Origin of the sequence: Roseobacter sp. EG26 (assembly GCF_049830555.1) — a bacterium.
GTDB lineage: Bacteria > Pseudomonadota > Alphaproteobacteria > Rhodobacterales > Rhodobacteraceae > Roseobacter.
In genome coordinates, this window is record NZ_JBNBLH010000002.1 from 286476 (window position 1) to 399638 (window position 113163).

A 113163-nucleotide genomic window follows, 5' to 3' on the forward strand; every position below is an offset into this window, starting at 1 on the left:
TCATCGGCCATGCGCACATGCATCGCGTCGCTGTCGGCGGTGGAATGCACGGCCACGGTGGCAATGCCCATTTCGCGCGCGGCGCGCACCACGCGCAGGGCAATCTCGCCTCGGTTGGCGATCAGGATTTTGTTGAACATCGCGCAGCCCTCCTATTCGAGGATCACAAGCGGCGTGCCAAATTCGACCGCGGCCCCATCCTCGACGACGATGCGCTTGATGGTGCCGGAGCGCGGCGCGGGGATATGGTTCATGGTCTTCATCGCTTCGACGATCAGCAGCGTGTCGCCTTCGGAAACCGAAGCGCCGACGGAAATGAACGGGTCCGCACCGGGTTCGGCCTGCATGTAAACGGTGCCCACCATGGGCGAGGTCACAGCACCGGGATGGTCGGCGGGATCATCGGGGCTGCTGGCAGCAGGCGCAGCAGGGGCAGCGGCGGGCGCGGCAGCGGGTGCCGGCGCCGGGGCAGCAACCTGCACGGCGGCCTGCTGCTGGATGTGACGGCTGACGCGCACGTTCAGACTGTCATCTGCACCATAATCCCGTTTGACCTGCAATTCCGTCAGATCATTTTCCCGCAGCAATTCGGCCAGGGCCTGAATGAAGGCCACATCAGCGTCATGGTTCTTTTTTGTCATGTAAGTCCTCGTCGACCGTTCCGGGGAGCCTTGTTCACGTCGGCCCTTGTTCCTGCTCTTTCGTTATAGGCCAAGGGTCAGCCCATGGAAACCCGCGACTTGCGGGCGCGTGCCAGAGCGATATTGTCGGGTGGGGAATGAGGAGCGTCACATGAATCTTGCGCATTGGCTGGAACGAACGGGCAGGGCCATACCTGAGCGTCCGGCGCTGTTTCTCGGCGAGGCCTGCGTGGCCGATTACGGCACGTTTCTGGCGCGCGCGCGGTCTGTTGCTGGATGGTTGAGAGCGCAGGGCGTGGGTCCTGGCGACCGAGTGGCGATTTTCATGAAAAACCAGCCCGATTATCTGGTGGTCTTTTACGGCATCTGGATGGCGGGTGGTGTGGTTGTGCCGATCAACGCCAAGCTGCACGGGCGCGAAGCGGCGTTTATTTTGGAAAATGCGAGCGTGTTTTTCGTTTTTGCCTCGCCTGATCTGGCCAAGGCCTTGCAGGATGCCGCCACCGAAGTTGCGCCCGTGATCGTGCCAAGTGCGCGTTATGACCGCATTCTGGCGCATGTTCCGGCCCTGGAAATTGTGCCACGTGCAGCGGAGGATGTGGCCTGGCTCTTTTACACATCCGGGACCACGGGCAAGCCCAAGGGCGTGATGATGACCTTCCGCATGCTCACCACCATGAGTCTGTGTTACCGTCATGATGCGGATGCGGTCCGCTCTGAGGATGCAACGCTTTACGCCGCCCCCATGAGCCACGGAGCCGGTATCTACAATATGTTGCATGTGCATGCGGGCGCACGCCACGTCTGTCCGGCCTCCGCCGGGTTTGACCCGGATGAGATTTTCGATCTGGCCGGGCATTTTGGGTCTGTCCAGTTGTTTGCGGCCCCCACGATGGTCAAACGCCTGACGGAACGCGCTGTTGCAACCGGGCAGAGCGGTGCCGGGTTGCGCACCATCGTCTATGCGGGCGGGCCGATGTATAATGCCGATATCATCGCGGCGGTGGATCACTTCGGGCCGATCTTTGTGCAGATATACGGGCAGGGAGAATGTCCGATGGGGATCACGGCGCTGAGCCGGGCGGATGTCGCTGACCGCAGCCATCCGCGCTGGCGGCAACGTCTGCAATCTGTGGGCAAGGCGCAATCCGCGGTCGAAGTTGCCATCGGGGATGCGCAGGGCCGGCCTTTGCCCACCGGCACCCATGGGGAGATCATGGTGCGCGGTGACACGGTGATGCCGGGTTATTGGCAGAATGCCCAGGCGACCGCAAAGACGCTGGTCAATGGCTGGCTGATGACCGGTGACATGGGATTCATGGATGCGGATGGCTATGTCACGTTGCAGGATCGCTCCAAGGACATGATCATCACCGGCGGCTCCAACGTCTATCCGCGTGAAGTCGAGGAGGTCCTGCTGATGGACCCCGAGGTGTCGGAGGTGTCGGTTGTGGGTCGTCCGCATCCCGAATGGGGCGAAGAGGTCGTGGCGTTTGTTGTGGGCTCTGCCCCGTCTGCGCGTCTTGATGCGCTCTGTCTGGAGCATATCGCGCGGTTCAAGCGACCCAAGGATTACATCCCCATCGACGCCTTGCCCAAGAACAACTACGGCAAGGTGCTGAAAACGGATTTGCGTGCGCGGTTTGAAAGCGCCTGAAGGGCGCCAGCAGCCTTTGTGACGCGGATCACAGCACCGGCGCGTGGCGCCGTGTTAACCTGTTTGGGCAAACCGCCAGATTGAACAGGAAGACCGCATCATGCCCACGCCAAAGACCCAGCTCGCCGCCCTTAATACGGATGCCAAGGCGATTTACGCCGACATCCAGTATTTCGTTACGCCGCTTGACGAGGTGCATGGCCTCTTGTCGCAGGTCCAGGACCTGCTGAAAAAGCCCGAGGACTTTGACAAGAAACTGGGCGAGATTTTCACCGTTTTGCGCGGTCTGGAGAAGGCCTGCAAATCCGGATCGTGGATACCGGAGGTGGGCACGCTTGCCAAAGGCGCAGGTGAGTTCATCGCCGGGATCAACGGTTTCATCAAACCCACGCGCGATATCCTCAGCCAGATCGAACGCGATATCAAACCCTTGCAGGATTGGATCAAGAAACTGCAAAAACCGGTGGATCGGGCCTGGGGGGCCGTGGGCGATGTGGAAGGCAAGATCGAAGCGCTGGCCAATGTGACCGACAGCCTGCGCAAGCACTATAAAGATGCCCCGCCCAAGGGTCTGGAAAACTGTGCCGCCGTGCTGAACCGACCGCTTCATCCGGTGACACAAACGCTCAATGACGCCAAGGACGAGGCCAATGCCGGGCTGAACACGGTCGAACAGCCGCTGCGGCAGGCGTGGAATGCGCTGGGGCGGCTTCTGGATTATGCCAATGTGATCGACAAGGCCTATAACGCCCTGGGGGGATTGCGCAGTTTCATCAACACGATCACGGCCGCAGTCACCAAAGCGGCCAACTATGGCAAGAAGGCCATTGAAGACGCCATTTCATGGGTCGGGCGACATACCTTTCCAAAGACCTACAAAAAGGTCAAAGCCATGATGGACGAGGTCGACCGCCAGATTGCGAAAATGCGCAAATCCCTGACTGATTTCCTGTTCAAGCCGGTGCAGGATATGGTCGCGCGCGTGGCCCGGGACATCGAGAACCGGTTCAACGCACTGCCCGCCGTCAAGGCACTCAAAGCGGCGGTCGGTCAGGTGGAGGCGGCGCTGGAAACTGTCCTGCATGCCATTGAAAATCAGGCGGACCCGTGTCGCGACATGCTCAGCGGCAAGCAAAGCCCGGGTGGCTAGCGGCACCACCGGGAATTTGGCGGTGGGCGTCAGATGGCGAGGTATTCCTCGCGCAATTCCTTGTTCTCCAGCACTTCCGCTGCGGTGCCGTCAAAGACGATGCCACCGGTGTCGAGGATCACCGCCCGGTCGGCCAGTTGCAGGGCGCGCACAGCGTTCTGCTCGACCAGGATGGTGGTGATGCCCTGCTCCTTGATGATGCGCAGCGTCTTTTCGATCTCATCCACGATCACCGGGGCCAGGCCCTCGTAGGGTTCATCCAGCAATAGTACCTTGATGTCACGGCAAAGCGCGCGGGCAATGGCCAGCATCTGTTGTTCGCCGCCCGAAAGGGTCACGCCTTCTTGTGCGCGCCGCTCACGCAGCCGTGGGAAAAGGTCATAAACCCGGTCCAGCGACCAGCCGACGGGCGGGGCGATCTGCGCGAGCTTGAGGTTTTCCTCGACGGTCAGCCCGGCAATGATCCGGCGGTCTTCGGGCACAAGACCAAGCCCTGCCTGTGACGCCTGATGGCTGGCCATCTTGTGCAGGGGCTGGTGATCAAGCCAGATCTCGCCTTTGCGCACCTCCGGATCGCCCAGCCGCGCAATGGCGCGCAGCGTTGAGGTTTTGCCCGCCCCGTTGCGGCCCAGCAGGGCCAGAATTTCGCCTTCATGTACGTTGAAGGTAACGCCCTGCACAATGTAGCTCTCGCCGTAATAGGCATGCATGTCCCATACAGAGAGGAAGGCAGGCGCGGTCGCTGCCTGATTGGCGTGTTTGGAAAAATCCGGTTTGACGTTCATATCCATGTCCTCGCATGTTGCGGGTAAGGTGGGCTTCAGGCCACCGTTGTCAGAAAATTACGCGGCGGTCTGGGTCTCTCCCAGATAGGCTTCGCGCACTTTCGGATGGCCTTTGATGTTGTCTGGCGTGTCTTCGACCAGCGGCGTGCCCTGCGCCAGTACGGTGATGCGTTCGGCAAGCGAAAACACCACATGCATGTCGTGTTCGATGATCGCGATGGTGATGTCACGCTCGTCGCTGATCTGTTTCAGCAGGTCGATGGTATTGTTCGTATCGGCGCGCGCCATACCCGCCGTGGGTTCGTCCAGAAGCAGCAGCCGGGGCTCCTGACTGAGGCACATGCCGATCTCAAGGCGTCGCTTGTCTCCGCGTGACATCGCCGCCGCATGCATATGCCGCTTGTCGGACATATTCATGTCTTCCAGCATCTGTTCAGCGCGTTCAACGATATCACGCTGCGAGGTCACGCTGGCAATGGCATTCATCTCGAACGCCCCGTCGCGTTTGGCAAAACAGGGGATCATCATGTTTTCCATCACCGTCAGATCGCCGAAGATTTCCGGCGTCTGAAAGACCCGCGAAATCCCCATCTGGTTGATCTCATAGGGTTTGCGCCCCAGTACTGATTGCCCGTCAAACATCACCGAGCCGGTGTCCGGGATCAGCTTGCCCACGAGGCAGTTCAGCAGGGTCGATTTGCCCGCGCCATTGGGTCCGATGATCGCATGCACCGAATTTTCCGCAATGCTCAGGTTCACGTCTCCCAGCGCCTGAAGGCCCCCAAACCGCTTACCTACGTTTTTAACCTCAAGAATACCCATGTCAGTTTCCTTATTCCGCAGGTGTTGTTTTGCCATCAGCGGCATCGTCGGAGGGTTTTTTGCGCTTGAACAGGCGTCCGATGCGCTGCCCACCCTCGACCAGACCGCCGGGTAGGAAGATCACCACGAGCATGAAGAGAATGCCCAAGGTGAGGTGCCAGCCCTTGCCGATGAACGGGTAAACGATCGCGATCAGGAAATCCTCGATCCCGTCGGGCATGAAGGCGAACCATTGCTCCAGCACGGATTTGTTGATCTTGGAGATGATGTTTTCCATGTATTTGATGAAACCCGCCCCCAGGACAGGACCAATGAGCGTACCGGCACCGCCAAGGATCGCCATCAGCACAACTTCGCCCGATGCGGTCCAGAACATGCGTTCGGCACCCACCTGCGTGTCCATGGCCACCAGCAGACCGCCCGCCAGACCCGCATACATGCCGGAGATGACGAAGGCCGCCAGCGTGTAGGGTTTGGAATTGAGGCCGGTATAATTGACGCGCTGCTGGTTCGATTTGACCGCCCGCAACATCATGCCGAAAGGAGAGCGGAAAATGCGGATCGACAGGTAGAACGCCAGGATCATCACGACCGCCGCGATGTAGTAGCCGGCGTTGAAGGTGAAAACCCAATTGCCCAAGGAGAGCTCGTAGCTTGCCCCCATTTCCAGCCCGAAGAAGTTCGCGCGGGGTGTCTGGCCAGCGACTAGCGCGCCGTCCAGGATGCGTGGATCGTCCACCTTGGGCTGAAGCCCGGTTTCGCCGCCGGTGATCGGTGTCAGCACCGAATAGGCCAGCGAATAGGACATCTGGGCGAAGGCCAGCGTCAGGATCGAGAAGTAGATGCCGGAGCGGCGCAGGGAAATCCAGCCCACAAGCAGGGAGAAGAGCCCCGCGACAACCACGGAGATGATGATCGCGGGCACCACGTTCATGGTCAGCAGTTTCATCATCCAGATCGCGGCATAAGAGCCGACACCTAGGAACGCTGCGTGACCGAAGCTGAGGTATCCCGTGAGGCCAAACAGGATGTTGAAGCCGATGGCAAAGATGCCAAAGATCACCAGCCGCTGCATCAGATCCGGATAGCCCGCGTTGAACTGCGCCATAGCAGAACCTTCGGGGAAGGGGTTGAGGATGAAGGGTGCAAAGATCGCCAGACAGATCACAATGATCAGCAGGGTGGAGTCGCGTTTTGTCAGACCAAACATGATCCTATTCCTCCATGACGCCCTTGCGGCCCATCAGGCCACGCGGACGAGTCAGCAAGATGATGATGGCGACCAGATAGATGATGATCTGGTTGATGCCGGGCAGGATTTCGAGAACCGCCGACATGGAGGCGAAGCTTTCCAGAATACCCAGCAGGAAGCCCGCAAGCACCGCACCGGGCAGCGAGCCCATGCCGCCGACCACGACGACCACGAAGCTCAGGACCAGAAAATCCATGCCCATGTGGTAGTTGGGCGAGTTGATCGGTGCGTACATCACACCGGCTAGGCCTGCTACGGCGGCGGCAATGCCGAACATGATGGTGAAGCGCTTGTCGATGTTGATGCCCAGAAGGCCCACGGTTTCACGGTCTGCCATGCCTGCGCGCACCACCATCCCGAAGGTGGTGAATTGCAGGAAGGCAAAGACCGCACCGATAATCAGGGCAGAGAAGGCGAAATAGACCAGACGCCAGTAGGGGTAGATGATGGTGTTGGGGTCAAAGCCGAGCATCGCGCCGAAATCGAACGATCCGCGGAACGCGTCCGGTGCCGGGGTGGGGATCGGGTTGGCACCGTAGAAATACTTGATGATCTCCTGCAGCACGATGGCGAGACCGAAGGTGACGAGGATCTGGTCGGCGTGGGGACGCTTGTAGAAATGCTTGATCAGCCCGCGTTCCATGATGAAGCCAATGGCGACCATGACCGGGATGGCAAAGAGGATCGAGATGGGAACCGCCCAGTCGATGATGGCGTCCCCCGTAGCCTGTCCGAAAATATCGTAGATATAGGGCACTTCGACTTTCAGCGGATTGCCAAGAAAATCCTTCTGCGTCTCGTCAATGACGATGTGGCTCAGCGTCAGGATACGGCTGAGCGTCACGGCACAGAAAGCGCCGATCATGAACAGGGCGCCGTGGGCGAAGTTCACGACACCCAATGTGCCGAAAATCAGTGTCAGGCCCAGAGCGATCAGCGCATAGGCCGATCCCTTGTCGAGGCCGTTGAGGATTTGCAGGATGATTGCGTCCATGGTCCCACCTTCATGAAGCGATTATCGCCCGGAGCCCGGGCAAAGCGGATGGCAGGGGCTGCCGCCCGCAGTTGTTGAGAGGTGCGGGTGGCGCGCTCACGCCACCCGGCCGGGATTTATGCGCCCGGGTTACAGGTGCCCAGATTACCGCCAGCGAACTGTGGGTGATCGGGGGCATAGGTAACCTGCTCAACCGGTGTGACTTCGACGACTTCCAGCAGGTCGAACTCGGACTGCGGGTTCTCTTTGCCTTTCACGACCAGAACGTCCTTGAAGCACTGGTGGTCGGAACCGCGATAAAGCGTCTTGCCGTTGCCCAGACCGTCGAACTCGTAGTCTTCGAGCGCTTCGACAACCGCGCATGGGTTGAACGAACCGGCCCGCTCGACCGCATCCGCATAAAGCAGCGTTTGCACGTAGCAAGTATGCGCCGCCTGGCTGGGTGGGAAGCCGTATTTGGTGCCGAAGGACTGAACGAATGCCTTGGAGCCTTCGTCCTGCAGCGACCAGTGCCAGTTTGTCGAGCCGAAGATGCCTTTCACGTTGGCACCCGCACCCTTCGCCATCAGGCGCGAATAAAGCGGTACGATGATCTCGAAGTTTTTGCCGTTCACCTGCTTGTCGCGCAGGCCGAATTGAACCGCGTTGGTCAGCGAGTTCACCATGTTGCCGCCGTAGTGGTTCAGCACCAGCACATCGGCACCCGATTGTAGAACCGGCGCGATATAGGAGGAGAAGTCGGTCTGGGTCAGCGGCGTTTTGACGGCGTTGACGGTTTCCCACCCCAGAGCTTCGGTGGAGGATTTCACCGCTTCTTCGGTGGTGTAGCCCCAGTTGTAATCGGCTGTCAGGTGATAGGCCTTGCGGTCCTTGCCATAGTTCGCAGCAAGCACAGGCGCGAGCGCGGCACCGGACATGTAAGAGTTAAAAAAGTGACGGAAACCATTGGCCTTGCGGTCTTTGCCGGTGGTGTCATTGGAATGCGTGAGGCCGGCCATGAAGATGACGCCTGCTTCCTGACAAAGCGCCTGAACCGCCACGGCGACGCCCGATGACGACCCGCCGGTGATCATCACGGCACCATCTTTTTCGATCATCGAGCGGGCAGAGGCGCGCGCCGCGTCCGATTTGGTTTGCGTGTCGCCGGTGACATATTCGACCTTCTTACCCATGATGCCGTTACCCTGCAGCACCTTGGACGAGAACGTGTTCATCATGCCGCCGTCGCCGCCACCATTGAGGTGTTCGACAGCAAGCTCATAGGCGCGCAACTCGTCGGCACCTTCGTCCGCATAAGGACCGGATTGGGGCACATTGAAGCCCAGGGTCACGGTGTCGCCCGTAGGTGCATTGGTAAAGCCCGAGTGCCCGTCAGCACGCAGATACGTCGGCAGCGCCAGTCCGGCGGCACCGGCAAAAGCACCGGTCTTGATCAGACCGCGACGTGTAAGTTTCGAATTGGACATGAAATCCTCCCAGTTGTTAAAACGGCGCAGTCGGTCAATTCCTCAATTACGCGACGCGTCCGGCACATTAGTGCAAATAACTTATCGCTGATGATCTGAAAACTCCGCAACAAGTGCCTTGAAATGAACAACTATTTTGTAAATTAATGAACAGGTGTTTGTGGGTGTTTGTAAATTACGTAATATTGCAGCGCAGAAACCGGTTGAAAAAGCCAAGGATTGCAGGGAATTTTCATGGCACGTGAGGGATTGACGGGCAGCCGTATCAGGGAGCGCAGATCCGTTGTGGGCATGCGGCAAGCCGATCTGGCGCGCGCCTTGGGAATATCGGCGTCCTATCTCAACCTCATCGAACATAACCGGCGCAGAATCGGCGGCAAGCTGCTGCTGGATATTGCCCGCATCCTTGGGGTTGAACCCTCTACGCTGACCGAAGGCGCTGAAGCTGCGCTGATCGCCACTTTGCGCGAAGCGGCCACGGGGGCCAATCTGCCAAGCTCGGAAATCGCCCGCGCAGACGAATTGGCCGGGCGGTTTCCCGGCTGGGCGGAAGTGCTTGCCAACGGTCATCGGCGCATCGCAAGTCTGGAGCGTCGCGTGGAATCCCTCTCTGACCGGTTGACACATGATCCTCATCTGGCCGCTTCCGTGCATGAATTGCTGACCACAGCCGCAGCCATCCGGTCAACCGCGGCTATTTTGGCGGACGAAAAGGAGCTGGAGGCGGAGTGGCGCGACCGCTTTCATGCAAACATCAACCAGGATAGCCGCCGGCTTGCAGAGAGTTCGAAATCTCTGGTGGACTATCTGGATGCCGGTCAGGGCAGCGAAGATGCGGCCGCCAGTCCCCACGATGAGTTGGAGGTCTTTTTGACCGAAAACGCCTTTGAATTCGCCGAATTGGAAACGGGTCAGACGTCGGTGGAGGCATTGATTGCCGAGGCGCAGATGTTAAAATCCAATGCCTCACGGCAAATGGCGAAATCCATACTGGACCGTATTGCAGAAGATGCAGAACAGGTTCCGCTTGAGATTTTTCGGACGGCCCTGGCCGACGTCGGCAACGACCCGGTAAAGCTGGCGCGCCATTTGAACGTCCCCGTGGGCGTCGTGTTGCGGCGGCTTGCAAGCCTGCCGGAGCTTGAGGCGGGGCTGGTGGTCTGCGACCGTGCTGGCAGCCTGCTGTTTCGCAAGCCAGCGCAGGGTTTCGTCATTCCCAGGTTTGGTGCAGCTTGTGCACTGTGGCCTCTTTTTGCGGCATTGGGGCAGCCCGGTCAGGTTCTACGCATGCCGCTGGTGCAACTGGGGCGGGGGCGTTCGGTTTTCAGCTGTGTGGCCGTCGCCGAAGTTGTTGGCGGACCGACCTATAATCAGGCGCCTCTGGTGCAGGCCAGCATGTTGATCCTGCCCAACGCGAGCCAGGAGCCTGATGGGGCAATTGAGGTCGGGGCTACATGCGGCGTGTGCCCGCGCAACGGATGCCCCGGCCGCCGGGAGCCGTCGATTTTGAGCGGCGGAATATGAAATCTGATGTCGCAACCCTACGCGGCTCAAACCAATGGTTGTATTTCTCTGTCGGTGGCGCGAGACTTTTGACAGTGCGGATAAAACCGACAATAGTTCACCCTCACCCCTGAGGGAGACAGACCATGGGTCTGGCAGGGCGGAGACCTTTGGGAGGAGGGCGCAATGGGCAAGCATGTGCTTTTGGTCGAAGATGAGCTGAACATCATTGAAGCCATTCGATTTCTGCTCAGCCGCGAGGGCTGGGAGGTGGACACCCATTCAAACGGGACTGACGCCGCACAGGTCATTCGGGAGCGCAAACCCGATCTTGTGGTGCTTGACGTGATGCTGCCGGGCAAGAGCGGGTTCGACATTCTCGAAGAGCTGCGCAGCCATGAGCAGACGGCGGATTTGCCGGTCCTGATGCTCACGGCTCGGGGGCAAAGCCGGGATCGCGAGATGGCCGAGAAAGCGGGTGTGAGCCGGTTCATGACCAAGCCGTTCTCGAATACCGAAGTGCTGACAGCGGTGCGCGATCTGCTTTACGTGCACGGGCAAAGGACCTGATTCATGGCCAAACCCGGCACGCCGCTCTTTCTGGAACGTGACGGATACCGCAGGCGTCGGATGATGGACGCGATACGGTTGCTGGTGATCCTGGGGGCCGGGCTTTGGATGATCCCCTTGTTATGGCCTGTCCAAGGCGCCGCCGAGGGTCAGGATGTGCCCACGTCAAAAGCGCTGCTCTATGTCTTTGGTGTCTGGTGGGCGCTGATTGCAATTTCGGCCTATCTTGCGCGCCGTCTGGGACGCATCCCGGCACAAACGGATGATACCGGAGCCTTGTGATGGCGTCTTTGAACGCACTCATTGCCGTCTGTCTGGCTTACGTGTTTTTGCTTTTCTGCGTGGCGTTTCTCGCGGAGCGCGCCGGCATGAAGGGGCAGATGGGCTGGCTGTTGCGCTCGCCGCTGGTCTACACCCTGTCGCTCTCGATCTATTGCACCGGCTGGACGTTTTACGGGGCGGTTGGGTATGCGGCACGCTCCGGGTTGGAATATGTGACGATCTATCTGGGTCCGAGCCTTGTGATCGTCGGCTGGTGGTGGGTCCTGCGTCGTCTGGTGCGGATCGGTCGTAGCCATAAGGTGACGTCGATTGCCGACCTGATTTCGTCGCGCTACGGAAAATCCAATGCCCTGGCCATTGTCGTCACGATCATGGCCGTCATAGGCGTGACACCTTATATTGCGCTTCAGTTGCAATCGGTTACCTCGTCTCTGGCGATCTTTGCCGCGGCCGATGATGGTACTTTCTCGCAATCCACCGATGCGTCCGCCGCAGGCTTTTGGATCGCTGTAGGGTTGGCGCTTTTCACGGTGCTTTTCGGAACGCGCAACCTCAATGTGAATGAGCGGCATCATGGTGTGGTCATTGCCGTCGCCGTCGAGGCCGTGGTCAAGCTGATCGCGCTGATGGCGGTGGGTGCTTTCGTGGTTTGGGGGATCGCCGGGGGCGTGTCTGATACGCTTGAACGGATAGACGCGTCAGCTCTGGGCACCTGGCAGATTGACGGCAGCCGCTGGGCAGGGCTGACCTTCCTGTCGGCTGCTGCCTTCTTGTGCCTGCCGCGCATGTTTCAGGTCATGGTCGTTGAAAATGATGATGAGCGCCATCTGCAGATCGCCAGTTGGGCCTTTCCGCTTTACCTGATGTTGATGAGCCTTTTCGTGGTGCCCATAGCCGTCATCGGCCTTGATCTGCTGCCGGCGGGGTCCAACCCGGATTTCTTTGTGTTGAGCCTGCCGCTCAGCCAGGGGCGCGAAGGGCTCGCCACATTGAGCTTTCTGGGGGGGTTTTCCTCTGCCACGTCGATGGTGATCGTCGCGACACTTGCCCTGTCGACCATGGTGTCCAATCACGTGGTGATGCCGATCTTCCTCTATCTGCGGCAGGGGGGTGCCACGCAATCGGGCGATGTGCGTAACGTGGTTTTGCTGTCGCGGCGTTTGTCCATTCTGGGCATCATCGGGTTGGGGTATGTCTATTATCAGGCCTCCGGCGGCTCCAGCGCCCTGGCGGCGATCGGTTTGATTTCTTTTGCTGGGGTCGCCCAGTTTCTGCCCGCCATGTTGGGGGGGATTTTCTGGCGGGGGGCCACCCGTGTCGGGGCTTTGGTGGGCCTGGGCGTTGGCTTTTCACTCTGGGTTTTCACGATGCTTCTGCCCAGCTTCGGACCGGGTGTGGTGCTGAGTGTAGATACCTTTCAGAACGGATTTCTGGGTATCGGCTGGCTGCGGCCACAGGCGCTTTTCGGCATTCCCGGCATCGATCCCACGGTTCATGCGGTCTTTTGGAGCCTTCTGCTGAATGCAGCGAGTTTTGCCTGTGTTTCGCTGGTGACCTTTCCGCATCCGCTCGAAAGGCTTCAAGGGGCGCAATTCGTCAATGTTTTTCAGCATTCAGCCCAGACGCGCGGATGGCAGGTGTCGGTGGCGGAAAGCGAGGATCTGATGATCATGACGCAGCGGATTCTGGGAGCCAGGGAGGCCCAGCTGCTGTTCCAGCGCGAAGCGACAATGCAGGGGCGTCGGGGATATCTGCCCGAACCCACCCCGGATTTTCTGCAACGGCTCGAAAGAGAACTGGCGGGTTCTGTTGGTGCCGCTACCGCGCATGCGATGATTGGCCAGATCGTTGGGGGGACATCCGTTTCCGTGCAGGACCTGTTGGCGGTCGCGGACGAATCCGCGCAGATGCTGGAATATTCCAGCCAGCTTGAGGCCAAATCCCGCGAACTCAGCCAGACAGCGGCCCAGTTGCGTCAGGCCAATGACAAGCTGACCCGGCTCAGCCATCAGAAAGACGCCTTTCTCAGCCAGATCAGTCACGAATTGCGGACGCCCATGACGTCCATCCGGGCCTTTTCGGAAATCATGCGCGATACTGAGGGGCTGGAGGATCGCGAAAAGGCAAAATATGCGAATATCATTCATGTGGAGGCCATTCGCTTGACGCGCTTGCTGGATGATCTGCTGGATTTGAGCGTTCTGGAAAACGGTCAGGTGACCCTAAATGTCCAGTCAGGGGAGCTCTCGGATCTGCTCGACCGGGCTGTGGCGACGGCGCAGGCCAGCGAATCTCGCGAAATTGAGGTGCAACGTGAAGCTCTGCGGGAAAATGTGCAGCTTCATACGGATCTGGACCGTCTTGGTCAGGTTTTCATCAACCTGATCACCAATGCTCAGAAATACTGCCGGGCCGAGAAACCCGTTCTGCGCATCGAGGTGTCGCAGCTTGGCAAGGCCGTCGCGGTGGATTTTATTGATAATGGGTTTGGGGTGCCCCACGCTTCCCGCGATGTCATGTTCGAAAAATTCAGCCGTGTCGGTGCAGAAGATGGCAAAGGTGCAGGTCTTGGGCTGGCCATTTGTCGCGAAATCATGACCCGTTTGGGCGGTGACGTGACCTACCTCGACGGGACGGGCGGCACCGGCTTTCGGGTGCTGCTGCCGCAGTCGCAGGCCCTTGCTGCTCAATAGTTTTTATCCAGAAACACCATAGATTCTGGGATCATAAAGGCAATGGTAACCATTCCCCCTTATTTCCGGGCAGAACAAAGCCACGCGTCGCGGGATCAGCGCGGGCTATTCTAACAAGGGCCAAAGATGTCAGTTTTGCAGCGCAAGGCGCAGGCAGGTAAACAGGAACATCAGGCGCGGGCCATGACCGTGCCCAAAGCGCTGCGCGTCAGCGTAGCCAAAATTGCCGACGAACTTTTCGAAATGGCGCTGGTGGTGATCGGCGTGACGCAGGAACGTTGCGACGGCGACCACATTGCCGAGAAGTTTGATGACACCTCCTTGCTGATGTTGCTGGACGGACCAACAGACAGCTCCGGCGGAGCCATGATCGGTCCTGAGCTGGTTGGTGCCATGATCCAGCAGCAAACCACGGGCAAGGTGTCGAAAAACCCCGCCACCGAACGGGTTATGACATCCACCGATGCCGCTCTCTGTGCGCCCCTGGTTGATGCGTTGTTCCGCCGCGCGCACGGTCTTCTGGAAGCAGATGCAGATCGTGACACGCTGGCGGTCCTCAGGTTTGGTGCGCGAGTGGAAAACGCCCGCCTCTTTGGCCTGGCTCTGGACGCAACCGAATACAACATCTTTCGCCTGACCATTGACGTGGAAGGTGGTGCTTTCCAGTCAGTCCTGACGCTATTTTTGCCGATTGTTGAAAAGCGGCCTGAACTGGCGGCGCATGATCATGAAGAGGATGCGGCCCCGACCCCGCCAGTGACGCTGGAGAAGACGGTGATGGGTCTCAAGGCTGATCTGACTGCGGTTATGGGACGACTGAAGTTGCCGCTGGCGGAATTGGGGCGATTGGCGCCCGGTGATGTTGTGACTTTGCGCCCGGATGCATTCGATGCTGTCGAGGTTATCACACGGGACGGGCGGGTGGTCAGCCGCGGGGCACTGGGGCAGGTGGATGGTCAGCGCGCCGTACAACTGGAAACCAACGTCGCCACCACCGGCAATCCCAAGCGTCGCGCTGCAGATCGGGACGAGTTGGATCTACCTCAGGTGCAACCCGCTAAGCCCACCGCCGGTGAGATGTTTGCCGATCCGGCGGCGACAATCGACATGCTTGAAGAACCCGGCGCGCTCCCGGATTTACCGGACTTGCCGGAGCTGCCTGATTTGCCTGATTTGGATGCCGCCCCTGCGCTTCCGGATTTGCCGGACATCGATATCGATGAGGCCGCGGCATTGCCTGATCTGCCCGACCTGCCGGATTTACCTGATCTGCCGGATTTTGACGGTGCAGAGGAACTCCCGGCGCTTGAAGACTTGCAGGACATCAAAACCGCCTGATCAGCGTTACTCTGTTTGACGCCTGATGGCGTCAAAGGTCGCCCGCAGATTTTCTAGATCATATCCCCAGTCCCGCGCCGCGCTAATGATGTCATCCGCCGGCATTTCCCGCGCTGTAGAGAGTGCCCAAGCTATGGTGGAGCGGGTCCCCGACGCGCAATAAGCCAGCACCGGGCCATCGACACTGTCCATCAATGCCCGGTTCGCCGCGATAACATCCGGTGTCATGGTCTGATGCGTCAATGGCTGAACGGCAAATTTCAACCCTGCTGAGATTGCCGCGGCTTCGATAGCGGCGCACTGGTGGCTGGGGGGGACCTCGACGTCAGGGCGGTTGCAAATCACCAAACGTATACCAAGCGCTGCGATTTCGCGCAGGTCATCGACGCAGATTTGAGGGGCAGCAAAAAAGTCGGGTGTGATTTGACGGATATCCATGGTCAAAGACCTATGGCCAGAGAAATGCGGTGTCCAGTCTGCAGCTTTCCCTCGACTGCCGGTTTTCGCAAAATTGCACTACACATTCTGTTGACCTCGACCCGGAGTGTTGCGCTCGTCCCTGAACACGCCATCAGAGCTTGTTGATCGGCAATTTTAACATCACGTCGCCATTCTGATCGGGTTCGGGCATGTTGCCCGCCCGCATGTTAACCTGCAAAGACGGCAGGATCAGCTTTGGCATCCCAAGCGTTGCATCGCGGGCTTGCCGCATTTCGACAAAACTGTCCTCGTCCTGCCCTTGGCCGATATGGACATTTCGGGTTTTCTGCGCACCAACAGTTGTCTCCCAGGCGAATTCTTCGCGACCGGGCGCTTTGTAATCATGGCCAACAAAAATGCGGGTGTCATCCGGCAAGCTGAGAATGCGTTGGATCGAGCGATAGAGATCATGTGCCGAGCCCCCGGGGAAGTCACACCGGGCGGTTCCGAAATCCGGCATGAACAACGTGTCACCAACAAAGGCTGCATCGCCCAGGACGTAGGTCATGCAGGCCGGAGTATGCCCGGGGGTATGCATGACGTCCGCCCGCATCTGTCCGATATGAAAGCTGTCTCCGTCGCCGAAAAGCCGGTCAAACTGGCTGCCATCCCGTTGAAATTCAGTGCCTTCGTTGAAGACTTTGCCAAAGGTATTCTGTACCTCTGTGATTTGATCGCCGATACCGATTTTGCCCCCCAGCTTGTCCTGCAGGTAGGGCGCTGCTGACAGATGATCGGCATGCACATGGGTTTCCAAAATCCACTGTACCTGTAGCCCGTTGGTTTCGACAAAGCTGATTACGTTGTCTGCGGATGTCGTGTTTGTACGGCCCGAGGCATGGTCAAAATCCAGAACGGAGTCGACGATCGCGCAGGATGAGCCCTGGGGATCTTGCACGACGTAGCTGACGGTGTTTGTTGCTGCGTCGAAAAATGCATTTACATGTGGGGACATTGTGCTGGCTCCCTTGTTTTGACCAGATTAGGCCGGAGCACTTCCTTCTGGCAAGGGTGCCCGCTATGCCAAGAAGATACCGAGGATCACCAGCATAAGTCCAATCACAGAAAGAAATAGCGCCGCGAGGTTCATCGGCAGCGCCTTTTTCAGCTTGGCACGCATTTCCTCATCCTCAAGCTGCGCTTTCCGGGCGCGCGCGATATAGATGACACACCAGATCAGGCCCAAAAAACCCGCAAGGGTCAGCAGCGCTCCGCCCCAAATGAGCAGATCAAAAACCGAAGTGGTGCCAGCGTTTTCCATGTGTGCAGCGCTACCCAATCCCTTTGAGCGGCGCAAGTAAAAGCTGGTGTAAAACTTAGGCCCGGAGATGGCGTTGGAAAGAACCTGCCGCCGCAGGGGCTGATGTCATGCCATTTTTCTCTTTCTTACGCCTCGGGCCATGAATGCCGCTTGCAGCGATGAGATCGGAGCGCTAGGCAAGGCCCGTCCGTCAAACTGGAAATGCAAGGAACCATCCATGAGTGATACTGCAACTGACCCTGCCGTTGTCGAAGCCCCGGGGGATGCGACCTACCGCGTGACCGCCAATGAGCTGCGTCAGTTTGTTGAGCGGATCGAACGGTTGGATGCAGAAAAGAAGGACCTCGCTGAGCAGCAAAAAGAGGTCATGGCCGAGGCCAAGGCACGCGGCTATGATACGAAGGTGATGCGCAAAGTCATCGCGCTTCGCAAGCGCGATGCGGACGATATCGCCGAAGAAGAAGCGGTGCTGGAAATGTACAAAGAAGCACTCGGAATGTAGTGCCTCCGGGAGCTCGATCAGGGTTGACGTAAGGCCAAACAGTTTTCGGATTGACGCGGCCACAAATGCTGGCGCCTCCCGTTTCAGCCGTGGGTCGGGCGCATTCTTTCAGCTGCCCGAATAAGATTTTTCTGGCGCGTCTGGAAGTCGCGCCTGTACCAGATCACGAAGTGCTGGGTGGGGAAATTTTCGGGGGAGCGTCACCGCGAAAAAGGGTTCCATGATTTCCAGATCAAAAGGCGCGGTCTTGACCGTTCCGCTCGCAATTTCATCTGCCAGAACCACGGCCGGCGTTATGGCAAGACCAGCGCCCTCACGCGCCAGCAACCGCACCATGGCCATGTCGTCGACGTTGGCTGCGATGCGCGGTCGTATGTCCAGTTGCGCGATCAGGTTCTCAAAGCCTGCCCGAATGACGCTTTCGGTCGGCAGGATCAGCGGTTCATTGGAAAGAAGGGATGTGAGCGAGCCGTAGTTGAGGCGCTCGGGACGTCCATGAATGCCGACCGGTTGCTCGCTGAGCTTTTGCGCGGCAAAGGCCGAAGTGGACCCGCTCTGTGGCATTTCTGTCGTAAGCACCACGTCGAGCGCCAGGGTTTCCAGATCGGCCAGCAGTGTTTTCGTATTGCCCGATTTCAGGACAACGTTGCATTCCGCCGTTGCAAGCAACGGGCGCAGGAACTGGAGTTGAAAGTTGCGTGATAGCGTTGAGAGCGCCCCGACCCGCAACGGCGGGCTGGTTGTGCTGCTCTGCCGAAGTGTCGCCAGCAAGTCGTCGCCAGCCGTAAAAATCCGATACGCGTGATCAAGCGCGATCCTGCCTGCTTCGGTCAACACCAGGCTCCGGCCAACACGGTCAAAGAGATCATGCCCGAGGCGGGCCTCCAACTGTCGAATTTGAATAGAAAGGGCGGATTGGGAGACGTTCAACCGGGCCGCCGCACGCCCCATGTGCCCTTCGATGGCAACCTCCCGAAAATAGCGCAGATGATGATAGTTCAATTGACCCATTGTTATATTAAATAGAATGAATCATTCAAAAAGATATATTTTTATATTCTTTTGAGGCGCGGTATCAGCGTTCCAGACACGAAAGGAACCGCCGATGGATACCCTCTTCACCATTCTCAGCACGTTGGTTGACCAGTTTCAGAAACCCACGCTCGCCTTCCTGATTGCAGGCATGTTGCTTGCAGCTTTGGGCAGCAAATTTGAAGTCCCTGATCCGGTTTACAAATTCATCGTCATCCTGCTGCTGCTGAAAGTGGGTATGGGCGCGGGAATCTCTGTCAGAGAAGCCAATTTCGTCGAGCTTTTTGTGCCTGCCATCGGGGCGGCGATTGTGGGCATAATGATCGTTTTCTTGGGCAGTTGGACTCTGGCGCGCTGGCGCGGCGTGTCGCAGATTGACGGTTTGGCAACCGCCGGCCTCTTTGGGGCGGTATCGGCGTCAACATTGGCGGCAGGCATGGCAATCCTTGATGACGGCGGCATTCCGTACGACGGGTTCATCGGTGCGCTATATCCTTTCATGGACATCGCGGCACTTGTGACGGCAATTGTCATGGCAAAGCTGAGCGCTGCGCGGCGGACGGCGCCCGACGTACCCGTCAACGCGGATGGTACACTGGCCAGGTTTGGGGCGGCCGGGCGGCCATCGGCACCCGCTGGTACGATCGAGCCCGGTCTGTTGCGTGGCATCCTTGTCGACACGTTCCGAAGCCCGGCGATTTCGGCTCTGCTTGTCGGATTGGCTCTTGGCATCCTTGCTGAACCGGACTCTGTCTATCGGAGTTTCTACGAACCTCTGTTCCGGGGCCTTCTGTCCATCCTGATGCTGATCATGGGGATGGAGGCCTGGCTGCGGATCGCAGAGCTACGCAAAGTTGCGCATGCCTATATTCTTTATGGCATTGCGGCTCCTATCCTTCACGGTTTGCTTGGCTTTGGCGTAGGATATATTGCGCATGAGCTGACCGGGTTTTCTGCGGGCGGCGTGGTTTTGTTGTCGGTAATGGCGGCGTCAAGCTCCGACATTTCAGGTCCGCCAACGTTGCGCGGCGCGTTGCCCGAAGCCAATTCATCGGCCTATGTCGGGACGTCAACCGGCATCGGAACGCCGGTCGCCATTCTGAGCATTCCGATGTTCATCGCCTTGGCGGAGGTTTTCATTGGCTGGTAAGGCGGGCCAGCCCGAGAGTCGGCCGCGTTTTACCTGCTGGCCAGATTGCGGACCTTCTGCCAAAGGGCGCGAAGGTCCGCTTGGCATTTGCGGCAAATGAGTTCTCATCCATGACGCAAAACGGCCGTTCAGGGGTGAGGGAAGGCATTTTCCAATGACGATTGGTAGGCAAAGAGGGAAGCCAGGCCCCCAGTATGCACGAACAACACCCGGCTCCCTTCGGGTATTTCGCCATTGTCAACCAACGCCGGGATCGCGGCGAAGACCTTGGCTGTATAAACCGGGTCCAGAACGATGCCTTCTGATTGTGCCATCATGGCCATGGCTTGCGCGGCGCTTGGCCCCAGTTGCCCATAGCCGGGCGAGAATGCTCCATCCCAGATGACGACGTCGGCGTCGGTGACCGGAACCTTGCTGCCCAACAATTCCGAGAGGGCTTCAAGAACGGTGTTGATCCGCTGCGTCTGTTGCGTTGCATCGCGTCGCACGCAGCTGCCGATGACCCGTGCGGGCTGACCTATGGAACGCAATCCCGCGAGCATTCCTGCATGCGTCAATCCGCTACCGGAGCCGATGACAACAACGTCGAAATCGGCGTCCTGACTGACGACTTCCTCGGCGGCGCGCATGTAGCCCAAAGCGCCCAGTGGGGGATTGCCCAGAGCAAGCGGAATGACGTAGGGCACGCGACCTGCCTTGCGCTCAATTTCGGCGCGTTCACGCAGAGCGGCATCTGCCCCGGCTTCATCTTCGCCTGCAGCGTAACGCATGACCTCCGCGCCCAAAAGGCGCGCCAGCAGCACATTTCCATTAGATCCATAAAGTGCGTCCACATCCGGGACGCGATCCTCCAGTTGCACGATGGTTCGCATTCCGAGTTTCGCTGCCGAGGCCGCGGCCGTGCGGACAAAATTGGACTGAACGGCCCCGGTGATCAGGACGGTCTGCGCGTTCTTTTGCTGCGCCGCGCCTAGGTAGTATTCCAATTGCCTGGATTTATTACCGCCCATCGTCGTGCCGGCCAGATCGTCGCGTTTGATGTGCAAATCGATGCCCAGACGGGCCGACAGATTAGGCAGATGTTCAATGGGTGTAATGGCGCTGACCAGCTCTGCTCGGGCGAAAGGCATAGACACTCCCTTTTTTGGTGATTGCAGTCACACGATTGCGAAGGCGGATGAGACATCCCATGGGAGCGTATCAGGTTGGTGCTCGGAGGTCCAAAAATCTGAACAGCTTGGCGAAATTGAGGATTGGCACTGTGACGTCGGTCGGGATGCGCTTTGGGGTTTATCCAAAACTTGCCCGCAAATTGATCCACAAAGGGGTGTTTCGAAACATATGCTTACGGGCATCCACGTGATGGAGCCCGCAAAGGGGGGTTGACTGGAAATTCCGAATGTATACAAAAAGTATACATTAGAATGTGATTGATGAGAACCTCACTATGCGCAAGATGACCAAGGATGAATGTCTGGACGATCTGAAGCATCGCATCCTGTCAACAGATTTGGCACCCGGGAGCGATCTGGATGAAACGGCCCTTGCCGAACACTACGGGATTTCGCGAACCCCAATGCGCGAAGTGCTGCATCGGCTTGCGGGGGCCGGGTATATTTCCAGCACGGAAAACCGCGGCTCAAAGGTCGCCTCGATGGACATCGGAACCATGCGGACGTTCTTTCAGACGGCCCCGATGATCTATGCAAACATCGCAAGTCTGGCCGCAGAGGCCCGGACGGGCCCGCAGCTCGAGGACCTCAAGGAGGCACAGAGGGCCTTTACCAAGGCGACAGCTGCCAATGATGCGCAAACTGCGGCTTTGGCCAATCATCACTTCCATGCCGTGATCGGACAGATGGCCCACAATCCTTATCTGGTGGCTTCGCTGGGCCGGCTGCTGATTGATCACACGCGTCTCAGCCAGCGGTTTTACAGGCCCGCGTCCGAAGAAGAAGAGCGCCGCATTGAAAAGGCCGGAGAGCAGCATGATGCGATGATTTCTGCGATCGAGGCTTATGAGGCCCCGCTGGCTCTGGATTTATCTTTGCAGCATTGGGATTTGTCCCGGGATCGGATGGAGCGCTACGTGCGTCCTGATCCTTTGCCTGTCGATGTTGTTTCACTCAAGGATCACCGAAATGCAGTTTGAAGGTATCTACACGCCGCTGATCACGCCTTACAACGATGATTTTTCGCTCAATGAGACCGCGCTGGTTGAGACCGTGGAGCATCTGATTGGCGCGGGCGTACAGGGCCTTATCGTGGCCGGAACGACCGGCGAATATTATGCCCAATCCATGGACGAACGGGTTGAGATGATGCGCCGCTGCAAGGATCTCATCAGGGACCGTGTCCCGATGATCGTCGGCACCGGGGCCATTCGCACCGAAGACAGCATTGCCTATGCGCAGGCGGCCAAGGACGTGGGTGCCGATGCTTTGCTGGTGGCCACGCCGCCCTATGCTTATCCGACAGGACGCGAGATTGCGCTGCATGCTCTGGCGATCGACCGCGCCGTGAACCTGCCGGTGATGCTTTACAACTACCCCGGGCGGATGAGTGTGAACATGGACGCGGAATGCCTCGACCGTTTGGGCCGCAGCCCGAATTTCTGCGCCATCAAGGAAAGCTCTGGCGATCCCGACCGCTTGCACATGCTGGCACGGGACTATCCGCATATCGCGCTGAGCTGCGGGATGGATGATCAGGCGCTGGAGTTTTTTGCCTGGGGCGCGCGGTCCTGGGTCTGTGCGGGGTCAAACTTTGCGCCCGAAGCGCATATCGCGATGTATCGCGCCTGTGCGGTGGATGGCGATTTTACCCGCGGACGGGCGATCATGTCGGCGATGCTGCCGCTCATGCGTGTGCTGGAACAGGGCGGCAAGTTCATTCAATGCATCAAACATGGCGTGACGATGCGCGGCATCGCGGCAGGCCCGCCACGCAAACCCCTGCAACCGCTGAACAAAGACGACAAACGCGCGTTGGAAGAAGTCATCCGCACGATGAACACCACCATTGCCGCCATTCCGGGAGCCTTTTGATGACCGACCTTCTGACCCACGCGGAATATGCCGCCATTGCCGCTGAGCTTGATTTTCCCGCGACACCCTTCATAGACGGGAAGTTCCGCAAAGGAACGGGGCAATTGATGCCCACGCTGAACCCCGCGACCGGAGAGGAGATCACCCAAATCTCCACCGCCGGGCCAGAGGATGTGGCGCTTGCCGTGACAAAGGCGCGCGAGGCGTTTGAGCAGGGGCATTGGGCGCGCATGCATCCGTCGGCGCGCAAGGATGTGCTGATCAAACTGTGCAAATACATCACGCGGCGCAAACGGGATCTGGCGGTGCTGGAATGTCTCGAGTCCGGCAAGCCCATCCGTGACTGCGAAGAGATCGACATTCCCGAAACCATTCACTGCATCAAGTGGCACGCCGAAACCACCGACAAGATTTATGATCAGACGGCCCCTGTGGGCGATGATGCGCTCTCTGTCATTGTTCGCGAACCCATCGGGGTGGTCGCGGCGATTTTGCCGTGGAATTTCCCGCTGCTGATGCTGGCCTGGAAGATCGGCCCGGCGCTGGCGGCGGGGTGTTCGGTGATCGTGAAACCGGCGGAACAGACCTCCATGACTGCGCTCAGGATTGCGGAACTGGCCCATATGGCGGGCGTGCCGCGAGGCGTTTTGCAGGTATTGCCGGGGGATGGTCCGTCGGTGGGCGAGCCGTTGGGGCGGCACATGGATGTGGATATGGTCTCCTTCACCGGATCGACTGAAACGGGTCGGCGGTTTTTGCACTATGCAGCCGACAGCAACCTCAAAAAGGTTGTGCTGGAATGCGGCGGCAAGAACCCGGCGGTGGTGCTGGCGGATGCGGAAAACCTCGATCACGTGGCCGCCCATGTGGTCAATGCCGCCTTCTGGAACATGGGGGAGAATTGCTCCGCCGCTTCCCGTCTGATCGTGCACCGCGATGTCAAAGCGCCGTTGATGGCGCGTATCCAGGCCCGCCTGAGGGAGTGGAAAACCGGCGATCCGCTGGATCCGGCCAATCATCTGGGCGCGCTTGTTGATGCGGGTCACGTGGCCAAGGTTGGTGCGTATCTGAAAGGCAAGGCGCTTGCGGGAGGCAAAGCCGATGGGCCGTTTGTGCCCCCAACCATTTATGAAGTGAGCCGAGAAGATCCGCGCGCGCGGGAGGAGATTTTTGGCCCCGTTCTGAGCGTCATTGAGGTCGCGTCGACCGAAGAGGCCATCGCGGTCGCAAATGACACCGATTACGGGCTGGCGGCCTCGGTCTTCACCGCCAATACACGTCAGGCAATCCGCGCAGCCCGTGACATTCGCGCCGGGACCGTCACCGTGAATTGCTACGGCGAAGGCGATATGAGCACGCCTTTTGGCGGCTACCGGCAATCGGGTTTCGGCGGGCGCGACAATGGTTTGCACGCCCATGATCAGTATACCGAGATCAAGACGATCTGGATTGACCTGACCGACCCGGCAGACGGAGACGCAATCTCATGAGCCGCATCGGGTTCATTGGCACCGGGCATATCGCCGCCCCCATGGTGCGGTTTCTGGTCGGCAAGGGGCATCACCTGACGGTCTCTGACCGCAATGCGGCGGTCGCGCATACGCTGGCGCAGAGCCATGGCGTCACCGTTGCGCCCAATCAGGCGGTCCTGGACGACAGCGATGTGATTTTCCTGTGTCTGCGCCCGCTGATCGCCGAGGCGGTGCTTGAGACGCTGGTGTTTCGCAAAGACCAACAGATCGTTACCGTCATGGCGGGAGTGTCTCTGTCGCGGTTACGCACGCTTTGCGCTCCTGCCTCTAAGATCGTGGCGACGATCCCGCTGGGCTATCTCGAACAGGGCGGATGCCCCTTGCCAGCCTGTCCCGATGCGCAGCTGTTGGGCGCGCTTTTTGCCCCGGAAAACCCTGTGTTTGCTGTCACCGATGAACGCGCGCTGAACATGCATTTTGCGGTCTGCGCGATGCTGCCGGGAGTGCTTGACCTGATGGCCACAGGCGCGCAATGGCTGGCAGAGGAAACCGGTGACGCGGCGCAGTCAGATTTCTACGCCGCGCAGTTGATCGGCGGCTATCTGAGCGCCATGACCAAAGAGGCCGGGGCGCTGGCGCGGGAACGCGATGCGCTGGCAACAAAAGGCACGATCAGCCTGCAAATGACCCAAAGCTTGCGGGCAGCAGGCACGCATGCTGCGCTGCGCGACACCATGGCCGCGATTGGCAACAGGCTGGAGGGCACGACATGAGCGTGGCAGCCGTCGGCACCACGCGGCGCGGGCGCGGCGCGCGCAAGTCGCAGCGCCAGACACGTGATGTGACCATGCTGCCCGCGCTGAAGCGGAACCTGCCCTTGACCGAGCCGATGACCCAAGAGCAGGTGGCGCGCATCGACGCGGCCTCAATGGATATTCTGGAAAACGTCGGTGTGGTCTTCCGCGACGAGATTGCCCTGGGGGATTGGAAGCGCGCCGGAGCCGATGTGCGGGGCGAGCGCGTGCATCTCGACCGCGCCCTCGTGCGCGATTTGATCGCCACGATCCCCGAAACCTTCACCTATCACGCGCGCAATCCGGCCAATAACCTGCCTTTCGGCAAGGACCATGCGATTTTTGTGCCCATGACCGGCGCGCCCTACCTGCGTGATCTGGACGACGTGCGGCGCAATCCGACGCTGACGGATCTGGCGAATTTCCACAAGCTCAGCCATATGCTGCCCAGCATGCACTCCTCGGCGCATCACATCGTGGAGCCTTATGATCACCCGATCAGTCAGCGGCATCTGCGCATCACCTATTCCTCGATGAAGCATTCCGACAAGACCTTCATGGGCATGACGACCAGCCCGAAGAACGCCGAAGATGTGCTTGATATGACGGCTATTCTCTTTGGCGATGACTTCATCGATGCCCATCCTGTGGTGACCGGTAATTGCAACGGCAATTCACCGCTGGTCTGGGATGAAACCATGTTGGGCGCGATGCGGGCGTTTTGTCGGCGCAATCAGCCGGTGCTGTGCTCGCCTTTCGTGCTGGGCGGGGCCAATACGCCTGCTTCCGTTGCGCCGACCGTTGCGCAACTGAATGCCGAAGCGCTGAGCGCGCTCGCCTATACACAGGTGATCCGCAAGGGCGCACCGGCGATCTATGGTCATTACCTCAGCACCGTATCGATGAAATCCGGCGCACCCATGGCGGGGACCCCGGAAATCAGCCTGATGAATTTCATGATCGGGCAGATGGCGCGGTTTTACAAAGTGCCGTGGCGCACGTCGAACACGCTTGGCGGGGCCAAGACCTTTGATGCGCAGGCCGGGTATGAGAGTGCGATGACACTGAATGCGGTGCTGATGGCGGGGGCCAATTACATCTGGCATTCGGCGGGCTGGAACGAGGCCGGCATGCATTGCTCTATGGCCAAATTCGTCGTTGATGCGGAGATGTGCGCGATGGGGTATCGTATGGCGCAGGGCATCAATTGGGATGACTTTGACGAAGCGTTGCGGGCGGTGGGCGATGTCGGGCCCGGCGGGCACTACCTGGGGCACCCCCACACATTGGAGAATTTCCAGCGCGCGTTTTTCATGCCAGAGATGTTCGACAACAACTCTATCGAACAATGGCAGGCCGAAGGCAGCGTTGAAATCACCCAGCGCGCATTGCAGCGCGCGCGCGAACTTCTGGACACCTATGAGGAGCCGAAACTCGACGTGGCGACGGATGAGGCCCTGCGGGACTACATTGCGCGGCGCGAACGCGAGATTCCCGCTGCCGATGCGCTCAACCAGACTGATTGACGGGCCGATGCAGGTTACCCGTCTCCCACGTGATCCCGGCCCGGCTGGCTGGAACTGCCTTTTGCCCCCCGCAGCACCGGCGCTGCCGTTGGAGGCAGATACCACTGCGGACTGGCTGGTGATTGGTGCAGGCTTTGCCGGGTTGTCCGCCGCAAGACGTCTGTCACAGCTTTGCCCAGGCGCGCGCATCGTCATTCTGGAAGCCGGTCGCGTTGGTGAAGGACCCGCCGGGCGCAATTCCGGCTTTATGATCGACCTGCCGCATGATCTTGCGTCCGAAAACTATGGCGGCGCGCTGGAGGCGGATGCGGCGCAAACGGCGGACAACCGGCGCGGCATAGATTTCGCGGCGGAAATGGCCGCAGATTTCGACCTGAGCGAGGAGGCCTTTGCGCGTTCGGGCAAGATCAACGCCGCCGCTACGCCAAAGGGTCATCAACACAATGAGGATTATGCCCGGCATCTGACCGCCATGGGTGAGAAACACACACTTCTGGATGCCACGGAAATGCAGGCGCTGACCGGTACGGACTATTATCAAAGCGGTCTTTTCACGCCGGGGGCGGTGATGATCCAGCCCGCATTATACGTGCGTTCCGTTGCCAAGGGGTTGGTGTCAAATTCGGTCGTCTTGCATGAAATGAGCCCGGTCACCGGGTTGACGCGCAAGGGTGACTGGACGGCCCAAACACCCAAAGGCAAGGTCACGGCCCCCAATGTGATCCTGGCGGTGAACGGTCATCTGGAAAGCTTTGGCCATATGGCGGGGCGGTTGATGCATGTCTTTACCTATGCCTCGATGACGCAGGCGCTTTCTGCGGAGGCATGTCAGACGCTCGGGGGCGCATCTACTTGGGGCGTGACGCCCGCCGACCCGCTGGGGACAACTGTGCGGCGTATTTCGGGCATCGGTGGTGACCGGATCGTCGTGCGCAACCGGTTTACCTTTGATCCGGGCATGGAGGTGGATGACAGGCGCATAGCACGGGTGGCGCAGGATCACGACCGCGCCTTTGCCGCGCGCTTTCCAATGCTGGCGGGCACGCGCATGGCTTATCGCTGGGGTGGGCGGTTGTGTCTGAGCCTCAACAACGTGCAGGTGATCGGTGAGTTGGAACCGGGGCTCTGGTCGGCGTGTTGTCAAAACGGTCTGGGCACGGCCAAGGGCACTTTGGCAGGTGTTCTGGCGGCAGAAGCGGCAAACGGGATCGGCTCTCCCGCGCTGGACCGGGCCTTGTCAGCGGCAGCGCCAAAGCTCTTGCCGCCGCTATCTCTTGCGAAAATCGGTGCCTATGCGCGGCTGCGCTGGGGGGAGGCGCGGGCCGGTCGCGAGTTATAAGCCGTCAGCTTGCATAGCGGGTGGCACCGCGCCGTTTTTCATCCACCGGGTCTGACAGAACCACCGCATGATGCGCGCGCTGGTCACAAGTGACCCGTGGGCAGATGCGGCAGTTGATCCCGATAGGAGTCATCCGAACAGCACTCAGGCTGCGCCCTTCGGCATAGCCGATGGCGTCGACATGTTCGGTGCTGCACCCCATCGCAACCGCCAGACGTACATCCTGCGCAAACCGCGTCACGCTGGGCCTGTCCACTGTGCGGGCAAAGACAAAGAACTGGCTGCCATCAGGCATTTCGACAAATTGCGGCACGATCCGGCCCGGTGTTCGAAAGGATGTGTGGACGTCCAACCGTGGGCAAGCGCCGCCATACTCGGCCAGTTGGAAATCGGTGGAATTGAACCGCTTGGACACATTGCCGGCCTTGTCGATCCTGAGAAAGAAAAAGGGAACGCCTTTGGCGCCACGGCGCTGCAAGGTCGTCGCCCGGTGGCAGGCCTGCTCAAAGCTGACCCCGAACCGCGTGGCCACATGGTCAAAATCATATTCGCTGGCCAGTGCTTCTGCCAGAAAGGGGCCGTAGGGCATCAGCACCGCCGCCGCAAAATAGTTGGCTAACTCAACCCGGCATCGCGCCCGCCCCAAAGCATCGCTGATACCGGATTTGGTGAGCAGGTCATCCAACGTGTCCTGTTGTTCGATGAGCCCGGTGACATGCACAAGCTGAAAGACGCGATTGGGGTGGTCGAGCGCTTCGGACAGTAGAATCTCGCGCCGCTCCTCACTATATTCGCGCAGCGTATCGGGCAATTCGGCCACTGGAACAACGCGGACCTTCAAGCCCAGTGTTTCATACAATCGGGTTTTGAGCGCGGCGTAGATGTCATCGGTCGCAATTTTCTGACCGACCCAGAAAGCCTCAGCCGCCAATTCCAGGCTGTGAAAATAATTATCATTCTTGCGAAAGAAATTGTGGACGGAGGACTCAGTGGATTTGGGCAGCGACGTCTGCGCATTGTCACCGGCTTGTGCCACGCTCATCAACTGGTCGGTTGCCGCCAGATAGGCCTGATGCAACCGCAAAAAACAGGTGGCCAGATCCGGGCTATGGGTCAAGGCACCGCGCAGCTGTGTCAGATCCGGGCGATCCGCTTCGAAAAGGGGATCCTGCAAGACACCGCGCAAATCCGCCAGTTTGGAGGTGTCATCGTCTTCGACCAGATCGCGCCAGTCGACACCGTAAACTTCGAGCAGCCGCAACAGAACCGGCACGGAGACACTGCGCTCGTTCTTTTCCAGCAGATTCACATAAGACGTGCTGATGCCCAGAGCCTTGCCCATTTGACCCTGGGTTTGCCCGTTGTCCGTGCGCAGCCGTCGCAATTTGGGTCCAATAAAAGTCTTCATGACCGCTCAATACTGAAAAGTTTACAAGTTTACAAATGTTATTGTTTGTAAATTTTTGCATCCACAGCAGGACCCGGTTCCGTTTTACCTGCACCCTTGATGGTTGCATGGTTGACGAAATCTTAAAGGAGAGCCTCATGCGTACCGGTCACACCCATCTGTTCATCCCCGGCCCCACAAATGTGCCGGAAGACGTGCGTCAGGCCATGAACGTCCCAATGCAGGACATGCGCGCGCCGGATTTCGGGGATGTCACCTTAAGTCTCTTTAGCGACCTCAAAGGGATTTTTCGGACGGAAAAAGGTCAGGTGATGATGTTTCCCGGCTCCGGAACCTCCGCCTGGGAAGCGGCCATCACCAACACGCTCAACCCCGGTGACAAGGTTCTGATGGCGCGCCACGGCCAGTTTTCGACCCTCTGGGCAGAGATGGCCGAACGTCTTGGTCTTGATGTACTCCTTGTCGATGTTCCCTGGGGGGCAGGCGCGCCGGTGAAGGAATTTGAACGGCAGCTGGCGGCAGACACGGATGACGAAATCAAGGCGGTTTTTGTCACGCATAACGAAACTGCAACCGGCGTGACTTCTAATGTGGCCGGGGTGCGCAGGGCGCTCGATGAAAACTTCCATGACGCGCTTTTGTTTGTGGATGGTGTGTCCTCCATCGGATCGCTCGATTTCCGGATGGACGACTGGGGCGTCGATCTGGCCATCACCGGCAGCCAGAAAGGGCTGATGATGCCTGCGGGTCTGGGCATTCTAGCCGCCAGCGAACGGGCGATGGAGATGTCGCAAACTTCGACAATGCGCCGGGCCTATTATGATTTCGGCGACATGGTGAAGATGAACGCTGATGGCTATTTCCCTTACACGCCGCCCACGCAATTGCTGCATGGGCTGCGCAAATCGCTCGACCGGATCGCCACGGAAGGGCTGGACAATGTCATCGCGCGCCACACGCGGTTGGCCGAGGGCGTGCGCCGCGGTGTTGCCGCTTGGGGTCTTGATCTGGTCGCCGAGCATCCATCGCTTTATTCCAACACGGTTTCTGCGATCCGCACGCCGCAGGACGTGGATGCGCGCGACGTGATCCGCATCGCCTATGAAGATTACAACACGTCGCTCGGCAGCGGGTTGGCGCGGCTGGCGGGCAAAGTGTTCCGGATCGGACATATTGGTGACCTGAACGAAGGTATGTGCCTGACCGCCTTGTCGGTCGCCGAAATGGCCCTGATCCGCGCAGGTGTGCGATTGGAAATGGGCTCTGGCGTTGCGGCAGCACAAAGCTGGTTCGTCTCCGACGTGCAGACAGAGCGGCATTTCCATGTTGCCGCAGAATAACAGTCATCTTCTCTACCAAAGGACAAAAACCCAGTGTCTCACACCTTATATCCATTGAAAAAACAACGTCTTCAACGCTCCGAACTGGCTGTGCCTGCGTCGAACCCCACAATGATCGACAAGGCGGCCAGCGGGGATGCGGATTACGTTTTTCTTGACCTCGAAGACGCAGTGGCCCCGCCGGAAAAAGAACAGGCGCGCCGCAATGCCATTCAGGCGCTGAACGATATCGACTGGACCGCCCGGGGCAAAACCGTCTCCGTGCGCATCAACGGGTTGGACACACACTACATGTACCGCGATGTGGTCGATGTGATGGAACAGGCGGGTGACCGGGTGCACACGTTGCTGGTGCCCAAAGTTGGGGTGGCCGCTGATCTCTATATGGTCGATGCGATGGTCAACCAGATCGAACAGGCGCGGGGGTTGCGAACCCGTGTCGGTCTTGAGGCCCTGATTGAAACGGCGCTTGGCATGGCCAATGTGGAGGCGGTTGCGCAATTTGGCGGACGCCTTGAAGCGCTGCATTTCGGTGTGGCTGATTACGCCGCCTCGATGCGCGCGCGCACGGTGAATATCGGCGGGCTCAACCCGGATTACCCCGGCGATCAATGGCATGCGTCGATCACGCGTATGGTCATTGCCTGCCGGGCCTATGGGTTGCGCGCGATCGACGGACCGTTTGGTGATTTCTCCGATCCCGAAGGCTACAAGGCCGGTGCACGCCGCGCGGCAGCGCTTGGGTGTGAAGGCAAATGGGCCATCCACCCCAGCCAGGTCGCTATGGCAAATGAGGTTTTCAGCCCACCGGAGACAGAGGTTTCTAAAGCCGAGCGGATCATAGAAGAGCTCAAAAAGGCCGAGACTGAAGGCAGAGGTGCCGCGTCACTTGACGGCAAGATGATCGACGCGGCGTCGGAAAAAATGGCGCGCAACGTCATTGAAGTGGCCAAGGCGATTGCAGAAAAAGTCTGACCGGGAGGACGACAGCATGGACATTCACGAACATCAGGCCAAGGAAATTCTCGCGGGTTTTGGCGTGCCGGTGCCGCGTGGCGGTGTGGCCTATTCGCCCGAACAGGCAGGTTATCGCGCCCGCGAACTCGGCGGCGACGCCTGGGTGGTCAAGGCGCAGATCCATTCGGGCGGGCGCGGCGAAGCAGGTGGTGTCAAATTCTGCAATACCGAAAACGAGGTGCGCAAATGCGCCGCGGAGCTTTTCGGCAAGCAGCTTGTCACCAAGCAAACCGGCCCTGCGGGCAAAGGTGTTTTTCGTCTCTGGGTAGAGGAAGCCTCTGATATCCAGCAGGAACTTTACCTCGGCTTTGTGCTCGACCGGAAAACCGAGCGGATCATGATCGTGGCCTCGGCCCATGGTGGGATGGAGATCGAGGATTTGGCCGAAAAAGACCCCGATAGCCTGCGGCGCATGATCGTTGATCCGGCTGTTGGATTGGCAGAATTTCAGGCGCGTGAGCTGGCGTTCTCCCTCGGGCTCACAGGCGGGCAGGTGGCGCAGATGGTGAACGTTCTGCGCGCCTGCTACCGCGCCTATCGCGATCTGGACGCGATGATGGTGGAGATCAATCCACTGGTGATCCGCGGTGCGGGCGAATTGGTGGCGCTGGACGCAAAAATGAGCTTTGACACCAACGCGCTATATCGCCGTCCAGAGGTCTCCGCGCTGCGCGATCCCAGTCAAGAGGACCCGCGCGAAGCCATGGCGGCAGATAATGGGCTGGCCTACGTGGGGCTTGACGGTGATATCGGCTGCATCATCAACGGTGCCGGGCTGGCGATGGCAACGATGGACATGATCAAGCTGGCCGGGGGAGAGCCCGCCAATTTTCTTGACATCGGCGGCGGTGCGGGGCCGGACCGCGTTTGCAAGGCGTTCCGTACGGTCCTGTCTGACCCGAATGTCAGTGTGATACTTGTCAACATTTTCGCCGGAATCAACCGCTGCGACTGGATCGCCGAAGGCGTCGTCCAGGCATATCGCGAGATTGGTCTGAACTTGCCGGTCGTCGTCCGGCTTGCCGGAACCAATGTGGCGGAAGGGCAGGAAATCCTGAGGGCGTCCGGTTTACCCATCACGGCATCAGATACATTGGCCGAAGCTGCGGATGCGGCTGTGGCGATGCGTGCGCAGCCCGCGGCAGCATAGGGAGGAAGACGAGATGGCGATTTTGATTGACGAGACGACAACGGTTGTTGTTCAGGGCATGTCGGGCCGGATTGGCAAGTTCCATGCAGCGGAAATGATTGAAAACGGTACCAATGTCGTCGCTGGCGTCACGCCGGGCAAAGGCGGCACCACCGTGCTTGACCGTCCGGTCTTCAACACTGTGCGCGAAGCCGTAGAGGCAACGGGCGCCAGCGCCAGCCTGATGTTTGTTCCACCCCCTTTTGCCGCCGATGCGATGATGGAGGCGGCGGACGCTGGTATCCGAACCGCCGTTTGCGTCGCTGACGGCATTCCAGCGCAGGACATGATGCGCGTGAAACGGTTTCTTCGGCGCTATCCCCGTGACAGAAAAATGAGGCTTATTGGCCCCAATTGCGCGGGCGTCATTTCACCGGGCAAGGGTTTTATGGGTATCATGCCACCCCACATCTACACGCCCGGACGGGTTGGCATCGTCGGGCGGTCGGGAACCCTGGGATATGAAGCTGCGAGCCAGTTGCAAGCCCTTGGTATCGGGGTGTCAACATCGGTCGGCATCGGCGGCGACCCGATCAACGGCTCGTCTTTCCGTGACATTCTGGAGCTCTTCGAACACGACCCTGACACTGATGCCGTGATGATGATCGGCGAGATTGGCGGACCGCAGGAAGCCGAAGCTGCGGCCTATGTCCGAGATCACATGACGAAACCGGTCATTGCTTATGTTGCAGGGCTTTCCGCGCCGAAAGGGCGGCAAATGGGTCATGCAGGAGCGATTATTTCGGCTTTTGGCGAAAGTGCTCAAGAGAAGGTCGAAATGTTGAACGCAGTTGGCATTTCTGTCGCGCCAAACCCGTCGGCAATGGGGGCCACGGTCGCCGATGTGTTGGCGCGGCAGCAAGCGGCGTGACGATCTCGACCACTTCAAAATAGGAACCCGGAGAACAGAAAGACCCGCAGTGATATGATCACTACGGGCCTCCCATAAATATCTTGGTGCTACAAATTTCAAATCCAGCGTGCAAGCGCGTCGCAACCTGCAATGTGACCCAGGTCGCAACGCCAGTCCGGACTGCCCCAGCATTAACTGCTCGAAATCATCGTCCGGATGCGAAAAATATCATCGAGTTGCACTTCTATCGAAACTCGCTCACTCACTAACGGCTTGCACAGAACTGTGCTCACGTTTCCCTACATTCAACACTCACATCGTTAGACTTTTATGCAATATGAGTGCGAAATCGTAAATTGGTGTGGTTACCTAGGTAGTTTTACCTATGCGCTGTTAGGGCTTTTCGAAAAGCTTCGTACTAATGCACAAATCGACCAATTCCGCGACCGAATTGACCCGCAGCTTTTCAAGAATGCGCGCCCGATGATGGTCGACCGTGCGGGGGCTGATATCGAGATGCCGTGCCACGTCCTTGCTCGACGCGCTGGACGGGTTTGACACAAGGATTTCCGCGATTTCCTTTTCCCGGTCGGTCAGCTTTTCGAAACGCTCTTTCGCATTTCGGGCCCGGTCGCGACCCCGTCGCCCCTGAGCGTCGAGTTCCAGGGCGGCGTCAATCTGTTTGATCAACACTTCCTGGCGGAAGGGCTTTTCGAGAAAATCAATCGCGCCCAACTTCATGGCCCGCACAGATTCAGGGACCCCACCGTGGCCGGTGATGAAGATTACAGGGAGCGAATAGCCACGGGTGACAAGCAATTCCTGCAATTCCAACCCCGACATTCCGGGCATGCCATAGTCGAGGATCAAACAGCCTGATTGATCAGGTCCACAGGCGTCCAGAAAGTCCGTTGCAGACGAGAAGGTTTCCGTCAGGTAGCCGCGGGTACGCAGCGCCCGGGACAGCGAAGTGCGGATGTCGTCATCATCGTCGACAATAAATACGCAAGGTTCAGGCACTGAATTCATCTAGTTTCTCTTGTGCCCGTTTTGGTACTAGCGCTGGAATGGTGAAGCAAAAACGGGAGTGGCCGTTCTCGTCCGTTTGATACCAGAGCTTGCCTCCGTGCGACTCAACAATTGTGCGGCAAATCGATAATCCCAATCCCATTCCGTCCTCTTTCGTCGTCTCAAACTGCTCAAACAAATCATTGGTTGGGTCAAATCCGGGCCCTGTGTCCACCACGTCGATCATGACGCCGTTGTCTATGTTGCTCGCCGACAGCGTTATCTGTCGTGCGTCGCCGCCACCTTCCGCGATGGCTTCAATCGCGTTCCGCAGAAGGTTCACCAGAACCTGTGCGATCTGCACACGTGATCCGTAGACAGGGTCCACGCCGGACGCTGCCGTCGTGATGTGAACGCCGTACTCCTTGGCTTCCGAACGCATCAACTGCAGTGTTTGTTCCAGAAGTTCTTCAAAATCAAATTCGGCCTTTTCAGCTCCGTCTTTTTTGACAAACCCCCGCAGCGCCTTGATAATGTCGCCCGCGCGGTGGGCCTGATTGTCGGTTTCCTGAAGAATGGTTTCGAGCTCCGCGATGTCGCCCGCGTTCTCCTTCAGAAGGAAAAGCGCGCTATCCATGTTCTGGGTGATCGCGAGGAGCGGCTGATTCAGCTCATGAGCCAGGCTTGTTGCCATCTGACCCATGGCATTAACACGCGACGAATGGGAGAGATCCCAATTGAGCTGCTGTATTTTGCGCTCAGATGCCTTGCGTTCGGTGATGTCATCCACGGTTACAACCGCGTGCAAGGGCGTGCCAGCATCATCACGGATCACGATGACGTTTTCACTGACCCAAATAACGCCGCCGTCTTTGCGCAAAAGACGCTTTTCATGGAGGTACTCGGACCTCGTGTTGCCGCGATCTTCGAAGAAAAATGCAGCAACCGGATCATCCGGATGAGAGATATCATGGGCCGTCAGTTTCAGGATTTCAGCATCGGTATAGCCCAACATATCTGCAAACCGCGCGTTCACCCGTGTGATCTGGCCGGTCTTTGCCTGCATCTGAGCCATGCCCCTGGACGCCAAATCGAAAGTGCGGCCGAACTCCGCTTCGGATTTCTTGCGCTCGGCAATCGCCTGCACAAGCGTCATATTTGCCCGTTCCAATTCGCGGTAGGTATTGGGAAGTGGTTCAGAGGCGGAAACCTCACCTTGAGACACCAATGACGATCTTACCGCAAAGGCGCGCACGGGTTTGTGGATGTAGTTCGCCAAAACCAATCCGAAAATCCCGGAAATGAGGGCAATCGTCGCAGCGATCCACACGTTTTGCGTCCGGTTCGCTTTGATCTGACCCGTGAAATCTGCCTCGGGCGCATAGACGGCAATGGTCCAGGGCAATTCTTCGCTGATGACAGGCATGACCGTCGACACATAGGTCGACCCGCCATAATCAAATCTGGACGAAATCTCGCGGTCTACGGACAGATCAGTGGCGTTTTTCAGATGCCCGAAAGCGGCCCGGGCGACCGGGTCTCCGATCTCGGAGATATTGACGAAACGGAAGGTGCCATCAGCGTTCCTGGTGCGGATCAGTTCCTGATTTGGGTGCGCAATCACATCGCCGTTTCTGTTCAGAATCAAAGCGCTACCGCTTTTGCCTACATTCAGCCTTGAGAGGAATTCAGAGATCGCGTCAATTTCGATATCCACCCCGACGACACCGCGCAGATTGCCAAGAGTGTCAAAGACCGGCGATGCGGCGGTGATGCCAGGCGTTTGTGAGGTGAAGAAGATGTAGGGGTCGGTCCAGATGCTTCCCTGCTGATCGCTGGCTGTTTGATACCAGGGCCTGCTCCGGGGATCGTAGGTATCACTGGGATCGTTGCGCTGCTCCACGATAGAATAGGAATTGTTGCGCCAAATCAGATCGGTGAAACGATCACCTTCCTTCCACATGATCATTTTGGAGCGGAAAGGCCCCGGGCCGCCACTGCGCATCACATAGACAAAATTGCCCGTCTGATCCCCATAAAAGACACCGGCAAACTGCGGAGATATTTGAAGCTGCTGAAACAGCAGCTTTTCCAGTTGCTCGAAGTTGTCGCTGGAAATGACCTCGCTTTCGGCAAGTCGCGTTGCAAGTTCCGCAGCACCCCTCGCCGGTTTCAGGAACCCCTTAGAGTGTTCAATGGTGTTCGTGCCCACGTCGCTCAGCAGATCGCGCGCGTGCGTCAGCAAAACCTTTTCCGAGGTGAGAAAGGAGGAGAAGACCACAATCGTGACCGCGATGAACTGCAGACCGGCAAGGCAAAGAGCCAAGACCATTCCAAGTGAAATTCTCATGCAGACGACAGCCCCTCAATTCCATCGACGTAGTGGATGCCAATGGTGCCGGGGAACTGGATTATGATCAATAGTGTTCCGACCGTCGAGAAACAGGGTTGGAGAAAAGGCCGCAGGTTCATGAGCATTATCAGAAACAAGGTTTTTTTATAATCAACTACCTTGTGCCACATATTTTCGACAGCCACACGGGGCAGCTTTCGATTTGAGCGACAATTCGCTCTAAGCGACTGATGTCGCAACTATTCCATTTTCGTGCCTTGGCGTCGATGGCACAGACAACCGCCAGAACCTGTGCTGTTTCGCAGCGGACCGGAGCGCCGATAAAAGCCGTCATACAGTGGCCCGACAGAATTTCCTGGCGACGCACCAATGGATGCGCATAAAGATCATCAATGGCCAGTAATCGCCCAATTTCACGAACGTGACATGCCAATGAAAAGGCCTGATCACGCATAATCTGGTCATGTTTTTGGGCGGGTGTTGGTGCAGGAGCGGTATTTTCAACCTCATTTCGATGAAACAGGAATATAAAGGCACCCGTGGTATTCAGCGTTTTTGAGATTGTGTGAGTGTTTATCAGATGTAAGGGCGCTGCTTTTTTTCGACGCTGCAAGAGCCGTCGCTGCAATGCAACGAGGCCGCCAAGCGCTTCGGATGAAGCAGGCAATCTGCCGGGTTTCTTTTTATCGTGGACAGGCAACACCGGGCTCCGAATGAAAGCGAAGGACATCGGATTATGCCTTGATACGGACTTGTTGAGTATTGGGGCTTTTACCTAGGCAATTCTACGCAATCGCGTGGAAAAAGCCTGTTTTTGTATATTTTATGTCGGGACGCTGCTCGGTTTTCGGTTCAGATAAAAATTTTGCGAAAAAGGGGCCGTGCCACACCGATCTTCGTGGCGCGGCCCAGGGTTATCAATTCAGAAGCTGGCGGAGAAAGGGGAGCCGAGAAAGCAGCAGCGCATCAACTGTGAGCGCCGCAAACAGCGCGATCCCGGCCATAGGAAAAGCCAAGGAAACACCCAATCCTACCAGCACTGCGCCCTGCCAGAGGGGCATGTCGCGGGGTAAGGGAGGCGCTGCCAGCCGCGAGCTCCCGATCGGTCTGCGTTTCCACCACAGGACAACCGAGCTGACACAGAGAAACAGCACGCAAAGGCACATAAGTGTGTTGGCGAGCACGCTCCACAAACCCAGGGTGCCCATATGCAGGGCGATGCCAACCGCCATGGCTTTGCCCGCCCATGAGTAATCCGTGTACTTGACGTCTGCCAGGATATTCCCGGTGTATTGATCGACATGAACCGTGCGATCAGACATCGGATCGGTACTGTCCGTGCTCATGGAATCGCGACTCAAGGTCCAGACACCGGACGCTGATTGCGGCAGGTTAAGCTGGTATCTTGCGTCAAAACCGATCGTGCGAGCCAGGGTATCAATGCTGTCAATTGTGACGGGGGCTTCTGCGACGCCGGCCACGCCTTGGTCGCTTCCGGATACGGGCATCGGTGTCAGTTCCAAAGCCCAGGGGACCTCGCGGCGCGCGTGATTCATATTTGCGTGAGTTTCGTCTGAAAGGGGTACGTTGTCCCATTTCTCAGCGGGGAACTGGCTCCAGGCCTGTACCATCTTGCCGCCCCAGATACCTGCCCATGCAAGGCCTGAAATCAAGAAAAACACCAGAAAGACAGACAACCATATACCGGTCACACCATGCAATGACTTCCATAAGCCGCGACCGCTGGAGAGTGTCGGAATCAGTGCAACCCGCCATCCGGCCTTGCGGGGCCACCACATGTAGAGACCTGTGGCAACCAGAACGAGCGTGAGCGACGCTGCCGTTTCCAACAGACGGTCGCCGGTGACGCCCAGCATCAGGCTGCTGTGAATGCTGTCAGCAAAGTCATACCAACCGCTGCGCCGTGGAAAAGTTTCCAGCACCTGGGCCGTGTAGGGGTCGACGGCGATCATGATGGCATCGTCACCCTTATCGACACGAAAGAGCGCTGCAACATCGGTGGCTCTGGGCGCCACATACTGTTTCAGCGTCCCGTCTGGGATGGCCGCAAGTGCCGCTTCTGCCTGAACGGATACCGGTAGAGTGATCTCTTGCGGAAAAACGGGAGTGCGTTCGCCATCCCGACCGTCAATCCAGGCGATCCACAGCATGGCCATGCCGGTAACGGCCAGAATTGCGAGGAAAGGGATGACGAAGAGGCCTGCATAGAAATGCCATCGCCAAGCAGCAAAGTAGAGTTTGTTAACGCCGTCATCCTGCGGCGCATTGGTGTCAAGAGTTGTCATTGGAAGCTCCAAGCCATAAGGGGCCCGCGTTCTGCGGGCATGTTTTAGTCTGAATTTTGAATCGAATTCAGGCTTGGGGCGGCGCACGGGTTTGTTGCGCCGGATCCAATGGTTTGGCGTGATGTCGAAGCTGTGCGCGGAGGCGCATGCGTTGGATATGGGCCGTGACCTTGAGACGGAATTCGGACATGTTGCGTGCTGCAAGTGCGCCATCCATCAGCCTGCAAGCGTCGCAGTCCCGCGTCGTTCGATGAGGATCGCCTTCGAGATCGCCGCAGATATCCGATAAAGAACCGCCAGCCTGCAGATAAGCGGTGAGATACGGGTCCAAATCCGTTGGAGCGCTTTTGTGGGCGATCCCAAGTGAGGCCGTCGCGAGTATCAGCACGGTAGCGAGAAGAAAATTGAAGAAGGTGCAGAAGGCCGGATGCATGCACTATCGGATATTGCGATTCTTTACCCCTTTCCAGAGCGAAGTTTGGCCCTGCATTGGTATCACGAATTACGTTGTCTCAGTTTCGTGGAAACGGTCCCAGTACGAAGTTAATTATGACTTCTAGTTATATGATTAAGAACATTTTTATGAGACATAGCGAGATTTTTCATGGGGCACAGATGAGCGCAGTCACTTTTTCGATTAGGCAGCCACCGGCTTAAATTCGCTTACCCGGGCCCGCTGTGACATTCAACGCAACGCGCAGGGCTTTCACGGCATTGGCGATGATCGCCGTAGTTCTCGCGTTTTTGCTGAGAGATGTCCGCATTGTGTGACGTAAGCCATGTTGCCAGAGTTCTCTGGGTTAAGATGATTGTGCTGTCTCTTGACGACGTGGCTTAATGAGAAAACCTTGCCAGGTGATGCACCGACATAGATCAGGATGGGTAGGCTGGGAAGGCTGACGCAGGATTCGGCCCTTGATCGTGGCCGAAATATCAGCGGTTTCCATGTGCCAATTTTTTGAGGGTCAAGTTGGAAGTATCAGCAGCGCTGCAACTCCCAAATGTGATCGGGTTGTTGTTGAGGCGTTCCGTGGTCGCCTCAAAAGCCTCCAGAGGCACTGGTTCGGTGAAATAGTAACCCTGAACCTGCTCGCAACCCGAAGCGGTGAGCTGTTCGATTTGCTCCGCAGTTTCAACGCCTTCCGCCACGGTGGAAACACCGATCTGTGCGGCCATCGTCAGGATTAGCTGAATGATGGGGATCGTATCCGGCAACTGATCGACAAAGGATTTGTCGATCTTGAGGCAGTTCAAAGGGAAACGAGTGATATAAGACAGGTTCGAGTAACCTGTACCAAAATCGTCGATGGCAATTCGGAAACCCAAATCCGTGATGGTTCGGAGCTTTTGGGCGATCATTTCGAGATCACCAATCAAGGCGGTTTCAGTAATTTCCAGCTCAATGTAGCCGTGGGGAAAATCTGGCCGCTGGGCGAAGGAGCGCAGCGTTTCCATTAGCTGATCGCCCGAGAATTGGCGGGGCGACACATTGATCGACAATCCAATATCCAGTCCGGTCCGGTGCCATTCAATGGCCTGATGGCAACCTTCCTCCAGAACGAACTGCCCCAAAGTTTCAATGATCCCGGTTTCTTCGCAGATTGGAATGAATTTACCCGGCAAGATCAGCCCGCGTTCGGGATGGTTCCACCGAACCAGCGCTTCCGCAGAAACGACCCGGTTGCTGCGCAGATCGAACCTAGGTTGAAAGTAAAGGACGAACTCTCGATTTTCCAGGGCACGCATGAGCTCAATTTCGAGCTGATTGCGTTCAGATGCCTCGGTTCCCATTTTCTCATCAAAAAACAAGAACTTGTTCCTGCCGCCCTGTTTGGAGGCATAAAGTGCGACATCAGCCCGCTGAACGGCATCCATGATGTTCTGGTCGTCGGGCTTGATCATGGCGACGCCAATGCTGATGGATACATTTAACAGGGTCGCTTCGTATACCATGGGCTTGTTAATGGCGCGCCTCAGATGGTCAATTCTCTCGACCAACTGGTCGTCCTGCGCCACGTTCTTCAACAAAATGACAAATTCATCGCCACCCATGCGTGCCAGAATATCCTGGTCATTTAGCTCCTCGTTGAATCTGGAGACCAGTTCTTTCAGGACCGCATCGCCCATTTCGTGTCCAAAGCGATCATTGATCTGCTTGAAACGATCCACATCGAGATAAAGTAGAGCGTAGGTCGTCGTCTTGTTCTTCTCCTCCAGCTCTTCCAATCGGGTCTGTATGAAAGATCGGTTGAAACAGCCTGTCAATTGGTCGCGTTCTGCAAGGTAGTGTGCTTGGTCACGTGCGTTTTTCAATTCGCTTACATCTATCGCGGTCACCAGAATGGCCGGGCTGCCTGTGACAGCATCAGAGCACCGTTTGGCTGAAATATCATACCAACGTGGGTCCGTCGCCGTTTGAACCAACGCAACCCGCCGGTTTTCCCCATTTTCGTCCAATGTCGCATTTAAGGAATCGTAGTCCACAGGGTCGGTGAACATATCCGAAAATCTGGCCATAGACCGTGGTATTGCGTTGCGCGCGGCGGGGTTCATGTAAAGCGCTGGCCCATCAACATCAAACAACATGATCATCACATCGGTATGAAGCAGGGCTTCCGCGCTTCTGAGGTTTTCGGGCAGGTCTTCGACGCTGCCGGTTGCCTCGCATTGCATCGCCATACGACCATCGGCCAACCGGAAACCGGAAAAAACCACCATGACGGTCTCTGGCTTCCCGTTTGGATAGAGGGTCCAGAGCTCGTTGAAGCTCGCGTTATGTTCTTCAAAATCAATCTGATACTGCTTGAGGCGCGCGGAAACTGCTGACGACATGCCTTTCGACATATCGCGTGCGCACAGGGCCTCCTCGCTGTCGGCCTGCCAGAGTTCATAAGCAGGCGTGTTGGCGTGAACGACACGTGCATTGTCAATGTCATAGATCCAGACCGCAGTGCGCAGATTACGTGCGGCCTGAAACTGATCTATGGCGTTGTCAGTGGGGGGAGGGTCGTCGGCCGCACACTCCAGGTCCGCGGGCATGCGAACGCGGGGCGCCTTGTTACCTTCTCCCATTTTGCCCACTCCGGACTGTTTCGGTTAAGCAGCCGCCGAAGCCGAATGGCCCAGTGCGACCAGCGGGCGATAGTTATCAGTGGCGGCGACATCATCGATCCAGCGTGCAATGGCGGGATAATCTTCCAAGGTTAGACCGGCCTCTTCAAGCACGTGGGTATATCCGTAAATAGCGATATCAGCGATGGAGTACCCCGAGGACAATACAAACTTGCGCTCAGACAGATGCGCCTCAAGGCGCATCAGGCCGTTCAATGCGTTGTCCTGCCAAACGGCAATATCGGATGCGCGTTCTTCGCGTTGCTGCGGCAGAATAGTGGTAAAAAACCGCGCGGGAGAGATGAAAGGCTCCAGTTTGGATTGCTCGAAAAACATCCATTGCAACGCCTCGGCACGTTCATCGCGCGATTGCGGCATGAGGTGGGTGTCTTCGGCAATGTGCCATAACATGGCATTGCTTTCACCGATCCCAAATCCTGTTTCTGTCACAAGGTAGGGAACGACACCCAGCGGGTTGACCTTCAGATATGAAGGCGATTTCTGCTCGCCCGCCAGCACATCGATAATTTTCAGTTCAAAGGCGCGATCCAACTGATGAAACGCGAGCCAAGGTTTGAAACAGTTTCCTGATCCCTGGCAGGCATAGAGTTCCGGTGTCATAAATGGTCTCCAACGGCAGTTTTGAACTCCCGATATGGAAAACCAACCCTAACATTTCTTAAATGACCGTCTGAAACGGGGAGGGATGGTTAATGATTTCAGAAGGAGAAATTTGCAGTTTGTATAAAATCTGGCGTTATCTATTAGCCATGATCCGAAGCGGTAGTCCCGGCGGACGCGCCCGTGCTGCAAACCCTTCAGGATACCCGTTCTTCGTCCAGAATCTCCGCAAAACTCTTGAAGAACTTGGCTGCGAGCTTCTTGGCTGTGCTCTGAACCAGGCGACTGCCAAGCTGCGCCAGCTTACCGCCTATTTGAGCAGAAGCATCATAGCGCAGAAGCGTGTCTTCTCCGTCTTCTTCCAAGGTGACATCGGCACCGCCCTTTGCAAACCCGGCAACGCCACCATCGCCCTGACCCAGAAGGGAAAAATGATCCGGTGCTCGGGATTTATCGAGCGCGACTTCGCCAGAAAACTTGGCTTTTACAGGCCCCACTTTGAGTACCACGCGCGCAATGAGTTCCGTGTCAGAATGCTGTGTCAGCTCTTCGCAACCGGGAATGCACTGTTGCAGGATATCCGGGTCGTTGAGCGCGGCATAGACACGCGCTTTGGGGGCTTTGATGACAATTTCGTCGGTCAGTTTCATGAGCTTTCCTTAGTTAACCGATGTGTTCAGCCGTCTCGGCGGAAGCGTGCGCTTGCCAGGTTGGACTTTAGAGAAGTTAATGGGTGCCATGATCTCAACCACTCACCGGATCGCCCGTTAAGGTTTGACGTCTGATCTGCGTGAGGTCGGCCAGAATAGCCAAGGCAATCTCTTCGGGTGTTACGGCACCGATGTTAAGCCCTGCGGGTGCTTGCACCTTGTCGATGCGATGGCGTGGTATATCGTCAGAGTCGAGTTTCTCTGTCAGCGAGGCATATTTCATCCGGCTGCCAACAAATGCCACGTGCTCAACCTCTTGGGTGAGTGCACTTCGCAGGGCGGCCAGATCTCCTTGGCCTTGTGTGGCAATTACGATCACGCGTCGTCGACCTGGCACTGCCTTGGGCAGCGTGTCCTCTGAAGACAAAGCGTTGACGTCCCAATCAAACTGCGTCGCAAGTTGATTGAGAGCCGTTGCCACGGGTGACGCACCAAAAATCACCAGCTCAGGACGGGGCAGGCACGGTTCGACGAAGATATCGATCGTGCCCCTGGAAGGGCAGCCATTGCGCGCAAATTTCACGCACTCCACTTCATCGCCTGCGGTTAGTCCTTTTTCGGAGAGAACATCGTCGGGAGCGACAGAAATCAATTGCGGCGCGTTCTCTGAAAAGGCTTTGAGCGTGGCTTTCGTTACGGCACCGCGCGTGCAGCCGCCGCCAAGCCATCCGTGCAGAATGGTGCCATCGCGGCGCAAAAGCGCCTTTGCGCCCGGTTTGGCAGCGGTGGCACCGGCTGTCCGCACGATCGTGGCCACGGCAAAGGGCTCTTCGCGCAGGCGCAGGTCTTCAAGTGCATCAGACATTTGCGGATCAAGGAGCTCTTTTGGCATCATACGCGCACCAGCTCCGGCTCCAGCGCTGCCAGATCGTCCAGCGTATTGGCTGCTTTGAACAGATCAAGATGAGGCAGGGCAGCGGCCATTCCGTGTGCTGTCGCTTCGTAATCCCTCCATCCTTTCAGGGGGTTAAGCCATATTATCTTGCATCCGCGCCTTTTCAGCCGCGCGAGGGCCGCGGACAAAACCTCCGGCGCGTCGGTGTCATAGCCGTCCGACAGGATCAGAACGACGGTGCGCCCATCGACGAACCGTTTTGCATAGCTGTCCGCAAAACGGCCAATGCTGCCGCCGATCTTCGAGCCCCCGGCAAAACCATCCGCCATCAGCGACATGCGTGCCAGCGCCCGCAGTGCATCCTTGTCGCGCAGCGCATCGGTGATGCGCACAAGGCGGGTATGAAAAAGATAGGCGTCGGCGGTCGGATCAGCCCGCATCAACCCGGCCAGAAAGGCCAGAAAGACCTGCGCATAGACCGACATGGAGCCTGAGACATCACAGATCGCCGCTATTTTGCGGCTGCGGTCGGGGCGATGTTTCATGGGCAGCTGAAAGGGCTCACCCCCCGAGGCGAGGCTTTGGCGGATCACCTTGCGGAAATGCAGCCGGTCGCCTTTGCGCGCTGCCCTGCGCCGACGCGAGCGCCGGTCCCGCAAGGCGGCCCCCAGCCGTCGGGCGATCTGTTCCGCCGCCTTGATGTCGGCAGGCTGCACCAGATCGCGCAGGTCCTTTTTCATCAGATTGGTGATCTCGGTGGCTATCAGCTTGCCTTGCCCGCCCGCCTCCGACCTGCCTGATCCGGCGTTGGGCGACGTTGCATCACCGCCGCCCGACCGGGTTTCACCCTGCGCGCTGCGCGAGGAATGAACATGGTTTTTGGCGCTATCGCCCGAGGTGGGCGCGATCTTGCGTTTGACCCTGCCGCCGTTCAGCCAGAAGCTGTCAAAAAGCGCGTCGAAACGGTCCGCATCCTCCTTGCACCCGGTACAAATCGCCCGTAGCGCCAGCCTGCTCTGCTCCGGTCGGGTTGCGTTGATCTGGCAGAGGGCGCTCAGGGCCAGATCGGTCTCTGCCACGCCCAGACGCAGGCCGTTTTCGCGCAGATGCGCCAGAAATCCGCTGATACGTGCCGCCGGTCCGGGATCACGGGCGGAAAACCTTGTCACCCGGCTCATGCGGCGCGCCCAGCGATGCGTTGGGCCACTTCGGTGGTGATATTGGCCTGATCGCTTTGGGTTTTCAGCAGGGTGGTCAGGCTGGCCTGCAACACTGCCGGATCCGCCGTCAGATCAGCGACACCAAGGCCCATCAGAGCCGCCGCGAAATCCAGGGTTTCCGCAATGCCGGGTGTTTTTTCCAGCTCTTCCTTGCGGATATTCTGAACAAAACCAATGACCTGTGCTGCGAGCTTTATCTCGATTTCCGGACAGCGTGCCGCGAGAATCGCCAGTTCCGTGGGTCGATCCGGATAGTCCACATAGGTATAAAGACAGCGCCTGCGCAACGCATCCGACAGATCGCGCGTGCCGTTGGAGGTGAGCACCACAACGGGCTGCGTCACCGCCTTGATGGTTCCAAGTTCGGGGATGGTGATCTGGTAATCCGCCAGTATTTCCAGCAGGTAGGCCTCGAACTCCTCATCGGCGCGGTCAATTTCGTCGATCAGCAGAACCGGTGGTTTTTCCTGCCGGATGGCGGCCAGAAGCGGGCGTTCCAGCAGGAAATCTTCGGAAAAAATGCGCGTTTCAACACTGGCACCGGTTTCGCCATTCTCTGCCGCAGCCCGGATGCTGAGAAGCTGCCGCTGGTAGTTCCATTCGTAGATGGCCTGTGCCGCGTCCAGCCCTTCGTAGCATTGCAGGCGCAACAACCGCGTGTCCTGAACGGCGGCCAGCACGCGCGCCACTTCGGTCTTGCCAACCCCGGCAGCCCCTTCCAGCAACATGGGCCGACCCAGCGTCAGGGCCAGATGCAGGGCGACTGCGAGGTCATCTGAGGCGATATACCCTTGTGTCGCCATGTCGGATTGCAGGTCAGTCCAGGCCATGATCACGTCTCTTGAAAGGGGGGGGCGGGTAGCGTGACCCGCCCTGACAGCTCATTCGTGCAGCCCAAGATCATTGGCGATCTTCCAGATGCGCCAGTGATCATGCGGCATATGTGCCTGACGCAGCCCAAAGGCGCGGAAAGCATCATGCACCGCATTGGAGAACGCCGGAACGCCACCCACATTCGGGCTCTCCCCAACGCCTTTTGCGCCAATCGGATGATGCGGCGAGGGCGTTTCAGTGTGATCGGTGACATAGTTGGGCGTTTCCCAGGCGGTGGGGATGAAGAAATCCATCAACGTGCCGGTCTTGCAGTTGCCCAGATCATCATAGGCAATCTCCTGACCCATCGCGATGGCCAGCGCTTCGGTCAGCCCACCATGTACCTGTCCTTCGATCACCATGGGGTTGATCCGGGTGCCGCAATCATCGAGCGCATAGAATTGCCGGATGTCCGTGGTGCCGGTGTCCACATCTACATCCATCACGCAGACATAGGCGCCAAAGGGATAGGTCATATTGGGCGGGTCGTAATAGCTGACCGCCTCCAGCCCCGGCTCGATCCCCGGAATGGCCTGATTATAGGCCGCATAGGCGATTTCCTTCATGGTCTTAAAGCGTTCCGGCGCGCCTTTCAGCACAAAGCGGTCCACATCGAACTCCACGTCATCGTCATGCACCTCCAGCAGGTAGGCCGCGATCATCTGGGCCTTGGCGCGGATTTTGCGCCCTGCCAGCGCTGTGGCGGCCCCTGCAACCGGGGTGGAGCGGGACCCGTAGGTGCCCAAGCCATAGGGCGCGGTATCTGTGTCGCCTTCCTCGATGGTGATCGAATCCGCCGGAATACCGGTTTCGGTGGCCAGAATTTGCGCAAATGTCGTGGCGTGACCCTGTCCCTGACTGATGGTGCCGAGCCGCGCGATGGCGGAACCTGTCGGGTGAATTCTGATCTCGCAACTGTCGAACATGCCCATGCCCAGAATATCGCAATTCTTGACCGGCCCGGCCCCGACGATCTCCGTAAAGAAACTGAGGCCGACACCCATCAGTTTGCGCGTCTCACCACGTTTGAACGCCTCGACACGTTCGGCCTGTTCGCGGCGCAGATCGTCATAGCCGACAGACGAGAGCGCCTTGTCCCAGGCGGTGTGGTAGTCGCCTGAATCGTATTCCCAACCCAGAGCGGATTGATAAGGGAACTGATCCTTGCGGATAAAATTGATCCGGCGCAGTTCCGCCGCATCCATGTTCAGCTCCATCGCCAGCACTTCGATCATGCGTTCGATGAAATAGGCGGCTTCCGTCACCCGGAAGGAACAGCGATAGGCGACGCCGCCCGGGGCCTTGTTGGTATAGACGCCATCGACGCCCACGTATGCCACGGGTATGTCGTACGAGCCGGTGCAAATGTGGAAGAACCCGGCGGGGTATTTGGTGGGATCGGCACAGGCGTCAAAGGCACCGTGATCGGCTGTCACATGGCAGTGCAAACCGGTGATCTTGCCCTCCTTTGTGGCGCTGATCTTGCCTTTCATCCAATAGTCGCGGGCAAAGGCCGTGGCCATCAGGTTTTCCATCCGGTCTTCCACCCATTTGACCGGCTGGCCGGTCACGATGGAGGCGACGATGGAGCAGACGTAGCCCGGATAGACGCCGACCTTATTGCCGAAACCGCCCCCGATATCTGGGCTGACCACGCGGATATTGTGTTCCTCAATGCCCGATAGCAATGAGGCCACAGTGCGCACCACATGCGGGGCCTGAAACGTGCCATAAAGCGTCAGCTTGCCGTTGACCTTATCCATGGAAGCCACCGCGCCGCAGGTTTCCAGCGGGCAGGGGTGGGTGCGGTGGTAATAGACCATCTCTTCGGCCACGACCTCGGCGCTGTCGATCACTTCTTCCGTCGCCGCCTTGTCGCCTTCTTCCCAGAGGAAAATATGGTTGTGATGGCGGCGCGGGCCGTGGGCCCCATCGGCCCCATCCTCAAGGTCCTCGCGCAGTACCGTGTCTGATTTCATCGCCTCGAACGGGTCGATCAGAACGGGCAGTTCCTCGTAATCGACCTCGACCAGCTCTACGGCATCCGCCGCGACATAACGGTCGCGCGCCACCACAAAGGCCACTTCCTGCCCTTGAAACAGCACCTTGCCGTCGGCCAGCACCATCTGTTTGTCGCCAGCCAGCGTCGGCATCCAGTGCAGCGACAATGGCTCCAGATCCTTGGCGGTCAGAACGGCCACAACGCCGTCCAGTGCCATCGCCGCATCAATGTTGATCGATTTGACGCGTGCATGCGCATAGGGCGAGCGTACGAAATCGCCGTGCAGCATGCCGGGCAATTTGATGTCATCAAGGTAATTGCCTTTGCCTTGGGTGAAACGCACGTCCTCGACACGTTTGCGGGCGCAGCCCATGCCCTTGAGGTTGGCGACGCGCTCTTCGCGGTTGTCCACTTCGTCCTTCATTCTGCGGCCTCCTTTGAAGCATTCATCTGCGCCGCAGCGGCCAGAATGGATTTCACGATGTTCTGATAGCCGGTGCAGCGGCAAAGGTTGCCCGCCATGCCGAACCGCACCTCTTCTTCCGTCGGGTTTGGGTTTTCCTCCAGCAGCTTATGCGCCCGGGTGATCATTCCGGGCGTGCAGAACCCGCACTGCAACCCGTGGTGTTCGCGGAAGGTTTCCTGCAGGACATGCAGCGCATCAGGGCTGCCCAGCCCTTCGATGGTGGTTACCTCCGTGCCATTGGCCTGACCCACAAACATGGTGCAGGATTTCACGGATTTGCCGTTCACGATCACCGTGCAGGCACCGCAATGGGAGGTTTCGCAGCCCACATGTGGGCCGGTCAGGTTCAACCGCTCGCGCAGCGCGTAGATGAGCAGTTCGCGCGGCTCGGCGAGGAATTCCGCGTCCTGCCCATTCACGGTGAGTTTCACATGCATCTTGTCTGGCATTTCGCTTCCTTTCTATGCGCGCGCCCAGGCGCTCTGGATCGCGCGGGTCAGGATCACGCCAGCCACATGGCGCTTGAAGGCGACAGGGCCGCGGTTGTCTTCGGTGGGGTCGATGTCAGCAAGCGCGGCCTCAACAGCGGCCTTGATGGCCGTTTCGTCGACGGAGGTGCTCTGCAAAGCAGCACCTGCCGCTTGCGACCATACCGGAACGTCGCTGAGATTGGTCATGGCAATGGAGGCGGCAGTACATTGCGCGCCGTCCTTGCCAAGCTGCACGGCGGCGGCGGCGGTCGCGTAATCGCCAATCTTGCGTTTTTGCTTTTCATAGGCGTAACCGCCCGCGGGCGCGGCAAAGGAGACGGAGGTCAGAACCTCTTCATCCGCGCGCTCGGTCATGTATGCGGCCTCGTAAAAATCACGCGCCGCAACGCTGCGTTCGCCGTCCGGACCGACAAGAGTGAATTGCGCATCAAGGCACTGCATCAACCCGGGCATGTCATTGCCGGGATCGCCATTGGCGACATTGCCACCGAGCGTTCCCATATAGCGCACCTGCGGATCAGCGATCTGCAACGCCGCCTCGCGCAGAATGGGCGCGGCCTCGGCGAGCCCTGCGTGATCAATCAGATCGGCCTGCGTCGCCATGGCCCCGATGCGGATGGTGCCGCCTTCTATCGATATGCCGTCAAGACCGGCCACGTCTTGCAAATCAATCAGGTGCGGCACCTCTGCCATGCGCAGTTTCATCATCGGGATCAGGCTGTGCCCACCCGCCATCACGCGCGCATCGTCTCCATGTTTTTCGAGCAGGGCGATCACGCCCGCGATGTCCGTGGGCCGGTAATAATCGAACGGCGCTGGAATCATTGCTACACCTCCCTCGTAAGCAATTTGTCTGGCTGAGAAGCAGGCTGCATCGTTGCGCCGCCACCTGCCTGTGCAATTCAATGAGCAGGGCTCAAATTTTCACGAAATGCACCTGGGGCTGCATGAAATGCGATTGCTTCACACGCCCAATGCGTCGCGGACGGCCTTGAGGTTGGAGCGGCTCACCGGGACCGGCGGCAGGTTTGCGCCGGCAAAACGGCACAGACCGTTGTCTTTTTGGCGTTCAAAGTTTTCCACATGTGCGGGATTGATCAGATAGCTACGATGGGCTTTCAGAAACCCCTGTGGCAGCAACCGTTTTGTGGCTTCGGTGATCGGCCAGACACAGAAATGCTGTGCGCCATCCGTATAGATGTTGGTGTAATGCCCTTCGGCTCGCACGAAGGCGACTTTTGCGGGGTCGATGAAAAGCGTCGTGCCGTCCTTTTCGCAGGGAATGCGTGTTGGCTGCGGAGGCATTTGTGCAGGCTTGGAGGCAGGTTCCATATCTGCCGGGGCTGGCGTGCGCTTTGACTGGCGTATCGTGGGGTGCGGCACCAGAAAGGTAACACCCATCCACAGGAATGCGCCGAAGATCACGAAGCTTGAGACCAGCACGCCAAGCGCCAGAACCTCGTTGGTCATGATCGGGCCCAATTCGTTGAAGGATGGAACCTGCACAAAACGCGTGCCGGAAATCGCCACGAAGTGCACGGCAAAAACGGCGATGCCAAAGCACAGGGTTCCCAACAGGATGTTCTTTTTCGTGCGATGACCGTAAGCGATCCAGAAGGCGGTGATGCACAAGCCGAATGCGGCAATCACCGCAAGGGCCACACCCAGCGGCGTGTAAACGGCACGGCAGAGTTGCAGGCCGGCCATGCCCAGATAGTGCATGCCCAGAATACCGATCGCGACGAGGCTGCCCGCAAATGATACCGTCTTCGCGGTCCGTTCTACGAAATGCAACAGGATCAGGGCGGCCCCTACGATCAGGATGGCCAGCAGGGCTGAGGCCAGCGTTATGGCAGAATCGTAGTAAAACAGGATCGGCATTTGCAGACCGAGCATGGCCACGAAATGCATCGACCAGATGCCGCCGCCCAGAGCGACCGAGGCCAGTGCAATGGCAACCTTGCGTTGGCCGAAGGACTTGCGAGACAGGTCTTTGGTCAGGGTCAACCCGGTAAAACCAGCGACGAGGGCAACAACGAGTGAGGCCGCGACCAAACCGGCATGATGACTTACGGCCAGAAAATCCATGGCCAAATCATGTCGCCAAATCCTGCCCAATGCAACGCGTCATCGACCTGTAATCAACGTGTCAGGATCACATTTCCCGGCGCTCGGTATTGCGGGTAGAGCGGGTCAACCTTCTGTTGCTTCGCGAATCGTTTCGGTGACTTTTTACGCTCTGACGCGCGTATAATCTGGGTCATATGGTCCAGGCGCGATGATCTGGGCACTGATGCGGCTGCCCAACACGTCAATCTCAACGCGCTGGTCAATCTGCGCAAACTCAGCGTCCACAAATCCCAAAGCAAGGTTGGCATTGACGCGGTGTCCCCAGTCGCCTGACGTGACGGTCCCCACGACGGTGTCCGCTATCATGATCGAGGCCCCGCCATGGGCGGGCGCATCGGTGTTGTCCAATATTAATGAGACCAGCTTTTTGCGCGGCCCCGCGGCCCCGCGGTTTTCCAGCGCGGATTTGCCGATGAAATCAGGTTTGTCCATTTTGACAAACCGCGCCAGCCCGGTCTCGAAAGGGTCGAATTCTGTCAGGATGTCAGATTTCCAGTGCAGATAACCTTTTTCAAGGCGCATGGACTCGACTGCGCGGCTGCCGAACAGTTTCATCCCCTGCGCTTCACCCGCCCGTCGCAGCGCCAGGTAGCCCGCGTAGAGCTGGTTGTTGGGCAGGTGGATTTCATAGGCAAGCTCTCCGGAAAAACTCACCGACATCACCACGGCGGGGGCGATGCCGATGAAACAGCTACGCACGCTGAGCCAGGGAAAGGCGGCGCGCGACCAGTCTTCGCGGCTGACGGCCTGCAGGACATCACGCGATTTTGGCCCGGCCAGGACCAGAATGGTGTGATCATTGGTCAGCGATCTGATCTGCACGTCTTCATCCTTGCGCAGATGCCCTTGCAGCCAATCCATATCGTGGCACTCAGACGCGGCGGCAGACCCGTACCAGACGCGTCCATCCGGCAGATTGGCGATTGTTGCTTCGGATTTCAGCATGCCCTGTTCGTTGAGCAGATAGCCCAGCCCAACCTTGCCCGCCCGGCGGGGAACAGAACCGCAGATCATCCGATCCAGAAAGTCATGCACGCCGCTGCCGGTCATTTCAAACCGGTTGAAACCGTTGACTTCGGTCAGACCCACCGCATTCCGGACGGTTGCAACCTCACCTGCCACAATGTCGAAGACGTTGTTGAACCTGAAACCATAATCCTCGTGGAAATCGGCAGCAGGTTTGATGTATTCCATCCGCTCCCACCCGTTCACGACCCCAAAGGCCGCGCCTTCCGCGGCCAGAACGGGCGTCAGTGGCGTAGTTTTGACCGGACGCCCGGCAGGACGGTGTTCATGGGGGAAATGAAACCGGAATTCGTTCTGGTAATCCTCGATGGCCTTCAGCGCGGTCAATTCCACATTGGTGTGTCCGGTGAAGCGGCGCGGGTCGATGACCCAGGTGTCATAACAGGCCTCGCCATGCACGATCTGCTGGGCCAGCAGCCAACCATGTCCGCCGCCTTCACCCAGACCCGCGCGCAACCCGATGATGCAGAACGCATTGCGCTTGCCGGGGATCGGCCCGACCAGTGGCGCGCCGTCGATGGTGTAGGTGATCGGTCCGTTGACTACCGTGTGAATGCCGGTGTCCATCAGCGCAGGCATGCGGGCAAAAGCGCCTTCGAGCACATCGGTGACCCTGTCGAGATCATCCGGGCAGAGCGCGTTGACGAAATTCGGATCAATCCCGTCCATGCCCCAGGTCTTGCAATCCTGTTCGTAAAAGCCGACCAGCAGGCCGTTTTTCTCCTGACGGCAATAATAATCACTGATCGGGCAGCGCAGCAGCGGCATACGGTGGCCTGCTTCCCTGATGGCGGGGATTTCCTCGGTCAGGAAATACTGATGCTCCATCGAGGCCACGGGATGGTGTACGCCCATCATCGCGCCCACTTCATTGACCCGGTATCCCCCAGCGTTGACGACGATTTCCGCATGGACGTCGCCCTTGTCGGTGCTGACGATCCAACTGTCATCGGGCAGTTGGCGCAGACCGGTCACCGGCGTGTTGCGGTGCACTTCGGCCCCGGCCTTGCGCGCACGTCTCGCCAGCGCCTGACAGAGCTGCGCAGGATCAATGTCGCCGTCCAGCGGGTCCCAAAGCCCGCCCAGCAGATTATCCGTTGAAATCAGCGGATGCCGCCGGGCGCATTCTGCCGCGTCGATGACCTCGAAATGCACATCCATGCCGCGCGCCATCGACGCAAAATGCCGATACCCATCCATCTGGTCTTCGGTATTGGCCAGCCTGATTCCGCCGTCTGCGTGATGGTAGTTGATCGGATAGTCGGGATCTTCGGCCAGTTCCTTGTAGAGCTGAATGGAATGGGTTTTGAGGCCAACCATGGTCTGGTTCATGCCGAAATTCGTCACCTGCGCTGCAGAATGCCAGGTGGTGCCAGAGGTCAGTTCATTGCGTTCCAGCAACATGACATCCGACCATCCCTCCTGCGTCAGGTGATAAAGTGTCGAGCACCCCGCGATGCCACCGCCAATAACGACGACTCGTGTTGAAGTTCTCATGCGATTGCCTCGGTTTGACGTTCAAAACTGGTGCCAGAAGCGCGAAATGATTGGGTCGGGTCAAGATTACGGACAGTTTCAACGAGAAATCAAAACTAAGTTTTTATTTTATCGGTGGGATAATGCAGTACTTGTCGGCGAGGGGTTTCTATCGTCACCATATTGATCAACTTCGGGAGGATCGACGAGGTGACGCAGAAACAATCGCCACCGCGACGGTCAGGGCGGTCCGCACGCATTGCGCTCCGCTCTGCGGAACCCCTCGTCAATCCTGCGGCCCCCGGGGGGCAAGGCGGCGGCTACCGACCGCTCGCCGAGGCGGACCTTCGCGCCATTTTTGATACTGCGGTACGGCTTCTGGCAGAACTGGGCATGGGCGACGTGCCAGACCGGCTCCGAGCCGATTTGCTTGGGGCAGGTGCCGGGGAGCGTTCCGATGGGCGTGTCATCTTCCCTAAAACCCTGGTTGAAGACGCCATTGGGCGTGCTGCCAAGAAATTCACCCTTCACGGGCGCGACGAGGCGCGATCCATTGACGTGGGTGGTGATGCCGTGTTTTTCGGCACCGGCGGCGCCGCTGTGCAGACGCTGGATCTCGAAACATCCATATATCGCCCATCCACCTTGAAAGACCTACATGACTTTACCCGTCTTCAGGACGTGCTGACCAATGTGAGTTGGTTCACACGGTGTTGCATCGCCACAGATGTCCCTGACCCGTTCGATCTTGATGTGAATACGGCCTATGCGCTGATGAAAAACACCACCAAGCCGGTGGCAACGGCTTTCACGCTGGCGGAACATGTGGCCCCCATTGTGCAGCTTTTTGACATCGCGGCCGGCGGAGAGGGGCGGTTTTCGGCAAGACCTTTCGTCAAGGCCCACATCAGCCCAGTCATTTCGCCCATGCGCTACGGCGAAGATGCGGTGGATGTCACCTACGCCTGTCTGGCCCATAACATTCCGGTGTCCTGCATCACGGCGGCACAGTCCGGTGCCACGGCTCCCGCGACGCTTGCCGGATTTCTGGCGCAATCCCTGGCGGAGACGTTGGGGTCGCTGATGATGATAGATGCGGTCAAACCCGGCCACCCGATGGTCTTTTCCAACTGGCCCTTGGTGGTCGATTTGCGCACAGGCGCTTTTGCCGGAGGCGGCGGCGAGATCACCCTATTGAACGCGGCCTCCGCACAGTTGAGCAACTGGTTGGGATTGCCCTCAGGTGTGGCCGCCTCGATGACCGATGCCAAGGCCATCGACGCGCAATATGGTGCGGAAAAAGGCATGACCTCTCTGGCAGCGGCGCTGGCGGGCGGCAATCTGATATACGAAAGCTCCGGCATGACGGCCTCACTGCTCGGGGCCAGTTTCGAGGCTTTCGTTCTGGATGACGAAATGCACTCGGCCACCTACCGGGCCTTGCGCGGTGTTGAGGTGACGGAAGACAACCTTGGATTTGACGCCATCTGTGAGGCGGTTCTGGGCGAGGGGCATTTTCTGGGCGGGCAACATACCTTTGCCGCGATGGAGCGCGATTATTTCTATCCTTCCCTGGCGGACCGCGACCCGCCGCGCACCTGGCAGGAGAAGGGGGCGCAAGACGCATGGACGCGCGCCCGCACCAGGGCCCGGCAAATCCTGACAGACCATCAACCTGACTATCTTGAAAAAGATCAGGAAGCGGCGATCCGGCGCGCCTTCAAAATTCTGGGCTGATGTCTTCGATATCCAGCAGGGCGAACTTGCCTGCCAGCCATGGCAGGTTTTCGACCGCCGGGTCCACCATGTGATGACCAATCAGTTGCCGCATGCTGTCCCCGATCAACGCGCAGGTTTCCTGAGCAAAATCTGATTGCGAAAACAAGGCAATATGCCGCGCGAACGCCTTGCCGGGAAATGGAACCAGGTCGATCCTGTCCCGGAACCTGGCGGCACGGATGTAGTTTGTCGGCGTGGTGATCGCCCATCCCATACCATCGGCAATCATGCCCATGAGAGACTGATTGCTCTCGAACTGAAATCTCTTTGGCAGATCAATCCGCAGACGCCGCAGATGTGCACTTATTTGCGCACCGATGATCTGCTCGTCGCTGTACCGCAGAAAGGGCAGGGTATTCTGACCGCTCAGACAGGCGCGCGCATCCAGAGCAACGTCTGCTGGCAGCGCCAGAACAAAGGGGTCACGCAACAAGGGTCGTGCTACAAGGCCTTCGGGCTCCGCCAACGGGACCGTCGCAATGCCGATGTCCACCGAGCGGCTGTGCAGGAGTGACAGGATTTCGTGGCTGGGTCGGGTCAGGTGAGAAAATGCACAAGCGGGCATGACTTTGGCGAGCAAAGCCGCCAGTTCCGGCGCGATCTGACTGTCAAAATCTTCGATCAAGGCCAGTCTCAGGCTTCGCACATCGGAAAGGCGCCCTGACAGCGCCTCGGATTCCGCTTTGCGCAAAAGGCCAAGCGCTTCGTCGACATACCCCAGAAACGCCACCCCTTCGGCCGTCAGGACCATCGGGCGCCGCCCATGATCCAGCAAACGCACGCCCAGGGTTTCCTCAAGCCTTTTCAGGTGATGCGAGATGGTTCCAATGGATAATCCACTGTCTTTTGCCACCGTCTGAATGTGACCTGCTCGTGCGGTTTCGCGAAAAATCTCCAGCGATTTGATGTTGAGATTGGAACGGTGCATGAAACCTCGGAATTCGCGTGTGAATACGTTCTGCAAGAAGCTCCGGCCGATTTCAACGCCGCCGTTGCATCGGGTCCGCGCCAGCTTATCCTTGTTTTTGTCGAGCGCTCTGGCGACACTATTCGATTTCGAGACACTCGATGCTGGTCAACTCCGGCGCGCCACCACGTGCACCACTTCCAGCGGCGATCCAGAGCTTGCCATCATGGACGCAGCAATTGGTGCCGTGCCGCGCACGATTAAGGGCTGGCCCGATTGTCCATTTGTCCGTCGCTGCATCGAAGACCTGCATCTCGGTGAAGGCTTCCATCCGGCCTGCTTCGCCGCCGACATAATGTATCTTTTCGTTGATGACCCCAGCACCGCCCGCGGCTGTTTCAATCGGCAAGGCTGCATCGTGAACCGACCATTGCCCGGAGCTGAAATCATAAACGTCCACATCGCCTATGGTTGCTGAAAAAAGCGCGTTGTAATCCGCGCCGTTATGTCGCCCTGTTTCCCGGCCACTAAAGAAATAAAGCTTGTCGCCCAAAATAGCGCAGGGCGCATGATCGCGTTTGTTTGGAGCATCCGGCAAGATCTGCCATTCGCCAGTGGCCGGGTGCAATCGGTCAAACCAGGCTTGTGTGCCGGAATGGTGACCATCGACGATGCCCCCGACAATGTAGATCCACCCATCACTATGGTGCACACAGCCTGCTGCACCGCGTCTGCGGGCTTCGGGAATGGGGGGTCCCTCGCGCCAGGTATCGGTTTCCGGTTCATAGACAAAAACGGTTTCAAGCGGCGTCTCACGCGGAAATTCCCCCGTCATCGTCCCAAGCAGCCAAATCTCGGTACCAATCACCACTGGCTGAAAATGGTGGATTTCCATCGGCGGTGCCGAGGCTGACGTCCAGCGGTTGGTTTTAGGGTCGAAGATGTCGACAGGTTGAATGCGCCGGCCACCGAAGAGGTAGAGTTTGCCCTTGTATGCGGCAAAGCCATTTTCGTGCCGGCAATGTGGGGTTCCCGTACAATCAATCGTGGTCCAGCGTGACATGATCGGTTTTCTCCCTCTAACCCGTTGACCTACTTGGCCCTATCGGGTGCTGTAGGGCAAGCGACACCTCGCAGTGCGCGCGGTTGGATGTTTGAACAGAAATGCTAGAGGGTTGCGGGAACAAGACTGGAAAGAGCCGCAAAGCTTTCTGATTGCCGATGACAGAATGAAAACTTCGGTTCTGTACATCCCGGACCGACCGCAAAAACGCAAATACCGGCAGAGACAGCAGATTGCGCACCGGGTAGTGAATCCTCAAAGGCGCAGACGTCAGTTGCGTCCAGGGTGAGGGCGCGCAGCGTCTCCTGATAGGGCAGAGGATCCGGTTTGCCCTTTGGCAGTTCGGCGGCGGAGACAATCGTGTCAACAAGATTGCCAATGTTCAGCATGTCGAGGGCACCCTTGATGTGCCGCCGTGGCGATGAGGAGCAGATGGCGATCCTGAGCCCGCTCAGATGCAAGCTTTGCAGGCAATCAGCAGCACCGGCAATCGGCTCACGCATGCGGGGCAGCAGATCATCAGCAATTGCGCCGATTTCATGTGCGATGGCTGCGCGTTTGTCCGGCAACAGGGTTTCTTCAAAAGCCTCGTCAAGGAAACCATTCAACCCCCGACCGACATGGGCGTCCAGCAAGGCTTGGCTTGGTCTGCGACCATGATGGGCCAAGACCGAAATTTTCGCCGCTTCCCAAGCGTGTTCAGAATGAACCAGCGTCCCGTCGAGATCGAAAATCGCGGCACGAAACGGCCTGAATTCCCTGTCGTCAAAAACCTGTTTCATTTTCTTGAAGCTCCTCGGACATTTGGTGTTGGATTTCCCTCTTTTGCAGTGTTATGCATTTTTTTGCAAGAAAGTGCAGGAATTAAATGGAACTGAACGTCCCGGATACCCGCCAGCAAATACTGGAACGCCGTTTGGCGGATGGTGTTCACATTGTTGCGGCGGAAATCGCTGTAGAATTCGACGTGTCGATAGACACCGCGCGCCGCGATCTGATTTCGCTGGAACGGTCGGGCAAAGCGCACAGGGTTCGCGGCGGCGCAATCCCGGTCATGCCACCGGCAGCACCCATGCAGGAAAAAATCGCGCGCGGCAAAAGACCTCCTGCGGCGATGATCGCTGCCGCCGTGGACAGTTTGGCGGATTGCAAGACTGTAATTTTGGACGGGGGCTCAACGGTTTGGGCGCTCGCCAGAGCATTGAAGCCCAGAGCAGGGTTGCTGATTGTAACGCCCTCTCCCTGGGTGGCGATCGCGTGTATGGAAAACGGTATCGAGGCGGTCTTGCTGGGGGGGCGTCTGAGCGGCCACGGGGGGATAAGCGTTGGAATGGATTGCCAAGAACAACTGGGTCAGCTGGCAGCCGAGACGGCGGTGCTGGGGGCCTGTGCCATGGACGCTGATTTTGGGTTGAGTTCTGACGATATGGATGAGTCCCGGGTAAAAAAAATAATGGCGAATGCCGCAGTGAAGACGGTTGTACTGGCTGATCGTACAAAATTGGGATTGCGGGCCCGTCACCGAACGTTGCTCCCGACCGCGCTTGACGGCTTGATCACGGACGGCACGCCCTCGGAGTGTGCCGCGTTCCAAGCCAAGGGAATCATGGTTAAAAATGTCTGACTGGCGCACCCCCTGGCGCGCGGTCGCAGCCATGTTCATCCTGAATGGTGCGCTATTCGGCATTTGGGCATCGCGCGTCCCGGCGGTGGCTGAAAAGTTTGGTTTGTCACACGCAGCACTTGGATTCTTATTGCTGACGCTTGCGGCGGGCGCTGTCTGTTCATTTCCCATCGCAGGCAAGGCAGTTGATCGCCTGGGCGCAGTGCGGGTGACTCGCCTTATTGCCGTCACATATCCCGTGACACTCGTCGCATTGTCGCTTGCGCCAACGCAGATTACCCTGGGGGCCGCGCTTTTCTTTTTTGGCGCTGCGCATGGCGCGATGGATGTGGCGATGAACGGGTGGGGGGCCGAGACCGAGCGCCGTCTTGACCGGCGCATGATGTCTTCATTTCATGCGATGTGGAGCTTTGGGGCAGGGCTGGGCGCTCTGAGCGGATATCTGGCGGTCTATCTGGGTATGGGTCTTTTTGTACATTTCCTGATCTCTTCGGCAGCCGTATTTGCAGCAACATACTACGCCGCCAATATTCCCTGGGAGTCCGACAGAGCCGCTCACCGTGATGGCTCAATCTTTGCCTTTCCAACGGGAACGTTGGTGTTGGTCGGTATCGTGGCCTTTTGTGCAGCTCTTGGGGAAGGTGCGGTCGCGGATTGGAGCGCCGTTTACCTGAAGAATGTCGTGCAAACGTCTGAAAGTGCTGCAACTTTAGGGTATACTGTTTTCTCTGTTGCGATGGTGATTGTCCGGCTGTTGGGCGACAGGCTGGTGACGGTTACGGGACCTGTACGTGCCGCGCGGATCAGCGGTATCTGTGCCGCAGTCGGGGTGTTGATTGCGGTCTTGCTGCCCTCGCTCGCCGCCGCGCTGCTGGGGTTTGCGCTGATGGGGATCGGATACGCCGTGATCATGCCGCTGGCGTTCAGCCGTGCGGCCAATGACCCGAATTTGCCGGCTGGTCAGGCCATTTCCAGCGTCGCCACGCTCGGTTACGGAGGCATGTTGATCGGTCCCGCGTTCGTTGGTTTTGTTGCCGAAAGCACCGATCTGCAAATCGCATTTGGGCTCCTTGCGGTTTTGGCCATCTTGATCGTTTTCGCATCCTCGTCGCTGAAACACACTCCTTGAAGGCGTCCTCCGGGATGAATTTGCACCTCTGGTTGAGACCGGTCGTTTGTGATTGCAAAACCGGCGGTCAACCTGCGAAAGACTAAATTCAACCTAGGCTATCTATCGCAATTGCCTGTGCGGGATCGGAGGCCGCGCACGACGGGAACAGATAAGATCGGGCGATCATATACTTAGCAGATCATGATCTGAATTGTCGAACGCGTTGTGGCCCGTCGCCAGCATCAATTTCAGGTTGAAATTTCGGCAGGTTTCCGCTAGGTTAACACATCATTAATTTAATCATTGAGAACAATTATGCTGTCCAAACTAGCCACCGTTGCGTTTCTGGCCGTGTTCATCGGGTCCTCCCCCTATTTTCCGGGGCCGGATCAGAACCCACAAGCCGGTCCGTGTGATCCTTCCGTCAGCAACTGCCTGTAAAGCTGGTGTAAAACCTTGCTGAGCCAATGAACTCCCTCATTTACTTTGGGGTGGTTGTTGCCGGGGCTGTCACGCTACTCATCGAAGCCTACCGCAATTATAACTCCTCGCTGACCTCAATTCCGTTTCGGGAACACCCGATCCTGCGGAACGTCGAGGTTGCGAAGCTTTGTACGCCTCGCGAAAAGAACATCGGCTTCATGTTCTATTCGCTGCTGTATCTGGGCACCTATATTGTGGTGCTCAGCTCAACCGAAATCTATGAATTGGTCACGCAGACGCTGGCGTCGAATTCCGAGGTTGGTCCGACGGATGACCTGACCGGCACCGCCACGGACCCGATTGGCCTGATCGATTCACAATACGGACGCCCGATCTTCATCTCGGCGGCGATTATTTCCATCTTTTCCATTGGGGCCTTGCGACCGGTAGAGAACACCATGCGATCGCTGTCTCACCGTTTGGCCGGCGTGCCACGCGGGGTTTACGCCGTTATAGAAGAACTGCACGCAATCGCTTTCCAGAACTTCAAGGTCGAGTGCCAGAAGCCCTTGTCCGACATGTTTACCCAAAATGTCGAGGAAGATTTCAAAAACAGCTATGACAGCAGCCAGATACCAGCCATTCACGGCTCATTGCGGACCATTGACTACCTCGCCCCGGCCATCACGGGAAAGCAGCGGGTCAAACATTTTCCATTTACGCAACTTGAGAAAATGGGCGAGCTGTCCGAGACCCTCGAAGGGCAGGTGGAAGACCTGAAGAACCAGCTCAAGAACGAGGTCAAAGGTGACGAAGCCGCCCGCAAGAAGATATTCGACATGGCGAATGCAGTGGCCAATGACACGATTGCGCTCTTTGCTGTTCATTTCCTGCGCAACAATCGGGCGATCAAAAATTACAACAGCGATAGCGCCATTGCGCGGATCAATGAGCGGATCAAGAGAAGCTACCAGGTCGAATTGAACTCCTTTGCGATGGGGATGATGTTTTCGACGCTGGCGATTCCGGCTGCGTTCTACACACTGCTGGCATGGAATTCCGCAGAATACCCCATCACTGCATCGCGGCTGCAACCAATTGTCGTCGAGACCATGGAGAACCAGCAGTTTGATGCCGAGCTGATCGAAACCTGTAAATCCAGACCGCCCGCGCCTGATGAGTTCGACGAGGAGGACGATCCCTGGGACAAGATTGACCCGGCGGTCGGCTCCCTTGACCCTCCCAAAGCCGAAAAGTGCCGTGCGGTTTGGAAATCGACCCTGAAAACGAAATATGCAGAACGCCGTCATACCATTCTGACGGTTTCGTTCTGGGAAGTCTTTGGCGTGTTCATGAGTACCTTGTTGGCGGCGATCACGGCCTTATTCGGTCGTGAGGTGCGCAAGGAAGACAATTCCTGGCCGGGATGGCACATCCGGCGCATACCGTTCCTGCGGCTGTTTTCGATGGCAGTCATCCCGTCGATAGCGGCCATTTTTGGTGTTATTGCGGGTACGTTTCTGGAACTGTGGATCAATGCGGGTTTTGCACTCACCGAGAACCAGATCGCCTTTTTCTTCCAGTCAAAATGGTCCTTCTTTGCGATGCATGCGGGCGTTGGGTTCATCGTCGCCATTGGCGTTCTGGTCCTGATTGACCAACACGACGAGCTAAGGGCCTTTGTCACGATACCCATGGGCGTGCTCTTCGCCTTCATGAGCTTGGGCTGGTATTACCTGATCGTGATTGCCAGCTATGGCCCTGGTTTCATCCGCGATACGCCGCCCGGATTTGATTACAGTTTTGAAGTCCGCGAAATGCTGATCTACGGCGCTCATCCGTTCCTGTTCCTGATTTTCTTCGCCATCTTCCTGGAGATCACCGAGGACAGCCCGGCGCAAAAGACCAAGAAGCGCAGGTTGTTCAACCTCAAGAAAGCGAGCGCGGAATGACACGTATGTGGGTTATGTTCTTGATGTTGTTTGGTTGGGCAATGACACCAGCCACCGCACAGGTGACGAATGACACCGCGACAGAAACGGTTGCAGACGCCGATGCACCTGGGCTGGAACTGCGCATCGGAGTACGCGGTGCTGCGCGTCCTTTCAGTTATGAGACTTTCAAGGTGCCCCGGAACGTGTCTACCGGTTCCGGTCCGATCCGGGCGGCTGGTTATGATGGATACATGGTCTACATTTGCGATGTTGTGCTCAAGCAGATGCTCATTCGGCAAGATGATACGCCCGACATCAAGGCCAGCCAGATCACGGTTCATGATATTGATGAATTGTCAAAGACCCGCCGGGATGAATTGAAGAAACTGGCTGAGGCTGCCAACGAAGAACCCGTCCCGTTTGATCGCTTTGACCTGCTTGGCGACAAGATTGACATCATGTGTGACCCGGCGACGATCAACACCGCGCGGGTCAAACGATTTGCCGTCTCGCCGCCGCTGTTTATCACCGGGGTCGGATATCTGACGCGTAAAGGGTCCGTAGCACCCGCATCTGCCTGCCGAAAAGACAAGGCTCTGATCGGGTTTGTCGGCACAACCAACGCGGCAAGCCATAGCATTCAGATTATCCTGCAGTCCGGCGAATGGCGCACCTATCGCGACTACATCATTGCCGCGCTGCGCAGCCCCAAAGACAGCAAGAACCACTGTAACAACACCAATGGGCTGGAAGAGCAGGGGGGCGTGTTCTGGGCCGGTGATACGCATGATGATGTGGCCAAGAAATTCTGTGACGGGTCCATTACATATTATGTCGGCGATCTGGAGATCATCGCTGAGCATGCCAGCCGTCACGCAGGATGTGCCTGGCTGCGTGGCCCGCGCAGTTTCACGACAGACCGATATGCGATATTTGCCAATGTGGATTACAATGAGATCCATAAATCGCTGTTGATCGGGCGCTTTTTCGAAGTTCTCAATCGAGAGATTGCGACCTCTGCTTCGCTGCTGGATCGTGCCTATATCGCGACATTCGGGGAAACGACCCGAAGCAAGAAGCTGGAAGCCTTCTTCTGGTCCCTGCGCGGCTCTCCCGGAGGTGCACTACCGTAGAGCCAGACGATCAATCCGGCATGCGCGCAACCCCGAACATGACCGTGTTGCCCTGGCTGCGCCCCGACTCATTTGAGTTAAATCGTAATTTCATTTTCCTTGAGGCGTTATTTTAAGGGCGCTAGCGTACCTATGGGGGCGTCTCGAGGGTCGAATGGTCAGTGAAAGCGCTCTTGCTATCTACATAGGTCTGGGGATGGTAACGGTTGCTGCCATCGGATTTACCTTCCAGCCACTGACGACACGCGGCGCAGCGGTCGCCTCGGATTCGGAAAGTCAGACGATATTCAGAAACGAGATGGCCTACTGTCGGTCTGCGCAATCCGGGATGGATTGTGCCTGTTTTGCTCGAACCGCCGGTCAGGTCATGGCCTTTGACAGCCCGGCGGTGCAAGGCTTTGTCTATGTGGACAAACGGGAACTGGCCCGCAGCCAGGCAGGCGTTGATTGCTAGGCCGGGAACGAAATTTGGTCTCGCGCAGATAGTGCTGAGCGCGGGACATGGGTAAAAGCTGATTTCTTTACCGGGAAGCTGGTTGCCCATTGTCACAGGGGCGCCGACAACTTCAACACACCCTCCTGCGAGGAAACTCTAGATAATCAACTCGTCATATTTGTCGATGAGATTGCGCGCAACAGACTCGCAATCTCCGGGGCTGTCCAGCACACAGGTTCTGGCCAGACCTCTGTAAACCACACGGGTCTGCGTGAAGGAACCGTTCGGCCCCGCCATCTCGCGCGTCCTGAGTTCGTAACGTTGGCCGTCGTTCAAGCCACCCTCAAGGACCTTCTGCGTGCGTGTTTCGTTGTCTATCGTGGTGCAGGCGCTCAAGGCCAGGGCCACGCCAACTGCTGCATATTTCAGTACCATCAAAATTACTCCATACCGTTTACTATGATTGCAGATGTAAGGCGCCATCGTCTGAGAGACAGCCCGTAAGTCCAGAATAACGCATATTTGAACCGACGTCAGACCGTTTGCGCGCCGCTGGCAGGCGGGCTTTGGCTCACCAGAGCGCCAACCATCACCTGTCGGACTTGGGATCAGTCCGTGCGTCGGTGTCGGCAACACGTCTCAATTTCTGAAAACGTCTGGGATGTTCCGGTTTGGGGTTTTCACACATGACTGCGTGCCAGTCCGCATCAACCACATCGCCGACATAGAGGTCGCCGGAGCTGTCATATGCGATACTATGGGGTGACAGAAACTGGCCGGCGCCCAATCCGGGACCTTTGCTTGCGTTAAGGCGTGAGATGACCCTGCTTTGCTGATCTATAAAAGTGACGAACGGGCCAAGGTTCGGGAAATCCCGATTGACTTGGAGATAAGGCGCCAACTCGCCAACGATGCACGCAGGGCAGGTCCCCGGTGTGATCGCCAAGCCGCTCGGGCGGTGCATGTTGTTGATTTGCGTCTCAAATCGCCCGTTCTGGTCGAAGACCTGCACGCGGGAGTTTTCCCTGTCTGCAACATACACCCAGCCATCGACGTCACAGCAGATATTGTGGGGCAGGTTGAATTCGCCGGGTCCCGATCCGGGCGTTCCCCAGCTTTTCAGAAGATTTCCCCTTGGGTCGAACTTGTGAATGCAGGCGTTCTGATACCCGTCGGACACGAAGATGTCGCCGGATGCGGAGATTGCCGCATGGGTGCATTTGCAGAACGGTCGCCCGCTCATGAACCCGGAACTGACGCCAGCTGTGCCGATCTCGAGAAGCAATTTACCGTCCAGCGTGAATTTGCGGACGGTGTGGTCAAAATTATCGGTCAGGTAAAGGCATTGATCCGGTCCAATCGACGCCCCATGAGGGTTCGTAAAGATGCCCTGTCCCCAGGCGGCCAGAAGGTCGCCGCTCTGGTTGAGCACAACGACCGGTGTGTCGCCCCGATTGAACAGATACACCCTGTCCTTGTCGTCCACGGCAATGCCCGCAACGTCCCCCAAAATCACATCGGAAGGCAGGTTGCCCCACGCTGGCACCGGTTCATATCGATGCTGACCGTGACCCAAAATCTGTGACATCTTCGCTATCCGTCCTGTCTCATCGCCGCGGCTTCACTTGCTTCGCGTATCAATGCCATCGCGGCGTTGCGCGCGTGTCTTGCCTCCAGCGCCTGGATATCATCGAATTGCGCCTGCGGCAGGCGGCATTGGTCCGTTTCAAACAGCCCTTCCGCCTTGCGCAATTCCTTGAAGAACCTGATGCTGATACCGATGTTCTGGTTGGAGAAATTGAGGATCGGCAAGACCCTTTCGAACAAGGCACGTGCGGCGGTGACTTCTCCGGTCTCATAGAGGCGTTGGATCGAGACATAAACGCGCTCCATGCCGGTCGGAATGAACGCATGAACGCCGCGCGCCAATGCGTCCATCAACTGCGTCACAGCCCAGCCACCGCAGACATTCAGCTTGCCGTCAGTAGCGCGCAGAACAGCCGAATACTTGGGACCTGCCTGCTGTGTCTCTATCTTCAGCCAGGAAAACCTATCTACCTTGTCAAAGAGATAGGTGATGTCATTGAGCGACAGGCCACGCCCATCCCAATCCAGATCCTGCACCATCAGAATATCTGGTCCGGCATTCGCGATGTCGCGCAGGAATTCATGCATGCCTTGACGGTTCAGGTTTTCGGGGATTTGCACGCAGACGCCGGCAGCCCCAGCTTGAGTGGCGGTCCTTGAAAGCGCCAGGCTCTCATTTGGGTCCTGCGCGGTCACGCTGATGATAACAGGCACACGTCCCGCATTTGCGTCGGTCAGGGTCTGGATATAGCTGAGTTTTTCACCTTCTGTCAGTGTCGTGTGCTCCCCTGCGACCGCCAGCCCAAGCATACCGCCGCAGCCTGTGTCAATTGTATGCTCAACCAATCGCCTGAGGCATGACAGATCAAGGTGACCCGCGGGGTCAAACGGTGTATTCAGACTGGGAACAATTCCTTTCAAATCTACGTCTTTCTTCCGTTGTCAGCGCAGTTTGCCGGTTTCCGTCATCGGCAGCGCCGCCGACAGGCAGCCGTATCCAAGCCCGTTGTGAGCTGCCGGGGATGATCCTGAAAAACGGTGGTCCATCGGGTCTGCCGCGGGCTGGAACCGGGTATCGCAGGATAGGCGGATGCGACCTGTTTGGGAGGCGTTGTCAAAGGACCCGTGCGCGGTGAACATGCCGAAAACAAGACAGTCACCCGGCTTGAACTCCGTGGTCAAGAACCGGCTGTTCTTGCGCTGCGCAAGGGCGATGGCGCTCTGCTCAATATGTCCCGGTCGCGTGGTATCCTGATCCACATCGTGACCCTCGAATTGCTGGCGAATGTCGTTCCAACGGTGTGATCCCTCAAGGATGTAAAGTGGCCCATCAGCAAGGCTGATATCACAAAGCGGCGTCCAGCAGGTCACCAACCGCTTGGACCCCCGGTTCATGTAGGGGTGATCCACGTGCAGCGGTGATGCCCGGCCCGCCGTCATCGCGCGTAACCACGCAAAGGAGAAATGCTGTGATTTCTCGCCAAAGAGCCGGTCCATGATCTTGGCGATGCTGGGGCCGTTGATGACCGCACGAAGCGCCGGGCCTTCGCTGACGGATTGCCAGAAGGCACCAAGTTCAACGGTGTTCGGATAAATGTCGCGCCGATGCGACCGGCCTGATGCGATACCATCTTCGGTGGGCTCAGCAACCTCACCGACTTCTGCCAACCGGTAAAGAACCTCCAGCCTTGCCGTGTCGACCTCGGTGGCGTCATGCGCCCCCCGCAGCAGAAGATAGCCGTCGCGTGCGAGCTGTGCAAAGAGATCTCCCGACGCATCGGCCTCCGTCAAGGAACCGACCCTTTCATCTGGAACGGGCTGCCCATTCAAGGTGAGCTTTCGTGTGTCCCTGAAGGTCATGTCAGCTGCTCCAACGCGGGTTTGTCGGATTGCAGGAGGCTCTCGACCTCTGCGGTTGTTGGCAGATCCTCCATCTGAAGGGGCCGTGAGACCTTCAGGGCGGCCGCCGCGTTGGCCCAGTGAACGGCCTCGATTTCCGAGTGGCCCCGGGTAAGCGCCAAGGTAAATGCGCCATGCCAGACGTCGCCTGCGCCGAGCGTGTTCCGAGCATGTGTCTTCAAGGTGGTAACCTTGGTACTGTGCTGACCATCGCAGCAAAGAACGGGCCTTGCGCCGCGTGTCACGGCGCACCATCCGCCAAGCTGACGGGCTGCATGTGCGAGGGCTGCGGCGCTCACCTCCCCACAAAAATCGGCCAATCCCTGTTCGGAGAAGATGACATGGGTTGCATCCTCAAGCACCTCTGTGGCGATGGAAACGGGCGCTTCAGCGTCAACAATGCAGGGCTTTCCCGCCTGCCGGGCCGCCGCAGTGACGGTTCTTGCCAGCGCCGGAAACCTTGTGTCCACCAACACGGCATCAAAAAGGAGATCTGGATGTAAAGCTTCTGTCTCGCCAGGCGGTTCTGCGTCGCGATGGTTTATGATCGTGCGCTCCCCGTCAGCTGTGATGACAATCGCGGATCGTGGTGTCGAAGCACCTGCAACCTTCTGCACCAAATGATCGTCAATGCCGTGCGCCTTGATCCTGTCGCTGAGGAATTCGCCCAGCGGATCATCCCCGATAGCGCCCGCCAGTATCGCCTCGCCCCCCAAACTGGTGATGGCCGAGGCCGCGTTCATAGCCCCGCCGCCTGCGATCATCCGAGCGCCGCGCGCCCTGATTTTCGTACCGCTTGCAGGGAACTCCCCGACCTCGAACACAAGGTCTGCGGCAATCAACCCCGCGCAGAGAATTCTTGGCATCTCAGGTCGTTCACCCCGCACGTTCCAATGCATTAATCTGGTGAACAATCTAACATGTTACGTTGACAGTCAACTTGTAACGATTACCCTGAAAACTCGAATCATACCTGCGGCAAACGATGAAAAGGGGGGCATGAGTATCGCGCACTTCGGGATATCCACGGCCCTTTTGACTCCGTTTCATGCGGACGGCAGTTTGAACCTCGGGCTGCTGTGTCAGCACGCACAGGATATGCTCGGCAGTGGGCTTCAGGGCGTCACGCTCTTTGGAACCACCGGAGAGGGCGCGTCCATGGGGCTTCAGGAACGGCAGGACGCGCTCGTGGCGATGACCGGCAGCGGCATCAATCCAAAACAGATCACACTCGGTCTGTGTGGTTCAGCCCTCGCGGACGTGCATACGCAGCTGCGGCAAGGTCTGGAGGCAGGCGTCACCCGGTTTCTGCTGATGCCCCCTTTCTATTTCAAAGGGGTGGATGATACCGGCCTCTTCGATTGGCACGCAGGTCTTTTCGAGATGGCGGATTCAGCGGCGCAGTTCATTCTCTATCATATCCCGCAAATTACCCAGATACCGCTGTCCCTTGATCTGATCATGCGTCTCAAAAGGGCATTCCCGGATCATGTGCTTGCGGTTAAAGACAGTGCCGGGAACTGGGATAACACGCGCGCGCTTCTCGAAAGCGGCAAGATCGCCACGCTGGTCGGGGACGAACGGCTGCTGCACAAGGCTGCCGCCCTAGGGGCCGCAGGGTCGATCTGCGGCATGGCGAACCTGTACCCTGCGCGTCTGAAAACCCTGTTTGAGACACATCTGGAAGATAGCGCGCTCTGTGCGGATGTGGATTTGATTGTCTCCGGTCCGGTTATTCCGGCATTGAAATTGGCCATGGTCGCCAAAACCGGCAACACCCAGTGGGCGCACCTGCGTGCGCCCTTGCGACCGCTGGAAGGCACGGCGCGTGATCTGATTGCTGCAAGGTTTTCCTCAATGAAGGCGACAGCATGAGCGCTCGGGCATCTCTTCGACTACGTGATCACGCCTATTCCAACTTTACCGCAAAATTGCTGTCGCGCGACATTCAGCCCGGGCAGATCGTTTCGCAGCGCGAGCTTGTGGAGTTGACGGGCATGCCCTTGGGGGCGATCCGTGAAATGATCCCACGCCTTGAGGCGGATGGGCTGATCAAGACTGTGCCCAAGCGCGGGTTGCAGATATTGTCTATTGATCTTGAGCTTGTTCGCAATGCCTTCCAGCTTCGCAGCATCATTGAGGGGGAGGCGGTCATGGCATTTTGTGAGACCGCCACATCGGACGACATTGATCGTCTGATCAGGCAGCACCAGGATGTGCGTGATGCGGCTACCTCGGCGGTTTCGCCTGACATCTTGCAGAAAGCCCAACAGATTGACTGGGATTTTCATGACCTGATCATTGACGCCATGGGGAATGCGATCATTTCGGACATTCACCGGGTCAATGCGATAAAGATCAGACTTATTCGGAACCTGGATACGCGGATGCTGCCGGAGCTTGTCGTTTCGGTCCTGGACGAGCATCTTGTCATATTGGCGGCGCTGAAAGAGCGTGATGTTGAAGGAGCCGTGCGGGCCCTTCAAACGCATATCAACAGCGCGAAACGGCGTGCTCTGGGCATGTAAAGGAATTTCGATGGGCGACAGCCCGACGAATAATATGCGGAAAAGCCGCAAGTTAAACACGGAGGAACTAATATGATCATGAATTTCATCAGGCGTGCACCCATCGCGGTGATGGCGACCGCACTGGCTGTTCCGGTCTATGCAGCCGACATTACCTTGCGGATGTCCACACCTGCGTCCGAGACCGACCAACGGTCGGTGGCGCTGGCCGAGGTCTTTGCCCCGGCTGTGGCAGAGTTCGCCACGTACGAGCCGCATTACAATGGCTCCTTGATTGCCCAGGGGTCTGAGCTGGAAACGATCGCGTCGGGTGATCTTGAAATGTCGATCACCTCGGCACAGGAGCTGGCGCAGTTCTTCCCTGAATTCTCGATCTTTGCGACAGGCTACGTTCATCAGGACGCGGCCCATCAGGTTGCCGTTTTCAATGACCCTTTGATGGAACCGTTCCGTCAAAAGGTAGAGGATGAATTGGGCGTGAAGCTGCTTGCGGTCATGTACCTCGGCCAGCGCCATGTGAACTTGCGCCAGACCAAAGATGAGCTGACCGTCACCTCCCCGGCGGACCTCGCCGGTGTCAACCTCAGAATGCCCGGCACGGACGCCTGGCAGTTCCTGGGTAAAGCACTGGGTGCAAACCCCACGCCGATGGCCTTCACCGAAGTCTACACCGCCTTGCAGACCGGGTCCGTTGATGGTCAGGACAATCCGCTCCCCACGGTCGTGGACGCCAAATTCTATGAGGTGACCAAACAGATCGCTCTGACGTCGCATCTGGTTGATCTGAACTATGTTGCCTTCTCGAAAGCGGTCTGGGACGGGTTGACCGCTGACCAACAGGCCACCGTTCAGGCCGCAGCAGAAGCGGCGGCAGAGAGCGGGCGGCAAAAGCAGCTGGAAAAAGAGGCCAATCTCGTGTCCTTCCTGCAAGAGCAGGGGCTGGAGGTTTACGAGCCTGATCTCAAGGCCTTCCGTGACCATGTTCAGGCGCAATACGCAGGCTCCGACCTTGCGGCAAGCTGGCCCGATGGCGTGCTGGACAAAATCAACGCGCTCGGCAACTGATCTGTTGTGATATGACGTTTGGAAGGACGGGCAAACCGTCCTTCCTATGATTTAGGTCAGCAAAGACTGGCCATCGCGGGGGCCACAGATGAAATCAATTCAGGCGGGTGCAGGCCACTTTGCGCGCGGCGTTGCCGCAGCGATGATGGCGATCATGTTTCTGACCTTCGTTCTGCAGATTGTCGTGCGCTACTCTGCGCGTCTCGAATGGCTGCCTGACCGGTTTCCATTCCTTGATCCCTCGCTTTATGGCTGGACCCTCGAATTTTGCCTGTTTCTATGGGTTTGGATCGTTTTTTGGGGCAATGCTTTTGTGGTCAGAGACAGCGATCATGTGACCTTTGACATTCTCTTCCACGCTGTGCGCCCGGCGGTGCGCCGTTGGTTCATCATCATCTCAGGCGTCACCATCGCGGTCGTGCTGATCTTGTCAGTTGAACCCACATGGTCGAAATTCTACATCCTGCGGCTCAAGAAAACGGCGACATTATCCGCTGTTTTCGGAGACTGGATTCGCATGAGGGACATCTATGCGATCTATATCTTCTTTCTGATTGCCGTCGCACTGCGCTATGCTTGGGCTGCCTACAGCGCAGTGCGTTACGGTGTGGGCGCGCCAAAACCTGGCAGTGACGAGATACGATGAGTATCGAATTTTTTATCTGCATCGCGACGCTGTTCTTTCTGGCTGGCATTGGCACGCCCATCGCATACGCCATTCTGGTGGCGTCGGTGGCTTATGTGACACTTGCGGGGCAGGGGGTCGGCATTGTTGGCAAGGTCCTGATGGATGGCCTCTACCAGAGCTTCATCCTGCTTGCGGTGCCGCTCTTTATCGTGGCGGCCAATATCATGAATGCAGGGACCATCAGTGACCGTCTGCTTGGGTTTTGCGTAGCACTTGTCGGGCGGTTTCGCGGCGGTCTGGGACACGTCAACGTTGTTGCATCGCTGATCTTTTCGGGCATGTCGGGTTCTGCGGTGGCCGATGCTGCGGGCATTGGCAAAATCATCATTCAGATGATGACGAAAAGCGGCCATTACACACGTGGCTACGCGGCCGCGATCACCGCCGCCTCTGCGACGATTGGTCCGATCATCCCGCCATCAATCCCGATGGTCCTTTACGCTTTGGTCTCCAACAGCTCCATTGGATACCTCTTTCTGGGCGGAATCATTCCCGGCTTGCTGATGGGAGCGGTGTTGATGGCCATGAACCTTGTGCTGTCCCACAAGCGCGGGTTCGCTCTCGAAGAGCCGGTGCCGCTATCAGAGCTGCCGCGCCGCACGGCCAATGCATTTCCGGCCCTGCTGATGCCCGCGATCCTGCTCTACGGCATATACGGGGGCGTCACCACACCAACGGAGGCGGCTGCGGTTGCTGCATTTTACGCGCTGCTGCTGGCCTCGATCTTCTATCGCGCACTCAGTTTCCGCGCGCTCTACGAGATATTGGTTGAAAGTGCCCGCTCTTCTGCCGCCGTTGGTCTTGTGATCGGAGGGGCCCTGATCCTCAACTACGTTGTGGCCTCCGAGAACATCCCGAGCCTGCTGGCCGAACGCCTCGTCGGGCTGGACGTGAAACCGATTGCCTTTCTGCTGGGTGTGAATCTGTTGCTGCTGCTTTTGGGCTGCGTGCTGGATGCCACAACGATCATTCTGGTGATCATACCGCTGTTTCTGCCCACCTGTCGCGAGCTTGGCATCGACCTTGTGCATTTTGGCGTCGTGGCCGTCGTCAATTGCATGATCGGGCTGATCACGCCGCCTTACGGGATTCTGCTTTTTGTACTTAATGCGGTCACACGCATTCCGCTCGCAGAAATCATCCGTGAAATCTGGCCCTTCCTTATCGCGCTGCTGATTGCCCTGTTGAGCTTGGTCTTGTGGCCAGGGTTGGTCCTGTGGCTGCCGCGTCTGTTTGGTTATGCCGGGTGAGTTTTGACGTGAAACCGCATTTTATGGCGCGGCCAGCGAGATCGTCTTTGATAGCGTTATCGCCTGCCTGCCGGGCTAGCCAAGAATAGGCGATTCAATCATAGTTGGTATCAAGGTAGAATTAGCCTCCTTTTGCGGGATAATAATCTTTGACCAATTCTCAGACCCCCGAGACCGCTGCTCGTATTCGGGCGCAGCAGGTCCATGCGTTGGTGCGACTGATGCCTGCGTTGATGATTGTGAACATGGTCAACGCGGGCACCCTCGTAGGAGCGCTCTATGTGACCGGTGAATTTACACCGGTGATCGCACTTTGGGCGGCAGTGATCGGATATGTGTCCGTACCCGCCTTGTGGAGAGCACGACGTCATCGGCTGCGCGAGGCTCCTGAAAAAGTCAGCAAGCGCTCGGTCAAAAGGGTCGTGCGGCGCTCAACCGTATTCGGTTTGATCTGGGCCTATCCAAGCATGTTTGTGCTTCCGGTTGTCGATGGTTGGGTCCAGATGTTTTTGGCCGCGCTTGTCACCGGCATGATTTGTGGCGGCGCAATCGCGCTTTATCCCGTTCCCATGGCGGCGGTTGTCTACTCTGGGCTTGTGACCATTGGGGCCCTTGCAGGTCTGTTGTCTGCAGGGCACCCCGCAACCTTGGGGGGGGCGATCATCGCGGTGAGCTTCTTCTTCATCTTCTTCCAGGTCATCAAACGGCATGCGCAGCTATTCGTGTCGGAATTCGTTGCCAGGCTGGAACTTGAGGAAAGCCACCGATCGATAGAGCGTTTGTTGCTGGAGACGAAATCTGAAGCCAGCGAGGAAAAACGTCGATCCGAAAAACGTTTGGCCGAGGCGCAAAAGATGGAGGCAATTGGCCAGCTGACCGGGGGAATCGCGCATGATTTCAACAATCTGCTTGCCGTTGTTCAAGGGAATGCAGAGCTGTTGGAACAGTTGGATAAGAGCACGCAATCTCAACCGATGATTTCCGCGATCATTCATGCAACCGGGCGCGGTGCCGAGTTGACGCAACGGCTTCTTGCCTATTCCCGCAAACAGCCGTTGAGGCCTGAGCCGATCAATGTGCAGGAACTCATCGCGAATATGTCGGAGCTCCTGCAACGTATGTTGGGCGAAACCATCGCGGTGACCACGCGTGCGCAGCACAGTTCCTGGAGTGCATTTGCGGATCCGGGTCAGGTGGAAGCGGCCCTGCTGAACCTTGGCATCAACGCCCGGGATGCGATGCCACAGGGTGGCACGCTGACCATTGAATGCGCGAATGTCACTTTGGATGAAGACAGCTCTTTAAATGGTGCCGAGATCGCTGCGGGACATTACGTTGTCCTCTCTGTGACCGATCAGGGTGAGGGGATGACGGAAGACGTTCGCAATCGCGCCTTTGAACCTTTCTTTACCACCAAGGAGGTTGGTCAGGGCAGCGGGCTTGGTTTATCAATGGTCTACGGTTTCGCGCAGCAATCGGGTGGGCAGGCAACGATCCGTACCGGGGTCGGGCAGGGCACCACCGTCAGGATTTATCTGCCTCGGGCCGATGTCGAGGCTGATTGGTCGGAAACGCCGCCCGCTGAAGCGGTTCCCTGCGGCAGGGGTGAAACCATTCTGGTGATCGAAGACGATGCAGAGGTGAGAAAGCTTGCGGAGACGATGCTGAAGAACCTGAGCTACAAAGTGATCCTGGCAAGTGGTGCCGCAGCCGCAAGGGATATTGTGGCTGCGGGGACAAAAATTAATCTGGTGCTCTCCGACGTCGTCTTGCCGGGGGGCGAAAGTGGTCCGGAATTTGCCGAGGAAATCAAAGCGGTTCGTCCGAAAATCAAGATCATCTACATGTCCGGCTACCCGGCGACTACCGCAAAACGCGCAGGTTTTCCGGGATCAGATACGGTGCTGTTGAACAAACCGTTCAAGGTGGCTCAATTGGCGCGCGCCGTCAAAAATGCGCTTACCGATTGAGCCAACCGCATTGACGAATGCGCGCTACGGGGCGTTCGGCGTTCCGGGCGGGTGCACCCAGATTTCAGCGTCAGGTTCATGTGGCGCGCGCGTTCCATCTGTCGTTGCTCCCAGACGTTTCGCAACGGCCTGTGAGGCTTGGTTTTCGTGGTGAATGTAGCTGAACAGCTGCTCGATGTTCTTTTGAAGATAGGCCCATTGGCGCACGGTGCGGGCTGCTTCGGTTGCATATCCAGACCCCTCGGATTCTTCAAAGAGATGCCAGGCCAATTCAACCTCTGGCCAATTGGAATGCTTGAGCAATCCGACACGGCCCAGGGGCGCATCGTCATCGTGCAAAGTGAGCGTGAAAAAGCCGAAACCATGCCATTGCCAATGTCCTATACCGGTCAGGAAACCGTACCAAGCCTCCTCTTTGCTGACGGTTTCGCCCTGCGACACCAGGCTTGGAGCGGTGGTCATGAAACGGGTGAACTCTGGCAGGTCACCCCGGTGCGGGCCTCGCAAAATCAAACGTTCTGTTTTGAGGGTTGGTGCAGAGGTCAGCGGGGTGTTCATATCCGGGCTCGGCTTTTCATGAAGGTCGCGTGATCTGAACCCAGTTGCATGGATATGGAAAGCTGAATCTCGATCATCCTGTTGGCGGTGAAGGCTGTGTGACCGGGCCGATATTGAAACTCCCATTCACCCAGCTGGTTGACTGACGACATCTGTCTTGTTATTCATCCATATGGTTGAACGACTCGATTCAGAGCTTCTGAACGACCTGCTCAAAGCTGCCAGCGATCCCACACGACGGGAAATTCTGACGCTTCTTGCTCAGAACGGACCGATGCGCGTGACCGATATATCCAAGCGGTTTGAAATGAGCCTGAACTCGGTTTCCAAGCATATCAAAGTGTTGGAACGCGCGGGGTTGGTCATCAGGCGAACGGAGTGGCGGGAACATCTGATCGAAGTGCAGATGTCGCCCCTGTCTGAAATCGACCGGTGGTTCGCTGATCTGCGGTCCATCTGGGAGCTCAGACTACAGGCTCTGGATGCGTTGATAACGAAGGGAGACAAGAATGAATGAACTGAACCTGATGGTGGAGCGCACCATCAATGCGCCGCAAATCGATGTGTTCAATGCTTGGTTGGACCCGGAAATGCTGAAGAAATTCATGATGCCGGCGGCGGGAATGAGTGTCCCGCACGCCTCCAGCGAGCCCGAGGAGGGAGGTCGGTTTGAAATCGTCATGCAGGCCGGCGACAATGAAATTCCACATGCCGGAACCTATCGCGAAATCAACAGATACGAGCGGCTTGTGTTCACCTGGGAAAGCCCCTTTTCGGTGGAGAACAGTACAGTAACGCTTACGTTCAAGCCGGTCGCGGCAGGCACACATGTGACACTCGAACATGTGCGCTTCATTGATGCTGAGACGCGCGACAACCACAAGGGCGGCTGGATGGGCATCCTTGAAACACTCGACGCTACGCTCAACGCACTTCAGGAGACCGGGTGATGGATGTCACGCTAATGAACTGGCTTGCGGTCGGCGTTGGTACAGTCGCGGCCTTCGGATTGGGGATGTTGTGGTTCGGACCCTTGATGTTCGGCAAGGCATGGGCGACTGGCAGTCACGATATTTCTCCGCCTGCATCGCCTCCGATGGCCGCGATGGTTGTTCAGTTCCTTGGAATCTTACTGCTCGCTCTTGTCGTGGGCATGACCGAGACAAACCAGGCCATTATGACCGCGGTTGGCGCCATTCTCGCTGTTGCCTTCGTAGTTGCCGGGATGGATTTGTTCAGCCAGAAATCGGGCCGCGCGACGCTTGTCGATGCGGGGTACATCGTGGCTGCTGGCGCGGTGATGATCCTTGCGCAGGGGGTGCTTTGACGCAGAGCCATTCTCGGATCAAGGCGCGGCGAGCGAGCTTGAGCGATATTGCAAGACCTGTCAGGTCAGGCTGATATAGACGTCATTGCCCTGCAGTTTGACCTGATAGATCTTGAGTTTGACGCAGGCGGGTGCACCTGTGGGGTCGCCCGTGCGGTAGTCGAAAGTACCGAAATGCAATGGGCATTCGATATCGTGATTGTCGACCACACCCTCCGCAAGATGGGCCTTTTCATGGGTGCAAAGGCCGTCTGTTGCATAGAATTCGCCTTCGGGGCTGCGAATAATCGCAAATGTCCGATCTCCATGATCAAAGCGCAGAACGTCTTCTTCCTCAATGTCGCTGACGCTACATGCGCGAATTAGGGTCTCCATAAGGCACCTTTCTATTTGTGAAATCAGTCTTGCGGGTGGCTCTGGCCGCGCAGCCTGCGAAATTCAGACTACGGCTGTTGGATCAATGAGCGTCAGCGCCGAACTTGATTGGACCGCGAATATTCTGAATCCCTTTGGCATCCCGGATTGAATTCCGGTCATGCTCAACCGCGTCCGATGAACGGCATCGCGGTGGCCATCACGGTCATGAATTGCACATTTGCCGACAAAGGCAGGTTGGACATGTGCAAAACAGCGTCCGCAACATGTTGAACGTCCATAACCGGTTCCGCCTTGATGGACAGGTCAGCCTGTGGCACGCCACCGCTCATTTTGGCGGTCATTTCGGAAGCCGCGTTGCCAATGTCGATTTGGCCGCAGGCAATGTTATAGGGGCGACCGTCCAGTGAAATCGTCCGCGTCAAACCGGTGATCGCATGTTTGGACGCGGTATAGGGGGCCGAGCCGGGGCGTGGCACCGCAGCAGAGATCGACCCGTTGTTGATGATCCGCCCGCCCTGCGGGTCCTGCGCCCGCATCAGGTTGAATGCGCCGCGCGCCGCCAGAAAGGCACCAAAGAGGTTTACATTGATGACTTGCAGAAAATCCTCTGGCGGGATGTCACCGATAGGCGCTGCTGCCACGTTGTTTCCGGCGTTGTTGAAGAGCACATCCAATCGCCCGTGATCTGCGCTGATCCGGGTGTAGAGCGCGTCAACTTCCTTGGGGTCGGTAATATCCGCAGCGATTGCAGTGCCGCCACCCGCAAGGTCAAGGGTTTCGTTCAGTTGTGCGCTGCGGCGGCCGGTTACGATAATTTGGAACCCGGCCTGCGCCAGTGTGACGGCGCAAGCGCGGCCAATTCCTGATCCTCCGCCGGTGATCAATGCGATCTGTGTCATAAGTCTCTCCCGTTCAGTGTTTCAGTTTTCTATTCCGGCGGCAATTTCGACGATAAGGCGGCACCGCTGCGTCGACCTTCCTGGTAGAGTGTCAGGTGACGTTCAATTGCGGCCATGCAGCCAGGCACGTCACGCGCAATGGCGGCTTCGTAGATGTCGAGATGTTCTTTTGCAGTGATCTCGGCACCAAAACCAAAATTCGCGTAGGTCGAGACCGCATACATGCGGAACGTGTCAAAGGCAGAGCGGTAGGCGTTCATCAGCAAATCAGAACCGCAGGCCGACATGAGTGTTGCGTGAAACTCCCAATCCTGAATCGACCAGTGCCGGACATATTTCTGGACGTCTTGTGTTTCGATCATTTGCTTTTCGACATAGGCCAGTTTCTGATAGGCTGCTGTCACTGCCATTTCCCAATCGAAATCACCTTTTTGCAGCGAAAGCGTCGCCGCTTCACGCTCCAGGATCAGACGCAGATGCGCGGCCTCGCAAAAGGTTTCCTCACTATGTGTTACGGTTCGAAAACCCTGGTTCTTTTCCGAAACAATAAAGCCTTCGCCAGCGAGCCGCAGCATGGCTTCACGCAAAACCGAGCTGGTGCAGCCAAATTCAGCTTTCAGATGCTGCGGGATCAACCTTTCACCGGATTTCCAACGCCCCCAGATCAGACCGGTCCGCAAGGCATCGTAGGGATTGATGACATCTTTCGACATGGTGCCCGCGCGATCATTTTCTTTTGAGATTTGGTGCAGGATAGCGGGTCATGCGTGGAGTTCAACATCAATCGAATGATGGGTGTAAAATCGTATATTTGATGATCTTTCGAAAATTATTGACGGGGTCAGAAGCCAAGAATACTCTTGGGGTGCAACCGCGACGAGGGGGAATTCGTCATGGCCAAGTCGAAGGCAACGATTGACGAACACGGACAGATGCGGGACCGGCGCGGCGAATGGCGCCCCGGACGACTGGTTTTTCTCGAACCTCTTCTGGATCGCCCCTCCGATATCAGGGGGCTGCTGCGCTGGATGTTCGGATTTCCGGGCATGCTGTACCCGTGGTTTGCGCTCTACATGGGTGTCATTGGTGTTTCATATGCATTTTTCACGCCTGAATTCGTGGTAATGCAGTCATGGTCCATTGGCTGGGTGCTCGAAATCGTCCTGCGCAATGCGGTTATTCTGACCCTGTGGAATGGCGTATTCCATCTGTGGTTCATCAGGTTCCGGATGCAAGGGCGCAAGAAGAAATACAACGCCAACTGGATGTCGACGAACAACCCGACGTTTCTGTTCAACAATCAGGTTTATGACAACGTCTTCTGGTCATATTCGGGCGTGCTGTTCTGGAGCGGATATGAATGTCTTATGTGGTGGGCTTATGCCAATGACATGCTGCCCTTTGTCGGCTTCGATACAAACCCCGTCTACTTCTGCCTGTTGATGCTGGCGGTACCCTTCTGGCGAAATTTCCACTTTTACTGGATACACCGCCTGATCCACTGGAAACCGCTTTACGATTGGGTACATTACCTGCACCACAAGAACGTCAATGTGGGGCCGTGGTCGGGCATGGCCATGCATCCGGTCGAGCATCTGTTCTATTTTAGCTGCATCCTGATCCACTTCATCGTGCCCAGTCACCCGCTGCATATGATGTTCAACGCCTTTCAGACCAGCCTTGGCCCTGCGGTCAGCCATTCGGGATTTGACGAGATTGTTTTTGGGGACGAGATGGCTTTGCGCAATGATCGCTACATGCATTATCTGCACCATCGTTTTCACAACGTGAACTTCGGCGAAAGCAATGTGCCCTTGGACAAATGGTTCGGCTCCCTGCACGACGGCTCACCTGAGGCGGATGCTCACTTTCGTCAAGTGCACATGGAACGGATCAAGGCGCGACAGGCTTGAAAAGCACCCCTTTTGATTGCGGTTCAGAATCTGTGTTCAGGCACGTGTGAGGCTTGTTCATATGGCGGACTTCCTGCCCGAAATCGCGATGATGCCGACAATGATCGCGCCGGTGACGATCAACCTGTAACCAGCTGACAGACCCAGGGTGTTGAGCATCGAAACCAGAAGGAACATGAACAGCGACGCCCCCCACAACCCCGTTAGATTGGCATCGCCACCAGCTACGGAGGTCCCGCCAATGACGACCACTGCGATGGACATGAGCAGGTATTGCTCGCCCATGTTCAGGGCGGCGCCACCGGAAAACCCGGCCAGAAAAAAGCCGCAGATCGCCGCCAGTACAGCGCACATCAGATAGGTCAGAAACCGCACGCGTTCGACGCGGATGCCTGCCAGTTTGGCGGCTTTCTGGTTTTGCCCTACGGCCAGTACGGACAAACCAAATCGTGTGCGGTGCAGGGTAAAGGCCATTGCGACGCTCAGGATTAGAACCACAATCGTCAGGATCGGGACACCCAGAATTTTACTGACCGCGAAATCACCCAGAACTTCGGGGGGTTTGACCCTGAGACCGCGGTTCGACCAGATCGCGGTGGATTGGTAGAGGAACGAGGCAGACAGCGTCGCGATAATGGGGGGAATGCGCAAAAGCAGGATCAGCAGGAAATTCAGCGTTCCGATCACCAGCCCGACACTCAGCGAGATCAGAAAACCCGGCAGCAGCAGGCTTGGATCGCCGTTCATGAATTTCATCGCCAGTGTGGCCGACAGCGTGATGCAGGCGGGGATCGACAGATCGACATTTCCCGGCCCCAGCGTGATGACAAACATCTGCCCGATGGCAACGATAACAAAGAACGTCCCGAAGGAGGCGGCGGCGGACATCACCTGACCGCCTGCGACAATGCCGGAGACACTCATGATGATCAGCCACATCAAGATTGCGCCGATCCATGCCCAGATCCAGGGCTTTTGGGGCAGGGAGGTCAATGGGCTCATCTGCGCACCTCCCGGGCGCTGATCAGCAGCCGCAAGGCCAGAACGAGGATCAGGATGGCGCCTTGCGCGCCGATCTGCCAATCCGGGTTGAGCCTGAGGAAGCTCAGGAAAGACCCGGCGAGCGCCAGTGTTATGGCCCCGATGACCGCCCCGATCGGTGAAACACGCCCGCCCACGAACTCGCCGCCGCCCAAAATGCCGCCCGCAATGGACAACAGCGTATAGCGCAGCGCAATATTGGCGTCAGCGGAAGTGGTCAGCCCCACCAGCGCCATGCCCGACAGCACGCCAAAGAGTCCTGCGAGCGAAAACATCGTGACCTTAACCCGCAACAGCGACCAGCCCGCCCGCGCCACCGATTTGGCGTTGCCACCCGCCCCGCGCAGCACCACACCCGCGGCAGAGCGCATCAGACCCACGTGCACAACAAGCCCGATGACCACCAATGCGATGATCGGGAAGGGTACCAGCGCCGGTTTCAAAGTCATCAGCGTGCGGATCCAGCCCGGTGCGGCCCCTCCGGGGGTCGGCAGCACCAGAACCGCGATTCCGGTCCAGACAAAGGACATGCCAAGCGTGACGACGATGGACGGCAAGTTGCGCAGATGGATAAGAGCCCCCAGCGCCCCATAGGCGGCGATACAGGCCAGCAGCGCCAGAACGCCCAGCAGTGGGGTCGTGTTCAGCCAGGTTGCGGTGATACAGGCCGTCAGGGAAATGAAAGCCCCCAGTGACAGATCGAGGTCATTCACACAAAGGATGAACATCTGCGCAATTGTCGCCAGTGCGATGGGCACGGCGAGGTTGAGCAGAAGGTTCAGGCCGAAATAGCTCATCGTGCGGGGTTGCAGGTAGAAGATCGCGAGCAACAGGGCCGCCAGCGACAGGCCGGGCAAAAGCGTGCGCAAAAGGTTCGGGCTCAGCAGCCGGGTCATGTCAGGCGGTATCCTTCTCAAAGGAATGGCTGAGGATATTTTCCTCCGACAGCATCTCGCCGGAAAGCTCCGCCACGATCCGGCCTTCACGGAATACATAAACGCGGTCGCAATGTTTCAGCTCGTCGGTCTCGGTGGTATACCAGATCAACGCGCGCCCGTTTGCGGCCTCTTGGGTCAGGATTTCGTAAACCTCCTGTTTGGTGCCCACATCGACACCGCGCATGGGATCATCCATCAAAACGATGCGCGCATCCGCACCCAGTGCACGGGCAAAAAGCGCTTTTTGTTGATTACCACCTGACAGGGACAGAATGTTGTTGGCCATGTCCGGCGTGCGCACCGAAAGGCGTTTTTGCCAGTCCTGTGCTTCCTCTTCGGCCTGACCGAAATCCAGCGAGAGGCCTTTGGTCAGGCGCGTGAGTGAGCCGACAAAGATATTCTGCGTGATCGACCACAGCGGGAACACCCCGTCCGTTTGCCGATCTCCGGCGACGAAGACCGCCTTTTCAGTGGCCGTGATTTTGCCGCGCGCGCCTTGTGACGCTTCGAAGATACGCACCAGCATATCGGTTTGACCATGTCCGCTCAGCCCCGCAAATCCGACGATTTCACCGGGATAGAGCTGTAGATGCTGGTCATTCTCTTCGGGCCCGCTCACCAGCGCAGGGCCGTCGCGCCGCGTGCTCTTACGCCCCCCGAAAGCGTTGTTTTCCGCGAGTACATCGCCCATTTCGCGCACCAGGCGTGGCCGGTCAAAATGGCGCGTTGCATCGACAGCGGCGGTGGCACCGTCCTTCATCACGACAATCTGGTCGGTGGCATCCAGAATTTCACCCAGTAGATGCGAAATCAGGATCACGGTGCCACCCTTGGCCACAAAACCGCGCACAAAGGCCACCAGTTGTGCGGCGGAGTTCTGATCCAGCGAGGAGGTCGGCTCATCCAAGATCACCAGTTCGATGCGGGAATTGACGTTTGAAAAGGCGCGCGCAATCTCCACCATCTGGCGCCGCGCGATCGAGAGCGTGCCTACCTCGGCGTCCGCTGAAATGCCGTGGCCGGGAAAGATGCGGTCAAGTTCCGCCAGAATGACCTGCCGCGCGGTCTTGCGCCAGCCGATCCCCTTGATGGAAGGGTGAAAAATCCGCAGGTTTTCCGCAACCGTCAGATTGGGACACAACGACAGTTCCTGAAAAACGACCCTGACACCCTGTTCTGCTGCGCGCGCCGGATCATAGGTGGCATCAAGCAACGCACCGTTGATCAAGATTTCCCCCTGATCGGGCGACACCACACCCGCGAGAACATTCATCAGCGTCGATTTACCGGCCCCATTGTGGCCTACCAGACCCACGCAACACCCACGCGCAGCGTCGAAATCCACGCCCGTGAGCGCACGCGCGGCGCCGAAACTCTTTTCGACACCGCGCATTCTGACAAGGGGGAGATGGCCTTGCCGGTCTGGTTCACTCATCTGATCGGTCTGCAAGTTTCGGATCAGTTTCCGGTGATCACCGCAATCGAGTCGTCCAGCGTATATTCGACATTCGCCACACCACCCGCTTGCGTATTGGCGAGGCTTTCTTCGAGCGTGTCCTGCGTGATTTCGAGGAAAGGCACGGTTAAATCCTGCGGAACGGATTTGCCGTCAAGAACCTGCTGCGCCACCCAGAACGCCAGTGTGGAGACACCCGGCGCGATGGACACGGACATGGTTTCGTAGCCGCTGGCGTCCTTTTGCTCTTTCCACCATGTCAGCTCATCGTGGCGATTGCCCATGACGATGATCGGGGTCGGGCGGCCGGCGGCTTTGAACGCCTGTGCCGCACCATAACCGTCACCGCCCTGGGTCACGACGGCCTTGATCTCCGGCAGGCTCGGCAGAATTCCAGCGACCGCCTTTTGCGCGACGTCCTGCGCCCAGTCGCCATGTACCGAGCCCTGAATTTCGAACTGCTTATTCTCATCGACGCCCGCGTGGATCCCGGCAGAGATTTCATCGTCGACAAAGACACCGGCCAGACCCCGAATTTCCAGCAGGTTGCCGCCGTCAGACAGCCGGTCCGCCAGATATTCAACCTGCACCTTGCCCATCTGCTTGAAATCGACAGCGATGCGGTAGGCGCAGGGTTCCGTCACGATGCCGTCAAAGGAGACGACCACAACGCCCGCATCGCAGGCCTCCTTGACCGCACCGTTCAGCCCTTCGGGAGAGGCGGCATTGATCACGATGGCATCATAGCCTTGCAGGATCAGGTTCTGGATTTGCGCGGCTTGCTCTGTGACCTGATTTTCCGCTGTTGTGAAAGCATCCGCCGCCGCGACCATCCCGTCAGCGACAGCGGCGCTGCCCACCTTGTCCCAGCTTGTCAGCATCGCCTGCCGCCAGGAATTACCTGCATAATTGTTGGACAGCGCGATCCGTTTGCCGGAGGTGTCGGCAATCGCGGATGTTGTCGCCATGCTCCCCACCGCTGCCAGAATGCACAGTTTTCCAATGGTATTGATCTTCATGTCTTCCTCCCGTCGACATCCATTCGGTACATGACATCCCCCCGGACGCCCGCGAATGGTTTTTGGTTTGTATTTTCTAATGACGTTATGAAAATGCATGTTTTGCGAAACCCGTGTCTGCGTCGGAACGGTTGCGCATCTCTACAAGCGTGGCTGCGGATACCCGCAAATTCAGCTGTCATAGCGGTTTTTACTGTCCAGCCAGATGCTCAACTGGTCTTCGGCAACGGACATACCTTCGAGGTTCAGCAGCCCGCGTGACAGGGCGATGGCAACGGCGCGTGTCCGGGAATTGAAGGTGGGGCCAATGTCCTCATCCACAATGGTCGGATCAATTCCAAGCTTCTCATAAAGCTGTTTCAACCGGCTCTGCACCGAGCGGGTCGAAATCCCGCGCCGCGCTGCGATGGATTTGTCCGTCATGCCAAGCGCGATATCCAGCAAGACCTCGAATTCGGTATTCGACAGCCCCTCGTGAATGTCCTGGGTGCGCTGCTGCACGCCCCTGATTTCCCGGTCGATAATGCATTGATCTTCCTGGAAAACTCCCAGAACGGCGAGGCCAAGGCGATGCTCTGACGCGGTTTTGAGCAGATAGCCGTAGACCGCTTCCTTGGGCACAATCCGCGATATGCCACGTACGTAAGCTTCATCCGAATAATTCGACCAGAAAAGGATGCGCATTTCAGGGTATTTCGCCCAGATCGACGAGGCCGCCGCAATCCCGCTGGCATTTGGCATCTGCAGATCCATCACCACCCCATGCACGTCGTTTTGCATGACGAGGTCGACCGCTTCCGTGCCATCGACCGCTTCGAGCAGGGTGTCGCAGTCGGGCAGGGCACTGCGCACCGTATTTGAGAGAAACGTGCGGTGAAAAGGGTCGTCTTCGGCAATGAGAATGTTCATCCGGTGTCCTCCAGCCGTGACGGGTTTTCGTTGGCGCCCGCAAGATGACGCATCCGGGCCGAAAGATCACCTTCCGGGTCGTCGGCATTCTGATCGTCAAAAACCGACAAGGGGATGGTCAGAATGGTCTGGCTGCCGACGTTTTCCGGTGTGCGTTCAAAGGCGATATCCGCCCCGATCAATGCCGCACGCACCCTGACATTGTTCACACCGCGGTTCGAGCGGCGCCAGCCCTCGGGAGGTTCAATGCCGTCATTGGTGACGGTGATGCGGATCGCCGCGTCCTGCCGGGATAGCGCCACGCTAATCCGGTGGCATTCGGAGTGTTTGACCGCATTTGTGACCGCCTCCTGCACGATGCGAAAGACCGCCAGCCGGATGCGGTACGCCCCCTGATCGAGAAAATCCGCCGTCGTGTCGGTCACATCCGTCGCAATCTCGCGGTCAAGGCCTTGGGTGGAGCGTTTGAGCTGTGCCTCGATGGCTTGCGTCAGGCCAAACAGGTCCAGCACACCCGGTTTGGCATTCTCGATGATCCCGCGCAATTCGCGCGTGCACCGTGAAATGGCTGCGGACACCTGCCGCAGCTCCTGCGCTTTGGGATGACTATCATCGCTGAGCTTCTCCACCCGGTGATAGATCGCGGAGAGATCGGCTAATGTCTGATCGTGCAATTCCATGCCGAGGCGCTGGCGTTCGGCCTCCATGGCTTCGGTCAGTTTCTGGGCCCCGACGCGCAGCGACTGCTCGCGCCCGCGCGCGGCTCCTTCCGCAAGTGCGGCCAGACGCGCCTGTTCGCTCATGTTGAGCGCGTAAATGTAAGGCGAAATCAGATCCGCAATGTTGCGGGCGGTGTCCACATCCTGCGCAGTATAGGCATTTTTTGAATGCGAGGAGATGTTGAGCGCACCTAGCAATTCGCCATGCACGTTCAGAGACACATGGATACGGCTGCGCAGGTTGGCCTCGAATATCGGCGCATCAAAAGATCCATCGAAATGAAACCGAGAATCCTCCCAGGCATCGCCGGTCGTCAGCACATCCACCTCGCCATTCAGCATCTGACGGATCGGGGAGAGGGCGTTTTGCTGGTGCTTGCCATTCTGACCCCAGAAGGTTTTTACCCCGGTTTCAATGGCAATATGCATGGATTTGTCGTTCGGCAGGATCACCGCCACATCCATGTGATCATAGTCCAGCAGTTTGGATTTCACCGCACCCGCAATACGGTTGAGTACCTTCTGGAAATCAAGCTCGCCGCCAATTGCCCGCGAAATGGCCAGGTAGTGCTCAAGTCTGATGGCTTCCGGTGCGCGCATGGGGTGGTCCTTTGCGCAAAGGCTAGGGCATTGCCTTTGCTGCGCCAAGCTCGACTTTGAGCCAGTACTTGCACATTTGGGCAGATTTTTCTGCGGATGTCCGCAAGGCAGCATTCGCCGATGCGAACAGGATGCACGGGCACACCCGGTATCTGGCGGTCCTGATCTGCTGGCAGACTGGCGGGCAAAAGCCCTGCGGACACCTTATGACAAACAACGTGCTCGTTCACGACCCAAGATTTCGCGACCTGATCCTGCCCAATGCGGAATTGAAAAAACTGGCAGGCGGCATGCTCTGGACGGAAGGGCCTGCGTATTTTGCGCAAGGCGACTATCTGCTGTGGTCCGACATTCCCAACAACAAGGTCTGGCAATGGGCAGAAGGGCTGGGGAGCCGCGTTTTTGATCACGACGCCAATAACTGCAATGGGCATACCATTGATGCGCAGGGACGTCTGATTTCCTGTGAACATCTGACGCGCCGCGTGACCCGGCGCGAGCATTCCGGCGCGGTGACCGTCCTGGCCAGTGAGCACGCCGGAAAACGGCTGAATTCGCCCAATGACGTTGTGGTGAAATCCGACGGCTCAATCTGGTTCACCGATCCGCCCTATGGCATTCTGAGCGATTATGAAGGCAAAACGGCCGATCAGGAGCAGGACGGATGCTACGTTTACCGTGTGGAGGTCGGCGGCACCCCAACGCCTGTCGCGCTGGATTTCGACAAGCCCAATGGGTTGGCCTTTTCACGCGACGAAAGCCGTCTTTATGTATCGGACACCGGGCTGAGCCACGCAGAGGATGGCCCGCATCACATCCGCGTTTTTGATCTGGATGGTGACCGGTTGACAGGTGGTGAGGTTTTTGCCGAGATCGAGCATGGCGTGTCGGACGGGTTTCGCGTGGATGTTCATGACAACCTCTGGACAAGTACCGGGCGCGGGGTGAGCTGCTATGATCCTCAGGGAGTGCTGCTGGGCGAAATTCTAGTGCCGGAAGTTGTCGCCAATCTGTGTTTCGGTGGGCCGAAGCGAAATCGTCTGTTTATCACGGCAACCACATCTCTCTATGCAATCTACGTGGCGGTGAGCGGCTAAAACGCTCCTCGACGCGTTTCGCTGGAACAAGTACGCCGACTGCTGCTAAGCACAGGATTAGCGGTGTCGATTTTTCCGGGTTCAAGCCCTTTCAAATCTGATCTGTTTCAGCGATTTTCATATTCTGCGGAACATACGGCGTTGGAGGGTGGTGGTGCCAAAACACGTGCTGGGACCTCTGAAATTCTTATCGTTTCTTGACGGAATTCTAGACATGCGTCCGTCGCCGCATTGACTTTGGACAACCTGAAGTTGCACTATATTGATCACGAGATCAGAATTGACGTCTCCGTAGCATCAGGACCGGCTTTGAGAGGGAGACAGGCCATTGAATATTAACTCAGAATCCTTCGACTCCCAATTTCTGAACGAGGCGCTTGATCCAAACGGCCCCGTGCCGACATGGGTTTTTGATATCGATCAGCACCGTATTATCTGGGCAAATGAAGCCAGTTTGCCCATTTGGCGCGCAACATCTGTCAGAGATATTCTGGATCGCGATTTTTCGACGGACAGCCAAGTGATCCGCACGAGACTAGCTGAAATCTATGAAAATGGCAGGGCCGAAGGCACGCAGGAAACCTGGACGCTTCACCCTAATGATATGCCGATCACCGTGGTGTTGAACTTGCGCCCTTTTGCTGTGAAAGGCGGCATCAGGGCATTGAAGATCACCGCGCTCAGGGAGCTGGATTTATCATCGGAACCGGGAACGCTCAGATTGCTGGAGGCGTCGCGGTATACGACCTCACTGGTCAGTCTTTATTCGCTGAACGGGGCCATTCTGGCACAAAACCCCGCATCCGTTGCATATTGCCGCAAACATGAATTGAACCGCGCACAGGGAAAATCCCTGTCCGAGTATTTTGCTGACAAGACTGTCGCGTCCCGGATCGTCGCGGCTATTGAGAAAGACCTCAGCTTTGAAGCGGACCTTGAGGTGGTCTGTAACGGCTCGGTACGTGTTCATGCGGTACTGGCGCGACGCGGGCGCGATCCCGTTGGCGGGGAACCCGTGATTTCAGTTACCGAACAGGATATTACCGAACGCGCCATGAAGTGGCGTGAATTGTCGGATCGGGCCACCCGGCTTGAGACCGGCATGGCCGAACGTGCCTCCGCGCTGGAGCATGCAAACGCTGAATTGCAGCGCGAAGTGGAGGAGCGCAAGCGGGCAGAGGTTGCCCTGCGGGATCAGATCGTGGTCTTGCAATCCTTCCTGCAGGCCATTCCGGCGCCCGTTTTCTACAAGGACAATCGTGGGCGTTATCTGGATGCAAATGATGCTTTCGCAAAATTCATCGGGGTGGAGAAAACACGCCTCGCTGGACATCGTATTGACGACTTCGTGCCGGCAGAAGTCGCTGAAATCTGCAACAACACCGACGCCAGGGCACGCGAAACGGATCGCGTTTATGAATATGAGCTGTCGCTGACTGACCCAGAGGGCAACCCGCTGGAGTATGTCGTGCACAAGGCGCCCTTCAAGAATAGTCAGAGCAGTGGCATGGGCGTCGTCGGCGTGATGATGGACATCAGCCAACAAAAGCAAAGTGAGGCGGCAATCAAGGACCGCGATCAGCGGTTGTCGGATATTGCCAAGATCACCACGGATCTGTTTTGGGAATTGGATGCCGACCAAAGGTTCTGCTTTATTTCTGACAGATGTGAACAGATTACGGGCGCTCCTCAGGAGGCGTTTCTTGGAAAGCGTCCCGACGAGGTATTCCGCGCATCTGTAGAGCAGAATCCGGCTTTGTGGCAGACCTACTACAAGGCCACCCAAGCGCATGAAGAGCTTGTGGATTTTGTGCATAACCATGAATGCCCGCGATTGGGAACTTGTTATCTGTCTTGCACAGCCCATCCGGTCTTTGACGAAAAGGGCAATTTCGCGGGTTACCGCGGCGCATCAAAGGACGTGACGCAAATCATAAACGCCATGGAAACGCTCAAGGCCAATCAGGCGCATCTCAGCCACGCGCAGCGCATGATGGATCTGGGTGTTCTGGTGTGGCGGGCCAATCAGCAGTCGGCGACCTACCAATCCGATAACATCTCGAAAATCTATGGCATAGCCGATGGTGAAACTTCGGGCTGGGTCATGACCCGTGCACAGGCAATTGATTTTGTGGCAGAGGATGACAGGACGCGGTACATCAACGCGATAACGCGCGCCGAAGAAGAGCAGCTGGCTTACGACATCGAGTTTTCGATCCAGCGCGCTGATGGCCAGATGCGCACGTTGCGCGAGATCGGTGAACCTTCGGGCAATGTGCGGGGGGTCAACGGGCAGATCGTCTCAACGCTTCAGGATGTGACCAATATCAAGATGGCGGAACGGCATCTGCGGCAGGCTCAGAAAATGGAAGCTCTGGGCAAATTGACGGGCGGCATCGCGCATGATTTCAACAACCTTCTGGCGATCGTACAGGGATCAACGGAATTCATGAAAATGAACGGAAATTTCGAAGATGACCTCGCAGATGACATCTTGCATGCCACCTCCCGGGGGGCTGAACTGACCGCGAGTTTGCTGGCCTATGCGCGCAAACAACCCCTGCATGCGCAGCCAGTGCACTTGGGTGATTTGGCCCGAGGTCTGCGAGACATGTTGCAACGCGCATTAGGGGCTGCCATTGCCGTGGATATCCAGGTCCCGGAAGACCTTTGGCCCGCCTTTGCTGACCCGGGCCGCGTTGAAGATGCCATTCTGAACCTTGCCATCAATGCGCGCGATGCGATGCCAAAAGGCGGGCGTCTGGTGATCACCTGCGAAAACAGACGGATTGACACGTATGATGTTGCGCAAAACCCAGGTGCCATCACCGGCGAATACGCAACGGTGTCGGTCACAGACACAGGGTTTGGCATGAGCGAAGATGTCCAGACCCACGCGATGGAGCCGTTTTATACCACCAAGGCAACGGGTGAAGGCAGTGGGCTGGGCCTCTCGACCATCTATGGATTTGCGCGTCAATCCGGCGGTTTTCTGTCTCTGAGCTCGCGCTCTGGTCATGGGACAAGTGTGCGGCTGTTTTTACCCCGTCACATGAGGCCGCTTGAAAGGCAGGCCGCGACGCCTGCGCCATCGGGTGTTTCCTCGAAGCGCACCGGGCAGAATGTCCTGCTGGTTGAGGACAATGATATTGTGCGGCGTGTGACGACGCGGATTCTCATGTCGCTGGGGTACAATGTGGATGGCGTTGCGGATGCCGAGGAATTCCATCGCTTTCTGAAGTCGGGCAAGCACTTTGATGTTGTTGTCTGTGATGTGATTCTGCCCGGTGGAACAAGTGGGCCGCAACTTATCAATTCGCTACGCAGCACGCAGCCCGATATCCCGGTTATTTTCGTCTCCGGTTACGCGCCAGAGGTGTCGGCAGGCCATGGGTTGGACATCTCCCGGGAGGTGTTGATTGCAAAGCCCTTTACCCGCGAGGCGCTGGGAACGGCGATACGCGAAGCTCTTGAGCAGGCAGAAATCTCGGAAGAGGCTATTTGAGCCTGACCTGAGGTGTCGGCGCGCGATGAATCCACCCGGATCATATGCAGCCAGAAGCGGTTGAAGCCTGCAAATGCGATGTTGTGGCGCCAACTGTTATCTTTGCCGGAGCGGCGGGTCAGGGTGGCATAATGATGGTTGCCACTGAGGATGCCTGACCGCTCAAAGGCGCTAACCGCTGAGAGCGAGGGCCTCCCAGTAGCGGACGCCTGTATCAATGGCACCATCATTAAAGTCATAGCCAGGATTGTGCAGCGGCATCGCATAGGCACCTTCGGTGCCATTGCCCATCAACATGAAAGCGCCAGGCCGATGCGACAGAAACTCAGCGAAGTCTTCCGAGAAACCGACGCGTCCATAGCTGGCATCAATCTGGCCCGTTGAGGCTGCGGCCATTGCAGCGGTCTGCGTCTCTGCCGGGGAGTTGACAAGCGGGCGAAAAGAGGTCCCGTAATCAATCTCTGCCGTCGCCCCCTGTGCAGCGCTGATGCCGTGGACGATCTGCGACATTCGAGTTCTGATCAATTGCGAAACCGATGCATCAAACCCGCGGCAGTCGCCGGTCAGCACAACGTTACTGGCTAGAATGTTGCGCGCACCATCTGTTTCAAACCCGGTGACCGAAACCACGCAGTGCTCCGTGGCGGCGACTGACCTCGCAACGATGGTTTGCAATTGCCCGACGATGGCGGCACCGACCACAATCGGATCGACAGCGACCTCTGGCATGGAGGCATGACCACCCTTGCCGGTGATGCGGATTTCGAAATTATCCTCGAAGGCGCAGAACGGGCCGGGTTGCGTCGCAAAATGCCCAACTGGCATGCCGGGCATGTTGTGAAGACCGTAGATCGCAGACATGGGAAAACGTTCGAACAGCCCATCGTCGATCATTGCCATGGCGCCCCTGCCGTTTTCCTCGTCAGGTTGGAAGACGAAATGGACGGTTCGCGTCAGCGCGCTGGACTGGGCCAGCTTCAATGCAGCCCCCAGCAACATCGTGCTGTGCCCGTCGTGCCCGCATCCATGGAATTTACCCTCTTGGGTCGAGCGATGGGCAAATTCGTTCGCTTCGGTGATCGGCAACGCATCCATATCTGCCCGCAGCCCGATCGCCGTCTCCTCGGGACCGCGCCGAAGACTGGCCACGATTCCCATACCGCCCACACCCTGGCTGACCTCAAGACCCGCGTCTTTCAACCGGGTAGCGATCTTGTCGGATGTCCTTTTGAGGTCAAAACCGGTTTCCGGGTGCGCGTGCAAATCCCGCCGAAAGGACTGCAATTCCGCATCACACATGATCAACCGCACCTTCCGACAGAATGATCAGCGGATTTTCTGGCGGGTTTTTTTCAAGAAGCAGTGCGCCCAGACCTGCAGCACCAGATGGCGTGCTTTCATAACCCAGCTTGCGCGCAGCTTCCACACCCGCCATGGCCTGCGCATCCGTTACGATCTCGAAACGGTCTGCGACCTTTGCCAGAATATTTAGTGCCAGCATCGAAGGTGCCTTGCAGTCCAGCCGACCCATGGTGGAGACCGGCCCCTCCACGGTCACCGCTTTACCGGCTTGCGCGCTGCGCTTGAGGCACGGGGCTGCATCGGGTTCGACCACGACGATTTGAGGTTGCTGGTCCCATGTTTCGCGGATCATGTAGGCTACGGCTGCCGCAAGCCCTCCGACACCTGCCTGCAAATAGACATGTGAGGGCCATGCGCCGGTCGACTGAAACTCAGTGCGCATCTCCTCGGCCAGCACCGTGTAGCCCTCCATCACCAGCCGGGGCGGTTCGGTGTATCCCGGCCAGGAGCCATCGGCCAGATGAATGGCACCGGTTCGCTCGGCGTCCTCGATAGCGGCTGCCACACTTTCCTCATAGGTCGCGCCGGAGCGTACAACCTTTGCCCCTTTGTCTCGTAGCCTCCCGGCGAAACCTTCCGGAACCGTCGCTGCCAGATGAATGCGGCACCCCGCGCCGAATATCCTGGAGCCGGCCGCGACCGCCAAACCGTGATTACCTGCGCTGGCGCAGACGAAAGTGAACGCTGCGGCCTTGTCGCGGACCTGATCGGATATGTAATCTGCGGGCGCAATTTTGTGCCCGATGTGATGCTCTATGAGCCGTGCAACAGCGTAAACGCCGCCCAGGGCTTTGAATGCACCAAGGCCCATGCGCCCTGTTTCATCTTTGATCCAGAGGTTGCGCCCCTCCAGCTGATGATGCGTCAGAGGCGACGCCGCATAGGCGGGGCATGCAGCAAGAAGTTCGCGAGGGTGCGCAGGGTGAAGCGGCTGTATTTCTGTTATCATGCGTCATATATATCCCCATTTCTTGACTCTTCATCGGCAAAAAAACCAGTGTAATGAAAATATTTTGCAAATGAGGGCTTCTGGTGAGAGAAACTATAGACGCCGCCGATGCGACGCTTTTGAATCTGTTGCAGCGCAACGCGCGGCAATCGCTGGATGCGCTTGCGGGCCAGACCGGGTTGTCGCCAGCAACTGTGCAGCGCCGGATCAAATCATTGCGGGACCGGAAAATTCTGACGGGTGACATTGCTTTGATTGATCCTGCGAAGGTCGGAACCGGAATGACCTTTGTTGTTATGGTGGAGCTGGAGCGCGAACGCCTCGATCAAATAGATGCGTTTTGCAAGCGCGCGCGGGATGAGCCGATGGTTCAGCAATGCTACTATCTGACCGGCGAGGCTGATTTCTGCTTGATCTGCACGGCATCTGATATGGCCGATTTTGAAGAGCTTACAAAACGGTTGTTTTTCGAGGATTCGAATGTGCGTCGTTTCCGGACATCTGTGGTGATGGGGCGGAACAAGGTGGGGCTACAGGTCCTGGTCGAGCAGTCCGACTAACTGATTGCTTGCCATGATTTTCGATGCCGAATGCTGTGCCAACAGCGGGAAATCGCCATCGTGATGTTTAATTTTAAGGAATATATATTGAATTTAAGGAAAATATCTCGCAGGGTATGCGCGGGAAATCTGTGGTGGGGTCAACCTGTGTGCGGGAAGTGGGACTAAAGGCAATGAAAGATTCAGCAAGGGCACACGGCGATCTGGTCGGGCAAGAGATTGCTGCGAAGATACTTGATGAATGCGTTGCCTACCGGACGCAGCAGTCCGGCATTGGGAAACTTGTATCGGTCTCGATTGGGCATAATCCGTCTGTCGCCATCTACGTCCGAAACCAGGCGCGCGCAGCCGCTCTGGCCGGATTGCCTTTTGACCAACAGGTCTGGAATGGCGAAATCGGGCAGGATGAGGCCAAGCAGCTCATTCAAAGCATGAATGATGATCCGTCAGTGCTTGGGATCATATTGCAAAGACCAGTGCCAGAGCATCTCAACATCAGATCGCTGCAATCGGCCATTCACCCGCTGAAGGATGTGGAGGGTATGAATCCCGCATCAATTGGCAACATTGTCTATTCCGATGTCGCACTGGCCCCATGTACGGCTGCTGCCAGTGTCGAGTTGATCAAATCAACCGGTCTTGACCTGCAGGGGCTTGAAATTGTGGTGATCGGGCATTCGGAAATCGTTGGCAAACCGGCCGCGATGATGTTGATGGCCGAAGGCGCGACGGTGACGGTTTGCCATCACATGACGCGGTCTGTCGCCCTGCATTCAAGGCGGGCGGATGTAGTGGTTGTAGCTGTTGGCATCCCGCATTTTCTGGGGCCGGATATGATCAAACCGGGTGCCGTGGTCATTGACATCGGCATCAACCAGATTGAAGGCTCAGATGGCACGCGGCGTATCGTCGGAGATGTGGATACGGACCCGGTGCGCGAGATTGCCGGCTGGATCACACCGGTACCGGGTGGCGTTGGCCCGGTGACAGTCGCCATATTGATGCGCAATGCGACGGTGGCACACCAACGGCAGATCGCGGCAGGATGGATGGAGTAGCTCATGGCACGTTTTGAAACAGATTTCCAACCGACCCGTGCCATCCGGCAACCGCTGTCGAAGGGCAATGGGCAGGTCAGCTTCGAGATTTTCATCTCTGCAGGGTTTTGCGCGCATGAAGCGACCAGCGTCACCCATACGCTAGCGATCGCAAATGAGGTTGTGGGGCGGGAGATGTTCACCTGGCGCTGCACCTCGGATGTGCCAGGGCTTGTGAATGGGTCGGGCGGCTACATGCTGCGCGCCGCTCCGGCCATTGATAACCATGGGTTTTCCGATGTGATGATTGTGCTGGGGGGGGCGTGCCGGTCGGCAAAACCGTGGCTGGGGCGGGCCCGCCAGATGCAGCGAAAGGCCCTGACCATTGTGGCGCTTTCCGATGCGGCGACAGCCTACATCCAGGCGACAAATGCGCCTTCTGGCAAAGTGACCACCCATTGGCGCGATGCAGCCAGCCTGCGCGAAACCGGATACCACCCTTCGCTGACGGATAATCTGGCGGAGAGTTCCGACGGGATCATTACGGCGGCTGGATCAGGGTCGACGTCTGAGCTGTTGATCGGGTTGATTTCGTCGTCATTTGAAACCCGGCAGATCGCGGAGCTGTCCAGCCGGTTGTTGTTGCCCTCCATTCGCAAAAGCAATGCCGCGCAACCCAAGAGTATCTCGGGCAATAACAGCATGTTCAACAGCCGCATAGCGGGGATCATCGAACTGATGGAAGAGACCATTTCCGAACCTTTGTGCATGGTTTCCTTGACACAGAAGGTCGGCCTCTCGACCCGTCAGGTCGAACGCCTCTTCCGCGACACGTTCAACCAATCGCCCGCGCGGTTTTATAAACAGCTCCGCACCCGGCAGGCCTGGGCCCTTGTAGAGGAAACTCTGCTGCCGCTTGCAGAGATTGCCGTGGTCACCGGTTTCGGATCGACCAACACGATGTCGCGCGCCGTCAAGGCGGAATTCGGCACGTCGCCATCACAGGCGCGGGCGCGAAAAGATCCCGCGTTGATGAAGTTCGCTTGACCTCAGAGGGCCAGATAGCCAATCCCCGAAAAGGCTACGGCGCAGCCAATCCATTGGGCGGATGTCAGGCGTTCGCGTAGCAGCGCCCAGGCTAAAATGACCGTGATCATGCCAAAAACCGAAGACGAAACAGCCGCGTATTGAGGCGAAGGCAGGCTACCGGCTGAGAGAACGCACAGCAGGGCAATGCCATCCAGAATGCCCATAACGGCGATGAATGGTACCGCGCTGCGCCCCGGCCAGAATGGCAGCGACAGGATTGGAAAGACCGGTAGCAACAGCAGAATGCTGGTGACACGCGTGATCAGGATGGACGGTAGATCGTCAGCGATCCGTGCCGCTTCGTGGCCGAGAGCAAATGTCGAAAAGAAGCCGAATGCGGCTGCAATTGACAGCAGAATCGTTGGGAGCTTTGGCGGATATTGGGTTTCTGTATCGTCGGAGAACACCGACACGATGGCGATCCCGGCCACAACGGCGAAAACAGCCAGCCATTGGAAGGGGGTTACCGTCGCTCCGCCAAGTGCGGCCCAGCCGACCGAGAGAATCGGGTAGCTGCCGATAACGGGGGCGACGATGCGCACCGGGCCACGATGAAATGCCCCGTAAAGAGAGGTGCTGGCGATAAGGAAGGCAACACCCGCCGCGATTGACAGATAGACGGCTTGTGGGGGCAGGGCGGTGAACCCATCGGTCACCAACATGACCCCTATCTGGAAAACTGCGCCTGTGAGCAGCACGCCCAGCAAAGTTGCCATCAAGGGCGCGGTTTGGCTGATCTTGCGGATGGTCACGTCGTGGATGCCCCAGCAGAGGGCAGCGATCAATCCAAGGCTCAAAGCGGTCATGTGAAATTCCTAAATGGTGTCATGCCTTTACCAGCGGCGATTGTCGGCGTCACGCCCAGAGTGCCGGGTGTTTGTCGATCCCAGGGAAGTGAGGGTTGTTATGCGCACAGCTGGCAGAGCAAAATGTGCTTATGTCGCCCACAAAATCAGATTGGTTGCGTTATCCTTGCGAGAATTGGAGACCTTGGTTATTCTTATGGTTAAATAATTATTCCACAGATGCAACGCACTGAGTCGCGGGAGAGAGACGGATGCTGGATGACATGTACCCCAAAGTGGTGCCGGGCCCGCCCAAGCCAAGCCGCATCATTCAACCGCGTGTTTTCAGCCTGCCGCCGGGCACAGAACGCTACGTCGTCGAGGGGGGCGGTGCCATTCTGGTGCGGGTCGAAGCCGGTGACAGGATTTGCGTTGAAAATACTGAAGGCGGGCAGCCTTGCGAGATCGTTTGTGCCGGTCCTCAAGGCAAAGCAGATACCGGATTGTTGAACGCGCCAGCAAATGGCAAGCCTGTTGGCCTGATGGCCCTGTTGTCAGGGTCCGACCAATCCTTGCGCGGTTTGCGAATGGGCGTGGAAGCGCGCGGTATTGATCTGGCAAAGAGCGCTGCTCTGAATGTCTTTGACAGTGGCACGCCAGCGGGCACCAAGCAGGAATTTACCGCCACCCGGGAGGGCGTGATCATTGTCGCGGCACCTCATCTGAACCCGACCGGGATGATGAACGCGCAGAGCCAGGACACGGTGACACCCCTGACGCTCTGGTTGACCCGTGCAGTGATCAAATCGACTGCGCGCTTTGAACTGCCCGACCCGCTGGCCGATCCCGTCAGTGACATCCGTATCCACACCCAGACTGCCGAGGCCTATTTCGTCAAGGCCGGTGATTACATCCAGATCATTGACGTGGATGGGCGGCAATGTACTGATTTTGAGTGTTTTTCCGCGCGCAAGCTCGACAAAGGCATTGAGCATGCACTGGACGTCACCACCACGCGGACCTTGATGGGACATGCCTATCCAATGCCCGGTCTGCACGCTAAATACTACGATCAGGAGATGGTGCCGCTGGTTGAGGTCGTGCAGGATACCTGCGGGCGTCATGATGCTTTCGCGCTGGCGTGCTCTGCCAAATACTACGATGACATCGGCTATCCGGGGCATGTCAATTGCTCGGAGAACTTCAACGCGGCGCTGGCCAAGTTTAACGTGTCAGGACGACCGGGCTGGATGGCGATCAACTTCTTTTTCAACACCTTTCTGGATGAACACGGGGTGATGTACTCAGACGAACCATGGTCGCGTCCGGGGGATTACGTTTTGCTGCGGGCGCTGACGGATATCGTCTGCGTCTCCTCCGCCTGTCCCGACGATACAACGGCGGCCAATGGCTGGAACCCCACCGATATTCACGTGCGCACCTATTCTGGTGAAGAGAAATTCCAACGGTCGGTTGCCTATCGGCCCACTCCTGATGCGGAACCAAAAATGACAAAACAAACCGGTTTTCATGACAGCTTTGCCCAGCACACGCGCAATTTCGTTGAATACAACGGATATTGGCTGGCCAATTGTTTCGCCGAGGCAGGGCCGATCGAGGAATATTGGGCATGCCGGAAACAAGCGGTTATCATGGATTTGTCGCCGCTGCGTAAATTCGAAATCACGGGCCCCGACGCGGAAGCGCTCTGCCAGTACATTTTCACGCGCAATATGAAGACGTTGGCCGTGGGTGGCGTTGTCTACACGGCCATGTGTTACGAACACGGCGGCATGATCGACGACGGCACGGTTTTCCGTCTGGGCAAGGATAATTTCCGCTGGATCGGTGGCAACGACTACGGCGGTGAATGGATCAGGGAGCAGGCGCAGAAGTTGGGTTTGAGCGTTCTGGTGCGCTCGTCCAGCGATCAGTTGCACAATGTCGCCGTGCAGGGCCCGGAAAGCCGCGACCTGCTGCGCAAGATCGTCTGGACCGCGCCGCATAATCCGGAGTTCGACCAGTTGGGATGGTTCCGCTTTACGCCCGCGCGCCTGAACGACGAAAGCGGCACGCCCTTTGTCATTTCGCGCACTGGCTATACCGGCGAGTTGGGCTACGAGGTGATGTGTCATCCCAAACATGCCGGTGAGATCTTTGATGCGATCTGGCAAGCTGGCCGGGACCACGGTCTGAGACCCATGGGTCTCGAAGCGCTCGATATGGTGCGGATCGAGGCCGGGCTGATCTTTGCGGGCTATGATTTTTCAGATCAGACCGACCCCTTCGAGGCCGGGATTGGTTTCACCGTACCGCTTAAATCCAAAGAGGATGATTTCATCGGCCGGGAGGCCCTGATCCGGCGCAAGCAACATCCGGCGCGCAAGCTGGTCGGTCTTGATATCGACAGCAATGTGACCGTCGGTCACGGTGATTGTCTGCATGTGGGACGGGCCCAGGTCGGCGAGGTGACATCCTCCATGCGCTCGCCGCTGTTGGGCAAGAACATTGCCCTTGCGCGCGTGGATGTGGCCCATGCAGATGTCGGCACTGAACTTGAGGTGGGCAAACTGGACGGTCACCAGAAACGGCTGCCGGCACGGATCGTGCCCTTCGCGCATTACGATCCGAAGAAAGAACGACCGCGATCATGACCGGCTCTGTTCTGGAACAAATTGGCGGCGAGCCCGCGTTGCATGAATTGGTGGAGCGATTTTATGATCTCGTGGAGAGCTTGCCGGAAGGCGCGCAGTTGCGGTTCCTGCATATGGAAGGGCACGGGCTAGCGCATACGCGCGTTGAGCAGATCAATTTCATGTCCGGCTTCATGGGGGGGCGCCAATACTACATGGAAAAACACCGCCACATGAACGTGAAACAGATCCATGAACATGTGCCCATTCGCCTGGAAGATGCGGAAAACTGGCTCGCTATCATGGATCAGACACTTGCGGGGCTCGGTCACGCAGGCCCCCATATTGACCGGTTGCGGGCAACATTGCGCCGTGTAGCGATGCTCCTGGTCAATGACGGTCAGGTTGCGGGGGCATGAGGCGGTGGTTTCTACTGGGTGCAATCTCTTGTTTGACGCTTCTACCGACAATCGCCGTTGCACAGGCTGTGAAGCTCAAACCCCATGAAATATCGGCTCTTTTGATGGGCAATACGGCTGTCGGAAAGTGGCAAGGCGTTCGATACCGTCAGTATTTTGCCGCAGATGGCGTGACTCTGTTTGCCCAGCAGGGCATCAGGACGGCGCGCGGTAAGTGGCGCGTCGACAGCGGGCGTGAGGAATACCAAAGCCGCTGGCCCGGCGATGCGGCGTGGGAAGGGTGGTTCGTGATGGAATGGGACGGTGATTTCTATTGGGTCAGTAAATCAACGCCCCCGACGCCCTTTCGTGTTGAGCAGGGGCAAAGGCTCGACTGGCCTGATCAATAGCGACGACACGTTTTTCCGACAGTAGCCATGGGTTGGCCTGCTCTTGCCAGACATCCATCTGGCCGCCCATCACCAAAAGCGCATCGCAGGCGCGCAGATCAGGGATGGTATCGCCGTCAAATAACTGAACAATATGGGCCGTGTCACCGGCCGCTTCGCCATGTTCTGAAAATGCCGCTGGCGGTTCCGCAACTACACGTTGGAACACCAGCAGATGCATCAGTTTTTCAGGTAGACTTCCAGACTGTCATCCAGCGCATCTTTCCAGGGCGTATGGTGCAGCGGTGCTTTGGTACCGGTAATCACAGAGGTATAGGCGTTGTCACGAAACGTCATGATGTTTTGTTTTTTATGACCTTTCCATTCCTTGAAGGCCTGGCAGGCACCTTCGATGTCAAAGCTTGGATAATCGGTCTCCGCGATCAGTTCCTGTGTGTAATCACCCTGATACCAGATGCAGGCATAGTCGTCCTCCAACGCGTCTTCGCGTCGAATTCTGTCGGCAACATCTGCATCCATGGTCGCGGTATCTGGCAGGGCGATCCGGTCTAGCATCACGTCGCGTGCCCACCAGGCCTGTGCGTCAAACATGTTGAAGGTGAACCATTGATCCTGCATGCCGAGATAGAATAGCCGGGGGTTCGGCACAAATGCGACGCCCTTGTAAAGATCGGCAGTTGCTAACCTATTGGCCGTCTTGAGACGCAGATCATCGGCCATGAACGGGAAATGGTGTTGGTAGCCGGTACACAAAATGATCGCGTCCACATCCCGGCTGCTGCCATCTTTGAAATGTGCGGTTCGTCCATCCAGATGCGTCAGCAGGGGCACTTCCTGCCAGTTTTCCGGCCAGTCATAGCCCATGGCGGCGGTGCGATGGCTGACGGTGATGCTCCTGCAGCCGTATTTCCAACATTGCGATCCGATGTCTTCTGCCGAGTAGGAGGTGCCAATGATCAGAATGTCCTGTCCCTTGAACTCAACGGCGTCGCGAAAATCATGCGCATGCAGCACGCGACCGGGAAATTTGTCGAACCCATCGAAGGAAGGCACGTTTGGCGTGCTGAAATGGCCCGTGGCGCAGACGACGAAGTCGAACGCCTCGTAGTATAGCCGGTCGCCCGGCAGGTCCCTGACCGTCACCTGAAGTTTCTGGCCGTCAAACCTCACGTCCTTCACGGCGGTTTCAAAGCGTATCCAGTCACGAACACCCGCTTTTTTCACGCGCCCTTCGATGTAATCAAGCAGAACGGCGCGGGGCGGATAGCTGGCGATCTGTTTGCCAAAATGTTCCTCAAAGGAATAATCGGCGAATTCCAGCCCTTCTTTCGGACCGTTCGACCAAAGATAACGGTACATTGAGCCATGTACCGGTTCGCCGTATTGATCCAGGCCTGTGCGCCATGTGTAATTCCAAAGCCCGCCCCAGTCGGATTGTTTTTCAAAACAGACGATTTCCGGGATCTCTGCGCCTTTTTCGCGGGCCGACTGGAAGGCTCGTAATTGTGCCAATCCGGAAGGACCTGCCCCTAAAACAGCAACGCGTTTTGTCATATTCATACCCTTCTAAAAGGAAATGCCAGCGCGATGATCACAGCGCTGGCATTGCATCGTTTCAGGTCTCGACTGGCATCAGATATCCAGCGTGTTGTCGCGTTCCCACTGACTGAAGTGAGAGACATAGGAATTCCATTCCTGCCTCTTCATTTTCAGGTATGCGGCGCTGAATTCCGCGCCCATGGCGGCCTTGAGACCCTTGTCCTTGTCGTATTCCCGCAGGGCATCGAGCAGGTTCAAAGGTAGTTTTGGTGCGCCGCGCACCTTGTGACCTTCGGCATACATATCAATGTCATAGCGCTTTCCCGGATCGGCCTTGCTGCGAATGCCTGAGAGACCTGCCGCGATGATCACGGCCTGCAGCAGATAAGGGTTGGCCGCGCCATCGGGCAGGCGCAGCTCAAACCGCCCCGGGCCAGGGACGCGCACCATATGGGTGCGGTTGTTGCCGGTCCAGGTCACGGTATTGGGGGCCCAGGTCGCCCCAGACATGGTGCGCGGTGCGTTGATACGCTTATAGCTGTTAACTGTCGGGTTGGTGATCGCCGCCAACGCGCTGGCGTGCTTCATGATGCCGCCAAGGAAATGTTTGCCACGTTCGGACAGGCCCAATTCGCCGGTTTGACCTTCGCCCTTGCCCGCAAAGACGTTGGTTTTGGCCTTGCTGCCCGGCGCGTCCCACACCGAGATATGTGCGTGGCAGCCATTGCCGGTCAGCCCTTCGATCGGCTTGGGCATGAAAGTGGCGCGGAACCCGTGTTTTTCCGCCACGGATTTGGTCATGAACTTGAAAAAGCTGTGCTTGTCTGCGGTCTGCAAGGCGTCGTCAAATTCCCAGTTCATTTCGAACTGGCCATTCGCGTCCTCATGGTCGTTCTGATAGGGGCCCCAGCCCAGATCGAGCATGTAGTCACAAATCTCGCGCACCACATCGTAGCGCCGCATCACCGCCTGTTGGTCATAGCAAGGCTTCTCTGCGGTATCGAATGGATCGCTGATCTGGTCGCCTTCGGGGGTCAGCAGAAAATACTCCGCCTCGATCCCGGTCTTGACGTGCAGCCCTTCCTCGGCGGCCTCGTCAATCAGGCGGCGCAGCACGTTCCGCGGGGCTTGCGCCACGTCCTCGTCCTCCATCACGCAATTGCCGGCGACCCAGGCAACTTCTGGCTTCCACGGCAGTTGGATAACGGAACCTGGGTCCGGCACGGCCAGCATATCGGGATGCGCGGGCGTCATGTCCAGCCATGTGGCGAAACCGGCAAAACCTGCGCCATCTTCCTGCATATCTGCAATCGCCTGCGCCGGGACCAGTTTGGCGCGCTGCCCGCCAAAGAGATCGGTGAAGGAGATCATGAAGTATTTCACGCCGTTGTCTTTGGCGAATTTTGCGAGGTCAGTCGTCATTGGTGTTTCCCTGTTCGTCAAAAAGTGAGGGCGCGTGCCATGACGACCGCGCCCTTCGTGTTAGTAGGATGTTCCGGGCTTGCCGGGGTACCAGTCAGTGCCCGCCAAGGGGATTTTGGCCATGGCTGCCGCCTCCATCGTCAGCGCGCAGAGATCTTCGGGCTCCAGATTATGCAAGTGGTTCTTTCCGCAGGCACGCGCAATGGTCTGGGCCTCCAGCGTCATCACCTTGAGATAGTTGTTGAGGCGCCGACCCCCTTCGATCGGATCGAAACGGGCCATCAGGTCAGGATCCTGCGTGGTGATGCCAGCGGGGTCGCGCCCTTCGTGCCAGTCATCGTAGGCCCCGGCAGTGGTGCCAAGTTCATTGTATTCAGCCTCCCAGCGCGGGTCGTTGTCCCCCAGCGCAATCAGGGCTGCGGTGCCAATGGCCACGGCATCCGCCCCCAGAGCCATGCATTTGGCAACATCCGCGCCGTGCCGGATACCACCGGAGACAACAAGCTGCACTTCGCGGTGCATGCCCATGTCCTGCAACGCCCGAACCGCCTCGCGGATGCAGGCCAGGATGGGTTGGCCGACATGTTCGATAAACACGTCCTGCGTTGCCGCCGTGCCGCCCTGCATCCCGTCAAGAACAACCACATCAGCGCCCGCCTTGATCGCCAGCGTGGTGTCGAAATAGGGGCGCGCGCCCCCAACCTTGATGTAGATGGGCTTTTCCCAATTGGTGATTTCGCGTAGCTCAAGGATCTTGATTTCCAGATCATCGGGGCCGGTCCAGTCAGGGTGCCGACAGGCGGAGCGCTGGTCGATGCCTTTGGGAAGATTGCGCATTTCGGCCACCCGGTCGGAGATTTTCTGACCCAGCAGCATGCCGCCGCCACCCGGTTTCGCGCCTTGCCCGACGACGATTTCAATCGCATCGCAGCGGCGCAGGTCGTCAGGATTCATACCATAGCGCGACGGCAGATACTGATAGACCAGTTTGTTGGAATGGCCGCGTTCCTCTTCGGTCATGCCGCCATCGCCGGTCGTGGTGGACGTGCCCGCGAGGGTGGCTCCGCGCCCCAGGGCCTCCTTGGCGGGGCCGGATAACGCCCCGAATGACATGCCGGCGATGGTGACGGGAATATCAAGCTGAATGGGATTTTTGGCAAAGCGGGTGCCCAGCGTCACCGATGTTTCGCATTTCTCGCGGTAGCCTTCGAGCGGGTAGCGTGAAATCGAGGCCCCGAGAAACAGCAGGTCGTCAAAATGCGGGACCTTGCGTTTGGCACCACCGCCCCGGATGTCATAAATACCGGTGGCTGCGGCGCGCCGGATTTCGGCGTTTACCGGGTTCGAGAAGGTTGCGGATTGAACCGGGACCGTGCGCGGTACACCATTGTGGTCGTCTTTCATCACGTGTCCCTTTAGTATGCGTTGTCGATGTTGAAATTGTAGAGTTTGCGCGCCGATCCATAGCGTTTGAACTCTTCGGGTTTGGCGTCACATCCCCCCCGTTCAAGCAGGTCCGCCAACAGAGTGAGGTGTTCAGGGCGCATCTCCTTTTCAACGCAATCAGCGCCGAGGGATTTGACCGAACCGCGTACAAAAAGCCGCGCCTCATAGAGGGAATCTCCCAATGCGTCGCCCGCGTTCCCGCAAACCACAAGATTGCCCGATTGCGCCATGAACGCCGACATGTGACCGATGTTGCCATGCACAATGATGTCGATGCCTTTCATCGAAATGCCACAGCGTGACGAGGCATTCCCCTTGATCACCAGCGTGCCACCATTTCCGGTGGCCCCGGCATATTGTGACGCATCACCTTCGATCACCACGGTGCCCGACATCATGTTTTCCGCAACACCCGGACCGGCAGAGCCATGCACATGCACGGTCGCCTGTTTGTTCATGCCAGCGCAATAGTATCCCGTGGACCCTTTGACGTTCACTTCGATGGGCGCATCCAGACCGACGGCAATGGCGTGGCTGCCTTTGGGGTTGACGATTTCCCAAGCGGTCTGGTTGGTGTCCGTGGATTGTGCATGCAGAGTGGCATTCAATTCGCGCAGGCCTTGCGCTTCTAAGTCAAAAACTTGCATCAGGCGGCTTTCTCGTGAGCGGTTGGCGCAGTGGTGTGAGACCAGAAATAAACCGTCGCCGGTTCAGGTTCCCAGACGCGGGCATCGTCGATTCCGGGCAGGCTGACCAGGGCGCGATACTCGGACCCGAAAGCCACATATTGATCGGTTTCTGCCATCACCGCAGGTTTGCAGGCGATCGGATCACGCACGACGCCAAAGCCATCCTTGGTGCCGACCACAAAGGTGAAGAACCCGTCAAGATCATCCAGGCTGGATTCCAGCGCCTGCCCAAGCGTCGCTCCCTCCCTCATTTTCCAGGTCAGGTAGGCCGCGCCGACTTCCGTGTCGTTTTCGGTCTCGATGTGAACCCCTTCGCGGCGCAGCTTGCGGCGCAGCGAGTTATGATTGGACAGCGATCCGTTGTGGACAAGGCACTGGTCGAGCCCAGTGTTGAAAGGGTGCGCGCCCATTGTCGTCACAGCTGATTCCGTGGCCATGCGCGTGTGCCCAATGCCATGTGATCCGGACATGCCGCGCAGATCGAACCGGTCTGCGACATCTTTTGGCAGACCCACTTCCTTATAGATTTCAAGGGATTCGCCCCGGCTCATGATCCGAATCTTTGGTCGCTTTTCCGCCAGAACGGCACGTGCCGCATCCAGCTGAGCGCCCTGGATTTCCAGGACCGCATGGGTGTCCTTGATCGTCATTGCCGTGGTTGTGCCAAGGGCTTCGTTCAGGATCGCGTCCAAACCGGCGAAATCCACCTCTGGCGTGTCTGATTGCACCGTCAGCTTTGCGTTCCCATCCGCGCCGCCGGCATAAATTGCGATGCCTGCACTGTCTGGTCCGCGGTCCGTCATGGTGATCAGCATGTCGGTCATCAGATCACCCAGACGCGGTTCCAGCGATTTGTCCTTGAGAAATAGTCCAACGATCCCACACATCAGAGCGGTCCTTTCAATCGAGGTCGGTTCAGTTGAGTCGCAGGCTAGCAGTTATTAATTTCAGGCTCAACTATCAGGAAAGTTTTTTTCCTGTGGGTGTTTGTGCGGGGCGGTCAGAAACCGCCCCGATTTGCGTCATCAATATCGTTCGAGGGCCGATTTGACCTTCTCCGGATCGCCCATTTTCCGGGCTTTTTCCAGATGCTCGTTCTCGCGCACGAACTGGATGCGATGCCAGCCGAGCCAGAAGAGAACACCAACAACGGTCATGGCAACTTCCCATCCCTGGAAGGGATAGATTGCTCCGACCTCAGCAAGGTCAACGGCCCAGTCTTTATATCCGATTGTGGACATGATTTTCTCCCAATTCAGGTTGATTTCGCTTGAAGTGCGGCTTTGTCCGCCGCGATGATATCCGCCTTGGCATCCTCATAGGCGTGGTGCTCGGCATAATCGAGACCTTGCAGTTCCACTTCTTCAGGAATGCGCAGTACGCCTGCGGCAGACTGCATGCGGGCCACGGTGTAGCCGGGCAGGAACCCCAGGACGAAGAACATGATGATCGCCCCGATGAACTGTCCGACAGGGTTGATTGCCGCGTAGCCTTCGTAAGGTGACGAGGGTGCGCCCCACAGAACAAACCCTGAGATGACCAGACCGATGAAGCCCGCATAGCCGTGGACTGCAACCGCACCCACCGCATCATCAAGCTTGAACTTGCGCTCGACCCAATAGTGCAGCTTGTAGACAAGCACCACGCCGATTGCCGCGATGATCATCGCCTGGATCGGGTGATAAAGGTCATTGCCCGCCGAGGCGGTGATGACGCCTGCCAGGCCGCCCGAGAACGTCCAGAAAGCATCGCCTTTTGAGACCACGTAAGCCGCCATCAGGCCACCGGAGAGCGACATCAGGAAGTTGAACGTGATTGCCGAAAGCGATGTAGGCGCAAGGTAGATATTGGTGGCTGTCCATGTCTCGCCGGTTATTTGCCCGCCGATCGCCTCGGGGGAAATGGCCGGAACATTGCAGGCGGCATAAAAGCCCCAGAAGCCGGTGTAGATCAGGAAAATTCCGATGGTCAGAAGCCAAGGGTTATGCGGAGGAATGTCGCGCGGCGTCCCGTCTTCGGCGAATTTGCCAATGCGCGGACCCAGCACCATGATGACACCCAAAGCATATCCCCCTGCAATGGCGTGGATCACACCGGAGGCATAGGCGTCATGATAGCCCAGATATTGCACCATCCAGCCGCCGTAGTGCCAACCCCAGGCCGCGTCGATGATCCAGAAAACCGATCCGATCAGGACAGCATGTACCCAAAGGGCGGATGATCTGATCCGCTCGATAACCGATCCCGATACGATGGAGGCCGCCGTCCAGGAGAACAACAGGAAGGCTGCCCAGAAGACACCGGTGATGCGGTCCCCAAGGTTCGTGGCCATGTTTTCCGACCAGGGCAGGTTGGCGCTGGCCGCTTCATGATCCAGTCCGCCGAAGAACGGGAACATGGGGAACGCCCAATAGATCCACCAGCCAAAGAAGAAGAATGTGACCGTGACCAGCGGGATGATCATGATGTTTTTCATCAGGGTGTGCATGTGATTCCGTCGCCTGCTGGCGCCGACTTCGTACATGCAAAACCCGACATGGATCAGAAACATGAATACCACCGTGACCCAGTAGTAAAACTCTGTAAAAACTGTGGTTAACGCATTTAGATTGCCATCCACTTTGTAGCTCCCTTGGTTGGTTCTCAGGCGCGAATTTGCCTGTGAGTAAACAATTTTTCCTTTACTTAATCTCGGTTAGAGTGATTTTGTCAACAATCCTGTGAGGGCAAAACGGTTTCTTTGTTTTTTCAGATGTGGCCGGAAGGGGCGCAAAAAGCCTCCCAGAAAAGGTGAATTAATTGCCTGACAGGAAAAAAAGTTGCACGCCAATGTTGCTTTTTGGCCGACACTGAGGCTCAATACCCAAAACAAAGACTCAAAATGACAGGGAAAATCTGATGGCCATTATTTGGAGAACGTCCGCGCTGGCGCAGCGTCATGCTGAAATCGGTGGCGCGTTGGAAGACTGGAACGGCATGGGAACCGCCTGGTTCTATGACCATACACCCGAACGCGCGAAAGCCGACTATGAAGCCGTTCGGACCAAGGCGGGCCTGATGGATGTGTCTGGCCTGAAGAAAGTGCATTTGACCGGACCTCACGCCGCTGCGGTCATTGACCGGGTCACAACGCGCAATGTCGACAAGATCATGCCGGGACGCTCCGTCTACGCCTGCATGCTGAACCCCGAAGGCAAGTTCATCGACGATTGCGTCATCTACCGGATTTCGGTCAACCACTGGATGGTTGTGCATGGGACCGGCACCGGCATGGAGCAATTGACGGCGGCGGCAGGTGCCAAAAACGTCGCCGTGATTTTCGACGATGATCTGCATGATATGTCATTGCAGGGCCCCGTTGCGGTCGATTTCCTTGCAAAACATGTCGATGGCATCCGGGATCTGGCGTATTTTGGCATCATGCAGACCAAGCTTTTCGGCTGTCCGGTGATGATCTCGCGCACTGGCTACACCGGGGAACGCGGCTACGAGATTTTCTGTGAAGGGCGCCACGCCGTGCATCTGTGGGATTCCATTCTGTCGGATGGCGCCGATATGGGGATCGTGCCGGTGCAGTTTTCAACGCTCGATCTGCTGCGCACGGAAAGCTACCTGTTGTTCTATCCCGGCGATAATTCGGAAACCTATCCGTTTGAAGATGGCAGCCCCTGCGGCGATACCCTCTGGGAGCTTGGTCTCGATTTCACGGTCTCGCCGGGCAAGGTGGGCTTTGTCGGCGCCGAAAACCACTACGCGCTTGAAGGCAAGGAGCGGTTCAAGATCTACGGGGTCAAGCTCGAAGGCACGGCGCCCGCCGATGAAGGGGCGGCCTTGCTGCAAAACGGCGAACAGGTGGGCCATGTGACCTACGGGATGTATTCAGAACTCAACGGCCACAATGTGGGAATTGCACGGATGCCCGTTGCTGCTGCTACGCCCGGTACGGCGCTGACGGTGCGCAATGGCGATGGCACAGAAATCGCCTGTACCGCACAAGAAATGCCCTTCTACGACGTTGAAAAGAAAATCCGGACGGCCAGGGGCTGATCAGAAGTTGAGGGCGCGGCGATGAAGGCGCGCCCTTTCGCGATCCAAGAGGACAGCCATGTCAACATTCGATTTCCCACCTTCGATCAAGAGCCGCCCGGTTTGGGGCAGGCTAGAGGCGCGCGCAGGCAAGCATCACCTGATGATTGCAGACGCGGAAGGGGCCGAGGCCATTATCGCCATTGCGACGTCGGACCTGATGGCCCACACGCACATCATTTTCATCGCTAAGGGGACGTCTCATGGGGACGCTCTGCGCGCGCTCAACCCGGCACAGTTCTATGAGGGCCCGACCTATGCGGCCTCGGTTCAGCGCATTCGCCGGGTGTTTCAGGATGCCCACATGGGGCTGCAAGTCTATCTGGCGGGCACCGAAGGGGTGATGGGGCAAGCGATGCGCGAAGCGATCGAGGCAGGCATCCCCCACACCGCCATTCAGACCGAGCACCGCGGATCGGTCGCACGGCGGATGCAATGTGTGCATTGCAAGGGGATCACCGAAGACGTGGAAACCGATCCCTTTGTCTGCGCGCACTGTGGTCTGAATCTCTTTGTGCGTGATCATTATTCGCGGCGTCTTGCGGCCTATCAGGGCGTGCGCGTCGATGCCGAAGATCATGGTAACGTACCGGAACCAAGGGGGATTTACGAATGAGCGCCGCCCCGCAGAAAGCCAAGCCGGGCGCTGAGAAGATAGACGTGGTCGTCAGCGCTGTGGTTCCTGTCAATGATCTTGTCACGCGATTTGAATTCAGCCGCAGAGATGGCAATCCGTTTCCGCCGTTCTCGGGGGGGGCCCATACGGTTGTAGAAATGCGGGATGGCGATCGTGTGCGTCTCAATCCCTATTCCCTGATGTCAGACCCCGGTGATTTGAGCATCTATGCGATTTCGGTGCGCCGTGATGATGAGGGCCGGGGCGGGTCGCTGTTCATGCACCGCAATGTTCAGGTTGGCGATGAAATGGTCATCACCTTTCCGGTGAACCTGTTTTCGCTCGATCTCAGGGCGCGCAAACATGTGTTTCTGGCCGGCGGCATCGGGATCACGCCCTTCATGTCGATGATTGCGCAGCTTCAACGGATGAATGGGAACTGGGAGTTGCATTATTCGGCTCGCAGCGAAGCGCTTGGCAGCTATGTCGACGTCTTGTCTTACAAACATGCGGGCAGGGTGCATGTGTATTATGATGACCAGAACCAGGCGATCCCGCTGGAAAACCTGCTGGACGGGCAACCTTTGGGCACACATGTCTACGTTTGTGGGCCGTCGGGCATGATTGACTGGGTGCACGCCACGGCCGCACAGGCAGGATGGCCTGACCCGCATGTTCACTCAGAGGAATTTCTGGCACCACAACCCGGCAAGCCGTTCGAGGTGCGCCTGTGCAAATCCGACAAGACGATCATGGTGGGTGAAAACGAAAGTCTGCTCGAAGCGATCGAACGGGCAGGGGTCGAGGCCCCGTTCCTGTGCCGGGGTGGGTCATGCGGCCAATGCGAAACCGATGTGGTTGAGGCTGATGGCACTTTTGTTCACCGTGATCACTGGTTGGACGATGGTGAAAAGACCGGTGGCAGGAAGATCATGCCCTGTGTCAGCCGATTTATCGGAAAATCCCTGGTTCTGGACCGCTAAAGCGTCGCGAGGAGAAAACCATGACGATCCAATTCAACGATGAAACCTTCCGTGACGATTATTCCTTCTACAATTCAGAATGGGCAATCAACCGGTTCCCCTTTCCCTTCGACAAAGACAGCTACATGTATGCGGTCAATATGGAACAGCACCGCGGCGGTCCCGACGGGTCCGTCTACGAAAAGCGGTTCGATGTCGATGAACATTACGTCAGCGAAATGCGCGACCGGGCGATGGTATTGGCGGATGACCCTTTGCGCTGCCAATCCTTGCCGCATATGACGTTGGCAGGTTGGGATCTTCTGGAACTGATCATGGTGTCGAAATCCGAGGATTATCCGGATCTTTTCGAGTTGCACCGCGATGGTGACCAGTGGCGCTGGATCAACAAGCCGCTGGGCATTGATGACCGTTTCACCTTTCTGGATGAGACCACGCTGCCCTATGGTCCGATGGAATATATCACCCGGCAGGCGCAGGGTGATTATTGCATTCTCGATCAGCGTGATGACAACCTCTGGATGGATGCGGGAATGGTTACCACGCAGGCGGACTGGTCGCTTGATTTCGACATCGGGATGAATTTTTTCGAATGGCATGCGCCCGTCCCGTTGGCACATGAAAAAGGGATATTTGTCAGGGCCTTGAAGTTCCTTCTTAACATTCAGCAAGGCGCACCTGCTCGACGATTGAACTGGACGATGACCGTCAACCCGTTGCTCGACACCAGTCCGGAAAACTATCACAAATGGGGCATTCAAAAGACCACGCTGACGCCAGAGAACATCGGCGCCAAGCAGCATCTGCGCGTGGAGTTGCAGACCTTCTTCCGCCTGCCGCGATCAAATGCGCTGGTGTTTCCGATCCGTTGTTATCTGTGCAGTTTTCAGGATTTGATGACGGTTCCGAAATGGGGGCGCCGCCTGCACCGGGTGATCCGGGACCTGCCGGACGAACTGGCAACCTACAAGGGTTTCATCGACAATCGCCCCATGATGCTGGACTATCTTTCCGCCTTTGATGACGGGCTTCCGACAAGCCTCGGCGTCTGGCCGGAAGTCGATACGGAACCCCCCCTGCAAAAGTAGGCCGGCGCTTCAGTTTTAAGCAAATTGTAAGGAAAGCTGTGGCATATCCGCTTTCAGTTTTTGGAGTTTGCCGGATGCTGGAAATTTACGAGAGCATTTTCGCGACGATTGACGCGTTTGCGTA

The 113163-nt window shown here is 57.6% G+C and carries 107 protein-coding genes (2 of these 107 running past the window's edge); 49 read left to right on the forward strand and 58 right to left on the reverse strand.

Annotation, left to right across the window (positions count from 1 at the left end):
- Positions 1–140 carry the 5' portion of an acetyl-CoA carboxylase biotin carboxylase subunit gene (accC, locus tag ACOTTU_RS06965; RefSeq protein ID WP_298917520.1) on the reverse strand. 1213 nt of this gene lie to the left of the window's left edge, so only the first 140 of its 1353 coding nucleotides appear in the window; its start codon is at positions 138–140; its stop codon lies beyond the left edge, outside the window.
- A 12-nt stretch (positions 141–152) separates the two neighbouring features.
- Positions 153–641: an acetyl-CoA carboxylase biotin carboxyl carrier protein gene (gene accB / locus ACOTTU_RS06970; protein ID WP_425656884.1), complete on the reverse strand. Its 489-nt coding sequence runs from the start codon at positions 639–641 to the stop codon at positions 153–155.
- 151 nt (positions 642–792) lie between these two features.
- On the opposite strand from accB, the gene ACOTTU_RS06975 reads away from it, so the two are divergent.
- Positions 793–2298 carry a class I adenylate-forming enzyme family protein gene (locus ACOTTU_RS06975; RefSeq protein WP_425656886.1) on the forward strand — a complete coding sequence of 502 codons (1506 nt, stop codon included), beginning with the start codon at positions 793–795 and terminating at the stop codon, positions 2296–2298.
- A 100-nt stretch (positions 2299–2398) separates the two neighbouring features.
- On the forward strand, positions 2399–3448 hold the full coding sequence (locus ACOTTU_RS06980; protein WP_425656888.1) for a hypothetical protein: 1050 nt from the start codon (positions 2399–2401) through the stop codon (positions 3446–3448).
- Between the two features lie 29 nt (positions 3449–3477).
- On the opposite strand, the gene ACOTTU_RS06985 is transcribed toward ACOTTU_RS06980, so the two are convergent.
- The 5 genes from ACOTTU_RS06985 to ACOTTU_RS07005 all read right to left on the reverse strand — a co-directional run bounded on the left by ACOTTU_RS06985 (position 3478) and on the right by ACOTTU_RS07005 (position 8767).
- The gene (locus ACOTTU_RS06985; protein WP_298917530.1) at positions 3478–4233 is read right to left on the reverse strand and encodes an ABC transporter ATP-binding protein; all 756 of its coding nucleotides are present in this window, start codon (positions 4231–4233) and stop codon (positions 3478–3480) included.
- 57 nt (positions 4234–4290) lie between these two features.
- Positions 4291–5055 carry an ABC transporter ATP-binding protein gene (locus ACOTTU_RS06990; protein WP_425656890.1) on the reverse strand — a complete coding sequence of 255 codons (765 nt, stop codon included), beginning with the start codon at positions 5053–5055 and terminating at the stop codon, positions 4291–4293.
- Positions 5056–5065: 10 nt separating this feature from the next.
- Positions 5066–6265, reverse strand: a complete 1200-nt coding sequence (locus tag ACOTTU_RS06995) for a branched-chain amino acid ABC transporter permease (RefSeq protein WP_425656891.1) — start codon at positions 6263–6265, stop codon at positions 5066–5068.
- A 4-nt stretch (positions 6266–6269) separates the two neighbouring features.
- Positions 6270–7301, reverse strand: a complete 1032-nt coding sequence (locus ACOTTU_RS07000) for a branched-chain amino acid ABC transporter permease (protein ID WP_298917539.1) — start codon at positions 7299–7301, stop codon at positions 6270–6272.
- A gap of 116 nt (positions 7302–7417) precedes the next feature.
- Positions 7418–8767 carry a substrate-binding protein gene (locus tag ACOTTU_RS07005; protein ID WP_298917542.1) on the reverse strand — a complete coding sequence of 450 codons (1350 nt, stop codon included), beginning with the start codon at positions 8765–8767 and terminating at the stop codon, positions 7418–7420.
- Between the two features lie 234 nt (positions 8768–9001).
- Here ACOTTU_RS07005 and ACOTTU_RS07010 point away from each other — a divergent pair, with 234 nt between their 5' ends.
- From ACOTTU_RS07010 to ACOTTU_RS07030, 5 genes are all read left to right on the forward strand, one after another.
- Complete coding sequence (locus ACOTTU_RS07010; RefSeq protein WP_425656893.1) at positions 9002–10291, forward strand: short-chain fatty acyl-CoA regulator family protein; 1290 nt, start codon at positions 9002–9004, stop codon at positions 10289–10291.
- Positions 10292–10456: 165 nt separating this feature from the next.
- Complete coding sequence (locus tag ACOTTU_RS07015) at positions 10457–10840, forward strand: response regulator transcription factor (protein ID WP_298917548.1); 384 nt, start codon at positions 10457–10459, stop codon at positions 10838–10840.
- 3 nt (positions 10841–10843) lie between these two features.
- Positions 10844–11122: a hypothetical protein gene (locus ACOTTU_RS07020; protein ID WP_425656896.1), complete on the forward strand. Its 279-nt coding sequence runs from the start codon at positions 10844–10846 to the stop codon at positions 11120–11122.
- Positions 11122–13815, forward strand: coding sequence for an ATP-binding protein (locus ACOTTU_RS07025; protein ID WP_298917553.1), 2694 nt, complete (start codon positions 11122–11124; stop codon positions 13813–13815). Before ACOTTU_RS07020 ends, ACOTTU_RS07025 begins: the two co-directional genes overlap by 1 nt.
- A 126-nt stretch (positions 13816–13941) precedes the next feature.
- The gene (locus ACOTTU_RS07030; protein WP_425656898.1) at positions 13942–15153 is read left to right on the forward strand and encodes a FliM/FliN family flagellar motor C-terminal domain-containing protein; all 1212 of its coding nucleotides are present in this window, start codon (positions 13942–13944) and stop codon (positions 15151–15153) included.
- Between the two features lie 6 nt (positions 15154–15159).
- On the opposite strand, the gene ACOTTU_RS07035 is transcribed toward ACOTTU_RS07030, so the two are convergent.
- The 3 genes from ACOTTU_RS07035 to ACOTTU_RS07045 form a co-directional block, all read right to left on the reverse strand.
- Positions 15160–15591 carry a TIGR01244 family sulfur transferase gene (locus ACOTTU_RS07035; protein WP_425656900.1) on the reverse strand — a complete coding sequence of 144 codons (432 nt, stop codon included), beginning with the start codon at positions 15589–15591 and terminating at the stop codon, positions 15160–15162.
- Positions 15592–15724: 133 nt separating this feature from the next.
- Positions 15725–16588: an MBL fold metallo-hydrolase gene (locus tag ACOTTU_RS07040; protein ID WP_425656901.1), complete on the reverse strand. Its 864-nt coding sequence runs from the start codon at positions 16586–16588 to the stop codon at positions 15725–15727.
- Positions 16589–16651: 63 nt separating this feature from the next.
- Complete coding sequence (locus tag ACOTTU_RS07045) at positions 16652–16894, reverse strand: hypothetical protein (RefSeq protein ID WP_298917564.1); 243 nt, start codon at positions 16892–16894, stop codon at positions 16652–16654.
- A gap of 217 nt (positions 16895–17111) precedes the next feature.
- Between ACOTTU_RS07045 and ACOTTU_RS07050 the strand changes: the two genes are divergently transcribed.
- Positions 17112–17396: a DUF2312 domain-containing protein gene (locus ACOTTU_RS07050; protein ID WP_298917569.1), complete on the forward strand. Its 285-nt coding sequence runs from the start codon at positions 17112–17114 to the stop codon at positions 17394–17396.
- A gap of 108 nt (positions 17397–17504) precedes the next feature.
- Here ACOTTU_RS07050 and ACOTTU_RS07055 read toward each other — a convergent pair whose 3' ends face one another.
- Positions 17505–18407, reverse strand: a complete 903-nt coding sequence (locus ACOTTU_RS07055; protein ID WP_425656903.1) for a LysR family transcriptional regulator — start codon at positions 18405–18407, stop codon at positions 17505–17507.
- Between the two features lie 94 nt (positions 18408–18501).
- Between ACOTTU_RS07055 and ACOTTU_RS07060 the strand changes: the two genes are divergently transcribed.
- A complete protein-coding gene (locus ACOTTU_RS07060; RefSeq protein ID WP_425656905.1) occupies positions 18502–19578 on the forward strand; it encodes a sodium-dependent bicarbonate transport family permease in 1077 nt (358 codons plus the stop codon).
- Positions 19579–19706: 128 nt separating this feature from the next.
- Here the strand turns inward: ACOTTU_RS07060 and ACOTTU_RS07065 are convergent, their stop codons facing one another.
- Positions 19707–20708: a D-cysteine desulfhydrase family protein gene (locus ACOTTU_RS07065; RefSeq protein WP_425656906.1), complete on the reverse strand. Its 1002-nt coding sequence runs from the start codon at positions 20706–20708 to the stop codon at positions 19707–19709.
- A 317-nt stretch (positions 20709–21025) separates the two neighbouring features.
- On the opposite strand from ACOTTU_RS07065, the gene ACOTTU_RS07070 reads away from it, so the two are divergent.
- The 6 genes from ACOTTU_RS07070 to ACOTTU_RS07095 are packed head-to-tail and all read left to right on the forward strand — an operon-like array spanning position 21026 to position 27756.
- Complete coding sequence (locus ACOTTU_RS07070) at positions 21026–21730, forward strand: GntR family transcriptional regulator (RefSeq protein WP_425656908.1); 705 nt, start codon at positions 21026–21028, stop codon at positions 21728–21730.
- On the forward strand, positions 21720–22625 hold the full coding sequence (locus tag ACOTTU_RS07075; protein ID WP_425656910.1) for a dihydrodipicolinate synthase family protein: 906 nt from the start codon (positions 21720–21722) through the stop codon (positions 22623–22625). Before ACOTTU_RS07070 ends, ACOTTU_RS07075 begins: the two co-directional genes overlap by 11 nt.
- Positions 22625–24115, forward strand: coding sequence for an aldehyde dehydrogenase (locus ACOTTU_RS07080; RefSeq protein ID WP_425656912.1), 1491 nt, complete (start codon positions 22625–22627; stop codon positions 24113–24115). The genes ACOTTU_RS07075 and ACOTTU_RS07080 overlap by 1 nt, the downstream gene beginning before the upstream one ends.
- On the forward strand, positions 24112–24870 hold the full coding sequence (locus tag ACOTTU_RS07085; RefSeq protein WP_425656913.1) for an NAD(P)-binding domain-containing protein: 759 nt from the start codon (positions 24112–24114) through the stop codon (positions 24868–24870). Before ACOTTU_RS07080 ends, ACOTTU_RS07085 begins: the two co-directional genes overlap by 4 nt.
- Positions 24867–26417 (forward strand): trimethylamine methyltransferase family protein, encoded by a 1551-nt coding sequence (locus ACOTTU_RS07090; protein WP_425656915.1) that lies wholly within the window; start codon positions 24867–24869, stop codon positions 26415–26417. Before ACOTTU_RS07085 ends, ACOTTU_RS07090 begins: the two co-directional genes overlap by 4 nt.
- The gene (locus tag ACOTTU_RS07095; protein ID WP_425656917.1) at positions 26395–27756 is read left to right on the forward strand and encodes an NAD(P)/FAD-dependent oxidoreductase; all 1362 of its coding nucleotides are present in this window, start codon (positions 26395–26397) and stop codon (positions 27754–27756) included. Before ACOTTU_RS07090 ends, ACOTTU_RS07095 begins: the two co-directional genes overlap by 23 nt.
- Positions 27757–27760: 4 nt before the next feature.
- Here ACOTTU_RS07095 and ACOTTU_RS07100 read toward each other — a convergent pair whose 3' ends face one another.
- Positions 27761–29164 (reverse strand): helix-turn-helix domain-containing protein, encoded by a 1404-nt coding sequence (locus tag ACOTTU_RS07100; protein ID WP_425656919.1) that lies wholly within the window; start codon positions 29162–29164, stop codon positions 27761–27763.
- A gap of 137 nt (positions 29165–29301) precedes the next feature.
- Here ACOTTU_RS07100 and ACOTTU_RS07105 point away from each other — a divergent pair, with 137 nt between their 5' ends.
- Genes ACOTTU_RS07105 through sucD form a run of 4 tightly spaced genes read left to right on the forward strand, consistent with a single transcriptional unit; the run spans position 29302 to position 33581 of the window.
- Complete coding sequence (locus ACOTTU_RS07105; RefSeq protein ID WP_425656921.1) at positions 29302–30504, forward strand: pyridoxal-phosphate-dependent aminotransferase family protein; 1203 nt, start codon at positions 29302–29304, stop codon at positions 30502–30504.
- Positions 30505–30537: 33 nt separating this feature from the next.
- Entirely contained in the window at positions 30538–31479 is a 942-nt protein-coding gene (locus tag ACOTTU_RS07110; protein WP_298917605.1) for an HpcH/HpaI aldolase/citrate lyase family protein, read from the forward strand.
- A gap of 16 nt (positions 31480–31495) precedes the next feature.
- Complete coding sequence (locus ACOTTU_RS07115) at positions 31496–32671, forward strand: malate--CoA ligase subunit beta (protein WP_425656924.1); 1176 nt, start codon at positions 31496–31498, stop codon at positions 32669–32671.
- 13 nt (positions 32672–32684) lie between these two features.
- Positions 32685–33581: a succinate--CoA ligase subunit alpha gene (gene sucD / locus ACOTTU_RS07120; RefSeq protein ID WP_425656926.1), complete on the forward strand. Its 897-nt coding sequence runs from the start codon at positions 32685–32687 to the stop codon at positions 33579–33581.
- Positions 33582–33956: 375 nt separating this feature from the next.
- Here sucD and ACOTTU_RS07125 read toward each other — a convergent pair whose 3' ends face one another.
- From ACOTTU_RS07125 to ACOTTU_RS07200, 16 genes are all read right to left on the reverse strand, one after another.
- Positions 33957–34592 carry a response regulator transcription factor gene (locus ACOTTU_RS07125; RefSeq protein WP_298917614.1) on the reverse strand — a complete coding sequence of 212 codons (636 nt, stop codon included), beginning with the start codon at positions 34590–34592 and terminating at the stop codon, positions 33957–33959.
- The gene (locus ACOTTU_RS07130) at positions 34576–36921 is read right to left on the reverse strand and encodes a cache domain-containing protein (RefSeq protein WP_425656927.1); all 2346 of its coding nucleotides are present in this window, start codon (positions 36919–36921) and stop codon (positions 34576–34578) included. Before ACOTTU_RS07130 ends, ACOTTU_RS07125 begins: the two co-directional genes overlap by 17 nt.
- Before the next feature lie 157 nt (positions 36922–37078).
- Positions 37079–37537, reverse strand: a complete 459-nt coding sequence (locus tag ACOTTU_RS07135) for a GAF domain-containing protein (RefSeq protein ID WP_425656929.1) — start codon at positions 37535–37537, stop codon at positions 37079–37081.
- Positions 37538–37841: 304 nt separating this feature from the next.
- Positions 37842–39230 (reverse strand): PepSY-associated TM helix domain-containing protein, encoded by a 1389-nt coding sequence (locus ACOTTU_RS07140; RefSeq protein WP_425656931.1) that lies wholly within the window; start codon positions 39228–39230, stop codon positions 37842–37844.
- A gap of 67 nt (positions 39231–39297) precedes the next feature.
- Positions 39298–39663 (reverse strand): hypothetical protein, encoded by a 366-nt coding sequence (locus ACOTTU_RS07145; RefSeq protein WP_425656932.1) that lies wholly within the window; start codon positions 39661–39663, stop codon positions 39298–39300.
- Positions 39664–40163: 500 nt separating this feature from the next.
- Positions 40164–42269, reverse strand: coding sequence for a putative bifunctional diguanylate cyclase/phosphodiesterase (locus tag ACOTTU_RS07150; protein WP_425656934.1), 2106 nt, complete (start codon positions 42267–42269; stop codon positions 40164–40166).
- A 57-nt stretch (positions 42270–42326) separates the two neighbouring features.
- Positions 42327–42962 carry a glutathione S-transferase family protein gene (locus tag ACOTTU_RS07155; protein WP_425656936.1) on the reverse strand — a complete coding sequence of 212 codons (636 nt, stop codon included), beginning with the start codon at positions 42960–42962 and terminating at the stop codon, positions 42327–42329.
- A gap of 197 nt (positions 42963–43159) precedes the next feature.
- Positions 43160–43612, reverse strand: a complete 453-nt coding sequence (locus tag ACOTTU_RS07160; protein WP_425656938.1) for an SRPBCC family protein — start codon at positions 43610–43612, stop codon at positions 43160–43162.
- A 94-nt stretch (positions 43613–43706) separates the two neighbouring features.
- Positions 43707–44504 (reverse strand): XdhC family protein, encoded by a 798-nt coding sequence (locus tag ACOTTU_RS07165; RefSeq protein ID WP_425656940.1) that lies wholly within the window; start codon positions 44502–44504, stop codon positions 43707–43709.
- Positions 44504–45685: a vWA domain-containing protein gene (locus tag ACOTTU_RS07170; RefSeq protein ID WP_425656942.1), complete on the reverse strand. Its 1182-nt coding sequence runs from the start codon at positions 45683–45685 to the stop codon at positions 44504–44506. Before ACOTTU_RS07170 ends, ACOTTU_RS07165 begins: the two co-directional genes overlap by 1 nt.
- Entirely contained in the window at positions 45682–46557 is an 876-nt protein-coding gene (locus ACOTTU_RS07175) for an AAA family ATPase (RefSeq protein ID WP_425656944.1), read from the reverse strand. The genes ACOTTU_RS07170 and ACOTTU_RS07175 overlap by 4 nt, the downstream gene beginning before the upstream one ends.
- Before the next feature lie 51 nt (positions 46558–46608).
- On the reverse strand, positions 46609–49026 hold the full coding sequence (locus tag ACOTTU_RS07180; RefSeq protein WP_425656946.1) for an aerobic carbon-monoxide dehydrogenase large subunit: 2418 nt from the start codon (positions 49024–49026) through the stop codon (positions 46609–46611).
- The gene (locus tag ACOTTU_RS07185; RefSeq protein ID WP_298917645.1) at positions 49023–49517 is read right to left on the reverse strand and encodes a (2Fe-2S)-binding protein; all 495 of its coding nucleotides are present in this window, start codon (positions 49515–49517) and stop codon (positions 49023–49025) included. The genes ACOTTU_RS07180 and ACOTTU_RS07185 overlap by 4 nt, the downstream gene beginning before the upstream one ends.
- A 12-nt stretch (positions 49518–49529) precedes the next feature.
- A complete protein-coding gene (locus ACOTTU_RS07190; RefSeq protein ID WP_425656947.1) occupies positions 49530–50384 on the reverse strand; it encodes an FAD binding domain-containing protein in 855 nt (284 codons plus the stop codon).
- Between the two features lie 138 nt (positions 50385–50522).
- On the reverse strand, positions 50523–51647 hold the full coding sequence (locus tag ACOTTU_RS07195) for an MHYT domain-containing protein (protein ID WP_425656949.1): 1125 nt from the start codon (positions 51645–51647) through the stop codon (positions 50523–50525).
- Positions 51648–51791: 144 nt separating this feature from the next.
- Positions 51792–54212: a GcvT family protein gene (locus ACOTTU_RS07200; RefSeq protein WP_425656951.1), complete on the reverse strand. Its 2421-nt coding sequence runs from the start codon at positions 54210–54212 to the stop codon at positions 51792–51794.
- A gap of 189 nt (positions 54213–54401) precedes the next feature.
- On the opposite strand from ACOTTU_RS07200, the gene ACOTTU_RS07205 reads away from it, so the two are divergent.
- Positions 54402–55928, forward strand: coding sequence for a trimethylamine methyltransferase family protein (locus tag ACOTTU_RS07205; RefSeq protein WP_425656953.1), 1527 nt, complete (start codon positions 54402–54404; stop codon positions 55926–55928).
- Here ACOTTU_RS07205 and ACOTTU_RS07210 read toward each other — a convergent pair.
- The 3 genes from ACOTTU_RS07210 to ACOTTU_RS07220 all read right to left on the reverse strand — a co-directional run bounded on the left by ACOTTU_RS07210 (position 55912) and on the right by ACOTTU_RS07220 (position 58722).
- A complete protein-coding gene (locus tag ACOTTU_RS07210; protein WP_425656955.1) occupies positions 55912–56898 on the reverse strand; it encodes a LysR family transcriptional regulator in 987 nt (328 codons plus the stop codon). The two genes, ACOTTU_RS07205 and ACOTTU_RS07210, sit on opposite strands and share 17 nt — an antisense overlap.
- A 118-nt stretch (positions 56899–57016) precedes the next feature.
- On the reverse strand, positions 57017–57940 hold the full coding sequence (locus ACOTTU_RS07215; RefSeq protein WP_425656957.1) for a Kelch repeat-containing protein: 924 nt from the start codon (positions 57938–57940) through the stop codon (positions 57017–57019).
- A 104-nt stretch (positions 57941–58044) separates the two neighbouring features.
- Positions 58045–58722 carry an HAD family hydrolase gene (locus tag ACOTTU_RS07220; RefSeq protein WP_425656959.1) on the reverse strand — a complete coding sequence of 226 codons (678 nt, stop codon included), beginning with the start codon at positions 58720–58722 and terminating at the stop codon, positions 58045–58047.
- Between the two features lie 86 nt (positions 58723–58808).
- Between ACOTTU_RS07220 and ACOTTU_RS07225 the strand changes: the two genes are divergently transcribed.
- From ACOTTU_RS07225 to ACOTTU_RS07250, 6 genes are all read left to right on the forward strand, one after another.
- A complete protein-coding gene (locus tag ACOTTU_RS07225; RefSeq protein ID WP_425656961.1) occupies positions 58809–59564 on the forward strand; it encodes a DeoR/GlpR family DNA-binding transcription regulator in 756 nt (251 codons plus the stop codon).
- The gene (locus ACOTTU_RS07230) at positions 59557–60693 is read left to right on the forward strand and encodes an MFS transporter (protein WP_425656963.1); all 1137 of its coding nucleotides are present in this window, start codon (positions 59557–59559) and stop codon (positions 60691–60693) included. The genes ACOTTU_RS07225 and ACOTTU_RS07230 overlap by 8 nt, the downstream gene beginning before the upstream one ends.
- A gap of 297 nt (positions 60694–60990) precedes the next feature.
- The gene (locus ACOTTU_RS07235; RefSeq protein ID WP_425656965.1) at positions 60991–61116 is read left to right on the forward strand and encodes a hypothetical protein; all 126 of its coding nucleotides are present in this window, start codon (positions 60991–60993) and stop codon (positions 61114–61116) included.
- Between the two features lie 26 nt (positions 61117–61142).
- A complete protein-coding gene (locus ACOTTU_RS07240; RefSeq protein WP_298917661.1) occupies positions 61143–63050 on the forward strand; it encodes a hypothetical protein in 1908 nt (635 codons plus the stop codon).
- Positions 63047–64165 (forward strand): hypothetical protein, encoded by a 1119-nt coding sequence (locus ACOTTU_RS07245; protein ID WP_425656966.1) that lies wholly within the window; start codon positions 63047–63049, stop codon positions 64163–64165. Before ACOTTU_RS07240 ends, ACOTTU_RS07245 begins: the two co-directional genes overlap by 4 nt.
- 196 nt (positions 64166–64361) lie before the next feature.
- Positions 64362–64619, forward strand: coding sequence for a hypothetical protein (locus tag ACOTTU_RS07250; RefSeq protein WP_425656967.1), 258 nt, complete (start codon positions 64362–64364; stop codon positions 64617–64619).
- 138 nt (positions 64620–64757) lie between these two features.
- On the opposite strand, the gene ACOTTU_RS07255 is transcribed toward ACOTTU_RS07250, so the two are convergent.
- The 5 genes from ACOTTU_RS07255 to ACOTTU_RS07275 form a co-directional block, all read right to left on the reverse strand.
- Positions 64758–65036, reverse strand: coding sequence for a hypothetical protein (locus tag ACOTTU_RS07255; RefSeq protein WP_298917666.1), 279 nt, complete (start codon positions 65034–65036; stop codon positions 64758–64760).
- A gap of 154 nt (positions 65037–65190) precedes the next feature.
- Entirely contained in the window at positions 65191–66189 is a 999-nt protein-coding gene (locus ACOTTU_RS07260; RefSeq protein WP_425656969.1) for a peptidyl-alpha-hydroxyglycine alpha-amidating lyase family protein, read from the reverse strand.
- 5 nt (positions 66190–66194) lie between these two features.
- Positions 66195–67109, reverse strand: a complete 915-nt coding sequence (locus ACOTTU_RS07265) for a dihydrodipicolinate synthase family protein (protein ID WP_425656970.1) — start codon at positions 67107–67109, stop codon at positions 66195–66197.
- Between the two features lie 21 nt (positions 67110–67130).
- Complete coding sequence (locus ACOTTU_RS07270) at positions 67131–68048, reverse strand: phytanoyl-CoA dioxygenase family protein (protein ID WP_425656972.1); 918 nt, start codon at positions 68046–68048, stop codon at positions 67131–67133.
- Positions 68045–68953, reverse strand: a complete 909-nt coding sequence (locus tag ACOTTU_RS07275) for a carbohydrate kinase family protein (RefSeq protein WP_425656973.1) — start codon at positions 68951–68953, stop codon at positions 68045–68047. The genes ACOTTU_RS07270 and ACOTTU_RS07275 overlap by 4 nt, the downstream gene beginning before the upstream one ends.
- Before the next feature lie 133 nt (positions 68954–69086).
- Here ACOTTU_RS07275 and ACOTTU_RS07280 point away from each other — a divergent pair, with 133 nt between their 5' ends.
- The 6 genes from ACOTTU_RS07280 (at position 69087) to ACOTTU_RS07305 (ending at position 75588) form a co-directional block, all read left to right on the forward strand.
- Positions 69087–69962, forward strand: a complete 876-nt coding sequence (locus ACOTTU_RS07280; RefSeq protein ID WP_425656975.1) for a dihydrodipicolinate synthase family protein — start codon at positions 69087–69089, stop codon at positions 69960–69962.
- The gene (locus tag ACOTTU_RS07285) at positions 69959–70615 is read left to right on the forward strand and encodes a GntR family transcriptional regulator (RefSeq protein WP_425656977.1); all 657 of its coding nucleotides are present in this window, start codon (positions 69959–69961) and stop codon (positions 70613–70615) included. The genes ACOTTU_RS07280 and ACOTTU_RS07285 overlap by 4 nt, the downstream gene beginning before the upstream one ends.
- Positions 70616–70687: 72 nt before the next feature.
- Positions 70688–71680 (forward strand): TRAP transporter substrate-binding protein DctP, encoded by a 993-nt coding sequence (dctP, locus tag ACOTTU_RS07290; RefSeq protein WP_425656978.1) that lies wholly within the window; start codon positions 70688–70690, stop codon positions 71678–71680.
- Between the two features lie 88 nt (positions 71681–71768).
- A complete protein-coding gene (locus tag ACOTTU_RS07295; protein WP_425656980.1) occupies positions 71769–72326 on the forward strand; it encodes a TRAP transporter small permease in 558 nt (185 codons plus the stop codon).
- On the forward strand, positions 72323–73618 hold the full coding sequence (locus ACOTTU_RS07300; RefSeq protein WP_425656981.1) for a TRAP transporter large permease: 1296 nt from the start codon (positions 72323–72325) through the stop codon (positions 73616–73618). The genes ACOTTU_RS07295 and ACOTTU_RS07300 overlap by 4 nt, the downstream gene beginning before the upstream one ends.
- A 149-nt stretch (positions 73619–73767) precedes the next feature.
- Entirely contained in the window at positions 73768–75588 is a 1821-nt protein-coding gene (locus ACOTTU_RS07305) for an ATP-binding protein (RefSeq protein WP_425656983.1), read from the forward strand.
- Positions 75589–75612: 24 nt separating this feature from the next.
- Here ACOTTU_RS07305 and ACOTTU_RS07310 read toward each other — a convergent pair whose 3' ends face one another.
- On the reverse strand, positions 75613–76146 hold the full coding sequence (locus ACOTTU_RS07310; protein ID WP_425656984.1) for a GNAT family N-acetyltransferase: 534 nt from the start codon (positions 76144–76146) through the stop codon (positions 75613–75615).
- A gap of 172 nt (positions 76147–76318) precedes the next feature.
- Here ACOTTU_RS07310 and ACOTTU_RS07315 point away from each other — a divergent pair, with 172 nt between their 5' ends.
- The 3 genes from ACOTTU_RS07315 to ACOTTU_RS07325 are packed head-to-tail and all read left to right on the forward strand — an operon-like array spanning position 76319 to position 77473.
- A complete protein-coding gene (locus ACOTTU_RS07315) occupies positions 76319–76663 on the forward strand; it encodes an ArsR/SmtB family transcription factor (protein ID WP_425656986.1) in 345 nt (114 codons plus the stop codon).
- Positions 76656–77096: an SRPBCC family protein gene (locus ACOTTU_RS07320; RefSeq protein ID WP_425656988.1), complete on the forward strand. Its 441-nt coding sequence runs from the start codon at positions 76656–76658 to the stop codon at positions 77094–77096. Before ACOTTU_RS07315 ends, ACOTTU_RS07320 begins: the two co-directional genes overlap by 8 nt.
- Complete coding sequence (locus ACOTTU_RS07325; RefSeq protein ID WP_425656990.1) at positions 77096–77473, forward strand: DUF1761 domain-containing protein; 378 nt, start codon at positions 77096–77098, stop codon at positions 77471–77473. The genes ACOTTU_RS07320 and ACOTTU_RS07325 overlap by 1 nt, the downstream gene beginning before the upstream one ends.
- Before the next feature lie 60 nt (positions 77474–77533).
- On the opposite strand, the gene ACOTTU_RS07330 is transcribed toward ACOTTU_RS07325, so the two are convergent.
- The 3 genes from ACOTTU_RS07330 to ACOTTU_RS07340 all read right to left on the reverse strand — a co-directional run bounded on the left by ACOTTU_RS07330 (position 77534) and on the right by ACOTTU_RS07340 (position 79463).
- Positions 77534–77848 carry a non-heme iron oxygenase ferredoxin subunit gene (locus ACOTTU_RS07330; RefSeq protein WP_425656991.1) on the reverse strand — a complete coding sequence of 105 codons (315 nt, stop codon included), beginning with the start codon at positions 77846–77848 and terminating at the stop codon, positions 77534–77536.
- Between the two features lie 164 nt (positions 77849–78012).
- Positions 78013–78750, reverse strand: a complete 738-nt coding sequence (locus tag ACOTTU_RS07335; protein WP_425656993.1) for an SDR family oxidoreductase — start codon at positions 78748–78750, stop codon at positions 78013–78015.
- 29 nt (positions 78751–78779) lie between these two features.
- Positions 78780–79463 carry a GntR family transcriptional regulator gene (locus ACOTTU_RS07340; RefSeq protein ID WP_425656995.1) on the reverse strand — a complete coding sequence of 228 codons (684 nt, stop codon included), beginning with the start codon at positions 79461–79463 and terminating at the stop codon, positions 78780–78782.
- A gap of 180 nt (positions 79464–79643) precedes the next feature.
- Here ACOTTU_RS07340 and ACOTTU_RS07345 point away from each other — a divergent pair, with 180 nt between their 5' ends.
- Positions 79644–80663, forward strand: a complete 1020-nt coding sequence (locus ACOTTU_RS07345) for a sterol desaturase family protein (protein ID WP_425656997.1) — start codon at positions 79644–79646, stop codon at positions 80661–80663.
- Between the two features lie 57 nt (positions 80664–80720).
- Here the strand turns inward: ACOTTU_RS07345 and ACOTTU_RS07350 are convergent, their stop codons facing one another.
- The 6 genes from ACOTTU_RS07350 to ACOTTU_RS07375 form a co-directional block, all read right to left on the reverse strand.
- Positions 80721–81665, reverse strand: a complete 945-nt coding sequence (locus tag ACOTTU_RS07350; protein ID WP_425656999.1) for an ABC transporter permease — start codon at positions 81663–81665, stop codon at positions 80721–80723.
- The gene (locus tag ACOTTU_RS07355; RefSeq protein ID WP_425657001.1) at positions 81662–82600 is read right to left on the reverse strand and encodes an ABC transporter permease; all 939 of its coding nucleotides are present in this window, start codon (positions 82598–82600) and stop codon (positions 81662–81664) included. The genes ACOTTU_RS07350 and ACOTTU_RS07355 overlap by 4 nt, the downstream gene beginning before the upstream one ends.
- A 1-nt stretch (position 82601) precedes the next feature.
- On the reverse strand, positions 82602–84077 hold the full coding sequence (locus ACOTTU_RS07360) for a sugar ABC transporter ATP-binding protein (protein WP_425657003.1): 1476 nt from the start codon (positions 84075–84077) through the stop codon (positions 82602–82604).
- 23 nt (positions 84078–84100) lie between these two features.
- The gene (locus ACOTTU_RS07365; RefSeq protein ID WP_425657005.1) at positions 84101–85117 is read right to left on the reverse strand and encodes an ABC transporter substrate-binding protein; all 1017 of its coding nucleotides are present in this window, start codon (positions 85115–85117) and stop codon (positions 84101–84103) included.
- Positions 85118–85288: 171 nt separating this feature from the next.
- On the reverse strand, positions 85289–86026 hold the full coding sequence (locus ACOTTU_RS07370) for a response regulator transcription factor (RefSeq protein WP_298917711.1): 738 nt from the start codon (positions 86024–86026) through the stop codon (positions 85289–85291).
- Positions 86023–87345: a GAF domain-containing sensor histidine kinase gene (locus ACOTTU_RS07375; RefSeq protein ID WP_425657007.1), complete on the reverse strand. Its 1323-nt coding sequence runs from the start codon at positions 87343–87345 to the stop codon at positions 86023–86025. The genes ACOTTU_RS07370 and ACOTTU_RS07375 overlap by 4 nt, the downstream gene beginning before the upstream one ends.
- Positions 87346–87551: 206 nt before the next feature.
- Here ACOTTU_RS07375 and ACOTTU_RS07380 point away from each other — a divergent pair, with 206 nt between their 5' ends.
- The gene (locus ACOTTU_RS07380; RefSeq protein WP_425657009.1) at positions 87552–88442 is read left to right on the forward strand and encodes an SMP-30/gluconolactonase/LRE family protein; all 891 of its coding nucleotides are present in this window, start codon (positions 87552–87554) and stop codon (positions 88440–88442) included.
- Positions 88443–88770: 328 nt separating this feature from the next.
- The gene (locus tag ACOTTU_RS07385) at positions 88771–91947 is read left to right on the forward strand and encodes a PAS domain-containing protein (RefSeq protein ID WP_425657011.1); all 3177 of its coding nucleotides are present in this window, start codon (positions 88771–88773) and stop codon (positions 91945–91947) included.
- Between the two features lie 171 nt (positions 91948–92118).
- Here the strand turns inward: ACOTTU_RS07385 and ACOTTU_RS07390 are convergent, their stop codons facing one another.
- Positions 92119–93246, reverse strand: coding sequence for an amidohydrolase (locus ACOTTU_RS07390; protein WP_425657012.1), 1128 nt, complete (start codon positions 93244–93246; stop codon positions 92119–92121).
- Positions 93239–94258, reverse strand: coding sequence for a pyridoxal-phosphate dependent enzyme (locus ACOTTU_RS07395; RefSeq protein ID WP_425657014.1), 1020 nt, complete (start codon positions 94256–94258; stop codon positions 93239–93241). The genes ACOTTU_RS07390 and ACOTTU_RS07395 overlap by 8 nt, the downstream gene beginning before the upstream one ends.
- Positions 94259–94341: 83 nt before the next feature.
- Between ACOTTU_RS07395 and ACOTTU_RS07400 the strand changes: the two genes are divergently transcribed.
- The 3 genes from ACOTTU_RS07400 (at position 94342) to ACOTTU_RS07410 (ending at position 96902) form a co-directional block, all read left to right on the forward strand.
- Entirely contained in the window at positions 94342–94818 is a 477-nt protein-coding gene (locus ACOTTU_RS07400; protein ID WP_425657016.1) for an Lrp/AsnC family transcriptional regulator, read from the forward strand.
- Between the two features lie 173 nt (positions 94819–94991).
- On the forward strand, positions 94992–95876 hold the full coding sequence (locus ACOTTU_RS07405; RefSeq protein ID WP_425657018.1) for a bifunctional 5,10-methylenetetrahydrofolate dehydrogenase/5,10-methenyltetrahydrofolate cyclohydrolase: 885 nt from the start codon (positions 94992–94994) through the stop codon (positions 95874–95876).
- Between the two features lie 3 nt (positions 95877–95879).
- Positions 95880–96902 (forward strand): GlxA family transcriptional regulator, encoded by a 1023-nt coding sequence (locus tag ACOTTU_RS07410; protein ID WP_425657020.1) that lies wholly within the window; start codon positions 95880–95882, stop codon positions 96900–96902.
- A gap of 2 nt (positions 96903–96904) precedes the next feature.
- On the opposite strand, the gene ACOTTU_RS07415 is transcribed toward ACOTTU_RS07410, so the two are convergent.
- Positions 96905–97750 (reverse strand): DMT family transporter, encoded by an 846-nt coding sequence (locus ACOTTU_RS07415; RefSeq protein WP_425657022.1) that lies wholly within the window; start codon positions 97748–97750, stop codon positions 96905–96907.
- Between the two features lie 251 nt (positions 97751–98001).
- Here ACOTTU_RS07415 and ACOTTU_RS07420 point away from each other — a divergent pair, with 251 nt between their 5' ends.
- From ACOTTU_RS07420 to ACOTTU_RS07430, 3 genes are read left to right on the forward strand one after another with little or no spacing between them, the layout of a single operon-like run.
- Positions 98002–100383 carry a DUF1989 domain-containing protein gene (locus tag ACOTTU_RS07420; RefSeq protein WP_425657024.1) on the forward strand — a complete coding sequence of 794 codons (2382 nt, stop codon included), beginning with the start codon at positions 98002–98004 and terminating at the stop codon, positions 100381–100383.
- On the forward strand, positions 100380–100781 hold the full coding sequence (locus tag ACOTTU_RS07425) for a cyanoglobin (RefSeq protein ID WP_425657025.1): 402 nt from the start codon (positions 100380–100382) through the stop codon (positions 100779–100781). The genes ACOTTU_RS07420 and ACOTTU_RS07425 overlap by 4 nt, the downstream gene beginning before the upstream one ends.
- On the forward strand, positions 100778–101170 hold the full coding sequence (locus ACOTTU_RS07430; RefSeq protein ID WP_425657027.1) for a hypothetical protein: 393 nt from the start codon (positions 100778–100780) through the stop codon (positions 101168–101170). The genes ACOTTU_RS07425 and ACOTTU_RS07430 overlap by 4 nt, the downstream gene beginning before the upstream one ends.
- Here the strand turns inward: ACOTTU_RS07430 and ACOTTU_RS07435 are convergent.
- The 8 genes from ACOTTU_RS07435 to ACOTTU_RS07470 all read right to left on the reverse strand — a co-directional run bounded on the left by ACOTTU_RS07435 (position 101100) and on the right by ACOTTU_RS07470 (position 108886).
- Positions 101100–101390 (reverse strand): hypothetical protein, encoded by a 291-nt coding sequence (locus ACOTTU_RS07435; protein WP_425657028.1) that lies wholly within the window; start codon positions 101388–101390, stop codon positions 101100–101102. The genes ACOTTU_RS07430 and ACOTTU_RS07435 overlap by 71 nt on opposite strands.
- On the reverse strand, positions 101390–102724 hold the full coding sequence (locus tag ACOTTU_RS07440) for an NAD(P)-binding domain-containing protein (RefSeq protein ID WP_425657029.1): 1335 nt from the start codon (positions 102722–102724) through the stop codon (positions 101390–101392). The genes ACOTTU_RS07435 and ACOTTU_RS07440 overlap by 1 nt, the downstream gene beginning before the upstream one ends.
- Positions 102725–102802: 78 nt before the next feature.
- Positions 102803–104131 (reverse strand): type III glutamate--ammonia ligase, encoded by a 1329-nt coding sequence (glnT, locus tag ACOTTU_RS07445; RefSeq protein ID WP_425657030.1) that lies wholly within the window; start codon positions 104129–104131, stop codon positions 102803–102805.
- Positions 104132–104191: 60 nt separating this feature from the next.
- On the reverse strand, positions 104192–105535 hold the full coding sequence (locus ACOTTU_RS07450; RefSeq protein WP_298917754.1) for an FMN-binding glutamate synthase family protein: 1344 nt from the start codon (positions 105533–105535) through the stop codon (positions 104192–104194).
- Between the two features lie 11 nt (positions 105536–105546).
- Positions 105547–106224, reverse strand: coding sequence for a GXGXG domain-containing protein (locus tag ACOTTU_RS07455; RefSeq protein WP_298917757.1), 678 nt, complete (start codon positions 106222–106224; stop codon positions 105547–105549).
- On the reverse strand, positions 106224–107153 hold the full coding sequence (locus ACOTTU_RS07460; protein ID WP_425657032.1) for a class II glutamine amidotransferase: 930 nt from the start codon (positions 107151–107153) through the stop codon (positions 106224–106226). The genes ACOTTU_RS07455 and ACOTTU_RS07460 overlap by 1 nt, the downstream gene beginning before the upstream one ends.
- Before the next feature lie 138 nt (positions 107154–107291).
- A complete protein-coding gene (locus ACOTTU_RS07465) occupies positions 107292–107507 on the reverse strand; it encodes a hypothetical protein (RefSeq protein ID WP_298917762.1) in 216 nt (71 codons plus the stop codon).
- A gap of 14 nt (positions 107508–107521) precedes the next feature.
- Positions 107522–108886, reverse strand: a complete 1365-nt coding sequence (locus ACOTTU_RS07470; RefSeq protein WP_298917764.1) for an ammonium transporter — start codon at positions 108884–108886, stop codon at positions 107522–107524.
- Positions 108887–109164: 278 nt separating this feature from the next.
- Here ACOTTU_RS07470 and ACOTTU_RS07475 point away from each other — a divergent pair, with 278 nt between their 5' ends.
- From ACOTTU_RS07475 to ACOTTU_RS07495, 5 genes are all read left to right on the forward strand, one after another.
- Positions 109165–110313: an aminomethyltransferase family protein gene (locus ACOTTU_RS07475; RefSeq protein ID WP_425657034.1), complete on the forward strand. Its 1149-nt coding sequence runs from the start codon at positions 109165–109167 to the stop codon at positions 110311–110313.
- A 58-nt stretch (positions 110314–110371) separates the two neighbouring features.
- Complete coding sequence (locus ACOTTU_RS07480; protein ID WP_425657036.1) at positions 110372–110968, forward strand: dimethylamine monooxygenase subunit DmmA family protein; 597 nt, start codon at positions 110372–110374, stop codon at positions 110966–110968.
- Positions 110965–111951, forward strand: coding sequence for a PDR/VanB family oxidoreductase (locus ACOTTU_RS07485; RefSeq protein ID WP_425657038.1), 987 nt, complete (start codon positions 110965–110967; stop codon positions 111949–111951). Before ACOTTU_RS07480 ends, ACOTTU_RS07485 begins: the two co-directional genes overlap by 4 nt.
- Positions 111952–111971: 20 nt before the next feature.
- Positions 111972–113039, forward strand: coding sequence for a heme-dependent oxidative N-demethylase family protein (locus ACOTTU_RS07490; RefSeq protein WP_425657040.1), 1068 nt, complete (start codon positions 111972–111974; stop codon positions 113037–113039).
- A 74-nt stretch (positions 113040–113113) separates the two neighbouring features.
- Positions 113114–113163 carry the 5' portion of a methyl-accepting chemotaxis protein gene (locus ACOTTU_RS07495; RefSeq protein ID WP_425657042.1) on the forward strand. 610 nt of this gene lie beyond the right edge of the window, so 50 of the gene's 660 nt are visible here — the first part of the coding sequence; its start codon is at positions 113114–113116; its stop codon lies off the right edge, out of view.

What these genes read in the sequence shown, in the direction of transcription:
- accB (WP_425656884.1), bottom strand. Translation starts at nt 641, where the DNA reads ATGACAAAAAAGAACCATGACGCTGATGTGGCCTTCATTCAGGCCCTG.
- ACOTTU_RS06975 (WP_425656886.1), top strand. Translation starts at nt 793, where the DNA reads ATGAATCTTGCGCATTGGCTGGAACGAACGGGCAGGGCCATACCTGAG.
- ACOTTU_RS06980 (WP_425656888.1), top strand. Translation starts at nt 2,399, where the DNA reads ATGCCCACGCCAAAGACCCAGCTCGCCGCCCTTAATACGGATGCCAAG.
- ACOTTU_RS06985 (WP_298917530.1), bottom strand. Translation starts at nt 4,233, where the DNA reads ATGAACGTCAAACCGGATTTTTCCAAACACGCCAATCAGGCAGCGACC.
- ACOTTU_RS06990 (WP_425656890.1), bottom strand. Translation starts at nt 5,055, where the DNA reads ATGGGTATTCTTGAGGTTAAAAACGTAGGTAAGCGGTTTGGGGGCCTT.
- ACOTTU_RS06995 (WP_425656891.1), bottom strand. Translation starts at nt 6,265, where the DNA reads ATGTTTGGTCTGACAAAACGCGACTCCACCCTGCTGATCATTGTGATC.
- ACOTTU_RS07000 (WP_298917539.1), bottom strand. Translation starts at nt 7,301, where the DNA reads ATGGACGCAATCATCCTGCAAATCCTCAACGGCCTCGACAAGGGATCG.
- ACOTTU_RS07005 (WP_298917542.1), bottom strand. Translation starts at nt 8,767, where the DNA reads ATGTCCAATTCGAAACTTACACGTCGCGGTCTGATCAAGACCGGTGCT.
- ACOTTU_RS07010 (WP_425656893.1), top strand. Translation starts at nt 9,002, where the DNA reads ATGGCACGTGAGGGATTGACGGGCAGCCGTATCAGGGAGCGCAGATCC.
- ACOTTU_RS07015 (WP_298917548.1), top strand. Translation starts at nt 10,457, where the DNA reads ATGGGCAAGCATGTGCTTTTGGTCGAAGATGAGCTGAACATCATTGAA.
- ACOTTU_RS07020 (WP_425656896.1), top strand. Translation starts at nt 10,844, where the DNA reads ATGGCCAAACCCGGCACGCCGCTCTTTCTGGAACGTGACGGATACCGC.
- ACOTTU_RS07025 (WP_298917553.1), top strand. Translation starts at nt 11,122, where the DNA reads ATGGCGTCTTTGAACGCACTCATTGCCGTCTGTCTGGCTTACGTGTTT.
- ACOTTU_RS07030 (WP_425656898.1), top strand. Translation starts at nt 13,942, where the DNA reads ATGTCAGTTTTGCAGCGCAAGGCGCAGGCAGGTAAACAGGAACATCAG.
- ACOTTU_RS07035 (WP_425656900.1), bottom strand. Translation starts at nt 15,591, where the DNA reads ATGGATATCCGTCAAATCACACCCGACTTTTTTGCTGCCCCTCAAATC.
- ACOTTU_RS07040 (WP_425656901.1), bottom strand. Translation starts at nt 16,588, where the DNA reads ATGTCCCCACATGTAAATGCATTTTTCGACGCAGCAACAAACACCGTC.
- ACOTTU_RS07045 (WP_298917564.1), bottom strand. Translation starts at nt 16,894, where the DNA reads ATGGAAAACGCTGGCACCACTTCGGTTTTTGATCTGCTCATTTGGGGC.
- ACOTTU_RS07050 (WP_298917569.1), top strand. Translation starts at nt 17,112, where the DNA reads ATGAGTGATACTGCAACTGACCCTGCCGTTGTCGAAGCCCCGGGGGAT.
- ACOTTU_RS07055 (WP_425656903.1), bottom strand. Translation starts at nt 18,407, where the DNA reads ATGGGTCAATTGAACTATCATCATCTGCGCTATTTTCGGGAGGTTGCC.
- ACOTTU_RS07060 (WP_425656905.1), top strand. Translation starts at nt 18,502, where the DNA reads ATGGATACCCTCTTCACCATTCTCAGCACGTTGGTTGACCAGTTTCAG.
- ACOTTU_RS07065 (WP_425656906.1), bottom strand. Translation starts at nt 20,708, where the DNA reads ATGCCTTTCGCCCGAGCAGAGCTGGTCAGCGCCATTACACCCATTGAA.
- ACOTTU_RS07070 (WP_425656908.1), top strand. Translation starts at nt 21,026, where the DNA reads ATGCGCAAGATGACCAAGGATGAATGTCTGGACGATCTGAAGCATCGC.
- ACOTTU_RS07075 (WP_425656910.1), top strand. Translation starts at nt 21,720, where the DNA reads ATGCAGTTTGAAGGTATCTACACGCCGCTGATCACGCCTTACAACGAT.
- ACOTTU_RS07080 (WP_425656912.1), top strand. Translation starts at nt 22,625, where the DNA reads ATGACCGACCTTCTGACCCACGCGGAATATGCCGCCATTGCCGCTGAG.
- ACOTTU_RS07085 (WP_425656913.1), top strand. Translation starts at nt 24,112, where the DNA reads ATGAGCCGCATCGGGTTCATTGGCACCGGGCATATCGCCGCCCCCATG.
- ACOTTU_RS07090 (WP_425656915.1), top strand. Translation starts at nt 24,867, where the DNA reads ATGAGCGTGGCAGCCGTCGGCACCACGCGGCGCGGGCGCGGCGCGCGC.
- ACOTTU_RS07095 (WP_425656917.1), top strand. Translation starts at nt 26,395, where the DNA reads ATGCGCTCAACCAGACTGATTGACGGGCCGATGCAGGTTACCCGTCTC.
- ACOTTU_RS07100 (WP_425656919.1), bottom strand. Translation starts at nt 29,164, where the DNA reads ATGAAGACTTTTATTGGACCCAAATTGCGACGGCTGCGCACGGACAAC.
- ACOTTU_RS07105 (WP_425656921.1), top strand. Translation starts at nt 29,302, where the DNA reads ATGCGTACCGGTCACACCCATCTGTTCATCCCCGGCCCCACAAATGTG.
- ACOTTU_RS07115 (WP_425656924.1), top strand. Translation starts at nt 31,496, where the DNA reads ATGGACATTCACGAACATCAGGCCAAGGAAATTCTCGCGGGTTTTGGC.
- sucD (WP_425656926.1), top strand. Translation starts at nt 32,685, where the DNA reads ATGGCGATTTTGATTGACGAGACGACAACGGTTGTTGTTCAGGGCATG.
- ACOTTU_RS07125 (WP_298917614.1), bottom strand. Translation starts at nt 34,592, where the DNA reads ATGAATTCAGTGCCTGAACCTTGCGTATTTATTGTCGACGATGATGAC.
- ACOTTU_RS07130 (WP_425656927.1), bottom strand. Translation starts at nt 36,921, where the DNA reads ATGAGAATTTCACTTGGAATGGTCTTGGCTCTTTGCCTTGCCGGTCTG.
- ACOTTU_RS07140 (WP_425656931.1), bottom strand. Translation starts at nt 39,230, where the DNA reads ATGACAACTCTTGACACCAATGCGCCGCAGGATGACGGCGTTAACAAA.
- ACOTTU_RS07145 (WP_425656932.1), bottom strand. Translation starts at nt 39,663, where the DNA reads ATGCATCCGGCCTTCTGCACCTTCTTCAATTTTCTTCTCGCTACCGTG.
- ACOTTU_RS07150 (WP_425656934.1), bottom strand. Translation starts at nt 42,269, where the DNA reads ATGCCCGCGGACCTGGAGTGTGCGGCCGACGACCCTCCCCCCACTGAC.
- ACOTTU_RS07155 (WP_425656936.1), bottom strand. Translation starts at nt 42,962, where the DNA reads ATGACACCGGAACTCTATGCCTGCCAGGGATCAGGAAACTGTTTCAAA.
- ACOTTU_RS07160 (WP_425656938.1), bottom strand. Translation starts at nt 43,612, where the DNA reads ATGAAACTGACCGACGAAATTGTCATCAAAGCCCCCAAAGCGCGTGTC.
- ACOTTU_RS07165 (WP_425656940.1), bottom strand. Translation starts at nt 44,504, where the DNA reads ATGCCAAAAGAGCTCCTTGATCCGCAAATGTCTGATGCACTTGAAGAC.
- ACOTTU_RS07170 (WP_425656942.1), bottom strand. Translation starts at nt 45,685, where the DNA reads ATGAGCCGGGTGACAAGGTTTTCCGCCCGTGATCCCGGACCGGCGGCA.
- ACOTTU_RS07175 (WP_425656944.1), bottom strand. Translation starts at nt 46,557, where the DNA reads ATGGCCTGGACTGACCTGCAATCCGACATGGCGACACAAGGGTATATC.
- ACOTTU_RS07180 (WP_425656946.1), bottom strand. Translation starts at nt 49,026, where the DNA reads ATGAAGGACGAAGTGGACAACCGCGAAGAGCGCGTCGCCAACCTCAAG.
- ACOTTU_RS07185 (WP_298917645.1), bottom strand. Translation starts at nt 49,517, where the DNA reads ATGCCAGACAAGATGCATGTGAAACTCACCGTGAATGGGCAGGACGCG.
- ACOTTU_RS07190 (WP_425656947.1), bottom strand. Translation starts at nt 50,384, where the DNA reads ATGATTCCAGCGCCGTTCGATTATTACCGGCCCACGGACATCGCGGGC.
- ACOTTU_RS07195 (WP_425656949.1), bottom strand. Translation starts at nt 51,647, where the DNA reads ATGGATTTTCTGGCCGTAAGTCATCATGCCGGTTTGGTCGCGGCCTCA.
- ACOTTU_RS07200 (WP_425656951.1), bottom strand. Translation starts at nt 54,212, where the DNA reads ATGAGAACTTCAACACGAGTCGTCGTTATTGGCGGTGGCATCGCGGGG.
- ACOTTU_RS07210 (WP_425656955.1), bottom strand. Translation starts at nt 56,898, where the DNA reads ATGCACCGTTCCAATCTCAACATCAAATCGCTGGAGATTTTTCGCGAA.
- ACOTTU_RS07215 (WP_425656957.1), bottom strand. Translation starts at nt 57,940, where the DNA reads ATGTCACGCTGGACCACGATTGATTGTACGGGAACCCCACATTGCCGG.
- ACOTTU_RS07220 (WP_425656959.1), bottom strand. Translation starts at nt 58,722, where the DNA reads ATGAAACAGGTTTTTGACGACAGGGAATTCAGGCCGTTTCGTGCCGCG.
- ACOTTU_RS07225 (WP_425656961.1), top strand. Translation starts at nt 58,809, where the DNA reads ATGGAACTGAACGTCCCGGATACCCGCCAGCAAATACTGGAACGCCGT.
- ACOTTU_RS07230 (WP_425656963.1), top strand. Translation starts at nt 59,557, where the DNA reads ATGTCTGACTGGCGCACCCCCTGGCGCGCGGTCGCAGCCATGTTCATC.
- ACOTTU_RS07235 (WP_425656965.1), top strand. Translation starts at nt 60,991, where the DNA reads ATGCTGTCCAAACTAGCCACCGTTGCGTTTCTGGCCGTGTTCATCGGG.
- ACOTTU_RS07240 (WP_298917661.1), top strand. Translation starts at nt 61,143, where the DNA reads ATGAACTCCCTCATTTACTTTGGGGTGGTTGTTGCCGGGGCTGTCACG.
- ACOTTU_RS07245 (WP_425656966.1), top strand. Translation starts at nt 63,047, where the DNA reads ATGACACGTATGTGGGTTATGTTCTTGATGTTGTTTGGTTGGGCAATG.
- ACOTTU_RS07250 (WP_425656967.1), top strand. Translation starts at nt 64,362, where the DNA reads ATGGTAACGGTTGCTGCCATCGGATTTACCTTCCAGCCACTGACGACA.
- ACOTTU_RS07255 (WP_298917666.1), bottom strand. Translation starts at nt 65,036, where the DNA reads ATGGTACTGAAATATGCAGCAGTTGGCGTGGCCCTGGCCTTGAGCGCC.
- ACOTTU_RS07260 (WP_425656969.1), bottom strand. Translation starts at nt 66,189, where the DNA reads ATGTCACAGATTTTGGGTCACGGTCAGCATCGATATGAACCGGTGCCA.
- ACOTTU_RS07270 (WP_425656972.1), bottom strand. Translation starts at nt 68,048, where the DNA reads ATGACCTTCAGGGACACACGAAAGCTCACCTTGAATGGGCAGCCCGTT.
- ACOTTU_RS07275 (WP_425656973.1), bottom strand. Translation starts at nt 68,953, where the DNA reads ATGCCAAGAATTCTCTGCGCGGGGTTGATTGCCGCAGACCTTGTGTTC.
- ACOTTU_RS07280 (WP_425656975.1), top strand. Translation starts at nt 69,087, where the DNA reads ATGAGTATCGCGCACTTCGGGATATCCACGGCCCTTTTGACTCCGTTT.
- ACOTTU_RS07285 (WP_425656977.1), top strand. Translation starts at nt 69,959, where the DNA reads ATGAGCGCTCGGGCATCTCTTCGACTACGTGATCACGCCTATTCCAAC.
- dctP (WP_425656978.1), top strand. Translation starts at nt 70,688, where the DNA reads ATGATCATGAATTTCATCAGGCGTGCACCCATCGCGGTGATGGCGACC.
- ACOTTU_RS07295 (WP_425656980.1), top strand. Translation starts at nt 71,769, where the DNA reads ATGAAATCAATTCAGGCGGGTGCAGGCCACTTTGCGCGCGGCGTTGCC.
- ACOTTU_RS07300 (WP_425656981.1), top strand. Translation starts at nt 72,323, where the DNA reads ATGAGTATCGAATTTTTTATCTGCATCGCGACGCTGTTCTTTCTGGCT.
- ACOTTU_RS07310 (WP_425656984.1), bottom strand. Translation starts at nt 76,146, where the DNA reads ATGAACACCCCGCTGACCTCTGCACCAACCCTCAAAACAGAACGTTTG.
- ACOTTU_RS07315 (WP_425656986.1), top strand. Translation starts at nt 76,319, where the DNA reads ATGGTTGAACGACTCGATTCAGAGCTTCTGAACGACCTGCTCAAAGCT.
- ACOTTU_RS07320 (WP_425656988.1), top strand. Translation starts at nt 76,656, where the DNA reads ATGAATGAACTGAACCTGATGGTGGAGCGCACCATCAATGCGCCGCAA.
- ACOTTU_RS07325 (WP_425656990.1), top strand. Translation starts at nt 77,096, where the DNA reads ATGGATGTCACGCTAATGAACTGGCTTGCGGTCGGCGTTGGTACAGTC.
- ACOTTU_RS07330 (WP_425656991.1), bottom strand. Translation starts at nt 77,848, where the DNA reads ATGGAGACCCTAATTCGCGCATGTAGCGTCAGCGACATTGAGGAAGAA.
- ACOTTU_RS07335 (WP_425656993.1), bottom strand. Translation starts at nt 78,750, where the DNA reads ATGACACAGATCGCATTGATCACCGGCGGAGGATCAGGAATTGGCCGC.
- ACOTTU_RS07340 (WP_425656995.1), bottom strand. Translation starts at nt 79,463, where the DNA reads ATGTCGAAAGATGTCATCAATCCCTACGATGCCTTGCGGACCGGTCTG.
- ACOTTU_RS07345 (WP_425656997.1), top strand. Translation starts at nt 79,644, where the DNA reads ATGGCCAAGTCGAAGGCAACGATTGACGAACACGGACAGATGCGGGAC.
- ACOTTU_RS07350 (WP_425656999.1), bottom strand. Translation starts at nt 81,665, where the DNA reads ATGAGCCCATTGACCTCCCTGCCCCAAAAGCCCTGGATCTGGGCATGG.
- ACOTTU_RS07355 (WP_425657001.1), bottom strand. Translation starts at nt 82,600, where the DNA reads ATGACCCGGCTGCTGAGCCCGAACCTTTTGCGCACGCTTTTGCCCGGC.
- ACOTTU_RS07360 (WP_425657003.1), bottom strand. Translation starts at nt 84,077, where the DNA reads ATGAGTGAACCAGACCGGCAAGGCCATCTCCCCCTTGTCAGAATGCGC.
- ACOTTU_RS07365 (WP_425657005.1), bottom strand. Translation starts at nt 85,117, where the DNA reads ATGAAGATCAATACCATTGGAAAACTGTGCATTCTGGCAGCGGTGGGG.
- ACOTTU_RS07370 (WP_298917711.1), bottom strand. Translation starts at nt 86,026, where the DNA reads ATGAACATTCTCATTGCCGAAGACGACCCTTTTCACCGCACGTTTCTC.
- ACOTTU_RS07375 (WP_425657007.1), bottom strand. Translation starts at nt 87,345, where the DNA reads ATGCGCGCACCGGAAGCCATCAGACTTGAGCACTACCTGGCCATTTCG.
- ACOTTU_RS07380 (WP_425657009.1), top strand. Translation starts at nt 87,552, where the DNA reads ATGACAAACAACGTGCTCGTTCACGACCCAAGATTTCGCGACCTGATC.
- ACOTTU_RS07390 (WP_425657012.1), bottom strand. Translation starts at nt 93,246, where the DNA reads ATGTGTGATGCGGAATTGCAGTCCTTTCGGCGGGATTTGCACGCGCAC.
- ACOTTU_RS07395 (WP_425657014.1), bottom strand. Translation starts at nt 94,258, where the DNA reads ATGATAACAGAAATACAGCCGCTTCACCCTGCGCACCCTCGCGAACTT.
- ACOTTU_RS07405 (WP_425657018.1), top strand. Translation starts at nt 94,992, where the DNA reads ATGAAAGATTCAGCAAGGGCACACGGCGATCTGGTCGGGCAAGAGATT.
- ACOTTU_RS07410 (WP_425657020.1), top strand. Translation starts at nt 95,880, where the DNA reads ATGGCACGTTTTGAAACAGATTTCCAACCGACCCGTGCCATCCGGCAA.
- ACOTTU_RS07415 (WP_425657022.1), bottom strand. Translation starts at nt 97,750, where the DNA reads ATGACCGCTTTGAGCCTTGGATTGATCGCTGCCCTCTGCTGGGGCATC.
- ACOTTU_RS07420 (WP_425657024.1), top strand. Translation starts at nt 98,002, where the DNA reads ATGCTGGATGACATGTACCCCAAAGTGGTGCCGGGCCCGCCCAAGCCA.
- ACOTTU_RS07425 (WP_425657025.1), top strand. Translation starts at nt 100,380, where the DNA reads ATGACCGGCTCTGTTCTGGAACAAATTGGCGGCGAGCCCGCGTTGCAT.
- ACOTTU_RS07430 (WP_425657027.1), top strand. Translation starts at nt 100,778, where the DNA reads ATGAGGCGGTGGTTTCTACTGGGTGCAATCTCTTGTTTGACGCTTCTA.
- ACOTTU_RS07435 (WP_425657028.1), bottom strand. Translation starts at nt 101,390, where the DNA reads ATGCATCTGCTGGTGTTCCAACGTGTAGTTGCGGAACCGCCAGCGGCA.
- ACOTTU_RS07440 (WP_425657029.1), bottom strand. Translation starts at nt 102,724, where the DNA reads ATGACAAAACGCGTTGCTGTTTTAGGGGCAGGTCCTTCCGGATTGGCA.
- glnT (WP_425657030.1), bottom strand. Translation starts at nt 104,131, where the DNA reads ATGACGACTGACCTCGCAAAATTCGCCAAAGACAACGGCGTGAAATAC.
- ACOTTU_RS07450 (WP_298917754.1), bottom strand. Translation starts at nt 105,535, where the DNA reads ATGAAAGACGACCACAATGGTGTACCGCGCACGGTCCCGGTTCAATCC.
- ACOTTU_RS07455 (WP_298917757.1), bottom strand. Translation starts at nt 106,224, where the DNA reads ATGCAAGTTTTTGACTTAGAAGCGCAAGGCCTGCGCGAATTGAATGCC.
- ACOTTU_RS07460 (WP_425657032.1), bottom strand. Translation starts at nt 107,153, where the DNA reads ATGTGTGGGATCGTTGGACTATTTCTCAAGGACAAATCGCTGGAACCG.
- ACOTTU_RS07465 (WP_298917762.1), bottom strand. Translation starts at nt 107,507, where the DNA reads ATGTCCACAATCGGATATAAAGACTGGGCCGTTGACCTTGCTGAGGTC.
- ACOTTU_RS07475 (WP_425657034.1), top strand. Translation starts at nt 109,165, where the DNA reads ATGGCCATTATTTGGAGAACGTCCGCGCTGGCGCAGCGTCATGCTGAA.
- ACOTTU_RS07480 (WP_425657036.1), top strand. Translation starts at nt 110,372, where the DNA reads ATGTCAACATTCGATTTCCCACCTTCGATCAAGAGCCGCCCGGTTTGG.
- ACOTTU_RS07485 (WP_425657038.1), top strand. Translation starts at nt 110,965, where the DNA reads ATGAGCGCCGCCCCGCAGAAAGCCAAGCCGGGCGCTGAGAAGATAGAC.
- ACOTTU_RS07490 (WP_425657040.1), top strand. Translation starts at nt 111,972, where the DNA reads ATGACGATCCAATTCAACGATGAAACCTTCCGTGACGATTATTCCTTC.